A 115,343-nucleotide genomic window follows, 5' to 3' on the forward strand; every position below is an offset into this window, starting at 1 on the left:
ACCGCGCACCAATCGCAAAAGACCCCCGTCACCGTCCTGACCGGCTATCTGGGCGCCGGCAAGACGACCCTGCTCAACCGTATCCTCTCTGAAAACCACGGCCAGAAATATGCCGTAATCGTCAATGAGTTCGGCGAAATCGGCATCGACAACGACCTGATCGTGGGCGCCGATGAAGAAGTGTTCGAGATGAACAATGGCTGCGTCTGCTGCACGGTGCGCGGCGATCTGATCCGCATCCTGTCGCAACTGATGAAGCGCAAAGGCCGTTTCGACGCTATTATTGTCGAGACCACGGGCCTGGCCGATCCCGGCCCGGTGGCGCAGACCTTCTTTGTCGACGAAGACATCAAGGCGAAGACCTATCTCGACTCGGTGACGGCCCTGGTCGATGCCCTGCATTTCGACGAGGCGCTGAAAACCGACCGCGTGGTCAAGGAACAGATCGCTTTCGCCGATCAGATCATTCTCAACAAGACCGACCTGGTCGATGACGCCAAGCTGGATGAAATCGAAGGCCGCCTGAAGGGGCTGAACCCGCTGGCCAGCATCACCCGCGCCCAGCGCTCGTTTGTCGATATCGCCAGCCTGCTGAACCAGCACCGGTTTGATCTGACCAAGCTGGAAGAGATTGGCCACGACGAGCATCACCATCATCATGACCATAATCCGGCGCATGGGGAACCCGGCCATGTTCATGATGAACACTGCGGCCATGACCATCATCATGATCACGGGCATCACCACCACAACCCGGCGCATGGTGAGGCGGGGCATGTCCATGACGAGCATTGCAGCCACACCATCAATCCGATCCACGATGAAGAGATCAAGAGTCTGTCGCTCAGCACCGACAAGCCGATCGACGGCATCCGTTTTACCCAGTGGCTGGATAAGTTGCTGGCGGAAAAGGGCCAGGATATCCTGCGCGCCAAGGGCATTCTGAACGTCAAGGGTGAGAACAAGCGCCTGGTCTTCCAGGCGGTTCATATGATCCTGGAAGGCGACCTGCAACGCGAATGGCAGGCGGACGAGCCGCGTATCTCGCGGGCGGTGTTTATCGGCCGTCATCTTGATACCGCAGCGCTTAAGGCCGGCTTTGAAGCGACGATCGCGGCGTAATTTCTCCTCCCCTGATTTATCGGGGGAGGTGGCAGCGCGAAGCCCGAAGGGCTGGTGTCGCTGACGGAGGGGGCTATTCCACCGTCAGTAATGCCGCCTCCGTCTCGACGCGCTGCGCTTGCTCGACACCTCCCCCGCTTCGCCAAGCGGCTCGCAAGGGAGGAGAAGATTTCTTTCCAAATCCTATCTCCCTGCTTATAAGCGCCATCATGACCTTTGCTTACCAAAAACCCTTCGACTCCTACGTGGTCGCCGCCCTGTTCGATGCGCTTGACGAGCCTGTGGTGGCGCTCGGCGATGGCCGCATTGTCTTTCCTGATTCAGAAAAAGAATTCGACGCCCACCCCGATGCCGGAATCTTAAGCGCCGTAATCCACCCGACCGGGCTGGGCGTTATCACTGGCGGTGACGATGGTCGCGTGGTCTGGACCTCCAAGGATGCCGGCCCGATCGAACTGGCGGTGCATAAGGGCGCCTGGATCGATATGATTGCCGCAGCGCCCGAAGGCCAGGTGATCGCCTATGCCACCGCCAAGAAGGTCCATGTGCTCGACCTGCTCAAGAAAGAGACCAAGACCTTCATACACGAGCATTCGGTCTCCGATCTGGTTTTCGATCCCAAGGCGCGTAAGCTTTATTGTGCCACCTATAATGGTGTGGTCGTGTGGTTTGCCCGTATCGACGAAAAGCAGAAGCCGTCAAAGCTGTTCTGGGCCGGTTCACACACCAAGATCGCTATGGCGCCATCGGGTGAGTTCGTCATCACCGCCATGCAGGAAAACGCCCTGCACGGCTGGCGCCTGAAGGATTCAAAAGACATGCGCATGGGCGGCTATCCCGCCAAGATCAAGTCGCTCGACTTCTTCGCCAAAGGCAAGCTGTTGGCCACCTCCGGCGCCAATGGCGCAGTGGTATGGCCGTTCCTGCGCTCCAATGGTCCGATGGGCGAGGAAGCTTCCGAGATCAATCCGCTGGAAGGCAGCACGGTCTCCGTGGTGGCCGGCGCGGCCGAGGAAACCATCCTCAGCGCCGGCACTGAAGATGGCCGCGTCTGGCTGGCAGAGCTGCAATCGACCCATGTGGAGTGGATCAAGGGCGAAAAAGGTTCGCCAATCACAGCACTGGCTATCTCCGGTGAAGCCAATCGTATTCTGTTTGGCGATGAAGAGGGCGTGGTCTATATCTTTGAAGCGTGATATCACGTTCTGAGAGGCTGCAAAGCATCATCTATCTGCGATACGTTGCTCACGTACCTGAGTACGCTCCGCTACGTTTCTCGATAGCTAATCCTTTTCGCCGTCTCATAACGCGATATCGGTTCGGAGTACGTGGCTGTGGGGGCTGCCTAAATGAGTGAGCGTGATGATGAGCCGGAAGATACGGTTCCGGGCCTGAGCGAAGAAACCATCTATGACGCCCCGCCGGAGTCGACACCCCATCCCATGCCTGAAAAAGTAAAGCGTAAATTCCGCCCTCTGCGTTTTGTGGGCGCCTGTATTGTCGGCTTTTTCACCTTCTCCATTCTCTCGGTCGCTATTCATCGTTTCGTGCCGGTGCCGGTGACCTTCCTGATGATCGAGAAGCTGACCCAGGGCAATGGCCTCGATCACCGCTGGGTGCCCGGCTATCAGATCAGCGATAACCTGAAGCGCGCCGTCATTGCCTCGGAAGACGCCAAGTTCTGTACCCACGATGGTTTTGACATGCAGGCCATCGAGAAGGCCGAGCGCTACAACGCCACACATAAAAAGAAGCGCGGCGCCTCGACCATTTCGCAGCAGACGGCCAAGAATGTCTTCCTGTGGCCGGATCGTTCCTGGGTCCGCAAGGGCTTCGAGGTCTATTACACCTTCCTGATCGAGCATATGTGGTCGAAGGACCGGATCATGGAGGTCTATCTCAATTCGATCGAAATGGGGCCGGGCATCTATGGCGCCGAAGCGGCTTCGCAATACTGGTTCGGCCATAGCGCGAAAACGTTGTCACGCGCGGAAGCGGCGCAACTGGCGGCCATTCTGCCCAATCCGATCAAGCGCAAGGCCAAGGGCAGCAAGCGCTCCGGCCGTATCGCCGCCAATGCGCGGATGGTGGTCAATCAGGGGCTGGATGCCTGCGCGGCGGAATAACAAGAGCGGCAGAATAACAAGAAAAGAAAACGCGTCATGATCACCGTCTGCTTTGTTCTGGGATTCATTCTCTTTTTCTGCGGCCTGTTCTCTCCTCTGGTGCGCGCGTGGAAGATTCTGCTGGTTTCAATACCGCAGTGGTGCCAGCCGCGAAACGGTTGAGGGCTGGTTCCGCCCTGGTCATGATGTTCTGAGCGATCTTCTGCGACAGGGCTTAAGCTTGACGGCGGGGTGGGCGATTATGGGATACGGTATAACGCGTTTGCAGTTCCCCGACGAACGTGGCTCATGGTCGGCATACGATGTTCATCCTGGCATTCTCGGGTATTCGATAGTGATGGCGATAGTGTTGGCCGTACTCTTTACCGCTGCCTTTTGCCTGTTTCGTCCCGGCCGTATGGGGGCTCTCAATGTACTCTGGTTCCTGCGGAGCGCTGGGTATAAATACGCAGCGGCGAAGGAGGATTGCCGCCGTTTGTTTCTCTGTGGTTCCATCTGGGAAATGAACAAGCGCATTCTGTCTTTACCGCTGTTCGTCGTGGGATTGACCGGCGCTTGGGGCCTCGTTGAAAATATATTAGGGCATCCGTTTCCTTGACATGCCCTTGACGACTGCAACCAAATAGCCTTCCCTGCGATTGTTAACCACTGGGAGGACTGGTCATGAAGTATCTGCTGACGTCTGCGGCCTGTGTGGCCTTGCTTACCGGCTGCGCCACCACGACAACGCCTTCCGCGCCCTCGGTGGTACTGGGTTCCGGCAGCGGGCCGGGGCCTATACCGTGCCGGTCGAGCCCGCGCCGCTGACCCCGGCGATGCCGGCCAAGCCGACGCCGGAAGAGGCCACGGCCTTTATCACCGATGCCGAAGCGAAGCTGGCCGATCTCAACGAATATGATCAGCACGCCCAATGGATGGGCGCCACCTTTATTAATTTCGACAGCGAGTGGCTCCAGACCAAGGCCGATGCCGCCCTGAACGAGGCCACGGTCAAATATGCCATGGAATCGGCGCAGTATAATGATGTCGATGCCGATCCGGTGACGCGCCGCAAGCTCGACCTGCTGCGTATTTCCCAAACCCTGCCGGCGGCGGCCGAGCCTGGCGCCGCAGAGGAATTGTCGGCCGTGGCCGCCAAGCTGGGCGCCACCTATTCGACCGGCAAGTTCACCTGGAAGGGCAAGACCTATAATCTCGATGATGCGTCTGATGTGATGGCCAAGACGCGCGATCCGCTGACCACCCGCGCCATGTGGGAAGGCTGGATGAGCATAGCCGCGCCGATGAAGGACGATTATGCCAAGCTGACGGAACTTTCCAATAAGGGCGCGCAAGGTTTGGGCTTCAAGGATACCGGCGCCCTGTGGCGCTCCGGCTATGACATGGACCCGGACGCTTTCGCCGCCGAGACCGACAAGCTGTGGACCCAGGTCGCGCCCTTCTACAAGAATCTGCACTGCTATACGCGCCGCAAGCTGAATGAGAAGTATGGCGATGCCGTCCAGCCGAAGACCGGCCCGATCCGCGCTGACCTGCTCGGTAATATGTGGGCGCAGGACTGGTCGAACATCTATGACGTGGTGGCGCCGAAAGGGATAAAATCCAGCTACAGTCTCGACAAGCTGTTGGTGAAGAAGAAGTACGACCCGCTGAAAATGGTCCATACCGGTGAGAACTTCTACACCTCGCTCGGTTTCAAATCCCTGCCGTCCACCTTCTGGGAACGCTCGCAGTTCACCCGGCCGCGTGACCGCGAAGTGGTCTGCCACGCTTCGGCCTGGGATGTCGATAATAACGAAGACCTGCGCATCAAGATGTGTACCCAGGTCAATGGCGAGGACTTCTACACGGTCCACCACGAGCTGGGGCATAATTTCTACCAGCGCGCCTATATGGATCAGCCCTTCCTGTTCAAGAACGGCGCCAATGACGGCTTCCATGAAGCGATCGGTGATTTTATCGGCCTCAGTTCGGTGACGCCGACCTATCTCAAGCAGATCGGTTTGCTGGACAAGGTGCCGGGCGAATCGGAGGATATTCCCTACCTGCTCAAGATGGCGCTGCAAAAGGTGGCCTTCCTGCCGTTTGGTCTGGAAATCGATCGCTGGCGCTGGGAGGTCTTTTCCGGCCAGATCACCGAAGCGCAGTATAATCAGCGCTGGTGGGAACTGGTGCGCAAGTATCAGGGCATCCAGGCACCGGGGCCGCGTCCGGAATCGGCCTTCGATCCGGGCGGCAAGTATCATGTGGCGGCCAGCGTGCCCTATACGCGCTATTTCCTGGCCGATATTTTGCAATTCCAGTTCCAGCGCGCGGCGTGCGAACAGGCTGGCTGGAAGGGGCCGTTGCACCGCTGCTCGATCTATGGCGAACGCGCGGTGGGTGAGAAGCTGAACGCCATGCTGGAAATGGGGCAATCGAAGCCCTGGCCGGACGCGCTGGAAACCTTTACCGGCCAGCGCGAGATGGATGCCACGGCGATCATGGATTACTTCGCGCCGCTCAATGCCTGGCTGGAAGAGCAGAACAAGGACCAGCAGTGCGGCTGGGATGGCGAGATATAATCTACGGGCAACTGTGTTTGAGTGTGGCGCGGATCAGGTGATCTGCGCCATTTCTTTTGTGTGCCAGTTTGAGTTTTTAGCGATCATAGCGTTGAGTGCTGTGATCATCCACCTCGCAATGGCAATGAGGGGGCACTTCTTTTGTTTTCCTCTGCTTGTGAGGGCCTGATAGCGGTCTTTTACGTCGGCTTTTGATCGGCTTGCGGTTACGGCAGCGGCGAAGAGGAGGTGGCGGATGTGGCGCCTTCCGCCCCAGATGGTTCTTTTTCCCCTGAATGTTCCGCTATCCCTTGGATGAGGGGCCAGTCCGGTCAGGCTTGCGATCTGTTTTCGGTTTCTGTGTCCGAGCTCAGGCAAATCCGCGATCAGGGTTGCTGCGGTAACCGGTCCGATGCCTGGCGCACTTTGCAGGCAGACAGAGGCTTTGCGGAAGTCAGAGTTGGCCTCGATCAGTTCGCGGATTACGGCTTCAATGCTGCGGATTTGCTGATCAAGGATGCTGAGCATGTGGTCGAGGCTTTGGCATATCCAGGGATCATTGCAGAACTGATGTCTACGGGTACGTTCCTGCTTGCGCATTTCGACCATCTGCCGGCGCCTGCTGAGATACAGGCTGAGCCTAACCCGTTCGGTCGAGCGAGGTTGTGACGGTGCCGGCTTTAGGGCCTGCGCCATATGGGCCAGCATGGCTGCATCAACGCGGTCTGTCTTGGCGCGTCGGCCTGAGGCTTTAGCAAAGTCTCTGGCGTCTCTGGGGTTTACGCGGACAAAGGCACCCTGACGCCGCTCCAGTTCTGTGTGCAGGGTCTGGTCAACACGGCTTGTAGCTTCGAACACGACAAGACGTTGGGTGTCGAGGCCATCCAGCCAGGCTGTGATGGCATCAGTGTGGTTATCGATCTGAAAGTAACGCGAAGTTTGACTGTCGAAGATGTCGAGTGTCGCTTTGGAAACATCGACGCCAATGGGAAATTGGTGCAAGGTCATGGGGCCTGTCCTTGTCAATACGGGGTCGGTGGCGACCGCCCCCGGCAACTGTTCAGGTTTGGTGTGAAGCTGCCGGGGACTGAGCCCAGAAACGATCTCTAAGGGATCGGGGTTTGGACAGTCTCCCGGCGGCGATCTTCACAATAGCATACCCACAACAGACAGGGTTTGGGGCCTGTGGGTCCGGACTCATATTATTTTGCCCACCAGTTGACGATGGCTGCGATGGTTATGGTTGCGATGAAGGTTTCAATCTTTCGGTCGTACCGCATGGCCACTCGCCTCCAATCTTTGAAGCGGCAGAACATGCGCTCGATTACGTTACGTTGCTTGTAGACACGTTTGTCATAGGCGAACTGGATGCGGCGATGACGCATAGGCGGGATGACCGCCTTTGTCCCACGCTCCGCCAGCCATTCACGCAGGGCGTTGGCGTCATATCCCTTGTCCGCCACCAACTCACCTGTCGGTGCCAGAGAACCTATGCACTGCTGAGCGACGGCGACATCGGGAATATTCCCAGGCGTTACGACGAGCGTCCAGGGTCTGCCATATGCGTCGCATAGAGCGTGGATCTTGCTCTGGCGTCCGATCTGGGTACGGCCGATACCATTGGCCAAAGCCCCCTTTTGCACCGCCGGCTGAGCGGTGGGCTCGCACCAGAGTCGCGTCGAGGAACAATCGGTCAGGCAAGGCTTCCTGACCGGCCAGGGCATGGAAAATTGCCTCCCACACGCCCTGATCGGCCCAGCGCACGAAGCGATTGTAAAGCGTCTTCTTCGGGCCATAGGCTGGCGGACAATCACTCCAGCGGCCACCCGATTTCAAAGCATGAACAATCCCGGATAAAACCCGCCGGTCGTCCACACGCGGCTTTCCAGGACGTCCTTTGGGTAGCAAAGGCTCGATCCGCGCCCACTGCTCATCAGAAAACCAAAACAAATCAGACATGATCCACCTCCTGGCAAAGAAAGTGAATCACATCCGCAGGCTCAAAGGAATCCCAAATATGGGTCCGGACCCGTGACCCCAAGTCTTCCCTTATTCTAATAAAAAACCCCGCCCCAAAGGGGCGAGGATTTTATTAGAATAGAAAGGCTTTGTGGGATCGCAGACCCCACGCCCCATTACTTGCCGCGCTGATCGCGCTTCGCCGCCACACGCAGGCGCAGGGCGTTGAGCTTGATGAAGCCGGCCGCATCGCGGTGATCGTAAGCGACCTTCCCCTCTTCGAACGTGACCAAATCCTGGTCGTACAGCGAATAGGGGCTTTCGCGGCCGGTGATGGTCACATTGCCCTTGTAGAGCTTGATCGTAACACGACCGGTGACCTTCGATTGCGAGTAGTCGATCGCGGCTTGCAGCATTTCGCGCTCCGGCGAGAACCAGAAGCCGTTATAGACCAGAGAGGCATATTTCGGCATCAGCTCGTCCTTCAGGTGCATGGCGCCGCGATCGAGCGTGATCGACTCGATGCCGCGGTGCGCTGCCAAAAGGATGGTGCCGCCGGGGGTTTCGTATACACCGCGCGACTTCATGCCGACGAAGCGGTTTTCGACGAGATCGAGACGGCCAACGCCATTGTCGTGGCCCAACTCGTTCAGCTTGGTCAGCAGGGCGGCCGGCGACAGGGCCACGCCATTGATGGCAACCGGATCACCGCGCTCGAAATCCATGGTGAAGACGGTCGGGGTGTCGGGCGCGGCTTCCGGCGAAATGGTGCGCTGATATACGAATTCCGGTGCTTCGACGGCCGGATCTTCCAGCACCTTGCCTTCGGAGGACGAGTGCAGCAGGTTGGCGTCGACCGAGAAAGGCGCATCACCGCGCTTGTCCTTGGCGATCTGGATCTGATGCTTTTCAGCGAAGTCGAGCAGAGCTTCGCGGCTCTTGAAATCCCATTCGCGCCACGGGGCGATGACGCGAATATCGGGCTCCAGGCCATAATAGCCCAGCTCGAAACGGACCTGATCATTACCCTTGCCGGTGGCGCCATGGGAAACGGCATCCGCGCCGGTCTTGCGGGCGATCTCGATCTGCTTCTTGGCGATCAGCGGACGGGCGATGGAGGTGCCGAGCAGGTACTGGCCTTCATAGACCGTGTTGGCGCGGAACATCGGGAAGACATAATCCTTCACGAACTCTTCGCGCACGTCCTCGATGAAGATGTTTTCCGGCTTCACGCCGGCGGCGAGCGCCTTGGCGCGGGCGGGTTCGATCTCGCCGCCCTGCCCCAGATCGGCGGTGAAGGTAACCACTTCGGCGCCATATTCGGTTTGCAGCCACTTCAGGATAATCGAGGTATCCAGGCCGCCGGAATAGGCGAGGACGACTTTCTTGACGGGCTTTTCAGCGGATGCGGACATGGGAGCGGGCTTTCTAAGTCAGAAGGCAGTGAGGAGGTTAAAAACAGTCCCGCGCGCTTTAAGGTTTAACCCCCCGGATGCAAGACCGAATATGTGAAACTTACGGGTCAAGGGCCTGAGGCCGTCGCCAAAACGCAGGCCTTTTGGCGTTAGACGGTCACCTGCGTGCCCAGTTCGACCACACGTCCTGGCGGGATATGAAAAAAGCTGGTCGGGTTGGCCGCGTTTTTCATCAGGAAGATGAACAGCTTGTCCTGCCAGACCGGCATGTCAGAATTGGCCGAGGGCACGACCGAGCGCTTGCCGATAAAGAAGCTGGTGGCCATGATATCGAACTTGACCCCATGCTTACGGCAAAGGCCAAGTGCCTGCGGAATATTGGGCGTTTCCATGAAACCAAAGCTTAGGGTCACGGTGGTGAAATCCGCATTGAGCTGTACAACGTCGACGCGCTGATCGGACGCGACGCGCGGGATATTGGCGGTATTGACCGTCAGGATGATGTTTTTCTCATGCAGCATCTTGTTGTGCTTGAGATTGTGCATCAAGGCGACCGGCGCCAGTGAGGCATCCGAGGTCAGGAAGATGGCCGTACCGGCAACCCTGTGAGGCGGCCGCTTTTCCAGTATTTCCACCAGGTCGGCCATGGGCAGGCTGTCGCGTTTTGCCTTGGCGGCCAGGATGTGCGCCCCCTGATCCAGGTGGTCATGACCAGGATCAGCAGACCGCCGAAGGCCAGTGGCATCCAGGCGCCGGAAAACAGCTTGGTCAGGTTGGAAGCCATGAAGATGGCTTCGATCAGGCCGAGCGGCACGAGCAGCATCAGGGTGCGTGGCCGCGACCACTGCCAGATGCGGCGGATAACAATATAGGCCATGATGGTGCTGATGTACATGGTGCCGGTCACGGCAATGCCATAGGCGGAAGTCAAAGCATCCGAACTGCGGAACATGACGACCAGGAAGATGACGCCCACCATCAGCAGGCTGTTGATCTGCGGCACATAGATCTGCCCGGCCTGGGTTTCGGACGTGCGCTGGATATCCATGCGCGGCAGAAGCCCGAGTTGCACCGCCTGCTGGGTCATGGAAAAGGCGCCGGTGATGACCGCCTGCGACGCGATGATGGTGGCAAGGCCCGCCAACAGAAGCACCGGCCAGTAAAAGGCATCCGGCACCATGCGCCAGAAGGGATTGGCCTGAGCGGTCGGGTCGATCAGGGTCAGGGCACCCTGGCCAAGATAGTTGAGGATCAGGGCCGGGAAGACGATCCACAACCAGGCTGTGCTGATGGGCCGGCGGCCGAAATGGCCCATATCGGCATAAAGCGCCTCGGCCCCGGTCACCACCAGGAAGACGGACCCCAGTATAATGAAGCCGGTGATACCATTGGCCAGCAGGAACGACACCCCGTAGTGCGGGCTGAGCGCGGCCAGTATGGCGGGCTTCTGCGCGATGTAATAGACGCCCATGCCGGCGATGACGACGAACCACAACAGCATGACCGGGCCGAACAGGCGCGCCACTTTCTCGGTGCCACGCGACTGAACAAGGAACAGGCTGAGTAAAATTACCAGGGCAATCGGCAGGATGTACTGGTCGAGCGTGTGACCAATGCCCGGCGCATCCTTCACCCCCTCGACGGCGCTCAGGACTGACAGGGCCGGCGTGATGATGCTGTCACCGTAAAAAAGGGCCGCGCCGCACACGCCCAAAAAGAAAACCGTCGCCGAGTATCGGCCCAGTGCCTTTTGCGCCAGGGCCATAAGGGCCAGTGTGCCGCCCTCGCCGGCATTATCGGCACGCATCAGGAAGATGACGTATTTGATCGTCACCAGCAGGACGAGTGCCCAGAAGACAAGCGAAATGACGCCGAAGGTGGCCAGGTGCGGATCGGTGCCGGCGCGGGCGTGATGCAGGGCCTCGCGCATGGCGTAAAGCGGACTGGTGCCGATATCGCCGAAGACAACCCCGATGGCGCCAACGGTGAGGCCCCACAGCCGCCTGTGACCATGACCGGTTTCGGCCTGGTCGTGAGTATCGCTCGTCATTTGCCTGTCGGCCTCTGCACGCGGAAACAAGCGAGGGCAGATAGCCTATTTGCGACACCTGATGGTGTATAGATTTTGTATATATTTGCGGATCAAGGGGCGCAACACCCCCTGCTACACCGTCACCTGGGTGCCCAGTTCAACCACGCGGCCCGGCGGGATATGGAAGAATTCGGTCGGATTGGTGGCGTTTTTCATCAGGAAGATGAACAGCTTGTCCTGCCACAGCGGCATTCCGGAATTGGCCGAGGGCACCACCGAGCGCTTGCCGACAAAGAAGCTGGTGGCCATGATATCGAACTTCAGGCCCAGCTTGCGGCAAAGGCCAAGCGCCCGCGGCAGGTTTGGGCTTTCCATGAAACCGTAGTTCAGCGTCACCTTCTTGAAATCGTCATTGATGATCTCGATGGTGACGCGCTTGTCTTCCGGCACGCGCGGCACGCCGATCGTCTTGACGGTCAGGATGATATTCTTCTCATGCAAAATCTTGTTGTGCTTGAGATTGTGCATCAGCGCCACAGGCGCCAGGTCAGAATCGGAGGTCAGGAAGATGGCCGTGCCGGCCACCCGGTGCGGCGGACGCTTCTTCAGCATATCGACGAGATCGAGCAGGGCCACGCTGTCGCGGCGCGATTTCTCGGTCAGGGTACGGGTGCCGGTGGCCCAGGTCAGCATGATCAGGACCAGCAGGCTGGCCAGCAGCAGGGGCAACCAGGCGCCCTGCGGGATTTTCAGCAGGTTGGAGCCGAAGAAGACAATATCGAGCAGGCCAACCGGGGCGATCAGCGCCCAGGCCTGCCAGCGCTTCCATTTCCAGACATGGCGCAGGAAGACATAGGCCAGCAGGGTATCGACCATCATGGCGCCGGTGACGGCGATGCCGTACATCGAGGTCAGACGGTCGGTGGAGCGGAAGGCGAACAGCAGCACCAGAACGCCGACCATCAGCATGGTATTGATCTGCGGCACGAAGATCTGGCCGGCCTGGGTTTCGCTGGTGCGCTTGATATCGATGCGTGGCAAAAGGCCGAGCTGGACGCCCTGTTGGGTGATCGAGAAGGCACCGGTAATGACGGCCTGCGAGGCGATGACCGTGGCCATGGTAGCGAGAATGAAAACCGGCCAGTAGGCGACTTCCGGCACCATGCGCCAGAACGGATTTTCCCGCGCCGAGGGGTCGGCGAGGGTCAGCGCCCCCTGGCCTAGATAGTTCAAAGTCAGGCAGGGCAGAACGAAGAACAGCCAGGAACTCTGGATCGGTTTTTTGCCGAAATGGCCCATGTCAGCATAAAGCGCTTCGGCGCCGGTGACGGCCAGGAAGACCGAGCCCAGGATCACGAAGCCGACAAAGCCGTTGGCGAACAGGAACTCAATGCCGTACTGCGGCATGAGCGCCACCAGTATGCCCGGCTGGTCGAAGATATGGTAAAGGCCGAGGCCGCCGAGACACAGGAACCACACGACAGTTATGGGGCCGAACAGGCCAGCCACCTTGGCCGTACCCTTGGATTGGACCATGAACAGGGCAATGAGAATAACCGCCGATATCGGCACGATCAGGTGATGCACCTGCCCACCGAGCCCCGGCGCGTCCTTCAGGCCTTCGACGGCGCCCAGCACCGAAACGGCCGGGGTGATAATGCCGTCGCCATAGAAAAGCGCTGCACCGCAGATGCCGAGGAAGAATACGGTCGGCGAATACTTGCCAAGCGCCTTTTGCGTCAGCGCCATCAGGGCCAGGGTGCCGCCTTCGCCCTTGTTGTCGGCCTTCATCAGGAACAGGACGTACTTGACCGTCACCACCATGACCAGGGCCCAGAAGACGAGCGAGATCACGCCTTTCACCGCCAGTTCGGCATTGGTGCCTTCGCGGGTATGGAACAGGGCTTCGCGCATGGCATAGAGCGGGCTGGTGCCGATATCGCCGAAGACGACGCCGATTGAACCGACCGCCAGCGCCCAGAAGCCTTCGCTGCCATGCCCATGGCTCGACACGGCTTCGGCTTCGCCGCTGGGATCCGAAGCGGATTGTGTGCTGGTTTTGGCGGTATCGGCGGCCGCGGCCGCACCTGTTTCCGGTCCCGTGGCTGATGCCTGGGGTTCAGGAGGGGTATCCCCGATCATGCATACGCTCCTGAGGGCGCCGGTATGGCAAGCTGACACAAGGTCACTTTGGGAGGCCCTCGCTTGAACTGCGCGCTCTTACGCCTATTTATTACCACATTCAATCTCGATTCTCGCATCTATCGGGGGCGCGGGCGTTAATCCCCCTATCAAGACGGCGGAAATCAGCGTATAAAAGCTAGGCAAATGTCTGATAGTCAAAGATTTCCCGTGGCCGCCCACACGCTGGCCTATCTGGCCCACCGTAACGCCTATTCCCGTGAACAGGCGGTGTCTTCGTCTGTGCTCGCCGCTTCCATCCCCACCAATCCGGTCGTTATCCGCCGCATGACCACACAACTGGCGAAGGCCGGCCTGCTGGCCACCTGTTCCGGCGTCTCCGGCGGGGCCTGGCTGTTGAAGAAGCCGGAACAGATCAGGCTCGATGAGGTGCTGAAAGCGGTTAATGGCTGCGCGCACCTGGGTTCCGCGCCGCTGGGCGCCGAAGGCTGCCCGGTCAGCCAGGCCATCCCCAAGGCCGTCAACGAAGCCATGACCGCCGCCAATATCGCCGCCGCGCAAAGCCTTTCCACCTTTACCGTGGCCGACTTGCTGAAACACACGGCCGAACTGCCGGTCGAAGTGCCGGCATAAACGCCTGCTCAAGCGCTAGCTACGGCTCGCGCCAACGGGCGCGGCGCGCAGTCGCGCTTGCCAAGTCTCGGCGACTTGGAATTTATGGAATTTACTTGCAATCATGTTGGTTGTCGTATTCGCTTCCGGGTATTTTTTAACTGAGAGACTGATTTGTCACGCCGTCTTGTCCTGATTACGGGCGCCTCCTCCGGTATCGGCCTGGCTTTTGCCCGCACCTATGCGGCGCACGGCTGGGATGTAGCGGTCACGGCGCGGCGAGCCGACCGCCTGGAAAAGCTGGTCGAAGAAATTCGCCTGCGCTTCGGCGTCGAGGCCCACGCCCTGCCGGCCGATCTCGCTGATCCCGCCACACCGGAAGCCTTGCAAAAGAGCCTGCTGGCGCTTGGCCGCACGGTCGATGGCCTGGTCAATAATGCCGGGTACGGCCAGTCGGGCGGCTTTATCGCCACCTCCCTGGAACAGCACCAGGCTTTTCTGCGTGTGATGATGCTGGCGCCGATGGAACTGACCCATCGCGTCCTGCCGGGCATGGTCGAACAAAAATTCGGCCGTATCATCAATGTCGCCTCGCTCGCTGGATTCCTGCCAGCCTCGCCCGGTGATCCGCTCTATGGCCCGGTCAAGACCTTCCTGACGCGTTTCTCGCAGAGCCTGCATCTGGAGATGCGCGATCACGGCGTCCATGTCAGCGCGCTTTGCCCCGGCTTCACCTATACTGAATTCCATGACGCCGTGGGCGCATCCAAACTGAGCAAGGCGATTCCGGAATGGGCTTGGATGGGCGCCGACGAAGTGGCGCGCGAGGGCTATGTCGCCGCCGAGGCCAATCGCGCTGCCTGCGTGCCCGGCGCGCCCAACAAGGCCGCGGCCGCCCTGCTCAAGGTGTTGCCTGACGACTGGACAATGGAGTTCACCTCCGGGCAGTTGCGCAAATTGCAGCGCTGATAGTTATTCGTCGGCGATAATAATGGCCGGATTTTCCGGCAGCGGAAAATCGAACAGGCCGAAATCGAGTGCCTTTTGTGGCCGCGCCGCCGTCAGCGGCCCCTGCGACAAGGCGGCGATCTCTTCCGGCGTCAGGTCACGGCCGGTCGCCTTCTTGCGCAGGTGACGCGCCTGGCCGATCGGCGGAATACCAGCGGCTTTCGCCTGCGCCACCGTCATGATCTTCCAGTAACTTAAGGATAACTGCCAAACCGATGCTGCGGGCTCGCGCTTTGCCGGCCAGCGCTGGCCCTCGGCGAAGACCGGCTGCATGGGTTGAGGCCTGGACTGGGGCTTGCCGCGCTTCTGATCGCTGATACGACAGGTCAGACGGCAGAAGCGGTCCGTATCCGCCGGCGTGAATATCCGCCCCTTGCGGTCATCTTCGACCAGGCCGGCATAGGCATCCAGCGCCTCGTCGCGGTTCTCGTAAACCGGCCCCATGGTCTCCGTCACGAAAGCGACCCGCGCCCTGGCCGCCATCTCCGCTTCCTTTTCACGCACGGCGCGCAAGCCCTCCCCCGCCCGGATGCGGTTGAGTGCCTCGTGGGCATCGGCGGCGATGGGATAGGCGATAAGCGACATTATATGTTCACGATTTGATCCGAAGGCACGATAGACCCTAATACGACTTTGTGGCAAATTTTTCGTGTACGCATTGACGGATTTTATTTATTTCGTTATTTCACAAAATAACAAAACTGGAGAGCGCATGTCCGAAGTCTATAAGGCCCTGGCCGATCCGACCCGCCGCCATATCCTCGAAATGCTGCGGAAGTCCGAAATGTCTGCCGGACAGATCGCCGAGCAGGTCCATGTCTCCAAGCCAACCCTCTCCGGCCATCTCAATGTGCTCAAGGCGGCGGAACTGGTCGATGTGACGCGCCACGGCACCACCCTGATCTACCGGCTGAATACCTCAGTGCTCGAAGAGGCGATCTTTGCCCTGATGAGCGCTTTCAAAATCGGCGCGCCGGCAGATCAGGCTGATATAAAGGGAGCGGCACATGCGGCTAAGAAGTGAACAGATTTTGAGCCTGAGCCTGTGGCTGGGTGTGGTAGCCTTCTGTCTGTGGGCGCGATACCAGTTGCCAGATGCGCCCATCGCCACCCACTTCGGCGTGGACGGTCAGCCGAACGGTTACATGCCGCGTGATGTGGCCCTGGCGTTCGGCCCGGCCTTGATGCTGGGTTTCGGCCTGCTTCTTTGGCTATTGCCTGCGCTCTCGCCAAAAGGGGCGTCGCTGAAACGGTCCCAATCCGCTTTTGACGCCGCACAACTTACCATCATCGCCTTCCTGGCCGTCGTCCATATCGTCGTGGTCCTGAAAGCCATGGGTGTTCAGATGGATATCATTTCAATCCTGTCGCTCGGTACCGGTTTTCTGTTCCTGATTATCGGCAATCTGCTGCCCAAGACGCGTTTCAACTATTTCATGGGCGTACGCACACCCTGGACGCTTTCGGACGAGCGGGTCTGGGACAGGACGCATCGCCTGGCAGGGCCGCTGTTCATGCTGGCCGGCCTGGCGATTATACTGGCGGCGTGCCTGCTGCCGCAATCCTGGCAGATAAATGTCCTGCTGACCAGCACGCTCGGCGCGGCCTTCATCGCCTGCACCTATTCTTATCTTGTTGCAAAAACCCTGCGCTAAAAACCCCGTCCAGCCCTGCTTTTTACAGGCAGATCATCTTGCTCTATAGTGCGGGTAACAGTGATTCGTATGGATGCCCTGATGGCTATTGCCTCTATCGCCTATACCGCCGCCGCGGGCGGATTGGCTCTGGCCCTGTCCACGACGTGGCTGGCCCTGCGCAACCGTACCCTGTTCACCAAAACCCGTGACCTGCTCGCCGCCGACCTGACCGCCAGGGACACCATGCTCCGTGAGCTGGACTCGGCGACCTCGGCCTTTGATGAAGCCTTTCTGGCCGTAGAAGGCGATGTGGTGCGGCTGGTCTGGGGCGAAGATACCCTGCGCCATTGTGGCGAAGCTCTGGGTCTGAAAAACCTTGAGGGCGCCATCGCCCCGCAGGTTCTGCAGGCCCTGGGCGACACCTCGCCCGAAGCCGCTGAAAGCCTGAAGCAACTGATCAATGAAGGCACGGCCTGCCGTTTCGAGGTTTTCGCCGAAACCCCGCCCAACAAGCTCAGCAACACTACGCCCGGCCTGACCCTGATCGTCGAGGGCCGCGCATCGGGCGCCACCGCCCTGGCTGCGCCGGCCATCGCCGGCGCCCGCGCCTCGCTGGCCTCCGGACCGTTCGCCCAGATGGCCGAACGCGTGCCGGCGCCCTGCTGGATCTGTGCCCGTGACGGCCGCATCGTCTGGGCCAATGCTGCCTGGCTGCGCGCCGCCGAGGCCACCAGCCTGGAAGACGCCGTGCAGAAGGGCCTGTCGTTTGATCGCAATGCCGACGCCCTCGTCATGGAGGCGCTGGAGCAGCATATCCGCCGCGAAGGTTTCCGCTGGCTGACGGTCGGCGGCCAGAGGCGCGCCTTCGAGGTCATCGCCGAGCCGCTCAACGAAGCCTATGTCTGCGCCTACGCCATCGACGTCACCGAGGCCGAGGAAAGCCGCGAAGCCCTGAAACGTCACGCCAAGGCGCATGACGAAACGCTCGACGCCCTGGAAGACGCGGTCGCCATTTTCGGCCCGGAAAAGCAACTGACCTTTCACAATCGCGCCTTCGAGAAGCTATGGGATCTGGAGCCTGCCTGGCTGGCCGAACGCCCGACGCACGGCGAATGGCTCGACCGCCTGCGTCAGAAGCGCCGTCTGCCGGAAACCGGCGATTACAGCGGCTTCAAAACCCGCGAACTGGAATTTTACGGCCTGACCCATACGGCCGACGACGAGATGTGGAGCCTGCCCGATGGTCGCTCCCTGCGCGTCGTGCGCCAGCCGCATCCCCTCGGCGGCCTGCTGATCCTGTTTTCCGACAAAACCGGCGAACTGAAGCTGACCGCCCGGTTCAACAGCCTGATCCAGGTGCAGAAATCGACGCTCGACCAGCTCAACGACGCCGTGTCGGTCTATGGCAGCGACGGCCGCCTGCGCCTGCGCAACCAGGCGTTCGACAAGTTCTGGAATATCCAATCCGACGATATGACGGCAGTGATGGATTTCAGCCAGGTGGCCGAACTGTGCCTGCCTCTGGTGCATGATCGCAGCTTCTGGAGCGAACTCAAGGCCCGCGTCACCGATACCGATCCGTTGGCCCGCGCCCCGCAACTGGGCGAGGTCAAGGTCTCCGACGGCCGTCTGGCGCAGTGGCGCACCCAGCCCCTGCCCGATGGCGCCACCCTGGTCGCCTTTTCCGACATCACCGCCACGCGGCAACTGGAAACCGCCATCGAGGCGCGGGACGAGGCGCTGAATGAATCAGTACGGCTGAAACGCGATTTCGTCGCCAATGTATCGTACGAACTGCGCACGCCGCTGACCACCATCGTGGGTTATGCCGACCTGCTGCAGGCACAAACCAACGAAAATCCCAAGCAGAAAGCCTATCTCGACTCCATCCAGTCGGCGGCGCAGGAACTGGCGCGCTCGATCGACGATGTGCTCGACATGGCCCAGATCGACGCCGGCGAAATGTCGATCCACCGCGAGGATGTCCGCCTGCTCGATATTGTAGCCGAGGTGGGCCTGCGCCTCTCCGATGCCTTCAAGGCGCGTGGGGTGGGCTTCGACTACAGCGGCGTGATCGAATCCGGCCTGATCCGCGTCGATGCCAAAAGGCTGGCGCAGTGCCTGGAGCATCTGCTCGGCAATGCCATCCGCAATGCCAGCAGCGGCGGCGCGGTCACGCTGAACGCGCAGAAAGACGGCGATAATCTGGTGCTGGAAGTGGCCTATAGCGGCCGCGGCATCCCCTATCATGTTCAGGCCCATATCTTCGATCGCTATATCGGCCGCGAACGCGGCGGCCCCGGACTCGGACTCGCCCTCGTCAAGGCACTGGTTGAACTGCACGACGGCTGGATCACGCTGGAATCCGAGCCTAATGAAGGCGCCAGTTTCAAGATTCACCTGCCGGGACAGAATGAGGCTGGCCGTTCGGAAACGGGGCCGAAACTGGAACTGGTTGAAGCCGTCAAAACCGAGGCGGCCAGCCATGACGATGACGCCGGCGGCAATTCGGTGGTCGACGTCGCCTGATATCCTGGCCTAACACTCTGCAACGCGAAGTGAGGCACTTTGGGGTTGATCCCGCCTTGCAAAAGGGGCGATAGGATCATCACACCTCCGTTCAGTCCAATCGAAAGCCCCAAATGGCCAAGGATCTGCGCCGCCTGCGCCCCATACTGTCCCGATGGATGAGCCTGCGTCACTGGCGCTCGCAGCTCGTTTTCTGGAGCGGTGGCCTGCTGGTCGGCGTCGTGGCGGTGTTTCTGGCGGTGATCTGCGACCGGGCACAGGATATCTTCCGGATGGCGCGCGGCCTCCAGTGGTGGCTGCCCCTGATCCTGACGCCGCTGGGCTTCGCCGCCTCGGCCTGGGCCACCCGGCGCTGGTTTACGGGCACACAAGGCTCCGGCATCCCGCAGGTGATCGCCGCCACCGAGATTGTCCGCCATCACCCCGACGCCCTCGATCGTCTGGTATCGATTCGGATCATTATCGGCAAGACACTTCTCCTCTTTTTCGGCCTGTTGTGCGGCGCCTCGATCGGCCGCGAAGGCCCGACCGTGCAGATCGGCGCCTCGGTCATGCGATTAGCCGGCAAGGTCGGGCGCATTGGCAATGAATCCGCCCTGCTGCTGGCCGGCGGCGCGGCGGGCGTGGCCGCAGCCTTCAACACCCCCTGGCCGGTATCGTCTTCGCCATCGAGGAACTCGGCAAGAGCTTCGAGCAACGCACGTCCGGCACGGTGATCTTCACCGTCATGCTGGCCGGCATCGCATCGCTGGGCCTTTTGGGCGACTATACCTATTTCGGCCGCAACACCACGCACATCATGGGCTGGCAGGATGCTGTCGCGGTTGCGGTCTGCGGAATCGGCGGCGGCCTTGTCGGCGGTGGCTTCAGCCGGGCGCTGGTATTCGGCACCAAACGTCTCGGCAGTGTATTCAACGGCGCGCTGGCGAAGCGGCCGGTGATGTTCGCTGCCCTGTGCGGCCTGCTGGTGGCGATTATCGGCGTCTCGACCGGCGGCACGATTTTCGGCACCGGCTATACAGAGGCCAAGGCCCTTCTGACTGGTAGCGGCCATATCGCCCATGGTTACGGCCCGCTCAAGGTGCTGGGCACGCTTTTATCGTGCGTCAGCGGCATTCCCGGCGGCATTTTCGCCCCGTCACTGGCGGCAGGGGCCGGCTTGGGCGCCGACATGCAGATGCTGGTGCCGATGGTGCCGGTAGCCACCATGGCCCTGCTTGGCATGGTCGGCTATTTTTCCGGTGTCGTTCAGTCGCCGCTGACCTCGTTTGTCATCGTGCTGGAAATGACCAATGACCACGATATGGTCATCCCGCTGATGGCGACCAGCCTGCTGGCCTATGGCGTCTCCAAACTGGTCTGCCCGCGCCCGCTCTATCACAGCCTGTCGCAGGGCTTCGTCAAACAGGAGCGCGAATTGCGGGGAGAAACACCTAAAAAGGGCTAGTTCTCTGCGTGGAACAGGGCGCGCATCATGTCTGAACTGCTGATGATCCCCGCCAGCCGGCGCTCTTCATCAATCACCAGCACATGGCGTTTGTCGCCCTGGCGGAACAGCGGCATCATCTTATCGAGCAGGGTATCCGTGCCGGTGCTGACATAGTCCTCTCGCATGAGTTGCCCGGCGACCTCCGGAATTTCCGAATGCAATTGGCCAGAGCGCGTGATCAGGCGCTGCAGGCCGTTTTCCGGATTTTCCGCGTCGAGAAGCGCCGCCTGATGCAGGACATCGTCACGCGTCAGCAGGCCGTGAATGCGGCGCCGGCGATCAACCACCGGCAGGGCCTTAATGTCGTGGCTTTCCATCAGCCGCCACGCGTCCTTCAAATGCGTGCCGAAGTGGACGCTGATGACCGGCGCGGTCATGATATCGGCGCAGGTCTGCCGGCCGGCCATGCGGCGCCAGGCGCGCAATTCGCTGATTTCGAGCAGGCGCGCCAGATCGTCCGGCGCGATGTCGAGGACTTCGTTATGCTCCGCCAGCGCCGCCGCCAGGTCTTCCTCGCGGATGCGCAGCAGGCCGGACCGCGGCGAGGTGGCGGGAATGGCGACATGCGGATAGCTCTTGCCGGTCAGAAAGTTGTAGATCAGGCCCATGACGACCAGCAGAACCGAATTGGTAAAGGCGGGAAACAGGGCGAATAGCGGCGCCTGGGTATGGGTCAGCACCACCAGCAAGGCCATGGCCCCGCCGGGCGGATGGATGCAGCGCAGGGTGAACATGGCGCCGATGGCCAGGCCAACGGCCACGCTGGCGGCGATGACCGGATCGGGGATCAGGTTGCAGGCCAGAAGGCCCGCTATGGCAGAAACCGTATTGCCGCCCACCACCGACCACGGCTGGGCCAGCGGGCTGGACGGCACGGCAAAGACCAGCACCGCGCTGGCACCAAGCGGCGCCACCAGCCAGGGCGTCAGGTGCAGGTATCGGGCGATCAGCAGGCTGATCATCGCCGTGAAGGCAATACCGATGCCGCCGCCAATGGCGCTGCGCAGACGCTCGGTATGCTTTACCGGCATCGAGCGGGGATAAAAAGCCTTCAGCCCTTCGGAAAGAGTCATGAACCACCAACGCGAACAAAAGAGGCGCGGGTTCTAGCCGCTCGCGCCTCTTCGTCAAAGCCATTTTTTCTGAGGTCGCGCGTTAGGTGGCCTCAGGTTCACGGCCATACCAGTTGATGTTCCGCGTCAGCACCATAACGGTGGCGATGACCACGAAGGCGGCCACGGCGCCGATCAGCAGCGCATAGTCTTCCATGCGCATGAGCGTATAGATCATGCCGTACAGCAGGGAAAAGACGACCAGCGCCGCAATGCCACGCAGTCGGCTTTTGAACACCATGCCAGCATAGACGGAGATCAGCCCGACCGTGGCCCCGGCCGCAGCGAGAAAGGCCAGGTCGAAGCCGATCCGCTCAGCCAATGACAGCAGCAGCAGATAAAAGGTGATCTGCGCCAGACCGATCAGGATATATTGCGCCGGGTGCAGTTCGCGCTTCGAGGTGCTTTCAAAGACGAAATAGGTCAGGAAGACCAGCCCCACGAAGAGCAAAGCATATTTCAGCGACCGGCCGACATTCTTGTAAGGGTTGGTCTGCTCGACAAAGGAGACTGACAGTTCCGATTTACCCAGCGAGGACAGGCTGTCGAGATTGATCACCGCCGGCAGGCCGCGGGCAATGAAGGGCACGGACCAGGTGGCCTTGAAGCCCGCTTTCAGATCCTCCTCGCCTTTCATCAACGGGGTTTGCTGATCGTGATGGAAGGCGCGCGTGGCCGGCAGAAACCCGCCGCCAAAGGAGGGCGAATTCCAGTCACCGGACAGCGTCACCTCGGACGACTTGGCATAGGCCAGAACGCCGAGTTTCTGCGCGCCGGTAAAGCTCATATCGAGGGTCACATCATGCGGTTTCATCATATCAAGCAAAGCCAGCGGACTGGAAAACAGGTCGAGCTGGCCGTTGCCGCCATCGGTATTGATATTCTGCGCCCCTTCCGGGGCCGGGGCGAGCGTCACCGGCTGGCCGTCGATCAACGCCACGATATCCTTGCGGGCGCCGCGCGAATCCGAGGCGCCGGCAATCAGTTGCGCCCGGCTCCAGTCAAGCGTGGCATTGGCCGGCGCCGTCACCTGGGACAGGTCGAAGTGCGCGGTGAAATGCAGGTCGGTGGCATAGACCGGCACGCGGAACAGTGACCGCGACCGCACCTCGCTCTTGCTGGTGGCCACCGCATTGCCCGTCACCGGAAAGACGATCAACTGACCGGTCTGGGAAGGCGTTGTCGTCTTATTGCCCTGGCTGTCGATCTCGGTTTTTGGCGGGGTGGTGTAGGGCACGGCGATGACAGGGCCCAGAAAGGTCTGCGGCCCGCCCATCAGGCCGCCGATTTCGCGCGTCACTTCTTCGGCGCGGTGGGTACGGTCAAGCAGCAGCAGGAAGACGCAGCCGGCCGGCACCGACATCAGGACGGCGAGGATACAGACGATCAGAAGCTTGGTGCCCTTGCTGCGGCTGATGATCTGACGCGGCGGCGTGGCGTATTGTGGAGTGGATGGCGTGGACATTGAGGGTTTCCTTGGGATGTGTCCATTACGGCAGGTGAAAAGCTCTGCCGATGCCACCCTATCACAATTTGAACAATGTTCAATATAATATTTGAACAGCGTTCACGACCGTGCGCAATGCCACAGCGCGCAATATTTCCGCAAAGACATTGCCTCAGCAAAAGCCTTGCGTTATCGAGGGGGCAAAGCGGGTGCCACAGACGAGTCTCCCGCCGGCTGATCAGTATTTTGAGGATAAGATCATGACGAATATGGTCACGGTTTTCGGTGGTTCGGGCTTTCTCGGCAAGCAGGTGGTGCGCGCCCTGGCGAAACAGGGCTGGCGCGTGCGCGTGGCCGTGCGCAAGCCGACCTTCGCCTATGACCTGAAGCCGCTCGGCGATGTCGGCCAGATCCAGGTGGTGCGCTGCGATGTGCGCCGCGAAAAGGATATCGAAAACGCCCTCGAAAACGCCTCGGCCTGCGTCAATCTTGTCGGCATCCTGTACCAGACCGCCGGTATCAACTTCGATGCTGTCCATCGACAGGCTTCGACCTGGATGGCCGATATCTGCAAATCCAAAGGCATCCAGAATTTCGTCCAGGTCTCGGCCATCGGCGCCAATCCGGACGCCGCCTCGAAATATGCCTCGACCAAAGGCAAGGCCGAACTGGCCGTGAAGAAGGCCCTCCCCTCGGCCGTTATCCTGCGCCCCTCGATCATGTTCGGCCCGCAGGATGGTTTCTTCACCTCGCTGGCCGGCCAGATCAAGATGTTCCCGGTCATGCCGGCCATCGGCGGCGCCAATAACAAGTTCCAGCCGGTCTATGTCGGCGATGTCGCCGAGGCCGTGGCCCGCACGCTCGGCAACAGCAATGCCTATGGCAGGACCTATGAGCTGGGCGGCCCCGAAATCTTCGCCTTCAAGGATCTGATCAAGTATACCGCCGCCGAGGTGCAGAGCCCGCGTCCGCTGGTATGGATGCCGGTGGCCGTCGCGCGCCTGATCGGCCTTGTGGGCGATGTCCAGGCAGGGCTCAAGGGCCTGGTGCCTGTGCTCCCCGCCCCGATCCTGACCACTGACCAGGTGCTGCTGGTGGCCAATGACAATGTCGTCGCCAAGAACGCCAAGGGCCTGAAAGACCTGGGCATTGCCGCCACGGCGGTCGAATCCATCGTGCCGACCTATCTGTGGCGCTTCCGCAAGAACGGCCAGTTTGCCGTTACCGCGTAAGTTGACGCTCAACCCGCCCGACGCTACAGCTTAGCCAAACGGGAGGGACTTCATGAAATATCTGCGGCTTGCCGGCGCGCTGATCGCCGCCATTTTTGCTACGCCTGTGCTCGCGCAGGCCAGATCGCCACAAGACTGGCCGATGTTCATGGGCGACGCCCGTCATTCCGGCCTGGCATCGACCGCCCCGCCGGATATTGCCCGTCTGAAACCGGTCTGGCGCCACCGCGTCCCCGCCGAGGTCAGCGCCTCACCGGTCGTTGTTGGCAATCTCCTCTATATCGCCGCCGAAAACGGCAATCTCTACGCCTTCGACCTGACGACACATAAACAGGTCTGGCTCTATCACGCCGAAGGCGGGATCGGCGCGACGCCCGCCGCCTCTGATGGCCGGCTTTATATCTTGAGCCGCGACGGCTGCCTGACGGCGCTTGATGCGGCCTCCGGCAAGGCTCTGTGGCGCTTCAAGACCAGCGGCGAAGCGCGCTTCGGCGTGCCCGGCGGCTATGGAATGCCGAAAGCCGAAGGCATTACGCCCGATCCGTGGGATTTCTGGCTTTCCTCGCCGCTGGTGGAAAACGGCCGGGTCTATTTCGGCAGCAGCGATCATCATGTCTATGCGCTCGATGCCGCAACCGGCACGAAAATCTGGGCCTTCGAGGCCGATGACAGTCTCCATGCCGCGCCGGCCCTGAGCCAGGGCCGCCTGTTCATCGGCACCTGGGGCACGAAATTTTATGCACTCGACGCCCAAACCGGGGCGAAGCTGTGGGATTTCCAGGGCGGCAAGGACGCAGAGACCGGCATTTTACAAGGCTTCAGCGCGGCGGCGACGATTGACGGCGACACCGTTTATATCGGCTCACGCGATGGCTATATGCGCGCCTTCGACGTGCTCACCGGCAAGCTGCGCTGGACATGGGATGCCGGAAAAAGCTGGGTGCTGGCCACCGCCGCGGTCGATGCCGACACGCTCTATTTCCCGACCTCCGACACCACCGTTTTCGTGGCGCTCGATAAAAAGACCGGCAAGGAAAAGTATCGCACGGATACGAAGGTCTGGACCTATACCTCGCCGGTGATCGCGGGCGACTATGCCTTCGCCGGCACCATGACCGGCGATATGTACGCTTTCGATAAACATACCGGCAAAATCCTCTGGCATTACCAGACCGAAGACGCGAAAGCGGATACACTTGGGCTGATCGATACCGCAGGCAAGCTGCGTTCGGAAATATTATTCCCGCAAGGCTTTCCGCCGGCGCCGGGCGTCGAAAACGTGAAAACCCTCGGCGCCTTCGAGGCATCGCCGGTCTGGTCCGGTAACCGGTTAATCACGGTCACGGCCGCGGGGGAAATAATCATTTTCAGCGCGGAAAACGGCTAGCAATTCCTTAACCATAACCACGTTACCCCTGAATCAAATCGCGTTATTGATTCAGGTGCCTCATGAAGCTGTCCATCGGCCACAAGCTGTTCGCCGCGTCTCTCGTTTTCGTTGTCGCCATGGGAGCGTTCGTTATCGGCGCCTGGGGCACCCTCGAACACCTGCGCAAGCTCCAGGATAACGGCATGGGGCTGGTGCGCATTGCCTCGGCCTCTGAAACCCTGGCCAGTCAGGGCGCGGCGCTTTACCAGATCATCGCCGATGGCGAAATCAATCACGAACTCGACCAGACGCGCACCGACTGGCAGCCCGCCAAGGCTAAGACCGAACGCCTGTTTACCGACCTGCGCGGCCAGTTGACCGATCCGGCCGATATTGCCCTTCTGGATGACGCAAAAACCAAATATCTGGCCTATGTCGGCGTGTTTGAACATAAGATGCTGCCGGCGCTGGACGCCAATACCGAAATGACCCCCGAAATCCGCGCCCTGGACGGTGAAGTGGACGACTCCTGCACTGAAATGGTGGCGCCCCTGTCCAAACTGGCCTCCCAGGCGCGCAAGGAAGCCGTGGCGGCCGATGCCGAATTCGACAAACTGTCCGGCCAGGTGCTGGCGATTGGCACGATCATCGGCCTGCTGGCCTTGCTGGTCGGCAGCACGATCAACTTCCTCGTCGTCCGCCATATCTCTTCACCGCTGAAAACCCTGGCCAGCCTGCTGCATAAGCTGGTCAGCGGCCAGGAAGTGAGCAGTGTGCCCTACGAACAGCGCCGCGATGAGGTGGGCGAGATTGCCCACGCCGTTTCCGCCTTCAAGGACAATATCGCGGCGGTCAAACGCCTCGAAATCGAGCAGGAAGCGGCGCGCGCCAAGCTGGAACGCGACAATGAAAACGCCCTGCAGGTGCTGAAAAGCGCCGAAGCCTTCGAGCGTCAGATCAAGGCCGTGGCGGCGCGTGTCGGCCAGACCTCGACTGATTTGAACATGGCCGCCAACAGCCTGGACCAGGCGGCACGGGACGCCGACCAGCGCTCCGCCTCCATGGCCAGCGCCACCTCGCAGTCCTCCAGCAACATGCAGACGGTCGCCTCGGCCACCGAGGAGCTGTCGGCCTCGATCAGTGAAATCAGCCGCCGGGTCGAGGAAACGACCCTGATGACCCAGGCCGCCACCGAACAGGCGCATAAGACGAGCCAGACGGTCGATAACCTTTCCCGGGCCGCGGCCAAGATCGGCGAGGTCGTGGCCCTGATCCAGGATATCGCCGCCCAGACCAACCTGCTGGCGCTCAATGCCACCATCGAAGCGGCGCGCGCCGGTGCGGCCGGTGCCGGCTTTGCCGTGGTCGCGGGCGAGGTGAAAAACCTGTCGGCCCAGACCTCGCGCGCCACCAACGAAATCCGCGAACACATTTCGTCCATGCAGGTGGTCACCGAAGAAACGGTTGAGGCCATCCGCTCGATCAGCCATACGATCGAGCGCATCAATGGCGTGACGACCTCTATCGCCGCCGGCGTGACCCAGCAGACGGCGGCCACGGCAGACATCGCCAATAACGTGGCACAGGTGGCCAGCGGCGCGGATACGATCAATGCCGACCTGCTCCAGGTGTCGCGCGCTTCGCAGATCACCACGGAAAACTCGGCGATGGTGTTGCAGGGCGCGGATAGCCTGGGCGAACAGGTCAAGGCCATGTCCGAGGAGGTGGATGCCTTCCTGGGCATGATCCGGGTGAAGGACGCCGCTTAAACTTACGGGGTGTGGGGCCTGCGGCCCCAAGTCTTCCCTTAGTTCAATAAAAACCCTCGCCCAAGGGCGGGAGTTTTCATTGAATTGAAGAAAGGTTTGTGGGGTTTAGCGATGCAAGAGTATAGCTCTTGCGAGCTATGGGACCCCACGCCCCATATGATTAGTTCAGTTGCTCCGCTACGAAACTCAGCAGCCCCTCCAGCGAGGTCTGCATGACCGCCGGATCGTACTGCATGATCAGGCCCCTGTTATCTTCTTCATCGAAGGCATGACTGGCATCAAGTTCCAGCGTGGTGACATCCACACCCTGGGCTTTCAGCCTGCCGAAAACCTTCTGCGAATGCCTGATTGGCGTCAGGTGATCCTTACTGGCCAGAACGACAAAGGTCTTCGGTGTGTGTCGCCATTTCGCCGTGTTCGAACGTGCCGGGAAATTGATATAGGGATAGACGAGATAGAGCCCCTTCAAGCAATCGACCAGCGCCGGATCAGGATCGGCGATCTTCACATTGCCCGGCGTGTCGAGTGGCGAGGTCATCAGGTCCATGATCGACCAGCCACCATGACTGAACCCGCTTAAGATCACCCTGTCCATATCGACCCGACCGCTCTGTTGCAGGCCATGAAGCACAGACAGCACATCCCCGGCGCGTTCATACCCCTGTAATACCGCCCCGGTGCAGATCAGCGAAACGGCAAAATTGCGGTCCCAGCCCCGCGGTTTGAAACTATCGACGACATACGCGCGAACGCCCGTCAGGGCGACGGCCTGAGCATAGAGATGCACATGCGGCCGCATACCGCCGCAGCCATGAAACAGCACTACTGCCGGCCGTACGCTGTCATCCTGCGGCCCGTAGACGGTAATGTCCGGTTCCAGTAACGCATAGCGTTGCGCCATAGTATCCATCTATTCCCCCGTTTCCAGATCAAGCCCCCTGGAAGATATCCCTCACGAAACCCTCGAACGCCGCCATGGTTTTTTCATGGCTCTTGCGGTCATAGGCCATCAATGGGCCGAAATGAAGGGCGCTGTCCTCGTCGAAGCAGTGTGTACAGTCTAGATCAAGACGCTCGACCGGCAGGCCCTCGGCCTTCAGGTGATTGAAGATATGATCGCCGTGGCTGTGACTGGTCAGGAAGTCCTGCCGCGCCAGTACGGCCAGGGTTTTCGGCGCATACTGCCAGCTATGCATATTGGAGCGCGCCGGGAAATTGACGTACGGATAAACAAGGAACACGCCCTTGACGCCGCTCATCGGCTCCGGCGTCGGGTCCATCAGGCGCGCCTCGCCGCTGCGCGTGAGCTTTTCCGTCATCAGATCCATGATGGACCAGCCGCCGTGGCTCCAGCCGGCCAGGATGATATTGCCGGCATCGACTTCCGGCCGCTGCCCCAGCCCCCAGACTGCCGCCAGCACGTCGCCGGAACGCTCATAGCCATGCAGGGCCAGGCCAGTGCAGACCAGGCTCATGGCCGCGTTTTCATCCCAGCCGCGCGGCATGAAGGAATCGACGACATAGGCGCGGAAACCGAGATCGGCCACCTGCTGCGCATAGGCATGGATATGACTGCGAACCCCGTTACAGGCATGGAACAGCAGGACAGCCGGCCGTTTGGTCTTATCCTGCGGCCCGTAGGCGGTGATAAAGGGGTCGAGAAGCGAAAATCTGTGCTGAAGCGTATCGAGCAATCAAATACCCCTTGAAATACTGTAACTGCAACTCATATAGTTACTGATGGCTAATCTGCCGCCTGATGAGGTGAATCAGAAATCGCCAGCAAAAGCCAGTTATTTTCATAGAGTGAGAGCTATCATGACCGCCCCGCGCACCTCCGAATACCCGATCGACACACAATTCCTTGAACGCTGGTCGCCGCGCGCCTTCACGCAGCAGCCCCTGACCGAAGAACAGGTTCTGACCGTTCTGGAAGCCGCGCGCTGGGCGCCGTCGGCTTCGAACCTCCAGCCGTGGCGGTTCTTCTACGGCCTGCGCGGCACGCCGGAATTCGACACCCTGCTTTCTCTCCTGGTGCCGTTCAATGAAGGCTGGGCCAAGGGCGCCGGTGCCCTGATCTTCATCGCCTCAGTCACTTCGTTCGACGGCCAGCGCCAGAACATCACCAACAGCTTTGACGCCGGTTCGGCCTTTATGTCTCTGTCCTTACAGGCGCACAGCCTGGGTCTGGTCGCCCATGGCATGGCCGGGATCGAATATGACAAGGTGCCGGTGGTGCTCCAGTTCCCGGAAAATCTCAAGCTGGAGGCCGCCGTCGCCATTGGGTATCAGGGCGATGCGTCGAGCCTGCCCGATTTCCTGCAGGCCCGTGAAGCACCTTCAACACGCCAGCCGCTGTCGGATATCGTCTTCAACGGCCACTTCACGGGCGAAATCAAGGTTCCGGCTTAAGGTAAGTAAGAATCTCCACCACCGCAGAGCTTCGCTTGCGGTCCCCCTCCCCAATAAATTGGGGAGGTATAAGATTGAAAAGCCCCGGATGTCGACATCCGGGGCTTCCTTTGGCTCAGTCGTTTAATCGGAGAGATTTTTGTCGTCCGAGCAGGCGGCTAGCGACGGCTGTATGTTTATACAGCCTAGCGACGCCAACGCACTCGGCGGCGAAAAGATCCCGATTAATGTCTGAAGACGCGAACGCCGGTGAACACCATCGCCAATCCCGCCGCATCGGCAGCGTCGATCACCGCCTGATCGCCAATAGAGCCGCCCGGCTGGATGATCGCCGTGGCGCCGGCCGCGGCCGCTTCCAGCAGACCATCCGGGAACGGGAAGAAGGCTTCCGAGGCGCAGGCCGAACCGGTGGCCAGTGCTGTCCGTCAGACCCAGGCCTTCAGCAGCTTCCTGGGCGCGCAGGCGGGCGATGCGGGCGGAATCGCGACGGTTCATCTGGCCGGCGCCAATGCCAGCCGTGCGGCCATCCTTGGCGTAGACGATGGCATTGGACTTGACGTGCTTGGCCACGGTGAAGGCGAACAGCATGTCTTCGATCTCGGCAGCGGTCGGCTGGCGCTTGGTGACAACCTTCAGGTCGGCCGCCGTGATGCGGGCCGTATCGCGGCTCTGGACCAGCATACCGCCGGCCACCGAACGGAACACCTGACCGCCAGCCAGCGGGTCCGGCAGGGTGCCGGTGACGAGCAGGCGCAGGTTCTTCTTGGCGGCGAAGACGGCAACCGCGTCATCATCGACTTCCGGTGCGACAACAACCTCGGTGAAGATCTCGACGATCTTTTCGGCGGTCGCCTTGTCCAGCTTGCGGTTCAGCGCCACGATACCGCCAAAGGCCGACACCGGATCACATTCCAGGGCGCGCCTGTAGGCGGATATCAGATCGTCGCCGGTGGCCACGCCGCACGGGTTGGCGTGCTTGACGATGACGCAGGCCGGTGTGTCGAACTCGGCCACCAGCTCGATGGCGGCATCGGTATCGGCAACGTTGTTGTAGCTCAGTTCCTTGCCTTGCAACTGCCTGGCGGTAGCAACGCCGGGGCGGTCCTCGCCAGTCTTGTAGAAGGCAGCGGACTGGTGCGGGTTTTCGCCGTAGCGCATGGTTTGCAGGCGTTCCCCGGCAATGGTCTTGCGTACCGGATAATCATCACCCAGTTGACCCGCGAACCAGGTAGACACGGCGGAATCATAGGCCGCGGTGCGGGCGAAGGCACGGGCGGCCAGCGACTTGCGCAGGGCCGGGGAGGTGGTGCCGGTCCCGGCGATGGCGGCCAGGACTTCATCCATGCCGGCCTTGTCGACGCAGACGCTGACATAGGGGTGGTTCTTGGCCGAGGAACGGATCATGGCCGGGCCGCCGATATCGACATTCTCGATAGCGGCTTCAAAGGTGCCGCCGGCGGCGACGGTCTTCTCGAACGGATAGAGGTCGATCCAGACAATATCGATCGGCTGGATGTCGTGCTCCTTCAGCGCCTGGGCGTGTTCGGGGGCATCACGATAGGCCAGCAGAGCGCCGTGGACTTTCGGATGCAGGGTCTTGACGCGGCCATCCATCATTTCGGGGAAGCCGGTGATATCCGCCACGTCCCTGACGGCGATATTGGCCTTTTGCAGGGCGGCCTTGGTGCCGCCAGTCGAGAGCAGTTCGACGCCGGCAGCGACCAGTGCCTGGGCGGCTTCGATCAGGCCGGTCTTGTCGGACAGCGAGATCAAAGCGCGTTTCGGGGTCACCAGATCGGCGGCGGGCGGGAAATCAGGAGCGGCGGGCATGGGAATATCCGGATATGGGGAGGGAAAGATGCGCGCCGTTTACACGAACCTGTCACATTTGACTAGGTCAGGCGGATAACAAGCCGTAACGGGATACGACCGGATATAACAAAACCTCCGCCATGGGTGAGCATGGCGGAGGCTTCGCTGATGATCGCAAGTCTCAAAGCTACTTATGGGAGCGTTTAGTAGCGAGACCCGTAGCGGCCATCATTGCGGTAATGCTTGTAGCTGTTGTAGCGGACCGGTTCGCTGCGGTAGCCGTAGTGACGGTCTTCCCAGCGCTGGCGCTCCATGGCGGCTTCAGCCTTGTTGCAGGTGTCCTTGCCCTGGTCGCGGCCCAGCTTATTGCCCAACAGACCGCCGACAACAGCGCCACCAACCGCACCCAGGCCCTTTTCATTCTTGGCGACCTGGCTGCCCAGCAAACCACCGGCGATAACGCCCAGGATGGCACCGGTCTTGGCGCTGTTCGACTTGGTGACCTCGCACTGATAGGTGGTGCGGGCCGAAGCCGTGGCCGGGGCCATGACGGCGGCGGTGGAACCGATGATCAGGCCGGTCGAAACGATGGCGGCCCCAAAAGTTTTCATAGTATTCTTGATGATCTTGCTCATAACTTTAGTCCTTCGTGTCTTTGGCTTCCGTTGATCGGATGTGCCGTTCATGAGGACAGTTATAAGCCCCCGAACCTGAACGGGATTTGATCCGCTCGTTCATTTTCATTCAGGAAAGCATTTATTTTTGAAGGGCTTGGACAGCCCTGTCAGCCTTACAGAAAAAGGCCCCGCCGCATCCGGCAGGGCCCTTTCAAAGATCAGCCGTAAAAAAATTATTCACGGACATAGCGGTAAACCACCTTGTGGCGATGACCGTACTTATCGGTTTCATAGACCGTGCGCGTACGGTAGGCCACCTGATCGATGCACTTCCGCTTGGCATTGTTCTTGGCGATCTTGCTGCCGGTGTATCCGCCAACCACCGCGCCACCCACGGCGCCGAGGCCGCGTTCGTTCTTGGAAATCTGACTGCCCAGCAAACCACCGGCGATGGCACCGATCACGGCCCCCTTGTTGCCGGCGCGCTTTTGCTCATACTTACAGCGATAGGTCGGATAGGCATCGGCGACATTGGGGATGGCGGCCGAACCGACGATCAGGCCCAGGCTCACGACAGCGGCGGCAGCGGTTTTCAGGATACAGGTCATGTGCATACTCCTTTGATTATGCGCCCCAAAAGCGCAGATTTGCGCAGGAGTATCCGAATTTCGATATAAGGATGCAGTCAGGAGAACCTGGCCATCCGGTAAAGACCTGACCAGTATCAGGATTCCGCCGGTGACAACTTCCAGCGCAGGCGCGTCGGCGTATCGAGTCGCGCCGTGCCATTCAGCACGATCAGAGTCGTCTTGCGCGGCGCGCCCTTTTCAAACACCGTGCCCTCACCAAGCGCCACCTCGGCTGCATCATGACGCAGCCACCAGCCGCGTCCGCCGGGCCCGCGCAGCAGGATGCTCTTGCGGTCGCGCGCCAGCGAGGCCTGGACCTCCGGGTGAAGCAGGAAGCGCACCGCATAGGGCACAGAGGCCGGCATGTTCTGCAACTTCTTGCCGGTCGCCATCGGCGTCAGGCGTTCTTCGCCGCGCAGTTCATCGCGCTGGGCATCGACATAGAGCCGGCGCTCATGCTTGAGGCCAAAACGCGGCCGCCAGCCTTCATGCTCCAGTTCCAGAAGCGTGCCGGAGTCCTCAGCCTCCACGCGCCGACTGCGTACCTTGTAACGCAGGCCCTGGAGCGTGAAATGCAGCAGTTCGCCGAACCGGTCGGCCGCCGGCTTGAGGATCAGTTCATCCCCCAGGGTCAGGGTATTGGCCGCACCGACCACACGAAACGCCTGGCTGTCCGATTGCGCCGGCGACCAGCCGGGCGAAACGATCAGCTTGTCGCGTCCGCCCGAAACCTCGAAGGCCATCGGGTAATCGCAGGCGGCAAAACCGAAATCCCCGGCCTTCGCCTCGCCGGCATCGACATAGACGCTTAAAGATCGGCCGAGCAGACAGTGATACCGCGCCTGCTCCAGCACATTCGGCAGAGTGCCCGCTTTCGAATCCGTATGCAGCAGTGCCGGCAGGATCTGGTCTTCGAGCAGCGATTCCGCCCCTGGAAGGAGACAAGGCTGCCATCGGGATGGCTGAGCGTGCGCACGAAACGCGACAGGCGCTCGATATGCTCTTCCACATAGTCCGGCACGGCCTGGCTGCGCTGGCTCAAGGCATCGACCAGCAGCAGCAGGTCATAAAGCAGTTCCAGCCCCTGTTCCGGGCTGCGTGACATGTGCGATCCGTCGCTCTGCGTGCAGCGGCGCAGCGCCTTAGGCAGGCGCTTCAGACCCTTGCGCCGGAAGCTGTCGCCCACATTCCCCGAAAGCACGCAGCCGATCGCCACCAGCGCCACGGCGCGGCTGGCCTGATACGCCGCATTATTATGCAAACGCAGCAGGTGCCGCCCCTGTTCGGCGATGGATTCCGCCAGGGCGTGCGCTTCCCACGGCTGGGCCACGGCGGAGAGGCGGCGGGCAAAGATCGACAGGTTGATCAGCCGGCGCGCCAACACCTCCTCGCCCCAGGTAAAGGGCGTCCAGTTGCGGAAGGTCTTCTGCCAAAGCAAAAACAGCCGCACGGCCTCCCCTGGCGCCGTCGTCACCCTGGGTCATCAGGTGCGGCAGCCACGAAAAGCGATGCAGCTCGATGGCAAAGGCGCGGGTCGGCGAAGCCCGGTTCCACGGATCGCCTGACCCCTGCACGCTCATGCGCGCATTGGCAAGCGTGAAGCGGCCGGAAAGGATCGCCTTGCCCAGCAGGGCATTGGCGGGCCGGCCATCGTGCGGCGTCGCCGGGAAGCCATCCGGCACCCGGCCTTTCAGCGTCAGGCGATAGCCCGGCATCCCGAAGAGTTCGGCCCCCGCTTGCTTGCGCAGCCACGCGCCGACCACCTTTTGCCACGGCGTGGCGGCGGTCAGCACATCGGCCAGGGGCGTCGACTCATACGCCTTCATACTAGATCCTATAGTCCCTTGAGCTGCTTGATATTGGCGGCATAGGCCGAAGGCCCACCCTTGAAGACAGCGGTGCCGGCCACCATCGCGGTCGCACCGGCTTCCACGCACTTGTGGGCGTTCTGGGCATTCACGCCGCCATCGACCTGCAGGATGGCGGGGTGGCCGACGGCATCCAGCTTCTTGCGGATGACCTCGATCTTCTTCAACTGGCTGTCGATAAAGCTCTGGCCGCCGAAGCCCGGATTGACGCTCATCACCAGCACCAGGTCGATATCGTCCATCACCCAGTCGAGGATTTCGACCGGCGTCGCCGGATTGAGCACCACGCCCGACTTGGCGCCAAGCTGGCGGATATATTTCAGCGAGCGGTGCAGATGCGGACCGGCTTCCGGATGCAGGCTGATATAGTCGGCGCCGGCATTCCGGAAAGCTTCAAGGAAGCTATCAACCGGCGAGATCATCAGGTGGCAATCGAACGGCAGGTTCGAATGCGGCCGAAGCGCCTTCACCACGTCCGGGCCGATGGTGATGTTCGGCACGAAATGGCCGTCCATGACATCGATATGCACCCAGTCGGCGCCGGCCTCGGTGATGGCGCGAACCTCTTCGCCCAGCTTGGAAAAATCGGAGGCCAGGATGGAGGGGCAAATGAGCGGGGTCGTCATGATCGGGTACTCGCGGATTTGATGGTCTTGCTTAAGGGGATTGCCTATAGCAGGTCAACCGGCCTTACGGGTTAACTTTGCTATGAAAAAGCCATCCTGACCGCCGGGGCGCTGATGCGGCAGCAGGCGCACCCAGCCTTCGGGGCGGACCGATTCGGCCGGTATGCCCATATCAGCAGCGCTTTCGGGCGAAAGCTTGACCAGGCTGAAATCGGTGTGGCGGCGCAGGAAGGCCAGAACTTGGGTTTCGCCCTCTTCACGTTCTAGTGAGCAGGTCGAATAGACGAGATCACCACCGGCTTTCACGCGCTTTGCGGCGGAATCGAGCAGGCGGTGCTGGACATCGGCCAGCTTGGCGATATCGGCCGGGCGTGTGGCCCACAGCACATCGGGCTGGCGACGGAAGGTGCCGGTGGCCGAACAGGGCGCATCGAGCAGGACCACATCGAATTCGCGGTCGTCTTCATAGCTTTCCGCATCGGCCATCTGAATATCGGCGGAAAGCTTCGTGCGTTCGAGATTTTCCTCGACGCGCTTGAGGCGGTTCTTCGAGCGGTCGAGCGCGGTGACGGTCGCGCCCTTGGCGGCCAGTTGCATGGTCTTGCCGCCGGGCGCGGCACAGAGATCGATGGCCGTCTTGCCGGTGATATCGCCCAACACATTGACCACGACGGCGGCGGCAGCATCCTGCACCCACCAGACGCCATCCGCATAGCCTGACCATTCACGCACATCGCCACGTAGGGCGGAACGCAGGGTCAGGCCGCCGAGATCCGTGCCTTCCAGCGCCTCTTTGTGCGCGTCGAGATCGGCTTGTGACTTGAAGCTGAGATCGGTCGCCGGCTCTTCGGTCAGCATATAGGCGGTGCCATTGGCGTTATCCTCGCCATAGGCGCCCTTCCAGCGGGCATAGAGCCAATCGGGGGCCAATCTTGAAGCAATGGGCGCGGGCAGGCCGCCCTCACGGATGACCCCGCGCAGGATGGCATTGATCAGGCCCTTGAACGGCCGGGTGTTGGAGGCGCGCTCAGCCAGTTTGACAGTGGTGGAAACGGCGGCGAAATCGGGCACGTTCATAAAGCCGATCTGCACCAGGCCGATGCGCAGCAGGTCGCAGACGGCAGCCGAAGGCGTCTTCTGGGTGCGCTTTTCGATAATGTGATCGAGTTGGCCCAGACGGCGCAGCACCAGCAGGGCCATGGCGCGGGCAAAGGCGCGTTCGCCTTCACTTAAGGCCAGGAATTCGCTGCGGGTCACGGCCTCATCGAAGCCGGAACGCTTGGTAAGCGCCGCATCGATCAGGCCCATGGCGGCGATGCGCGCATTCATGCCGATATCGCCATCGTCAGAGGTGTTGATGACCGGTTCCAGATGCTTGATAGGCGCCTGTTTGGCGGCGATCTTGGCGGCCATGCCCTTGGAGGGCGGGCGCTTGACAAGCTTGCGCTGAAACGAGGGCTTGCCGCCCGTGGACTTGGACGGCGGCTTATTCGGGGCCATAAGGGGCGCTTTCTTTAAGATGCTGGGAGACGGCGCGTCTATAGGCCCCACTGACGGATGGGTCAACCTTGGAAGATTATGGATTGCTCACAGATGACGTCAGTTGTCATACACAAATATTTGCATAACATCCGTCAAAAATAAATCTCACAGAAGTAACGCTCGATTTGTCGAGCAACTCCGAATAGCTATGTTATTACGCCAAAATGTAGCATCAAGTATTTTTTCAAAAGGGATTGAATTTGCTCAGTGCCAACCGGGATCGTTTTCGGATCGGGCTTGTGAACAAAATGGTCTCTTACATCCTTCAATTTGGAAAATAATTCTGTGTCCGCTTGTGCTTCGTTTGGTGCCAAAATTGAAGCGATAACAGCAAATTTGTCATTCAGTCGAAGCTTATCCGACATGACTTTTTCGAACCGCTTAATGACTACTTTGGCTGACTGAGGGAGGCCATTTTCCAATAACTCATACCATTGCTTTTGATAAATTTCTTTGAAACTCGCCGTGACAAATATCTCCAAAGCTGTCCAGGCAGCGATATATGCAAACAGTGGACTGGTCTCTTTTTCGTGCGACCCGGCAAATAAATCGACTGATCTCTGTAAATAATTACATTTCGAAAGATTTTTCGCGATTGCCGATGCCATTGCCAGAGAAGGTGCTGAAAAGCTGCTTGCGATAGTCAATTTTGCTGTGGCATTAATTGCAATAGGGTGGATTTCCCTATCGGCATCTAAAATATACAACGTTTCTCCAATAAGAACGGTCTCGCCATCACCGTTATTTTGGGCCAACTTAAGCGCTGTGAGAACATTGCGAACTAAGGGATCAAAAATTTGCTTAAAAGGCGTTCTATCGAAATCATCTAGCGTGAGATCAACCGGTCCAGTTCCACTTCGCGTCTGAAAGACAAGCTCAGGCATCTCAAATTCACCTTCGCAGATGACAAATGCCCCAGATAATTGACGCTTTGCTTTAAGCTGCGAAATCTCATGGTGAAATGCTTCTTCCGCACTTTTGTTGTCGTTCCGCCCCGTAAACACTGACAAGACAAGACTGCCTAACGCAGTCCGACGATCAAAGATGTCAAATGCTTCAACACATGATTCTGTAATAGTGGCTTGAAAAATAGGGTTTTTAGAAACAAAAATTTTAGAACCATTAACGTTATTATCGAGCTGGCTTATTCCAGAGAGCTTATAAGCTGAGAGCAATTTTACTTTCACGGATGGTCCTTAAGGCATTACCAAATTGCATAAATGCTGTTTGATCCTCGTGCCTAAACTAATGCGTTTCATACACCTCAAGCAATACCTCTCACTCCGCCGCTTGCGCTTGCCGATGGCCGCTGATCTCCGCACCGGCGGTGCGGGAAACGACATATTCCGGCATGTGGCCGTCAACGACCTTACCTTATAAAAAAGGCGGCCCTTGCTGACCGCCTCTTCCCATCAAAACGCGCCTCAATCCCGGAACAGCAGCGGCGCCAGTTCATGCAGGCTGCGCCGCCAGGACAGGAACTCGTGCGCCGTATTCGGCGACACATAGAAGACGCTGTTGACGCCTGAGGCTTTCAACTCTTCGGCGTTTTTGCGCGGGTCCTGCGGCGGGGCGCCCGGCGGCCCCATGCGCGGCCCTTCCAGTTCGCGGCTGCCGAAGCTGACAAAGGCCAGCTTGACCTTGTCCTTGAAGCCCGGCGTCTTGTTGACGTCATCGACCGAGATGGTGCCGCCGCTCAACAGGCCGATATAGGCAAACTTATCAATATTGGCGAAGGTGATCAGCTTTGTCTCGAAACCGCCCATCGAAAGCCCGGCCATGGCGCGGTGCGGCTGATCGGACAGGGTGCGGAAATGGCTGTCGACATAGGGGATCAGCTCATTGACCAGCACCGTCTGGAACGGTTTGATATCGAAGCTGAACAGGCCGCCGGGCTTGACCTCATTGGTCATGCCGTAGGTCATGACGATGATGAAGGGCTTGGCCTTCCCCTCGGCGATCAGATTATCCATGATCAGGTTGGCGTGGCCCTGATTGGCCCAGGCGGTTTCATCCTCGCCCCAGCCATGCTGGAGATAAAGCACGGGATAGCGCTCGGCCTTGCTGGCGTCATAGCCGGGCGGCGTATAGACGAAGGCGCGCCGCTGCGTGCCCGTGCTGGGCGAGGGGAACAGAATCTGCTGCACATTGCCGTGCGGCACATCTTTCAGCGCATAGAAATCGGCGTCATGCGCCGGCACCTCGATGCCGCTTTCCCAGCGGGTCGAACCGTAGAAGTTGAGCGTGCCCGGATCATTGAACGTGCCGCCATCGACGGTCAGGTGATAATAGTGGAAGCCCTCATCCATCGGGCCTTCCGTGGTGCCGGTCCAGGCGCCATCCGCCCCCTTGGTCAGGGTGGTCCCGCCGCGGCCACCGAGACCCAGGCTGACCTTGACGGCCTGCGCATCGGGTGCGGTAACGCGAAAACGGACATAGCCCTGCGAATTGACCTGCGGGTAGTCCTGGCCCGGCTGATTGACGGATGACGGCTTGAAATCTTCCGTAATGGCCGGCGCGGCGGTTTGCGCCATGACCGGACCGGCGAAAAGCACAGCGGCCAGCGCCGTGGTTAAAACACGCTTCATTGATACCTCCCTGAGTTTGCCATGTGTCTCATGGCGTTTGTTATTACTCAGACTATTGCAGCAATCCCTCATTACCGCAATACCACTTTTGGAGGTATTTTCTACTTTCGCTGTCCCCTACTGCACGGTCGGCACGCTTGTCTGACCATAGGCGGCCCCGCCACGTTTCATGTCCATGCCAAGTTTGATCAGGGCATTGACGCGGTTTTCCGTTGCCGGGTGAGTCGAGAACAGATTATCCATGCCGCGACCGCTTAAAGGGTTGATGATAAATAGATGCGCCGAGGCCGGGTGGCGTTCGGCCTCATGATTGACCACGCCGCCTTTCGCGTAGGCTTCGATCTTTTTCAGCGCACGGGCCAGGCTTTCCGGATCGCCGGAGATTTCGCTGCCCATGCGATCGGCGGCATATTCACGGGTACGCGAAATCGCCATCTGGACCAGCATGGCGGCGATCGGTGCCAGGATCGCCATCAGGATCACAACGACAATATTGCTGCCGCCCTCTTCATCGTCGCGCGAACCACCGAAGAACATGGCGAAATTGGCCAGTGACGAGATGGCGCCGGCCAGCGTGGCCGTAATCGTCATGGTCAGGGTGTCGCGGTTTTTCACATGCGCCAGTTCGTGGGCCATGACGCCGCGGATTTCCTCACGCTCCAGCATCCTGAGCAGGCCAGTCGTGGCGGCCACCGCCGCGTGCTGCGGATCGCGGCCGGTGGCGAAGGCGTTCGGCTGGTCGCTATCCATGATATAGACCGCCGGCATCGGCAGGCCGGCACGGCGGCTCAATTGCTCAATATCGGCATAGTAGTCGCGCAGCAGGGCATTGGGCGCATTGGCGTCGATCCGTTGCGCGCCATACATGCGCAGCACCATCTTGTCGGAATTATAATAGCTGAAGACGTTCATCGCCACGGCCAGGCCAAGCGCGATCAACATGCCCGTCGGCCCCGCCAGTGCAAAACCGATCACGCCGAACAGCGCGGTCAGGCCAGCCAGAAGCAGCCAGGTCTTTAACGGGTTCATTTGAATAAGGCTCCTTGAGAAACAACGATTTAGAGCTTAAATATGGAAATCCGCGCCATTTCCCGCAAGACGGTTACGAAAATGTCATCTGAAGTTGAAAAGCCTGCAGATCTGAGCGCCCTTGACGTGCGCAAGATCCTGTCGCCCGCCGCCAAGCGCGCCCTGGCCGAAGCCGCCGAGCGCCGCGCGAAGGAAGAAGCCGAGATTGCCAAGGCCATTGAAGAAGGCGGCCCGACCGGCCCCGAACCCACGCGCTATGGCGACTGGGAGCGTAAAGGGATTGCGGTGGACTTTTAAGACAAGGGGTCACAGACCCCTTGACCCCATTACACGTTTTGAATGGCTGCTAATATGGCCTGTGTGGCCGCCACCGGATCAGCAGCGCGCGTAATCGGACGGCCGACCACCACATGCGAGGCGCCATTGCGGAAGGCGTCCTCCGGCGTGGCGATTCGCTGCTGGTCATCGACCGAAGCCCCCACAGGCCGCACACCCGGCGTCACGATCAGGAAATCGGCCGGCACACGCGCACGGATCAGCGCGGCCTCATGCGGCGAGGCCACCACGCCATCCATGCCGCAGTCTACTGCCTGATCAACGCGACGCAACACCAGATCGGCCAGCGCCACGCCATAGCCCATCTCGTCGAGATCGGCCTGCGTCAACGAAGTCATCACCGTCACGCCGATCACCTTTGTTTTCGGATGGCGGCCCTTGATCGCTGCCCTCATCACCTGCGGTTCGGCATGGACCGTCAGCAGGTCACAGGCTCCGGATGAGGCAGCTTTCGCCGCGCCTTCGACCTGCGCGCCGATATCATGCAGCTTCCAGTCCTGGAAAACCGACTTGCCCTCCGCGGCCAGTTCCTCGCAAAGCGCCAGACCACCCTGCGCCAGAAGCGTCAGGCCGATCTTGTAATAACTGACGTTATCACCAAGCGTAGCCACCAAAGCGCGGGCCGAGGCCAGATCGGGTTCATCGAGGGCAACGATCAGGCGGGGATCAGCTTTCAGCATGGTTACAATCTCAACAGGCTTGCGGGAAAGGGCGAATTGCTGTGTGGTAAGCAAATTCATCGGTGGGCAGCCAAATGACTCTTATCGAGTTCTACGTCAACTTCTTCATCACGCTTTTCGCCCTGATCGACCCGATCGGCAATGTGCCCATCTATGCGGCGGCTACCCAGAGCCAGAGCCCGGCGTCGCGCCGGCTGATCAGTATCTATATCTCGATCTTCACCGCCCTGATCCTGACCCTGTTCTTCTTCGCCGGCCTGAGCATATTGAAATTCTTTGGTATTTCTATGGATGCTTTCCGCATCGCCGGCGGGCTGCTGCTCTTCCTGATGGGCCTGGAAATGGCGCGCGGCGACTTTATCGAGACCTTCACCCGCGCCGATGAGGTGGCGCATGGCGGCGATCCGGCCACCGGCGTCCAGCCGCTCGGTTACCGCGAAAAGGCAAAGAATGCCTTTGAAAAACTGGTCGTGCCCTTCGCCTTCCCGCTGATGGTGGGGCCGGGCACAATCTCCACGGCCATCATCCAGGCCGATGTGGCGCAGAAAATGGGTCCGCTGGGCCTCGTGGCCGGCGTGGCGGCCATCTTCACCACCGGCGTGGCGGTCCTGATTACTCTGCTGTTTTCAAACACGATTTCGCGTGTTTTTGGCCGGGTCGGCATGGTGGTCGTCGTGCGCGTGCTGGGCCTGATCCTGTGCGCCCTGTCGGTGCAGATCATCATTTCCTCGGTCAGCGAGATCACGCATAACCTGATCCTGCCCTCCGCCGCCCATCCATATGAGAACGGCACTCACCACAGGTAAGCTAACGCTTTTGTAAATTCTTCCCCCTCGCCCCTTTCAAGGGGAGAGGGGAAGAGAACCAGCGAAGTCATCTCTGTTATTTCGGTGCCCGCTTGGCGAGAATCCGTTGCAGGGTCCGGCGATGCATGTTCAGCCGGCGCGCGGTTTCGGACACATTCTGCCCGCACAGGGCATAGACGCGCTGGATATGTTCCCAGCGCACGCGATCGGCCGACATCGGGTTTTCCGGCGGCGGCGGGGCATGATCCTCCACCGCCAGCAGGGCCTTGACCACATCATCGGCATCGGCGGGTTTCGACAGGTAATCGATGGCGCCTGATTTTACCGCCGCCACCGCCGTGGCGATATTGCCGTAGCCGGTCAGCATGATGGCCCGCGCTTCCGGCCGCTTGCGATGCAGGGCCTCGACCGCCTGAAGACCGTTGCCGTCTTCCAGCCGCATATCCATCACCGCGAAGGCCGGCGGATTGGCCTCGATCATCTCCATGGCCTGATGCACGCCCTCGGCCACCGCCACAGTGAAGCCGCGCATCTCCAGCGCCCGCGCCAGACGATTGCGGAACGGCGCATCGTCATCCATCAGCAGCAAGGTCTTGTCGGCCAGGCCGGCAATCGCGGTTTTCAGAACTTCGTGCGGATCGGCGTCCATGAGCATAACCCTTTAAATATCCGGCGACAGGATATCGATTTGATCCCGCTGCCACAAGGCCCGCACATAGGCGCCACCGATCTCGCGGTTACCAAAGGTCACATTGGCGCCGGTGTGTTCCAGCAGGGTCTTGGCGATGAAAAAGCCCAGCCCCATGCCGGAATGGCTTTGCGCGCCAAGCCTTTTACCGGCTTTTACACCTTCATCGGCGTCATAACGCGAGGAAATATAAGGCTCACCCAGCCGCGACAATATGTCCGGCGCGAAACCCGGCCCGTCATCTGAAATGGTCAGCGCCACATAGCCGCGCGTCACCTCGGCACTGATCCGCACCTCGGAACGGGCGAAATCGACGGCGTTTTCGATAAAGGCGGAAAAAGCGTGCAACCATTCCGGCCTGCGCAGGATCAGAATGCCGCCATCAGCATCGCCGATGCCGCGCGCCTCGATATCGATATGGATAACCACCCGCGCGCTCTGATAGGGTTCGGCCGCCGTACTCAGGAAGGTTTTCAGCGGCACCTGGTCATAGACCGCGTCACGCGTTTCCGGCCGGGCCGAAAGCGCCTTCAGGATATCGCGGCAGCGCTGGCTCTGCGAAACCAGAAGTTCGGCATCCTCATAAAGCGGGTTTTCCGGCTTGAGACCATGCAGCATTTCGCGCGCCACCACCTGGATGGTGCCCAGCGGCGTACCCAGTTCGTGCGCCGCCGCGGCCGCCAGACCACCGAGCGCCGACAGCCGCGTTTCCTTTTCCAGCACGGCCTGTGTGGCGGCTAAAGCCTGCGCCATGCGGGTTGCTTCCAGCGCCGCTTGCCGGGCATAGCCGGCGGTGAAGGCGATCCCGACCAGTATGGCCGCCAGGAAGCCCAGCCGGTACATTTGCGGCAATACGAACGCCTCCCCGGCTTTCCACGGCAGGTCCAGCGACCAGAAAGCCAGGGCAATGGCCGCGGCCATCGACACCGCCACAACCACCAGCCCATGCCGGGTCGGCAGGTTGGCGGCGGCCACGGTCGGCGGAGCGATCAGCAGCAGGCAGAAGGGGTTGTTCAGCCCGCCGGTGACGCCCAGCAGCAGGCCAAGCTGGACAGCATCGAAGCTCAGTTGCAGGGTCGCTTCCCAACCCGCCACGCGCGAATTGCGGCGGCCGAGACTGAGGATGACATTCAGCCAGGCGCTGCCCATGATGATACTGAGGCACGACCACAGGCGAAGCTGATAATTGAAACCATAGGCGATCAGCAGGATCATGGCGCTCTGGCCCAGAATGGCCAGCCAGCGCAGCATGATCAGAGTACGCAGGCGCAGGTGATCCTTTTCCCCGCCGCCGCCGATCGGGGCTGCGACATCGGGGCCGTTTAAAAAGGCCGAGATATGGTTTAGGGTCTTGCTGACAAACATAAAATTTCTGTTTTAAAGTTTTTGGCCCGAAAGTTCCCGATGACTAAATTCCGCCTGGCGATCATCGCCGCCGCCTTCGCCCTGCTGATCGGCCTGGCCGGTTATAACTGGTACAACAGCCTGAAGGGCGGCGCAAATGGCGCAAGGTCGCAGTATGCGTCGCAGGTCGATCCGTCGGTGACGATCGGCGGCCCCTTCACCCTCACCAACCAGGATGGCCAGCGCGTCGACCAGTCGATCCTCACCGGCAAGTGGACGGCGGTCTTCTTCGGCTATACCTATTGCCCGGATGTCTGCCCCCTGACCCTGCAATCCCTGGCGCGGACCAAAACCGCCTTGGGCAAGGACGCCGACAAGCTCCAGATCGTCTTCATCACCGTCGATCCGGAACGTGATTCGCCGGCCAATATGAAAGCCTACCTCGCCAGTGGCGGCTTTCCGAAGGGCGTGATCGGCCTGACCGGCAGCTCAGAAGAGATCAAATCGGTCGAAAAAGCCTATCGCGTGACGGCCAGCAAGAGCGGCGACGGCGATAATTACACCTATAATCACACAGCCGTGATTTTTTTGATGAACCCGAAGGGCCAGTTCGATTCGCCGCTGATGAGCGATATTACCCCACAGCAGAGCGCCGAGCAGATCAAAGACTCAATGAAGGCAAACAGTTAACGGACATGGCCGGGAAAGCGCTGTCAGACCTGCGGGTCCAGGGTGCTCGCACCTTGGTAAACTTATGTTTTCAGGCGTCGTAATGAATTGGCAGGACATGTTTGCTAATGTAGGTTACCGCTAACGGTAACCAGAGTACACATGACCTCCATGCTCTATTCGCTCCACGAATACGCCTACTATTCCGCCGCCCCGCTGCGGGCCATGGCGCAGATGACGCGCGATTTCTGGGGGTCGAAACTCAATCCGGCCTCGGATACCGCCATCGGCCGCACGCTCTACGCTTCGGCGGAACTGTTTTCCAACGTCACCAAGCGCTACGGCAAGCCGGAATGGGGCATCAACAGCGTCAAGATCAACGACATCGATGTCCGCGTCCAGATCATCGAGGACTGGTCAAGCCCGTGGTGCCGGCTACTGCGTTTCCAGCGTGATCCGTCCGATCTGCGCCGCGCCAAGCGCAAGACCTCGGCGCCGGCCGTCCTTATCGTGGCGCCGCTGTCCGGTCACTACGCCACGCTTCTGCGCGGCACGGTGCAGGAATTCCTGCTCGATCACGATGTCTATATCACCGATTGGGTCAATGCCCGCCAGGTGCCGATCCTCGAAGGTCGCTTCGACTTCTATTCCTTCATGGATCATATCCGCGACATGCTGACCGTCATCGGCAGCCGCGCCCATGTGGTGGCCGTCTGCCAGCCGGGGCCACCGGTGCTGGCCGCCGCCTGCCTGATGTCGGAAGACAGGGATGCCTGCCGTCCGGCCTCGATGACCTTCATGGGCTCGCCGATCGACGCCCGCTTCAACCCGACCGTCACCAACGACCTGGCGCAGGAAAAGCCCTTCACCTGGTTCAAGTCGAACATGATCCATACCGTGCCGCCGCCCTATCCGGGCCTCGGCCGCCGTGTTTATCCGGGCTTTGTCCAGCTCTACAGCTTCATGAGCATGAACGAGGCTCGCCATGCCGATGCGCACTGGGACTATTTCCATTCGCTGGTCGATAATGACGGTGACGCCGAAACCAAGCACCTGGAATTTTACGATGAGTATCTGTCGGTGCTCGACCTGACCGAGGAATTCTACCTCCAGACCATCGACCTGGTGTTCCAGAAGTTCGCCCTGCCCAAGGGGGACCTGGTCCATAAGGGCCGCACTGTCGATACGAAAGCCATTACCGATATCGCCCTGATGACCGTGGAAGGTGAGAAGGACGATATTTCCGGCGTCGGCCAGACCCAGGCGGCGCACGCCATGTGCCCCAATATTCCGGACGACAAGAAGCTCCTGTACGTCCAGAAGGGTGCCGGTCACTACGGCGTCTTCAATGGCCGCCGCTTCCGCGAAGACATCTATCCGCGCATCCGCGATTTCATCGCCCAAAATGATAAGCTCGCTTAAGGCGCTGATCCGCCCGACAGCCACCTATGCTGCCGGCGACCTGCTCGATTGCGGCGAATATAAACTGCGCCTGAAGGTCAATGCCCGCGCCCGGCGGATTTCCCTGCGCATTGATGCCCGGAGCGGCGAAGCCGTGGTCACCGCGCCGCGTCCGAAACATTTGGCCGACGCCGTCGATTTCGCCCGCAGCCGCCACGACTGGATATTGCAGCACCGCCGCAATCAAGACGCGCCTCAAGCCTTCGCGCCCGGAATGACGCTTGCCATACGCGGCCATGCCGTCACCCTGGCGGAAAAGGCCGGCGTCATCACGGCCCGTCCCGTTCAGGTCGAGGACGGTTCATGGCGGCTTGTCACCAGCGGCGATGAAAAACTGTTCGCCCGCCGCGTCGAGCGCTATCTGCGTCAACAGGCTTTAAAAGCCCTCCAGACCGAAACCGAGCGCTATGCGGCCATGCTGGGCGTTTCCGGCGTCAAGGTGTCTCTGTTCGATGCCCGCGGTCGCTGGGGCTCCTGCACGCCGACGCGCAAGGCCATTCGCTATAGCTGGCGGGTGATCCTGGCGCCGCCGAAGGTACTGGAATATCTCGTCGCCCATGAATGCGCCCACCTGCGCCACCCCGACCATTCAGACCGTTTCTGGAACGAGGTAACGGCTATGTTCGGCGACTACAAGCTGGCACGCAAATGGCTCAAAACCGAAGGCCACACGCTGTTTAAGTACAGCAGTTAAACAAGCAAGAACCCCCACCACCACGCCTTTCAAGCGTGGTTCCCCTCCCCACCGGAGGTGGGGAGGTATATTAAGGCCGTTCTTCTTGTACCTCCCCGACTTGTCGGGGTCTGGCGCCAGCGAGAGTATAGCTTTCGCAAGCCATGGGACCGCACGAACCGCGAAAGCGGTGAGATGTGGTGGTGGGGGGTCTTTCCATTGCGCAAAAAACCCCGGCGGGTGACCGGGGCTCTATAGCGATTCAGGGTCCAGGGCTCGGCGCCCCCGGTGCCTCGCACCCTGGCCTCACTGGTTCTTTTTCTGGGCTTCCGAGAAGAGATCGTCCAGCGAACTGTCCTTTTTCTTCTCCTCCGGGTTGGGGATCGGCTTCATGGTGACGATCGGCGGCAATTCGCCGTTCTGCCCCCGGCCATTGTCATTGGCCGCCTGCGAGGCCGCCACGGCATCCGCCTGTGTGCCCAGCAGGTCGCGCAGGGCGTCCTCGGCCACCGGCGTCAGTTCACTGGGCGGTGGGCCTTCCGGAATGGCACTGACCTGGATGCGCTTGAGTGCCGATGCCATATAGGTTTTCCAGATCGCGGCGGGTGTACCGGCACCGGTGACCTTACCCTTCATCGGCGTGTTATCGTCGCGGCCCACCCAGACTACGGTGACGAAGCCGCCGGTGAAGCCATCGAACCAGGCATCGCGGTAATCGCTGGTGGTTCCGGTCTTGCCGGCGAGGTCGTAACCGGGGATATTGGCGCCGGTGCCGGAACCGCGCGCCATGACGCCGCGCATCATCAGGGTCATGTTGGACAGGGCCGGATTATTGACCACGCGCACGCGGCCACCGTCCTCGCCCGGATCGCGGTACTGGTACATCACCTTGCCGGTGGCGGTGCGGATGCGGATCACGCCGTGCACCGTGGCGCGGATGCCGCCGTTTGAGAAGGGAATATAGGCTTGCGCCATTTCCAGCGGTGTGGCTTCGGAGGTGCCGAGCGCCATGGCCGGATCGGTATTGATCTTGGCCGTCAATCCCATGCGGTGCGCCGTGGCGGCGACATTGTCGCGGCCGATATCATTGGCCAGGCGCACGGCCACCGTATTGATCGAATGGGCCAGGGCGGTTTGCAGGTCGATCAGGCCCATATAGCTCCGGGTGTAGTTTTCCGGAGAATAATCACCAATGCTGTAGGGCTCATCCACCACCGGCGTGGTCGGCTGGTAACCCTTTTCCATCGCCGTCAGGTAGACGAACGGCTTGAATGATGAGCCAGTCTGGCGGTGGGCGTCGGTGGCGCGGTTGAACTGCGAGTCGGCATAGGACACCCCGCCGATCATGGCGCGGATGCGGCCTTCGCCATCAACCGATACGACCGCCGCCTGCTGCGGGCCCTTCTTGGCGTCACGCGCCATGATGGTCTGGACGGCGCGTTCGGCGTCAGTCTGGATCGGCAGGTCGAGCGTGGTTTCGACGATCAGATCCTCAGTATTTTTCGGATCGATCAGCGAGCGGATATCCTTGTCCAGCCAATCGACGAAGTACTGGGCATGTGCCGAGGCCAGCGTCTTGGACACGCTGATCGGCTTGGCGATGGCTTCGTCGCGCTGCTCAGGCGTAATGACCTTCGACTGCACCATCTCATTGAGCACGATCATGGCGCGACGGCCGGCGCGTTCCTGGTCGGAAAGCGGCGAATAGGAATTGGGCGCCTTCATGAGCCCGGCCAGCATGGCGGCCTCGCCGACGCTTAAGTCCTTGGCGTCCTTGTTGAAATAACGTTGCGATGCCGCCTCGATGCCATAGGCCCCCGCGCCGAAATAGACGCGGTTGAGGTACATCTCCAGGATTTCCTTCTTGGTGTACTTGTGCTCAAGCCATACCGCGATCATCAGTTCCTGCACCTTGCGCTTCATGTTCTGGTTGGCGCTGAGGAAAAGATTCCGCGCCAGTTGCTGGGTGATGGTCGAACCACCGGCCAGATTTGAGCCTTTTTTCTTGCTGAGATTACGCAAAAGCGCGCGGCTGATACCGACCGGATCGAAGCCCGGATGCGTAAAGAAGCGACGGTCCTCGATGGCCACGAAGGCCAGCGGTACGTAATCGGGCAGTTCCTCGATCTTGACCGGCGCCGAGGCTTGCGATCCGCCGCGCACGGCGATCAGGGCGCCTGAGCGATCGAGATAGGTGATGGAAGGCTGCCTGTCCGGATTATCGAGCTTCGATATATCCGGCAGGTCGATAGCCATGACGCCGATAAACGCCACGCCAAAGATGGCGATCCAGATGACCGCTATGGTCAGCCAGTAAAAGACAGCCTGTACAGGCGAGCGACGCCCTGTTCTTTTCCCCGTCCCCATACCGTCATCGGGGCCCCGTCCGTTAGACATTCAATCCTCACTCATGAACATGGTTCCGCATCGCCCGCTGCGGTCTTAGGTGTCTTATAGCAAATCTAGGGAAGCTGTCGCGTGAAGATTGGTTAACCCGCGCGTGCCCCCCGACACCGGCCATAGCATAGCACGTCTATTCGGGCAAAAATACGGTCACCGGGCCGGGCGTCGTTCCGCCGCCCTCTGCCGCGCCTCGCGCAGGCTCGCCTCCTGAAGCGCGGCCAGGCCGGCCATCTTGGGCTGGCCGATACGCTGGGAAAGATAGATGCCGGAATGGCCGCTGCACAAATAGGCGACAAAACATCCGGCGGCGATATAGACACCGTGACTGGTGCCGAAAAGCTCCATCCCCATCAGGGTGCAGGCCAGCGGCGTATTGGCGGCGCCGGCGAACACGGCGACGAAACCGACCGCCGCCAGCAGATCGACCGGTACGCCCAGAACGGCACTCAGTGCATTGCCCAGCGCCGCACCGATAAAGAAGAGCGGCGTCACCTCGCCGCCCTTGAAGCCGCAGCTCAAGGTCACGACCGTGAACAACAGTTTCAGCGCCCAGCTCCAGGCATGGATATCGGGCCCGAACAGGCCCGGCAGGGTGATATCGCCAGGATTGGGCGACCAGACACCCAGGCCAAGATAGTCGCGCGTGCCGCAAAGATAGACCAGGGCGATCACCGCCAGGCCGCCGATGAGAGGCCGCAGCGGCGCATAGGGCACCCGCGCCTTGACCCAGGCACCGAGACGATGATTGGCCTCTGAAAAGAACAACGCGATCAGACCGAAGGCGACGCCCGCAACGATTACCTTGCCCAGCAGCAGCGGATCAACCAGTTGGGCGATGGCGGCAACAGGGTAGACCGTATGATGAATGCCCCAGGCCTGGCAGACCCAGTCGGCCAGCACCGCCGCCCCCAAGCAGGGCACGAGGGCCAGGTACTGCATCCGCCCGATCGCCAGCACCTCCATGGCGAAGACCGCACCGGCGATCGGCGTGCCGAAGACCGCGCCAAAACCGGCGGCGATACCCGCCATCAGCACCACCCGCACCTCGTCATCGGTCAGCTTCCAGATACGGCCAAATGCACTGGCCAGGCTGCCGCCCATCTGCACAGCCGTGCCTTCGCGCCCGGCCGATCCGCCGAACAGGTGGGTCAGGACAGTCGAGGCCAGGATCAGCGGTGCCATGCGTAAGGGCACCCCGCCGCCGGGCTGGTGGATCTGATCGACGATGAGGTTATTGCCGCCTTCCGTCGCCCCGCCCTTCCAAAGATAGACGAGCCCAATGCCGAAACCAGCCACAGGCAGCAGATACAGCAGCCATGGATACTGGAAACGCAGGGCAGTAGCTGCGTCGAGCGCCCACAGGAACAGGGCGCAGGCTGATCCGACCACAGCCGCCACCGGCGCCAGTATGGCCAGCCAGCGCAGCACGATCAGGCCATGCTTCAGGCGTTCGGTAAGAAAATCGGAGAAAACACGCATGACTCTACTCCTTGCAAAGTGGCAACCGAGTAGGAATCATCAGCTCATCGCGGAGCGGTTCGGCTCAACAGGCCAGGCAGAAATCCATTACCTTGAAATCCTCTTAGCCAAGCCAAGCGCCAGCGGTCAAGACGAAAACTTTTATCCTTATACCTCCCCGGCTATGCCGGGGAGGGGAACCGCGCCCAAAGGGCGTGGTGGTGGGGCTTCTGACTTTCTTTCCTTGTCTTTCCTCTTGGCCTCAAAACCAAAACACCCTATCGCTAAACCATGCCCACCCCTGCCGAGACCCTAGACCGACCCGCCAGCAACATGGCCCGCGCCGAGGATATCCTGCGCAACACCTTTGGCTACGAGGCTTTTCGCGGCAAGCAAGCCGAAGTCATCGCCTCCATTATCGAAGGCAAGGACACCCTGGCCGTGCTGCCGACCGGCGGCGGCAAGAGCCTGTGTTACCAGATTCCGGCGCTGCTCAGCGGCCGTATCGGCATCGTTATCTCCCCCCTGATCGCCCTGATGAGCGACCAGGTCATGGCGCTCAAGGCCCGCGGCGTCCGCGCCGAGCGGCTCGATTCCTCGCAATCGCTCGATGCCCGCACCCAGCTTTGGGACGACGCCCATGATGGTCATCTCGACCTGCTTTACCTGTCTCCGGAAGCGCTGTCGCCCTTCGTGCTCGACAAGCTCGTAAGGCTGAAACCGTCGATCATGGCCATCGACGAAGCCCACTGCATCAGTCAGTGGGGCCATGATTTCCGCCCGGAATATCGCGCCCTCGGCCAGCTTAAATCCCTGTTGCCCGATGTGCCGACCCTGGCCCTGACCGCCACGGCCGACGCTCATACCCGCACCGATATCAAGGCCGCCCTGCATATCGATGACGCCATCGAGGTCGTCGCCGGTTTCGATCGCCCCAACCTCTCCCTGCGCTTTGTCCGCCGCAAGGGCGCCGTGCTGAAATCGATCGTCGATATTCTGCGCCGGCAAAAAGGGGCCGCTGGCATCATCTATTGCGGTTCGCGTGACGGCACCGAAAAACTGGCGCAAAACCTCAACAAGGAAGGCTTTTCCGCCACCGCCTATCATGCCGGCCTGCCGTCCCAGGTACGCGAGGACCGGCTGAAGGCTTTCATGGCTGGCAAATCGATGATCATGGTCGCCACCATCGCCTTCGGCATGGGCATCAACAAGACCGATGTCCGCTTCGTCATCCACGCCGATCCGCCCTCTTCCACCGAAGCTTACTGGCAGGAGGTCGGCCGCGCCGGACGCGACGGCTTGCCCGCTGCCGGTATCTGCTTCCATAATCCCGGCGATCTCGGCTGGGCCATCCGCCGCCTCGGCCTGCGGGAAAACGAGGGCGCGGCGGATCAATCGGTGCAAAAGGAAAAGGCGCGGGATTTCTTCCAGATGGTGCTCGGCCACGATTGCCGCAAACAGGCCATCCGGCAGTATTTCGGCGACGAGGCGGGTGAACCCTGCCGATCATGCGACAACTGTCTGAACCGCAACCGCGTGACCGATGTCACCGAACCGGCCCAGATGCTGATGTCGGCCCTCTATCGCCTGAACGGGCCGCGCGGTCGCAAGAAGCTGATCGACCATGTGCTGGGCAAGTCCGACAAGCCCGACTACACCACACGGCTTCAGACCTTCGGCATCGCCCGCGATTATGACGCCGGCCTGCTGACCCATGTGCTTGACCAATGCGAGGCCCTGGGCATCGTCGAGGAAGAACTCTACGACAACAAGATGCCGATCGTCGGTCTGAAGGACGCAGGCAAGCTCAAGCAGCTTTTCAAGGGCGAAATCCGGATCGAAGCGAAGTTATAGGATGCGGGGTCACGAACCCCGCACCCCAAATGATTTTCAGCGCGATTTTCGGCCACTCAGCAGAATCAACGCCGCCAAGATCCCGAACAGGAAATTCGACACCGAAATCTCGACCAGATGAACATGCCGGACCGACCACGGCATCAGCGGATTGGGATAGAGCAGCGTGGCCGCCATGAAGACCGAAAAGGCCAGACCCGTCAGCACCGCACGTTTCCAGGTGGCGCCGGTCAGGCTGGCCACGCTGAGCAATGCCAGCAAGGCCCAGATCAGGCCACGCCCCACCTGCAACAGCGCCAGTTGCCCCTGGTCGATATGAAACCCCTGCGCATAATAGGTTCGCACATCGGCGCTCTGCCAGGCGATCAGCGCGCCGGCGCCAAAGTAGAAGACGATATAGAGCGGAATGATCACCGGTATGCGCCAGTAAAGCCCGCCGAAGCGCTCGGCCGGAGCCGCCTCGCCGCGCCACAGAAGCGCACAGACGATCGCGGCAATCGCCGCCTTAATGGCGTTGCTGAGCGCCATCAGGATCAGCAGGTTGTTCGACATATGCAGATAGGCGTTGAAATAGATCGCCTCAATCAGTGACAACAGGGCCTCCAGACCATAAAGCAGGCCGAACAGGGCGGCGAAACGCCCCCAGAACGACCAGCGCATCGCTGGCGCCATGGCCGAAAGCACAACCGCAAAAAGCCCCGCCGCCGTCGCAATGGCCGCCGTGAGGCTCAAGGGTCCGTCGGGTTTCATTGCCGGCGCCGCGGCGTGAGTCAGCATCTGTCCGATCATGCCGCCCGCCATCTGACCGATAATCAGGGCCAGCCATACGCCCGCGAATTTCAAAGCGAAAATTACATACCTGTTCATCTTGCCTCCCCTTTCAACGCCTCATATGCCTCCGACGCCCATTGCGCCGAAGCCTCCAGTGATCGCAAACCATGCACGACCGCCAGCCGCGCCTGCAACGGCATGGCCTGCGCGTCCTCTTTAGCCAGCCAGTTTCGCAAACCCGAAGCGCGCCCGGCCATGACCGTGTGAAAGCCGGTCAGAAATTCGAGCGTCACCTGCCGGTCCGGATAATCGTTCAGGAAGGCAAAACGCAGCAGCGCCGTATCGATACCTTCCGTCGCGCCCATCGGCGCGGTCAGCCAGGCTTCAAACTGCCCCCGGCCCTCCGGCGTGATGTGCAAAACGCTCTTGCGCTTGCCGGCGGCCTCGGCCGTGATCAGACCCTGCTTTTCCAGTCTTTTGAGCGCCGGATAAATGCTGCCCGGACTGCTCGAATAACTGCCCATCGGCGTCGTCTCGAATACCATGCGCAGGGCATAGCCCGTGCGCGGTTCGGCACGGATCAGGCCCAGAAGGGCATAACCGAGAGTCGTGAGGGCAGGCAACTAATACGCTCCGTACTATTTGAAGGCAAATTAATACGAAACGTACTAAGCTACAAGCTTTACAGGGATACCGGTCCGTGGAAGCGGTCGAGCATTAGTTCGACATAGGGCCAGAGGGTCAGGAAACCGATCACTGCCGCGCCGAAAGCGCAAACCAGGACGGCGCCGGCGGCGATATCCTTGGCGTGTTTCACCAGTTCGGAATAGCCGGGCGAGACGATATTGCAGACATATTCGACCGCCGTATTGAAGGCTTCGGCCACCCAGACCATGACCATGGCGACGATCAGCCAGCGCCAGTCATCCAGCCGGACCTGAAGAAAAGACGCCGCCAGTATAACCAGCACGGTCGCCGCCAGATGCAGCCAGGCATTATGCTGGGTCTTCAGCATGAAACCGAGTCCTCGCAAGGCATAGCCGACGCTTTTCAGACGGGAGGATATCTTGAAGGACTGCTGCGCTTCGTCTGTCATGCTCATGACTCCTCTTCGCCAAACACAGCTTTCAGATTTCGGGCGCCGTGAAGCACGCGGACGATACGCACACGATCCGAATATATAATATAGAAAATGACGTAACGGCCAAAAGGAACCGAGCGCATGTTCGGACCAAATTCCGATCTGACGGCGCCACTTTCAGGCATATCACCAAGTGCCAGGCAGCGTTGGCGGATCTCACTTGTGAAACTGAGTGCCCGCCTCGGGTTGTCCAGCGATATAAAATCAGAAATTTCGTTGAGGTCGTTGCTGAATGCCGGAGAGAAAACGACTCTCACCGCGCATTTTCCTTGTCGATCATATCCTGATATTTTTGCCGCAAAGGCTCAAACACCTCATCCGCGGTCAAATCCGGCCCTTCAAGACCTTCGTTAAGTGCCGCGCGCAGGCTGTCCAGGTCCGCCTTGAGCCGCGATTCCCGCTCCTCGATCACGCGCAGGCCATCGCGCAGGATTTCACTCTTGGAATTGTAACGGCCCGAACGGATCAGGTCATCCATCAGGTTTTCGAAATGCGCGCCCAGGGCATAGCTACTCGGCATAGGATCGCTCCACAAAACAACGGCCTATGATAATAATTATCATAGGCCGTTGTTCACTTCAATCATAAGGGTTCTAGGGTCCGTGACCCTAGGCGTCCACTTCCGCGTTCAGGGCGTTTTCCTGAATAAATTCGCGGCGTGGCTCGACCAGATCGCCCATCAGCTTCGAGAACATCTCATCGGCCTCGTCGGCATGGTTGACCTTGACCTGCAACAGGGTCCGGACGTCCTTGTCGAGCGTCGTTTCCCACAATTGCTCGGCATTCATCTCGCCCAGACCCTTGTAGCGCTGGATGGTCATGCCCTTGCGGCCGGCATCCAGCACCGCTGACACCAGATCGAGCGGGCCGCGAATATCGATCGACTTGTCCTTGCGGGTATAGATGGAGACGGCGTTATAGATATCGCCCAGACCATCGGCGCGCTCACCGAGACGGCGAGCATCCTGGCTGTGCATCAGGGTCTCGTCGAGCACGATTTTTTCGGTGACGCCCCGGCGGACGCGCTCGAAGACAAAACCGCCGAGTTCGCCGGGCTCGACCTTCCACGGGCCATCGCCATCCTGATTGAGGCGGGTCAGCGATTTGGCGACGCGGTCAAGGTCGGGGTGGCCGCTGAACAGGCCGCCCAGCGCCGCCTGCTCCAACGCAAACGCCGGGGCGCGCGAGGACAGGCGGTCGACCGAGCCCTTGAAGGTCTTGGCGGCGCGAATCTGCGCTTCCAGGTCGTTGCCGACGATGCGCTCGCCGGTTGGCAGGGCCAGCACGGCATCGCTGACACCTTCCTCGATCAGGAAGGTGTCCAGTTCGTTGTCATCCTTGACGTAGCGCGAGGACTTGCCCTTGGCCACCTTGTAGAGCGGCGGCTGGGCGATATAGAGATAACCGCGTTCGATAATTTCCGGCATCTGGCGGTAGAAGAAGGTCAGCAGCAGGGTGCGGATGTGGGCGCCGTCGACGTCCGCATCGGTCATGATGATGATCTTGTGGTAGCGCAGCTTCTCGATATTGAAATCGTCCCGGCCAATCCCGGCGCCCAGCGCCACGATCAGAGTGCCGATCTGCTCGGAAGAGAGCATCTTGTCGAAACGCGCGCGCTCGACGTTCAGCACCTTGCCGCGCAGGGGCAGGATGGCCTGGTTTTCGCGGTTGCGCGCCTGCTTGGCGGAGCCACCGGCGGAATCGCCTTCGACGATGAAGATTTCGGACTTGGCCGGATCGCGTTCCTGACAGTCGGCCAGCTTGCCCGGCAGCGACGAAATATCGAGCGCCGACTTGCGGCGGGTCAGGTCGCGCGCCTTGCGGGCGGCTTCACGGGCCGAGGCGGCTTCGACGATCTTGGAGACAATCGCCTTGGCTTCATTTGGGTTCTCTTCGAACCACTGCGACAGCTTGTCATAGACCAGACCTTCGACCGCCGGACGCACCTCGGACGAGACCAGCTTGTCCTTGGTCTGCGACGAGAACTTGGGGTCGGGCACCTTGACCGACAGCACGCAGGTCAGGCCCTCGCGGGCATCTTCGCCGGTGACCGAGACCTTTTCCTTCTTGGCCGCGCCGGAGGATTCCATGTACTGCGTCATGACGCGGGTCAGCGCGCCACGGAAAGCCGCCAGGTGGGTGCCGCCGTCACGCTGCGGGATGTTGTTAGTGAAGCACAGCATCGTCTCGTGATAGCTGTCATTCCATTGCAGGGCGAGGTCCACCTCGACCTTTTTCGCGCACGCCGCGCACATCGACCGGCGCCTTGATGATCGGCGTCTTGGCCTTGTCGAGGTGCTTGACGAATTCGACGATGCCGCCGTCGAAATGCAGGTTGACCTCATAGGGCTCAGCCTCGCGCATGTCGGCGAAACGGATCGAAACGCCCGAATTGAGGAAGGCCAGTTCGCGCAGGCGGTGTTCCAGCGTCTTGCGGTCGAAATCGATGAAAGCAAAGGTGGTGATGGAGGGGAAGAAGGTGACTTCCGAACCGGTATAGTCGCTGCCATCTTCGCGCTTGGGCGCATCGCCGATCACTTCCAGCGACTTGACGGTGACGCCGCGCTCGAAGCGCACCGAATGCTTCTTCCCCTGGCGGTAGATAACCAGGTCGAGCCAGTCGCTGAGGGCGTTGACCACCGAGACGCCGACGCCGTGCAGCCCGCCCGAAACCTTGTAGGAATTCTGGTCGAACTTGCCGCCGGCGTGCAGTTCGGTCATGATCACTTCGGCGGCGGAAACACCTTCGCCTTCGTGGATATCGACCGGGATGCCGCGGCCGTCATCGGTCACCGTACAGGAGCCATCCGGATTGAGGATGACCTGGACCTTGGTGGCATGGCCCGCCAGCACTTCGTCGATGGCGTTATCGACCACTTCGTAGACCATGTGGTGCAGGCCGGAGCCGTCATCGGTGTCGCCGATATACATGCCGGGACGTTTGCGGACAGCGTCGAGACCTTTCAGAACCTTGATCGAATCAGCGCCGTATTCAGACTGTCCGTTGGCATCCTTGCCGCTGTTCAGTTCTTCTGGCACGTCTTCGGGTTGGTCGGTCATGGAAAGCCTTCTATTTACTCAATAAATTCAATGAATTGACCGCCTTCTATACGCACACCAAGCGCGCGGTTTTTCAGGCCGTCGAACAGGCCCAAATCAGTGCCTGTAAAGACCGTTTGTAGCCCCAAAGCATGGGTCTCGTCAAACAATGCGTGGCGCCGCAGGGGGTCGAGATGGGCGGCGACTTCATCGAGTAAAAGGATGGGTTTGGACTGACCTTGAGCGGATGCCAGACGCGCCCCCTGCCCCAGGATGATGTTGAGCAAAAGCGCCTTTTGCTCGCCGGTCGAGCAGGCGGCGGCGGGACGGTTTTTCTCGCGGTGAAGGACAGTCAAATCCATGCGATGCGGCCCGAAAAGCGAGCGCCCGGCGGCGCCATCACGGCTGCGGGCGCGGCGATAGCCTTCCAGCAGGTCACCTTCCGCAATGAGGCCGGTCAGGCTGAGATCGGCCTTCGGAAAGGCGCCCTGGTGGCCTTCGATTTCGGCCTGCAGCGCCTCCAGGGCGGCGGTGCGCGCCGCCATCATCTGCGCCCCGGTTTCGGTCAGTTTCTGTTCCAGGAGGGTGAGCCAGGCATCATCCGCCGGCCGGCCGCCGGAAAACGTTTCCGTCAGCAGCTTCAGGCGCTCACGCAGGGCCTTTTCATAGGCGCTGACCGTGGCGGCATGGGCATGATCGGCGGCATAAACCAGACGGTCGAAAAAACGCAGGCGCTCGGAACGGGCTTCCAGAAACAGACGATCCTGCAACGGCGTCAGCCAGATCTGGCGCACATGCTCAAGCAGGCGCGAGGCGGTGACCGTCTCGCCATCTATGCGGACAATGCGCTTGTTGGGATCACGCGGATCGGAACCGGTGCCGAGATGGACCTCATCCTCGCCTTCATGAAAGCGCGCCGCCACGCCCCGTGCGCGGCCCCCGGCTTCATCGGGCAGGCGGCGGCCGAGATCGGCAAAGGCAGCGCCCCGCAGGCCCCGGCCGGGATTGAGGACACTGATCGCTTCCAGCAGGTTGGTCTTGCCGGCGCCATTGGGACCGTAGAGATAGACGCTGCGGCCGGCTATGGCGAAATCCAGCCGTTCATAGGAGCGGAAATCGGTCAGAGAGAGGTGCTGGAGGGAATGATTAGACATAAATATCCTCCCCTGCAAAGCGGGGGAGGTGGCGCGGCGAAGTCCGCGACGGAGGGGGCAAAATCCACGTCAAAAAGCCCCCTCCACCACTTCGTGGTCCCCCTCCCCGCTTCGCAGGGGGGGATAAATGTTCATGATTACACCCGCAGCGGCATCAGCACGTATTGCACGCCGTTATCGACCGGATCGAGCACCAGGGTCGGCGAAGACGCATCCGAGAAGCGCAATTCGACCGTATCGCCGCCGATCTGGCCCATGACGTCCATGATATAACGGGCGTTAAAACCGATATCGAGGGTCTCGTTATCGTAATCGATCTCGGCCTCTTCAACGGCCTGGCCGGCTTCGATATTGCGCACCGAAAGGGTCAGGCGACCGGGCTCTATCGTCATCTTGACCGAGCGCGACTTTTCCGCCGAAATGGTGGAGACGCGGTCAACGGCTTTCGACAGGATGCCGGCATCCACGGTCATGACCTTGTCATTGCCCTTGGGGATGGACGCGGCCGTAGTCAGGGAAGGAGCCGTCGATGATTTTCGAGGTCAGGGAGGCATTGCCAAACTGGAAGCGGATCTTGGCCGGCGAAACGGTCATATCGACATAGCCGGCGCCGTCATCGAGCAGGCGGCGGGCCTGGTCGATCGTCTTGCGCGGGATGATGACACCGGCGCCGCCCATGGCGCCTTCGGGCGCGGGCATTTCGGCCAGGGCCAGGCGGTGACCATCGGTCGCCACGGCGCGCAGATAGTTGGAACCGTCTTCGGCCGGGCAGTGCAGGAACAGGCCATTCAGGTAATAGCGAGTTTCTTCGGTCGAGACAGCGAAGCGCGTCTTGTCGATCAGGCGCTTCAGGTCATCGCGCAGGATCTGGTAGGAGACGCCTTCGTGATCGCTCGACATGATCGGGAAGTCGCCGGCCGGCAGGACCGGCAGGGCGAAACGCGAACGACCGGCGGAGACCGACAGGCGGGGATCGTCACCGGCGGCGAATTTCAATTCGACATCGGCGCCGTCGGGCAGCTTGCGGACGATTTCATAAAGGGTGTGGGCCGGCGCGGTGATCTGGCCGGGCACGGAGACAATGGCTTCGGCGGTATCGACGATTTCCATGTCGAGGTCGGTGGCCGAGAAGGACACCGCCACGCTCGGCGGACAGCAGGACATTGGACAGGATGGGGATGGTGTTGCGGCGTTCGACAACGTTCTGGACGTGGCCCAGGGCTTTCAGGAGCGCGCCACGTTCGATGGTGAATTGCATCTTGTTATCCTACCAGATTCTGCGATTCCGGCTCACAGGAACATAGGGCCGGGAGGCGGACATTAGAGCAAAATTTACGAAATTCAAACGGTTTGTCCGTGGAAACACCGAACAAACTTAAGGGGTGTGGGGTCCGAGACCCCACATCTTGTTCTTCTTTTTACCCGTCTTCAAAAAGACGGGTAAAAAGAAGAATAGAAAGCTTGGGGCCACAGGCCCCAAACCCCTTAAACGTTGCGAAGTTTGCGCGTCAGCGCTTCCACATCACGCGCAATCTGGTCATCCGCCTGCAACAGTTCCTCGACCTTCTTCACGGCGTGCAGAACGGTAGTATGATCCCGTCCGCCGAAGCGGCGGCCGATATCCGGATAGGAGCGCGTGGTGTGTTGCTTGCACAGCCACATGGCCACCTGGCGCGGACGCGCCACGGAACGCGTGCGGCGCTCGGACAGAAGATCCGCCTGCTTCAGGCCGAAATGATCGGAAACCAGCTTCTGGATTTCATCCACGGTGACGCGGCGCTCGACGGCCACCTTCAAATTCGGCTGCAACAGCGCCATAGCTTCTTCCAAGGTCAAACTCCCAAGACGCGGCCCAGCGGACGCCACCAGGGTATTGACCGCGCCTTCAAGCTCGCGGATCGACCCCGGCACACGCTCGGCCAGAAAATGTAAAACATCGGAACGCGGGTTCTGGGCAGCGCCCAGGCGTTGCGACAACTGTTCGAGCTTGCGCTCGATAATGCCCATGCGCAAAGACTGATCAGCCACATCCAGCGCGCACACCAGCCCGGAGGACAGGTGCGAACGCAGGCGCGCTTCGATCTCGGTCAGTTGCGAAGGCGGACGATCGGCCGTGAAAACGACACGGCGATTGTTTTCGATCAGCGAGGTCAGCGTATGGAACAGCTCTTCCTGGCTGGAGGTCTTGCCGCCGATGAAATGCACGTCATCGATCAGCAGCAGGTCGGCGCCGCGCACCTCGTCCTTGAAGGCGGCCGTGGACTTGTCCAGCAGCGCCTTGACGAAGGTGGAGGTGAATTTTTCGGCGGTCAGATAGACGATCTTGGCATCCGGACGGCGGCTCTGCGCCTCCCAGCCGATGGCGTTCAAAAGGTGCGTCTTGCCGTAGCCGTAAGGGCCATGGAAAAACACCGGATTGAAATGGCCGTCCGCCCAGCTCGCCACCTGGCGCGACATCTGGAAAGCGAATTCATTGCCTCGGCCAGCCACGAAACTGTCGAAGGTCAGACGCTCCTGTAAACCGCCGATGCGATTGGGCGCCACGGCCTCTACCACCACGGGCACAGCCCCCGGTGTCACGTCTTTTACCGGAACCGCGTCCACGGCGGGCGTCTCGCTGTTCCGCGTCGCGTCCTCATATTCGACACGCGACTTGATCTCCAGCACCCGCGAATCCGGATCGTGCTGCGTCCACAGCTCCTGCGCCCGACGGGCCGCATTGCGCGAAATCCAGTCCCGCGCATAGGCCGTCGGCGTCACGAGTACCGGATCGCCATAAGGTCCGGTGCGCACGCTGGACGGCGCCACATAGGAATTGAAAGGCCCTTCTCCCAGTTCCTTGCGAAGAACCATCGCCACTTTGGACCATACCGTTTCAGGTAAAATCGGTGACCAGCTTGTCATGCTTGGCATTCTTTTATCGCCCCGATCATCTGCCTTAACCCACACCACTTTACGCGTTTACTAAAAGAACGACCGAAAACCGCCTGGATCATCATCCCGAAACAGCGCCCGATCCTCCGCCCTGTGTCCGGCCCGCGACCTTTCCGTCACCAGACCGCCCTGAAACCGAACCACATGCCTTCACCACAAGACACGCCGCCCTTAAGCACGAACCACCCTTAACCGCGGGTTGAAAACCCAGGCCGCGAAGCCGGGTATAAACACCTTGGTTTTTCGCCTTTCACGGGAATAACAAGCCCCGTTTCAGGCCATACTCGTCCTTAAGCCGGAACCGCGAAAAGCGACGCCGGCAGAAAAAGTCAAATCCCGGAAGGCGAGAGTAAGGAATACTCTGGCCTTCCCGAAAAGGTTAGCTAATCCGTTTGCAAGGCTGCCGGAAATATTGGCCCGAAAAGGCCGCCACTCCCGATTTTATAAGCCTTTGAGCAACACACACACGTAACCGTCAGGCGGATGCGCGTCTGTTTTACCCAGGTGTCCGGCACCGGGCCGGTAACCGCCTAATTCCTCCGTATCAGGAGGAGTTCAGCGGTGAAGGGACAAATTAACGTCCTGCGCCGCCGGGTCAATGACCTAATTTATCAACAGCAGCGGATATTTTTATTGACTCCGCTAACCTGTTCGCCCGTAACGAGAAATTAAACATATAATTGCCAATTATTTTTCCACCCCTAACCGTCCTCAATAAGGACGCGCCTTGACGGTAAAATCGGCAACAAAAAATCCCTCGCCCGCCGCAGCGGCCGTGAGATAATACCTTGTGTTTTCAGGAATTAAGGAAGGATCGGGAAGATTTCATCCCCACGATCCCGCACAGGCGCAAAAAAAGCGACGAAGCCTGAAAAGCCCGTCGCTTCTTCCGGTATAATTAGGCGGTAGCCAGCTTCTTGAGCTGGGCGGCCAGACGCGACACCTTGCGCGAACCGGTGTTCTTGTGAACCACGCCCTTGGACACGGCGCGCATCAGTTCGGACTGCGCCTCGACAAAGGCGGCCTTGGCAGCGTCAGCGTTACCGCCGGTCAGGGCTTCTTCAAACTTGCGCACGAACGTACGAACGCGCGAACGGCGCGCCTTGTTGACTTCGGTACGGGCAGCGATCTTGCGGATCGCCTTGCGGGCGCCAGGATTATTGGCCATTCATCACCTTACAGGACGAGATTACAGTCAAAAGCCTCCGCCCGGACGGCGAAGACATGAATTTCAAGGGGGCGGGATATAACTGAAGACGCCCCCCCGGTCAATGCACGCAGACGCGCTTTTATCGTTCGGAACGTAAAAATTATTCACACCCGTGATTAAGCGTTGTTCCGGGCGTCATTTCTGGCAGACCGGGCAGTAAAAACTCGACCGTCCCTGATGCACCTTGCGCTCAATCAGGCCACCATCCTGGCGCGGACACGGCTGGCCCTTGCGGTCATAAACGCAGAAGCGGTGCTGGAAATAGCCCAGTTCACCCGAAGCGGCCGCAAAATCGCTGATCGACGAACCGCCGGAAGCCACCGCCTCTTCCAATATCGTCTTGATGGCCTCTACCAGCGCCCCGGCTTCCTTCCGCGTGAGAACAGACGCCTTGTGATCGGGGCTTAACCGCGCCCGCCACAGGGCCTCGCAGACATAGATATTGCCGAGCCCGGCAATGCCACCCCGCTTTTCATGTCCCTGCGCCATCAAAAGCGCCTTGAGGTTGATGTTGCGCCCTTTGGCCATGGTGAGCAGCACATCCGCGTTCAGTTTATCAGACAGCGGTTCGACGCCCAGCCCCCTGAACCACTTGCTCTGATAAAGCTCGTCCGGCTTGAGCAGCAGCATGAAGCCGAACCGGCGTGGATCGTAATAATCGATGCGGCTGACCTCGCCGTTCGGAAGCGTCGCCAGGCACTGGAAGTGTAGATGTTTCTCGTCAGGCGCCACAGAGTGGTAATAGCGCGCCAGGTCTTCGGGATTGTCATTAATTTGAAAGCGCCCGGTCATACCGAGGTGCGTCACCCAGATATCCTGCGTATCGAGATAGAAGAGCAGATATTTCGCCCGTCGCTCCAGCCGCAAGACCTCAGCGCCCTCCAGTCGTTCGGCAAAGCGGTCCGGAAACGGATAGCGCAGGTTCGGCCGGTGCAGGCGTACATTACTTAGTTTCGCGCCGGCCAGATGCGGCGCCAGCCCGCGCCGGACGGTTTCGACTTCGGGCAATTCGGGCATTGGCGCAGGCTCCTGAAGGAAGACGCGGGGTCGCGGACCCCACACCCCATAACACAGGGCTTACTGGGCTGAACATAAAAACCGGGCCACTTCGGACCCGGTTTTTATGTTCAATCAATAACTCTTATGTTTCGGGGTGTGGGGCCTGCGGCCCCACGACTTACCTTAGGCGACTCGCACCAGCCGCCGGGTCGCCTGTTCTCCGAGGTCGGCGAACCATTGCGACGGGTCGAGCGCCACTTCGTCGGTGAGCGCCATGGCGTCCCAGTTGAGTTTCGGCGCCTTGCGTTCGGATGCGGCCACGATGGCGCGCAGTTCCGCCGCCGAGGTAACGCCGACCATCACGGTAGTGACCCCTTCGAGGTTGAGCGCGAAGCTCAAGGCCGCGTGCAGCGGATCGGCGCCGCATTCGGCCATCATCCGGCGCACACGCGACAGATGCGGACCGATCGGCGTCAGATTGCCGGGCAGGCTTTCGCGCGGCAGGAACAGCAGCCCTTGCAGGAAGACCGAACGGATCTGCACCTCTACGCCCAGATCGGCCAGGTTCTTGATCGTGCCGTTCTTCACCAGGCGCTGATCGAGGATCGAGGCCGGCACCTGCATGAGATCGGGCTTGAAGCGTTTGGCCAGCAACAGCGGCTGATCGGCGGCGGTGGCGCTGATGCCGATTTTGCTGATCAGGCCCTCGCTTTTCAATTTTTCCAGGCGCGCCCACAGGGCATCGCCCTCCGGACCCATCAGGTCTTCGGCGCGATCGACCAGGGCGGCATGGGCACGCACCAGTCCCATGTGGTCCACTGAACGGCGCAGGCGCGATTCCAGCCATTCGAGGCCATTTTCAAGCCGCAGCGTGCGCACCTGCGGTTTGAAAGGCGATGGAAACGGCCAGTTGCGGCCCAGCACGCGCTCGACATCGCCATCATGATGCGAGGCGTCGATATTGAGAATTTTGCAATCGGCGGCCAGTTCGAGGATCTGGCGCACCTCGTCCTCGCCCACGCGGCCCCGCGTGTTCGAAATACCGTAGTCACCGCCAAACTGCGCTGAACCGAGACCGAGGCTTGCCGCCATAGGTGCGTCTTTTCCAAAAACTTAACCAGATTCCTTAACCACGTAAGGACAGGCATGAATTTGGACGGGAAATGTTAAAGAAGGTCTTTACGGGAAATAAGAAACCCATGCGACTTACCCGTTTTTTTGATAAAAAACATGGTTAATGCGCCGTTAACTTTCGCATTTCGGTCAGAAAATCAGACTTTTATTGCCGCGGCACGAAAACGGTGGGTTAAATTTTTCATCCCCTAGATGTTGAAGATGCGCTGCCGGTCTTCGAGGTTTGCCATGCTGACCCCCTGGTCGGTGACCAGCCCGTTGGCGATGGAATAGACCCAGCCGTGGATAGTCAGGGGCTGGCCGGCGCGCCAGGCGTTCTGCACGATCGGCGTCAGGGCCACATTGCGGGCCTGGGATATGACGTTCAGTTCGCACAGGCGGTCGAACTTCTGCACATCGTTGCCGATTTCCGCCAGTTCGTGCTGATGGGTGTGCGCCACCTCACGGATCGGCGACAGCCAGTGATCGATCAGGGCGTCGCCTGAGGATTCGATGGCCGCCCGCACCCCGCCGCAGCCATAATGGCCAACCACGAGGATATGCTTCACCTTCAGCACCTGCACCGCATATTGCAACACGCTCAGATAGTTGGCGTCCTGCGGCGGGGTCAGGTTGGCGATATTACGATGGACGAACATTTCGCCCGGATCGAGATTGACGATTTCATTGGCGGGCACGCGCGAGTCGGCGCAGCCGATCCAGAAATATTCCGGTGACTGCTGGGCCACGAGGCGTTTGAAAAATTGCGGATCGATTTCGGTCTTCTGATGTGCCCAGCGGCGATTGTTTTCGATCAGTTGATCCAGCATGACCCGTATCCCTCACAAAAGACTTGCGGCCTTATAAGGCCGTGAGCGATCAGATCAAGCGCTTTTGTCGCCGGGGCCCCGCAATACAACCTGGCTGTGCGGAATATGCGCGCTCGCCTGTTCTTTAAGCCAGTCTATCCCCTGGTCGATGGCCAGGCCGGCCTTTTCAAACGATCCGTAACGGAAGAACAGGATCAGCAGCACCACGCCAATCAGGCCCAGCAAGCCTTCGATGATGCTGAGCACAAGCGGCCCCCACTGCACCCGTTTGACCCTGGCATAGGAGGTCAGCCCTTCGGCGGCGCGGACAGGTTCGGAAAACTTCATCTTGGACCCCCTCGGAAACATTCCTTAACACCACCTTAACCTTAAATTTCGCTTGGCGCCAGAGGCCGCGGCCGGTCTCACGAATAGCCTTGTTTTCTGTGATTTTTTCCGTCAAACCTTGGTCATAAGCCCGAACATACGGGCCATACAGGGGCCCTGAATGACAACCGAAGACACATCGCAAAAGAAGAACCTGCGCACGATCGTTATCGCCTCGGCGGCAGGCACAACCTTCGAGTGGTACGACTTCTTCATTTTCGGCTCGCTGACCACCATCATCGCCCAAAATTTTTACGCCGGCCTGAACGAAACCCTGGCCACCATAGCGGCCCTGGCCACCTTCGCGGTGGGCTTTATCGCCCGGCCGCTGGGCGCGCTTGTCTTCGGTCATATCGGCGACAAAAAGGGCCGCAAGGGCACCTTCCTCTACACCATCCTCGTCATGGGCCTGGCCACCATCGCCATCGGCCTGCTGCCGACCTATAAACAGGTCGGCATTCTGGCCCCCGTACTGCTGATCATCTTACGCATCGTTCAGGGTTTTGCGCTCGGCGGTGAATACGGCGGTGCGGCGATCTATGTGGCCGAACACGCGCCCGCCAACAAGCGCGGCGCCTATACCGGCTGGATCCAGACCTCGGCGGGCTTTGGCCTGATTGCCGCCTTGCTGGTCATTCTTGTCACCCGCAAGACCATTTCCGAGCCGGTCTTTGCCGACTGGGGCTGGCGTATTCCCTTTATCGTCTCGGCCGGCCTGCTGGCGGTATCGGTCTATATCCGCGCCAAAACGGCCGAAAGCCCGGCCTTCAAGGCGCTGCACGAACAGGGGCAACTGGCCAAGTCGCCTTTATCGGAAATCTTCACGCGCTGGCCGAACTTCAAGGGTATGCTGATCGCGCTCTTCGGCTTCATGACGGCCCAGGGCGTGGTCTGGTACACCACTTTCTTCTACACTCAGGTGTTCCTCACCTCGATCGTCAAGCTCGATCCGGCCGATATGAACACCCTGGTCATGGGCATGACGCTTGTTTCCGCCTGCCTCTATGCCGTTTTCGCCGCGCTTTCCGACAAGATCGGCCGCAAGCCAGTGATGGTCTTCGGCATCCTGCTGGCCTGTATCGCCTTCTTTCCCGGTTACCAGGCGTTGATGAAACTGGGCAATCCCGATCTTGAAGCGGCGCAGCGGACCAACCCGGTCTATGTGGTGGCCGATCCGGCGCAATGCAGCTTTCAGTTCGACCTCTTCAACACCGCGCAGTTCACTACGCCGTGCGATCTCGCCAAGAGTGTCGTGACCGGTATCGGCACCCCCTATGTCAGCCGCGCCGACGCGAGCGCCGGTCAAAGCGCCACCATCCATATCGGCGCGCAGGTCATTACTGTGCCGTCCGGCAAGGGGCTGGACAAGGCCGGCCTCAAGGCTTTGAAAGCCAAGGCAGCGGGCGAAGTCAAGGCCGCGCTGAAAGCCGCCGGCTATCCCGAAAAAGCCGATCCGAAGAAAGCCAATCTGTGGGCGATGCTCGGCATATTGTGCGTCTTCGCCGTGGCCTGCACGGCGCTTTACGGCCCGATGGCCTCGGCGCTTGTGGAAATGTTCCCGACCCGCGTGCGCTATACCGCCATGAGCCTGCCCTACAATATCGGCACGGGCTGGTTCGGCGGCTTGCAACCGGTCCTCAGCTTCGCCATGGTGGCGGCCTCAGGCAATATCTATTTCGGCCTGTGGTATCCGGTCGCCACCGGCCTGCTGGCGGTACTGGTGTCGCTGTTGTTCCTCAAGGAAACCAAGGGCCGCGACCTGCATACGATTGAGTAGGGTTTCTTACTTGCCTTCATCCCCTCGGATAGCCTTCACACGCACATGACTCTTATCCTCATGCCCCTCGGCATCGATAACTGACAGCTCAAAGAAGCCTTCTGTCGGCGGCGACCAGCTCCATTCGCCGTTTTCGTCCAGCTTCAGTGGCTGGCCATCGACATACCACTGCACCGGCCGGATACCGCGCGCCGATAGTTTCAATGGTCGCACGACATTCAGCTTCATCGCGTCGGTCTTCACCTCAACATAGACCGTGGCGTTATTCGGCGGGAACAGGATCGACGCCTTTCCCGTATCGCCGCTCATCATCTTGAGGCCCTTCGGCGCATTACCCGGCGCGATCGATTGCGGCACCTGGCTGGGCGCCTGCAACTGATCAAACACATCGAACAACAAGGGTGCCGACGCCTCACGGCCCGTCTGATCCGCTCGTGCCCCGCCATCCGGACGGCCGGTCCACACCAGCACGGCATAACCGCCAGCCACACCCACCGCCAACGCATCCCGATAGCCGTATGAGGTGCCCGTCTTGAAGGCCGGGCGGTTGGCGTTCTTCATGAGCGGCCCTGGCAGGCGACCTTCCGGCGGCGGGGTTTCGCGCAAAATGCTGATCACCCGATCCGCCGCTTCCGGCCGCATCAACCGCTGGCCACCAGACGTCTTTTCATCGGCGACCGTATAGGCCAGGGGCCGCGCCAGACCATGATCACCGAGCGCCGCATAGAGCAGGGCGACATCGCTGAGGCGTATCCCCTCCCCGCCGAGCGCCAGGGCCGGGCCGGATTCTTTCAGACCCGATTTCGGCACGATCAGCGGCACACCCACCGCCTCCAGTCGCCCCTGGAAGGCTTCTGGCCCGATGCGATTGAGCACCGCCACCGCCGGCACGTTCAGCGAATTGATCAAGGCTTCCTTGGCCGACACCTCACCATGGAAGACCCGGTCGAAATCCTCCGGCTGGTAATCGCCAAAGCGCGTCGGGGCGTCCATCAGACGGGTATCCGGCGCCACCACCCCATCCTCGAAGGCAAAACCGTAGATAAAAGGCTTCAAGGCCGAACCGGGCGAGCGGACGGCGCGGGTCATGTCCATCCAGCCGCCGGGACGCTCCAGCCCGCCGCCGCCGACACTGGCCCGCACGCCGCGCGTCTTGATATCGACCACGATAATGGCGACCGAGGAATTCGGCCCCTGATCCTTGGCGGTGGCCGCTGCCATGGCTTCCAGGCGCGTTTGGAGGACGGCGTCTATGCTCGTCACCACCGTCGCCTGCAAGCCCTTGACACCGCGCGCCAGCCGCCCGGCCGTATGCCAGGCGAGTGTGGGGAAGGCGAATCTTGATGTAACCATCGGCTCGTTCATCGCCTCGCTGGCCTGCGATGCCCCAATGATATTGGCATCGGCCATGCGCTTCAGAATCAGGTTGCGTGCCTTGAGCGCATTGGCCGGTTTGCGGTCGGGCCGGCGCGCTTCCGGCGCCTGCGGCAGGGAGATCAGCAGGGCCTGTTCACTTAAGGTCAGGCTTTCCGGTTCATGGCCGAAATAGGACAGCGAGGCCGCGCGCACGCCTTCGAGATTGCCGCCATAGGGGGCGAGCGTCAGATAGAGCGCCAGAATCTCGCGCTTAGAATAACGGATTTCGAGCTGCACGGCGCGCAGGGCCTCGATCAGCTTGTTGCCATAATCGCGTGGGTGCGGACTGAGCAGCCGCGCCGTCTGCATGGTGATGGTCGAACCGCCGGAAACGATATTGCCGGCGTGGATATTGGAGAGCAAAGCCCGCACGATCGCGGTCGCATCGACGCCCGGATGGAAATAGAAGCGCTCGTCTTCGACACGCAACAGGCGGCGGATAAAGGACGGATCGGTGCGGTCGAGATCGGCACGTATCCGCCAGCGGCCATTATCGACGGGCAGGGCGCGCAGCCAGGCGCCGTTACGGTCGAGCGCCACGGCCGAGGCGGTCTGCGCCCGCGACATATCCGGCGGGAAGATCAGGTTCGCCGCGGCGATGACGACCTGAAACCCCATCACGCCGATCAGGGTCTTGACCAGCGGCCGGATCAGGGAGTCGGGATTGAGTTTGGGGCGCCTCACGTTCTCCTCCCCTGTAGCGTAGCGTACGGGGGAGGTGGCACGGCTTGTCCGTGACGGAGGGGGCATACGTCGGCTGTGTTGCCCCCTCCGTCACGACGCGCTTCGCTTGCTCGACACCTCCCCCGCTTCGCAGGGGAGGAGAAAGATAATATACGCCTACTTCTTTGCATCACCGCGGACTGATAACCGTGCGGCTGCCCTGCGTGCGGGCGAAAGTATCCGGACGGTAGAAGTCCTTGGCCTCGGCTCCGGGTAAGTAGAAGTCGCCCTGCGTCACCGCTCGCGCGATATAGGCCATGCTGAAGCTGTCGGACGACGAGACATCGAGCGCCGCGATAAAGCGGTCATCACGCGCCTCCGCAACCTTCAGGTCGGTCAGCTTGCCGATAAAGCGGAACGGTCCGTTCTCAGCATCCTCATTGGTGAGGGTGGACTCGATCTCGAAGCCCGCCGACAGCGGATCATCAACCACGATCGGCCGCAGTTCGGTGCGATCGGAACGGCCGGAGATCACCACCAGTACCTTTTGCCCTTGCGTGATATGTGACGGATCAAGGCGCGAACCATCGAGATTGTAGTAGGTCTTGACCAGGTTCAGGCCATGGCTTTCCGCGCCCGGCGCCGAGACCGGCGTACCGATCACCGTCACCGTCCGCCATACCGGCCCCGCACCGCCGTTCTTCACGCTGGCGCCGGCGATCTGGCCGACACCGAAGCGCTGGACATTCATACCCGCCGGCAAGGTATTGACCCCCTGCGTCTGTATCTTCAGCGGACCGGAGGCTTTCAGCATGTAGGAGGCAGCCTTGAGCACATAGGCGCTTTCGATGGTGTTCATCTGTGCCGGTGACTTCATGGCGTTTTCCAGACGCCCGGTCAGCGAACGGGCAATATCATCCTCGCCCGACTCATAGGCGAGCGCAATGACCCCCGCCAGATCGCGCAGCGGCGTCTGATACCAGTCGTTCGGATCGGAATAACCCAGCGACTGGATCGCCTCGTTAAAGGCCAGACGGCCACGCGACCGGTCACCCATAATCACCAGACCGGCGGCGATCTGCGCGCGGGAAAGCGGTGACTTCTCTGCCTTGAACTGGACATCGTGATACCAGCGCAGGCGCGCCAGATCACCGGACTTGCCCTTGGCCAGCACATAGAGCGCATAGGCCGAGGCGCGGGAGCGCAACTGCTTGGTCTGCTGTTCGCCAGAGACGCCGAACCAGTTCCAGTAGGAGGGCACGCTCAGGCGGTAATTGACATTGGCATAGCCATCCGGCCGCGACATGGCACGCATGGCGTTCAGCGACTTGTCGATGGCCTCCTGTGGCACATAGGCACCGCGGGCCCGCGCTTCCAGCAGGAAGTCGGTGGCATAGGCGCCGATGAAGCCATCCGCCTGCCCATCGCCCGGCCGCCACAGGCCGAAGGCGCCGTCTTCCGACTGGCGGTCGAGGATCTTGTCGACGGCAATTTTCAGCGCATTGACGCCGGGTTTCGCCGCCTGCTTGCCGACGAGCGATTCCGAGACGAACAGCCAGGGCGTGGCGGCCGATGTCACCTGTTCGGTGCAGCCATAGGGATATTTGGCGAGATTAGCCGCCAGTGGCGCCGGATCGATATTGCGGAAGGGCGAGTAGGACACTTCCACCGTCGCCGAACCGGGTTGCAGGCCGGCCAGTAATGAAGCATCCGGCGTCCAGGTTTCATTGACCTTCTGCGACACGGTGGCGACACGGGTCTGCGGGCCCCAGCCATTGCGCGTTTGCAGGTTGAAGCTGTCATTGAAGCTGTAGCCCTGGCCATTCAGCCCGATCTGCACGGTGGAGATGCCGGTGGTATTCGGCGCCTTCATCTGGATCGTTTCGATCGCCTGCTGGCCATGATTGAGGTTGAATACCTTCTGGAAGGCCAGGACCAGCCCCTTGATACCCTTGACGATGGCCGTATAGAGGCCCGGCTTGCCGTCGGTATTATCGAGTTGCAGGGTGGCGTAAGCGGTATCGCCCGGCGCCAGGAAACGCGGCAGGGCCAGATCGGCCACCACCGGCTCACGGATGATCATGCGGCCATCCACCGAGCCGACGGCATCGTCGGTCCAGGCCACGGCCATGACGCGCAGCTCGCCGTTGAACTTCTCAATCGGCAGGCGCACGTAAGCCTTGCCGTCAAGCGTGGTCTGCACCACGCCAGACCACAGCGCGATGGTGCGGATCGGCGTCGTGGTCAGGCCCTCACCGCCCAACTGGTCGCCGCCGAAGGTCGGCGCGGCGGCGGCCAGGTTCGGATCAAGCAGGCGGCCATAGTCGTCATTATAATCGACGCCGAGGGCACGCTTGCCGAAATACCAGCCGGCCGGATCGGGCGACTTGAACTTGGTCAGGTTGAGGATGCCCTGATCAACCACGGCCACGCTCACCTTGGCGCGATCGCCGAGTTTCACGCCGGACACCTGGATCGGCACGTCGATGAAATTATGGCCGTTCACGTCGGTCTGCGGGCGCTGCGGCTGGTCGCTGGCCAGGATTTTGACGCCGAGCTTGCGTGATTTCGGATCGAGCGGCACATAGATCAGGCCGATGGCGCGGCGCGGCTTGGAGGCATTGACCGGATCGCGCGGCTGCATGACGCTGGCCATGATATAGGCCCCGCCGCCCCATTCCGCCGTCGATTTCAGGCGCACCGTGGTGCCGTTTTCACCGATGGAGACCGTCTTCATCTCAATGACATGATCGGTGGCGACGGCGATCTGCGCCTCGCCCTTGTACGGGCCTTTCAAGGTCACCTCGACCGTATCGCCCTGGTTATAGCTCTTGCTGCCGGCGGTGATGCGCACGAAATCCGGCGCATCGGTGCCCTTTTGCGTCGAGCCCCAGCCGGAGGAGAAGCGCGTGACGGTCCTGGCTTGTCCGGGGACTTCGACTTCCAGGCGGTAGTCACCCCAGTCGAGATTGCGCTCGAAGGTGGCGCCGGTATTGGCGTTCAGATCATAGGCTTTCGACGACACCAGCACATCGCGGTGGGTCGAGCGCCAGTTCCATTTGCCGTCGGAAATATACCAGTCGTAATCCCAGATTTCCGAGATCAGCCTGACGGTCACACCCTTGACGGCGCGCCTGTCACCCTGCGGGGTCAGGCCGACGATATTGAAGGCCATGCGCGGCGCGTCCCGCCAGCTACCATCTTTCTGGTCGACCTTGACGCCGAGATAGAGCGGCGCGGTCTTGATCTTCAGGGTCTGGCTTTCGCGTACCGGACGGCCGCCCGGCTCGAAGACCGAAGCGGTCAGAAGCACGGTCAGCGGCTCGGTGGTGTCACCAGCCAGCGCCGCGTCGAACGGGAAAAGCGCATTGCCCTGGCCGTCCGTCGTGGTGGCCGGCAGATCGACATACTTCTCTTCATAAGGCTTGCTCTCGTCGCCGAAACGATAGTCGGCGAATTTCGGGAAAGGGTTGCCGTCGGCGCGGATGCGCGCCTCGCCGGTCACCTGAAGCCCGGAAGCGATGGCGCCGTAGAGATAGCGCGCCGCCACCGTCACCGGACGGCTTTCCGTGGCGCTCATCAGCGGCCGGGTGGCATCAGCCTTGATATCGACGGCCAGGCGCTGCGGCGCGAAATCCTCGACCGCAAAAGTAGTCGTGCCCGCCGGCCCGTCCATGCCTTCCAGCTCGACCCTGGCCGACCATTGACCGCGCGGCGCCGTCTTCGGGAGGGTGACATTGGCGCCGGCATAGCCCATCGGCGTCTTGTCGAAGACCAGGCGATAGGCTTCCACGCCGCTCGGGCGCGTGATGATGATCGCGCCCTTGCGATCCTTGATTACCCGGCCTTGCGGATCGCGGATCATGGCGACGATATGCACGGCTTCACCGGGCCGATAAATGCCGCGATCCGGATACATATAGGAATCCACACCCATGGTCGCCGTGCGGCCGTCACCGGCCTCGCCATCTTCCGAGCGGCCGCCCACGCCATGCGCGGTCAGGTCCATCGGCGAACGGTCCAGATCGGACGCGGTAAAATCGTCACCCGCGCCATAGGCCATGATCATCTTGGGCGTCAGGGCATCCTTGCCCTTGAGCAGCGCGCCGGCAAACGAGGCGCGGCCATCGACGCCGGACTTCACCTCACCGAGCGTATCGCCATTAGTGGCGACCAGATCAACCCTGACCCCGGCCAGCGGCTTGGCGGTTTTCAGCGACCGAACCACAACATCAAGACCGTTCTGACCCTTATAGGTGGTCAGGGCCATGTCGGTATAGAGGATCCAGCGACGCGCCTGGGCCGGCTCGTCATTGTCGTTCTTGTCGCGCCCGCCGGAAGCATCGCGCACCTTGACGACATAGGCCCCGGCCTTCAGCGTTTTCAGCACAGCCCCCAGCGGGAAGACGGTCGTTACCCGCTCGCCATTGCCGGGCTTCACGGCCACCTTGCCGGTCCAGATCTTGACGCCGATATCATCGGCGGAATCGTCCCCGTAAGAATAATCATATTCGCCCTCGGCCACCGGATCGGGCGCCGAAACCGACTTGCGCACCAGGTTCCGGTCAGACACATGCCAGACCTCGAAGGCCAGGGTCGAGACATTGACCGTCTCCACCGCCACGCCATCGGCTTCCTCACGCGGCAGGATGACGCCATTGCCGGCGAAACCGACGTAGGGCGGTTTTTCGCCAAAGGTGAAATCGAGATCGGCATTGGCCTTGAGCTGGTCATTGCCCTTGGCAGGCAGGCCCTTCAGCAGGGTGACGCGGCGATCGGTAAAACCGAAACCGGACACGCACAGGGTGTCGTCCTTGACCGAAATCGCCGGCGCCGACGGCAGGGCGGGCGAGACGACGACATAGTCGCCATAGGGCTTGGCCGCATCGAGCGGTTTGGAAAACTGCACGCAGGCTTTCGGCGAATTGCCGGAAGTGTCGAGGTTCTGCTTCCAGACAGCGAAGCCATCGGGCTTGCGGTCACCGGCGCGCGGCGCGTTTTTATCACGCACCTTGCCGAACAGGCCCGTCGCCGGCTGGCCCACCTCAGCCGTGGCGCTGGCCGCCTTTTGCCGGGCACTGCTGCTGATCGCGTGATCGGTGAGGAAACCGATGCCGAAGCCGGCAATCAATACCGCGGCGGCGCCTGCGATGAGGGTCCGGTTATGCCAGTCGATCATGGTGATTTCCCCGCCTCGGAAGCGCTGACGCGCGCGATTTATCCGTAAACGCGAATCAAGATCAGATTCCGGCAAAGATCAATCTTTAGTTTGTGAATTTCGCAAATAAGGCTAGTGATTCCCGCCAAGGGTCTGCCGGACGACACACGGGCTATGTGTTAGCACCGCTGACGGCAGGCCGGAGCCCTGGAGAATCGCGCCTTGAGTCAGTTTGCACGCGTTATGGTGCTGGTGGTCGATGATAACCACTATATGCGGGTGATCGTCAGCACCATGCTGCGCTCCATGGGCATCACCCTGATCCGCGAAGCCTCCGATGGCGCCGAAGCGCTGGAAATCGTGCGTGACTGGCGGCCGGATGTCATCATCCTCGACCTGATGATGGAAACCATCGACGGCATCGAATTCACCAAGCTGATCCGCCGCGGCGTCGACAGCCCGCATCCTTATGTGCCGATCATCATGATGACCGGCCATACCGACCGCCGCCGCGTCATCGAGGCGCGCGATGCCGGCGTCAACGAATTCGTCGCCAAGCCCCTGACCGCCCGCGCCCTGATCGACCGCCTGAAAAGCGTCATCAATAACGAACGCGGCTGGGTGAAGTCGGCCAACTATGTCGGCCCCGACCGCCGCCGTAAGGTCCAGCCCGATTTCAAGGGCCCCTTCCGCCGCATCGCCGACAAGGCAGACGGCAAGATGTAAGCGCGTATCGATGCCTGGTTTTGCTCAGGTTTTTGTCCACGAACCACACGAACAGACACGAACTCTTTATTGCGGTAGGTAAGGCTAGCTTCGATAAGAGGATCACGGACAGGCACGGAAAAAGACGGAATCACACGGACGGTTCGATGATCCCTTCACGCGAAGCGCCTCTGCCCTCCAGATTGGTTTCACAGAGGCTATTGCGCTGCGGGCGCAGGAATATCCGCCTGCATATATTTCCGTGTATTTCCGTCTTCTTCCGTGCTTGTCCGTGATCTTCTAAACACGAAAGATAGATAATCGACCGGCCTGGATATTTAAGCTCAGAGTTCGCGTCTGTCTGTGTGGTTCGTGGGCAAAAAACGGACTTATTATAAAAGCGGCGATTTGTCGCTTACATCCCACACACTTAACCACTTTTCCCCTTCGCAAATTTACCGGTTTCGGGCTACAAGGCCCGTCATGACCCAGTCTGCCAGCACCTCCCCCTTTGGTTTCAAGGATGTCGACGCCCGCGAAAAGGTGGCGATGGTCCATGATGTTTTCAAAAACGTCGCCTCGAAATACGACCTGATGAATGATGTCATGTCGGTCGGGGTCCATCACCTGTGGAAGGACGCGGCCTGCGCCCGCCTCAATCCGCAACCGGGCGAGGTGATCATCGATTGCGCCGGCGGCACCGGCGATATCGCCCGCCGCCTGGCCAAGCTCGCCCGTGCCGCCAAGGCCCGCCGCGAATCTCGCGGCTATGCGGCGAAGGACGCCGAGATCCGCATCATCGATTATAACGAAGCCATGATCATGGCCGGCCGCGAAAAGTCGCAGCGCCTGCATCTCGATGAACCGGAAATTTCCTGGTCGGTGGGCGACGCCATGAACCTGGCCATCGCGGACAACAGCATCGACGCGTACATCATCTCCTTCGGCATCCGTAATGTCGCCGACGTGCAGGTGGCGCTGAATGAAGCCAGGCGCGTGCTAAAACCCGGCGGCCGTTTCTTCTGCCTCGAATTCTCGCACCCGACCTCTTCGGTCATCTCGAAAATCTACGATACCTATGCCTTCAAGGTCATCCCCTTCATGGGCGAACTGGTGGCGAAGGATCGTGACAGCTATCAGTATCTGGTCGAAAGTATCCAGCGCTTCCCGGATCAGGAAACTTTCAAGGGCATGATGGAAAAGGCCGGCTTCCGCAACGCCCGCTATACCAACTATTCCGGCGGGGTCTGCGCCCTGCACGAGGGCTGGGCGTAGCCTTGGCATCCCTGAACACATGGACGCGCATGTTCCGCACCGGGTTTATCCTGCTGCGTTATGATGCCCTGCTGCCTAAGGAAACGGCGCACCTGCTGCCGCCGCTGCCGCGCCTGGGCATAGGTTTGCTGCGCAGCATATTTGCGAAGAAAAGCACCCTGCGTCCCGGCGAACGCTATGCCATAGCCTTCCAGCAACTGGGACCGGCCTTCATCAAGCTCGGCCAGGTGCTGTCCACGCGCGGCGATATCTTCGGCAAGGCGTTCATCAATGACCTGTCGCATCTGAAGGATAACCTGCCCCCCTTCCCGCGCGAGGTCGCCCTGGCCAGTGTCGAAGAATCGCTCGGCAAGCCGGTCGACGCTATCTTCTCCGAATTCGGCGCGGTGCTGGGCTCGGCCTCCATCGCCCAGGCGCATGAAGCGGTCCTGCTCGATGGCCGCAAGGTCGCCGTCAAGATCCTGCGCCCGGATATCGAAGCCGTGGTGGCCGCCGATATCGCCATGATGACCCTGTCAGCGAAGATCATCGCCTTTTTCTTCCCCTCCGCCCGCCGCCTGGAGCCGGTCGCCTTTGTCGGCACGGTGGCGCAGTCTCTGCTGCTCGAACTCGATCTGCGACTGGAAGCCTCGGCCTGCGACGAGATCGGCAAGACGATCAATGAAGAGCCGTGGATGAAGGCCCCCAAGGTCGTCTGGCACCAGGTGTCGCGCCGCGTGCTGGTCACCGAATGGGCGCCAGGCACGCCGCTCAGCCGCCCCGAAGCCCTGAGCCTGCCGGGTTTGCAGCATAAAGAACTGGCCGATAACCTGATCCGCGCTTTCCTGAGCCAGGCCCTAGATCACGGCGCTTTCCATGCCGACCTGCACGAGGGCAATCTGTTCGTGGCGGCGCCGGCGCAACTGACCGCCATCGATTTCGGCATTATCGGCCGCCTGCGCCCCAAGGAGCGCCGCTATCTGGCGGAAATGCTGTGGGGCTTCCTGCGCCGCGATTACAAGCGCGTGGCCGAGGTTCATTTCGAGGCCGGTTACGTACCGCGTCATCATAATGTCGATTCATTTGCGCAAGCGCTGCGCGCCGTCGGCGAACCGGTTCTGGGCCAGAAGGCCACCGAAGTCTCTATGGGCCGCCTGCTGACGCAACTGTTCGACATCACCGCCCAGTTCGACATGCACCTGCGCCCCGAACTGGTGCTGCTGCAAAAAACCATGGTGTCGGTCGAAGGCGTGGCCCGCCGCATCTACCCCGAACACAACCTGTGGGAAGCCGCCCGCCCGGTGGTCCAGTCGTGGATTTCGCGCGAACTGTCCCCCATCGCCCAGGCGCGCCAGATTGCCGAACGCCTGATCAGCCGCCTGCGCACCGATGATGAGGAAGAGGTCAGCACGCGGCAAACCGTCGAACTAGCCACGCTTCAGCTTGTGGCGCAGCAGGGCCGTACCTTCGGCCTGATCGCCCTGGTGGTGTCGGTTATCTCCCTCGGCGTACTGATCTGGATGGCGGTGCGCTGATCAGCCGCCGTCATAACCGTCCCGTCTTGGCGTGCGGCGCTGGCTTTCAATGATCTTCTGCTGACGCCAGTAGGCCGCGCCATTATCCGGCCGGAACATGGTGCGCGGTGCGCCGGCCCTGGTCATCACCGCAAAGACATTGCCCTTCGGATCGTAAAACAGCGTGTCGCCATTCGTCCGCTTCAATGTCTCGGTGCCGGCCGGCGGATTATGGATGAAGCCATGAACCATGGCCATATAGTCCGGATAGGATTTGGCCGAAAACTCCGGGCCATGCTTCTGGAAATGATAGTGTGCGTTCTCGTCGGCCGAATATTTGCGGTTTTTCGACCACAAGGGCCAGTCGCCATAGCGGGTATCGGTGATGGTCGCGCGGTGGGCGGCAATCGGCAAAGATGCACCGGCAACCGGCGCCGCGTCGATGACCGGCATCGAGGCTTCCTCGACCGGCTTCTCGTCATCCCTCTGCGCCCAGGTCGGCGCTTTCGCGGGCTGAACCTGTTCCGCCGGCGCCTTGCCAGCGCCATCCGGCAGGACGGCGGACGGTCCGGCATCGCAGGCCACAACGCCCAGCAAAAGCAGAGCCGATAACCAGATTCCGCGCATAGCCTTGCCCCCTTGCACCTTCAACCCCACCTATGGCACAACCCGCCGGCAAGTTAAAGGATACCTCGTCATGACGGATCAGCCTGTTTCAAAGCGCATTTTGCTGATCATCGGCGGCGGAATCGCGGCCTACAAGTCACTCGAACTGATCCGCCTGATCAAAAAGGCCGGGCTCGATGTCCGCGTGGTGCTGACCAAGGCCGCGCACCAATTCATCACCCCGCTGACCGCCGCGGCGCTTTCCGGGGACAAGGTCTATACCGACCTGTTCGACCTCACCGACGAGACCGAGATGGGCCATATCATGCTGTCGCGTCAGGCCGATCTCGTCGTGGTGGCGCCCGCCACCGCCGATATGATGGCCAAACAGGCGCAGGGCCCGGCCAATGACCTGGCCTCGACCCTCCTGCTCGCCACCGACAAGCGCGTCCTGCTGGCCCCGGCGATGAATGTCCGCATGTGGCACCATCCGGCCACCCAGCGTAATCTCGATACCCTGAAGGCCGATGGCGTGCTGTTCACCGGCCCCGATGAAGGCGACATGGCCTGCGGCGAATATGGCCTCGGCCGCATGAGCGAGCCGGAAGCGATCCTCGCCGCCATCCAGTTTCACCTGACCGACGGGGTCGATGGGCCCCTCGCCAGCAAGAAGGTGGTCATCACAGCCGGCCCGACCTTTGAGCCTTTGGACCCGGTGCGCGGCCTGACCAATCGCTCCTCCGGCAAGCAAGGCTATGCCATCGCCCAAAAACTGGCGCGTGAAGGCGCCGATGTCACCCTGATTTCCGGGCCAGTCGCCTTGCCAACGCCGGTCGGTGTTACCCGTATCGACGTCGAGACAGCGCAGCAGATGTTCGATGCCGTCCATGCCCAACTGCCCTGCGACGTGTTCGTGGGCGTCGCCGCCGTCGCCGACTGGCGGGCCAAGGATATCGCCGCTGAAAAGCAGAAGAAGACCACGGATAACGAACTGTCCGTCACCTTCGTCAAGAACCCGGACATTCTCGAATCCGTCTCCAAGCATCTTGAGATGCGCCCGCGTCTGGTCATCGGCTTCGCTGCCGAAACCCAGAAGCTGGAAGACTATGCCCACGCCAAACTGGCTTCAAAGGGCTGCGATGCCATCGTCGCCAACAATGTCTCCGAAGGCGTTTTCGGTTCGACGCACAATCAGGCGACCCTCGTCGATCTCGATGGTTTCACCTCCATCGCCGGCACGACCAAGGCCGATATCGCCGATTTCCTCAGCGCCTATATCCAGAAACGCATCGCCTGATCGGTAGTTCGCAGTTTCGTAATCGCGCTTTATCGGGTATCGATTGCGGCGAAGCAGTGACCGCATCTTTTCAAGTTGGACGTATGACTCTTGCAGATACCCCATCGACGCTCGGCAAACGCGCCGATATCCAGGGTATGCGCGCCATCGCCGTTCTGGGCGTCATCGCTTTCCATGCCAGTCACGCCCTTCTGCCGGGCGGCTTTATCGGCGTCGATGTCTTCTTCGTTCTCTCTGGCTACCTGATCACCCAGGTTCTGCTCAAGCCAATGGAGGAAAAGCGCTTTTCCATCCGCGACTTCTACCGCCGCCGTATTCGCCGGCTCTATCCGGCCCTGTTCACGGTTCTGGCCTTTACCCTGATCATGGGACTGGCCTTTTTCCCGCCGACCCTGCTGAAGGAACTGGTCAAGTCGCAGTTCTTCACCACCCTGTTCCTCTCCAATCTCGCCTTCGCCCGCGAGACCGGCTATTTCGACCTTCAGGCCGAGCTGAAGCCCCTGCTGCACACCTGGTCGCTCGGCGTCGAGGAACAGTTCTACGTGCTGTTTCCACCGATCCTTTATGTGCTGCATCGCTGGGGGAAGCGCTTTATGTGGCCTGCGCTCGGTTTGCTGGCGCTTTGGTCGCTGTGGTTCTCTCAAACCCGGCTGGCCGCCCACGCCGAAGTCTCTTTCTATTTCCCGACCTCGCGGGCGTTTGAGCTGCTGATCGGCGCCCTGTGCGTCGGCATCGACCGCCATGTGTCGCTGCTGGTTCTGGCCCAGCGGATTTTAAGCGTTCTCGGCTTGGCCGCGATTGCTATCGGCTTTATCGTCATCAATGCGGACGCCCCTTTCCCCGGCCTGTTGGCCCTGCTGCCCTGCCTGGGCACGGCGGCGCTGCTGGTTTCGCCGCAGGGCTGGGCCAATCGCTGGCTAGCCATCGCGCCTCTGGTGCGCGTCGGCGACATCTCCTATTCGCTCTATCTCTGGCACTGGCCGCTGCTGGTCTTCAGCCGGTTCGTCTTTCCGGATGCGCCCTTCGCCATCATCATCGCGCTGGTCTTGGCATTTGCCATGGCCTGGCTGTCGTGGCGCTATATCGAAACGCCTTTCCTGAAAGACCGTCCGCAAAAACGCCCTATCCCCGTCTGGACCTTCGGCGGGACTGTCATGGCGGCCTCCATTGCCGTCTGCCTGACCGTCTATTATGCCGGCGGCCTGCCGCAGCGCTTTTCGCCGCAGGAACGCGTCTATCTGGCCGCGACCGAAGACTACAATCACGACCGCAAGAACTGCCACATGCGCTCCGACCGGCCGATCGACTATGACCAGCTCTGCACCTACGGCGCGGCCAATGTGCCCGCCAGCTATGCCGTCTGGGGCGACAGTCATGGCGCCGAACTGGCCAGGGCCCTGGGCGAACGCCTGACCGCCAAAGGCCAAAGCCTGAAGTCGATCACCATGTCCGGCTGCCCGGCCACCCTCAGCCGCAGGGCCGTCTGCCGCCAGCACAATATCGATACCCTGGCCGCCATGAAGGCCGATCCGCACATGCAGGTGGTCATTCTGGTCGGCAATCTGCACGATGACGACGCCTCGTCGCGCGATGCTATTAAAGGCATGGAGCACACCGCGCTCGAACTGAAAAAGGCCGGCAAGCAGGTGATCATCGTCTCACCGATCCCGACCTTCGATTATGATCCGCCCTCCAAGCTGGCTCTGGAATCCCGCGCCGGACATGCCCCGGAAACCATCGGCACGCCGCACGCTGTTTATGAGCAGCGCCGCGGCCATATCCGTGATGAATTCATCCGCTTCACCGCCGCCAATGACATGACGGCCATTCGCCCCGACGCCATTTTCTGCGACACCATCTGCCATGTCTATCGCCCCGGCGCCGGTGTGCTCTATTTCAATGCCGGACACCTCAGCCTGACCGGCGCCGGCCTGCTGGCCGACGAAATCGAGCGGACGCTGGAACTGCAATCGACGGATTGATCCACAGGCGCACGAATCCTGTGCATGGTTTTGTTAACCTTTCTAGCCGGCATTTACCCCGCGATACGCACTCTCTAGGATGACATGATCCAGAGAGAACCCGTCATGAACGCCCATACCAAGCCGGAAGCCTCCCCTGAAGTCACCGCTCATGTCGTGCAATTGCCGCACGCGGTCGGCCTGGCCCTGCCGGCCTATGAGACCGAAGGCTCAGCGGGCCTGGATCTGCGCGCCGCCATTACCGAAGGCGAAGAACTGACGCTGAAGCCGATGGCGCGGGCCCTGGTCCCCACCGGCCTGAAAATGTCGGTGCCTCTGGGCTATGAGGTACAGGTGCGCCCGCGCTCCGGCCTGGCCCTGAAATTCGGCATCACCTGCCTGAACACCCCCGGCACGATCGACAGCGATTATCGCGGCGAGGTTGGCGTCATCCTGATCAACCTCGGCTCGGAAGACTTCGTGATCCGCCGCGGCGACCGCATCGCCCAGATGATCGTGGCGCAGCACGCCCGCATCGTCTGGGAAACGCCGGAAAGCCTGGAGGCCACCCAGCGCGGCGAAGGCGGTTTCGGCTCTACCGGGCGCTGATCCCGTCAAGAAATGTCTGGACGAACGCCGTCCTCTGCGGGACAATGCGCCCACCCATATAAAGGCCCCGGTCATGACCTACCACTTCACCAAAGTCCTCGATTGTGCGTTTGACGATGCCGTGGCGCGCACCACGAAGGCCCTGGCCGACCAGGGGTTTGGCGTCCTGACCACCATCGATGTCGCCGCCACCATGAAGGCCAAGCTCGGCGCCGAAATGAAGCCCTATGTCATTCTGGGCGCCTGCAATCCGCAATTCGCCTATCGCGCCCTCCAGGCCGAAAACAAGATCGGCACCATGCTGCCCTGCAATGTCGTGGTTCAGGATATGGGCGGCGGAAAAAGCGAGGTCTCGGCCGTCAATCCGCTGGAATCGATGTCGGCCATAAAGAATGCCACACTGGAACCGATTGCCGGCGAAGTGACCTCGCGCCTGCAAACCATGATTGACAGCCTGTAGGCACTTTCTCGTGGCAAGCGAGTAACACTCGCCAAAATACATATGCTTGTGGCCCCGTCATCACACATTTCCATTTTGCGTGAAACGCGAAACGGATCAGTGTGTCATCATACGTATACGAACTGACGTCTCATGAACGGGACGTGAACCGCAGCCTCAAAAGAGGTTCAGACTTAACGCCTTAATCGCTCTCTGAACATCTGCTTTTGAAAGGGTCATCGTATGAGTGACTTCACGCAATTCCTCCTGACCATGGGGGATTCGATCCAGGCGGCACTGGTGGGACTGAACCCGGTGCCTGTGCTGATCTTCGGCCTGTTCCTCGGCATGATCCAGCCAAGGCGCAGCCCGGCCTGGTTGCTGGCGCCGCTGGCAGTCATCCCGGCCGTGATCGTCACCGCCCTCTTGCCGACGGCCATGGGCTACCAGGCGATCTGGCCGGACCTCACCCAGTTGGAGGTCGAATTCCAGATGATCATGCTTCTGGTCATGAGCTATGTCGTCATCCGGGTTACGGGCCTGATCAAGAGCACATTGCTGCTGATGGCCCCGAAACCGAATGGCCATAAACCGGTCTGACCAGCCAGTTCACGCATCACGAAACACATCGTTTTTTGATTTTTCGTTAACCATGGTAGTGTCCAGTATCGCCTCATACCCGGCGGATCGTAGCCTTATTCATAAAAAGGATACCCTATGAACGATATCTGGACCTTCTTCGTGGCCTTGAGCGATGGTTTCCGCAGTGCGCTCGGTGACATCAATCCCCTGCCCATCCTGGTGGTGGCCATGGTAATCGGCCTGTTGCAGCCCAAATCAGACAGATATGCGCTGAAGGCCGGATTGGCCCTGCTGATCGTTATGGCCTTCAATATCTTCTTGCCGCTGATCAATGGCGGCCGGCCTAATTATCCCGATTTCCGCCACATCGGTGCCATCGTGCAGCTTTTCCTGCTGTTCGTCTTCGCCTACGGCATGATCGGCGTGCTGGGCAGCCTGAAAGCGGCCATGAAACTTGGGGCCGCCAAAAGCGCGCACTGATTTAGGTAGCTCAAGCGCCGGACTAGGCGTCCCCCATGACTTACGCGCAAACGTGCGCGGTGGCCCCACTTTGAGTAATTTGGCGCCCTTGCCGAAACTGCGTTTCGGAATTTAAAAGCCTAAAACGTCCTGCATATCGTACAGGCCGGGCGTTTGGTTGCGGCCCCATAGCCCGGCCTGGATGGCGCCGCGCGCGAACAGGGTACGGTCGCGGGCCGAGTGCGAAAAAGGTGATCAGTTCGTCTTCCGAGGCGAAGAGCACGCTGTGCTCACCGACAATGCCGCCACCACGAATGACCGAAAAGCCGATATCACCGGCACGACGAGCCCCGGTGATGCCATCACGGGCCGCCACCTTCACATCGGCCAAATCGACGCCGCGCCCTTCAGCGGCGGCGGCGGCGAGCATCAGGGCCGTGCCGGAAGGCGCATCGACCTTGCGCCTGTGGTGGGCTTCGGTGACCTCGATATCCCAGTCTTCGGCGCCCAGGCGCGCACTGGCCTGCTTGAGGAGGCCGATCATCATATTGACGCCCAGTGAATAGTTGCCGGATTTGAGCAGAACGACTGTTTCGGCAAAGGGCTTGAGCGCCCCATCCTGTTCGGGCGTAAAGCCAGTGGCGCCGATGACCTGAACGATCGGCGCGCCCCGGCGCTCGCCTTCCGCCGCACAGGCTTCGGCCAGGTGCAGGGTGGCTTCCGGCGTGGAGAAGTCGATAACGATATCCGAGCCGCTCAGATCGAAGGCGTCGCCCTTGTCGAAGCGGGCGGAGAGGGTGTGTCCGGCGTCTTCCAGTACGCGGGCGATGGCCTGGCCCATGCGGCCTTTGGCGCCATTGATGGCGAAACGAGGAGCGGACATGATAAACCCTTGTGCCTTTTCGGAAGTCTGCCTTCGGAATAGGCACAAGGGCTTATGGGGTCAAGGGGCCTATGGCCCCTTGAACTTATAGACCCTGGCTTTCAGCATATGCGCCTGCCCGAAATCCGGCACCTCATATTCCGCCAGAGGCTCCAGCAAATCGACCGGCAAGGGTTTGCGGCCCATATCGCCGACCAGAACCGCAATGCTCTGCGCGACGCATTCGCCGAGAAGCACTGACATCTTTTCAGCCAATGCCGGGTCATAAAAAATATCGCCAGCCAGGATCAGATCGGCCTCCGGCGGTGATGTCAGCTCGCCGGTCATCGCGGCAATCTCCACGTCATTGGCTTGGGCATTCAAAAGCGTGGCGGCGGTTGCGTAAGGATCGATATCGATGGCCGTCACCGCCTGCGCGCCGGCCATCATGGCGGCGATCCCGACCACGCCGGAACCGGAACCCAGATCAATCAAGGACTTACCGCGCACAATTTCCGGATGATCGAGGATATGCCGCGCCAGAACCGTGCCTCCCGCCCAGTGATAAGCCCAATAGGGCGGTGTGCCCCCCAGCCGCGACAGACGGCTGCCGGCATGAGCGCGATAGAGGACGATTTCAGGCAGGCCCGGCGCGGGTTCGAGACGGAGGTTTTGCAGAATGAATTCGCGGGCGTCGGGCATCGGGGTTTGTGGCTTAGGCGCAGGCGGAAAGCAAGACACCCCACCACCCCGCCCTTCGGGCGCGGTCCCCCTCCCCAACAAGTTGGGGAGGTATAAAAGGAAATCCCGCCGGAGAGGCTCCGACGGGATTTCCAAACTCTGTCGCGATTCCGGGTGCAGGGTCCGCGAGCCTGCCGCACTCTTATTGCGCCGCAGCCCCAGTGATGTCTTCCCAGAAGCGCTTCGCCTTGTGCATGAAGCCCTGGCTCTGCGCATAGGACTGCTCCTCGGCCAGGGCCGCGAATTCCTTCATCAGTTCCTTCTGGCGGGCGGTCAGGTGCTTCGGTGTCTCGATGAAGAGCTCGACGATCAGGTCGCCCTTCTTCTTCGAATTGAGCACCGGCATCCCGCGCTCCCTGAGCTTGACCTTGTGGCCGGTCTGGGCGCCTTCGGGAATATCGATCGACAGCTTGCACTGGCCATCGCAGCCTTCGCCACCCATCAGGCAGGGCACGTCCAGTTCGCCGCCGAGAATGGCGGTCGTCATCGGCACGGGGATCGAACAATGCAGGTCGGCGCCATCGCGCTCGAAGATGTCGTGCTCGGCCACGGTCAGGAAGATATAGAGGTCGCCCTTCGGCCCTCCGCGCGTGCCCGCCTGGCCTTCGCCCTTCAGCAGGATGCGCGCGCCATCATCGACGCCGGCCGGAATGCGGACCTTGATATCCTTGTTCTGGCGCACCGGCCATGACCCCGGCAGTTGTCGCAGGGGTCCTTGATCGTCTGGCCCTGGCCGTTACAGGTCGGGCAGGTGCGCTCCACGGCGAAGAAGCCGTTGGAGGCCCTGACACGGCCCTGGCCGCCGCAGGTCGAACAGGTGACCGGCTTGGTGCCGGCCTTGGCGCCGGAGCCATGACAGACCTCGCAGGTCATGGTCGTCGGGATGGTGATCTCGACGTCGGCGCCCTTATAGGCTTGCTCCAGGGTGATTTCGTAATCGGCTCGCACATCCGGCCCGCGCTGCGCGCCCTGCGGACCGCGGCGCTGCTGCTGACCGAAGATATCCCCGAACATTTCCGAGAAGATGTCCTCGACATTCGAGAACCCTTGAGCCCCACCGAAGCCGCCGCCGCCAAACCCACCACCGGCGCTCTGGCCATTCACGCCATCATGACCGTAACGATCATAGGCCGCGCGCTTCTGGGCATCCGACAATACCGAATAGGCTTCGTTGACTTCCTTGAAGCGCGCCTCGGCTCCATCGTCACCGTGATTGCGGTCCGGATGGTGCTCCATGGCCTTTTTGCGGAAAGCCGATTTGAGGACCACCTCATCGACCGTGCGCTCAACGCCCAGCACTTCGTAATAACAACGCTTGCTCATACTGCTTGCCCCGATATCAGCCATGCCGCCGGCGCAACGCGCGGGTAGACGGCCTCATCTGTCCATTTTGTTAGGGAAACCTGAAGGAAAGGCGGCAAGGAGTCAAACCTTGCCGCCCCGTCCGTGCGGGATGCGGCCGCGATACCCGTATCAAGGTCAGCCGTCGCATCCATGTGAGGTCTTAGCCTCGCTTTTGGTCGTCGCCGTCGACTTCCTCGAAATCGGCATCGACCACATTGTCATCGGCGGCCGCCGAAGGCTCTTCGCCACCTTCACCGGCCTGTTGCGCGGCGTACATGGCTTCACCGAGCTTCATCGAGGCGGTCATCAGGGCCTGGTGCTTGGCCTTGATGTCTTCCACGTCTTCGCCGTCCTTGGCCGTCTTGAGGTCGGCAATGGCGGTTTCCACGGCGGTCTTGTCTTCCGCCGAGACCTTGTCGCCAAAGTCCTTCACGGCCTTTTCGGTGGAGTGGATCAGGGCGTCGGCCTGGTTGCGGGCTTCGATGAGGGCCTTGCGCTTCTCATCCTCGGCCTTGTTGGCTTCGGCGTTCTTGATCATTTCCTCGATATCGGCATCCGAGAGGCCGCCATTGGCCTGAATGCGGATCGAGTGCTCCTTGTTGGTCGCCTTGTCCTTGGCGTGGACATTGACGATGCCGTTGGCGTCGATATCGAAGGTGACCTCGATCTGCGGCACGCCGCGCGGCGCCGGCGGGATACCGACCAGGTCGAACTGGCCCAGCAGCTTGTTATCGGCCGCCATCGGGCGCTCGCCCCGGAAGCAGCGGATCGTCACGGCCGACTGGTTGTCGTCGGCAGTCGAGAAGGTCTGCGACTTCTTGGTCGGGATCGTGGTGTTGCGTTCGATCAGCGGGGTGAACACGCCGCCCAGGGTTTCGATGCCCAGGGTCAGCGGGGTCACGTCGAGCAGCAGCACGTCCTTGACATCGCCTTGCAGAACGCCGGCCTGGATGGCGGCGCCGAGTGCCACGACTTCATCCGGGTTCACACCCTTGTGCGGTTCGCGGCCGAAGATGTTCTTCACCGCTTCGACGACCTTCGGCATACGGGTCATGCCGCCGACGAGAACGACTTCATCGATGTCCGAAGCCTTCAGGCCGGCATCCTTCAGCGCCTGCTGGCAGGGGCCAACGGTCTTCTGGATCAGGTCTTCAACCAGGCTTTCCAGCTTGGCGCGGGTCAGCTTCAGGTTCAGGTGCAGCGGGCCCGAAGCGTTCATCGAGATAAACGGCAGGTTCAGGTCGTATTGCGCAACCGTCGACAGTTCCTTCTTGGCCTTTTCCGCTTCTTCCTTGAGGCGTTGCAGGGCCAGCTTGTCGGAACGCAGGTCGACGCCGTTTTCCTTCTTGAACTCGTCGGCCAGGTAGTCAACGACGCGCATGTCGAAGTCTTCACCGCCGAGGAAGGTGTCGCCGTTGGTCGACTTCACTTCAAACACGCCGTCACCGATTTCGAGCACCGACACGTCGAACGTGCCGCCGCCGAGATCATAGACGGCGATCTTCTTGCCGTCGTTCTTGTCGAGGCCATAGGCCGAGGGCGGCGGCGGTCGGCTCGTTGATGATGCGCAGCACTTCCAGACCGGCGATCTTGCCGGCGTCCTTCGTGGCCTGACGCTGGGCGTCGTTGAAATAGGCCGGGACGGTAATGACAGCTTGGGTGACGGTTTCGCCGAGATAGGCTTCGGCGTCTTCCTTCAGCTTCATCAGGATGAAGGCCGAAACCTGCTGCGGCGAATAGTCCTTGCCGTGGGCCTTGACCCAGGCGTCGCCATTGGGGCCCTTGGAGATTTCGTAGGGCACCATGCCCTTGTCCTTCTGGACCATCGGGTCGGAATAGTTGCGGCCGATCAGGCGCTTGATGGCAAAGAAGGTGTTGGACGGGTTGGTGACGGCCTGGCGCTTGGCGGGCTGGCCAACCAGGCGCTCCGAGTCGTCGACAATGGCGACGACGGACGGCGTGGTGCGCACGCCTTCGGCGTTTTCGATCACCTTGGGGTTCTTGCCGTCCATGACGGCGACGCAGGAATTGGTCGTGCCGAGGTCGATACCGATAATTTTAGCCATGGATTTCAATCTGCTCCGTTGAGGCGAATGGGTTTTGGCGGCCTTATGAAAGAGAAGCGCCGCACATGTCCATCCCCGTTAAGATGAATTAAGGGATTTTTTCAAGCCCCCTCCCAAAGAAGGACACCTGAAAGCTGTAGCCGATATGGGAGATTGAAACGCCCCTGCAAGGGTATGGGGCCAAATGCCCCTAAAAATTTTACGGGCAGGGTCGCGGACCCTGCACCCGGAAATACTACAGCGCGTGTGGCAGCTTTCAATGATATTGCGGATATTTGGTGCAATTTTTACCGCAAGCCGTTTATGTTCGATTTTTGACGGGCTCTTCAGAATTAAGGAGGGAAAATGCCAATTCCCGATTATCAAGCACTTATGTTACCAGTCTTGCAGCTTGCGGCAGCAAGTGAAACCCGTGTGCCAGAGGTCGCAAATAAGATTGCAAATCAATTGGGGCTTTCTGAGGCAGAGTGTGAAGAAATGCTTCCCAGCGGTCGGCAACGGCTTTTGCATAACAGAGTGCATTGGGCCAAATTTTACATGTCTAAAGCGGGTTTGATTGATAGCCCGGTTCGTGGACGTTTCACAATAAGCGAAGCGGGTCGCAAACTACTGGCCAGCAAACCAAAGTCTCTGAATGTAGAGACGTTGAAAACATATCCCGCTTTCGCAAGCTTCTATTCTTCCAGCAACTCAAGTGCCATCAAATCCGAAGCACTATCCGAAAGTACAAATCAGATAATTGATCTGACAGCTTCCACAACTCCCGAAGAACAAATCGATGCGGCTCAGGCGGTTCTGCATCAAGCTTTGAAATCGGACCTATTGCAACGCATACTTACGCAAAGTCCGGCTTTCTTTGAACGTGCTATCGTAGATCTCCTCGTTGCCATGGGTTATGGCGGAAGTCATGACGATGCGGCGCGTCGTTTAGGCAAGACCGGCGATGGCGGAATCGATGGTGTAATCGATGAGGATCGGCTGGGTTTGGATCGTATATATGTACAGGCCAAACGGTATGCGCCACATGTTGGTGTTGGACGGCCAGAAGTACAGGCTTTTGTCGGCAGTCTCGTTGGATTCGGGGCATCGAAGGGCGTATTTGTTACGACTTCAAGTTTTAGTGCGCCAGCTATGGATTTTGTTCGCCATCTTCCTCAGCGGATCGTCCTCATTGACGGCGATCGTTTGGCTGACCTTATGATTGAACATGGGGTAGGTGTGCGCGTGGCGCGTAGTTTAAACGTGAAACGACTCGATGAAGATTTCTTTTTGGAAGAGTAAAGAGCATTGCGAAATTTGGATAAATCCCGATTTAGGCAAGGTCTTCATAATTTCTCCTCCCCTGCGATAGCGGGGGAGGTGGCAGCGCCCAGTCCTTGCGGGCAAAGCCCGCAGGGCTGGTGTCGCTGACGGAGGGGGCTACTCCACTGTCAGTAATGCCCCCTTCGTCTCGATGCGCTTCGCTTGCTCGCCACCTCCCCCGCTTCGCCAAGAGGCTTGCAAGGGAGGAGAACATGATTTTATCCCCGCTCCCCAAAACCGCGCCATCATTCCCTGATGGAGACCTCTGACGACATCGCCGCCCCCCTCTCGCCGCTCGAACAGCGGCGGGCGGCGTTGCGCGCCTTATCCGACGAGATCATGGAGACCATCAAGACTCTGCCCAAACCGCAATCCTGGCTGGAAGGCGACCGCGCCATGCGCTGCCTCGGCACCGCTGATCGCGTCACGATCCAGTTGTTCAGCAAGGTCAAGGCGCCCAAGTCAGCACCTCGACCGGTCGCGCCGGTTCGCATACCGGAACCGGAAGCGCCTTTCGTCTATGTCTATGACGATGACGGCGTGGACGATGCCGAAGATACTGATGGCGGCGCGGCGCTCGATGCCGCCCTGGACGATATGGAAACCCTGCTCGACGCCATCGATCGCGGCGAGACGCCGCCCCCGGTCAAACAGCCCGCAACGCCCACGGCCACCAGCCCCAATACGCCTTACCACAATCTGGCGCAGACCTTCGCCCGTGGCCGCGACCTGCTCACACAACTGGCCACACCCACCCTAAACACAGCCTCTGCCTCCCCATGACCTTGGCGAGCCGGGCCTATCGCGCTCAGCCAAGTTCCTGCGCGAGGCCGATCAGAAGCCCTTCGGGCCCGCGGATATAGCAGAGCAGATAAACGTTCTGATAATTGACGACCTCGCCCACAAGCTGCGCGCCGTGATTACCGAGTCGCGCCAGCGTCCCGTCAAGATCGTCAACGGCAAACATGACGCGGAGATAACCCAGGGCATTGACCGGGGCCTTGCGGTGATCCGCCACGACCGCCGGCCGAAGAAAGCGGGAAAGCTCAAGCCGGCTGTGCCCGTCCGGCGTACGCATCATGGCGATCTCGACGTGCTGATCACCCAGGCCGGTGACACGCCCGGCCCATTCGCCTTCGATCGCGGCACGGCCTTCCAGTTCAAGGCCGAGATCGAGAAAGAAATCAATCGTCGCATCAAGATTTTCGACGACGATTCCCATATTATCCAGTCGTTTGACGGCCATGCGATTACAATTCCTTTGAACGCACGCTCAGATGTTCAACATTCAGCGTCCCCACCGACAGTTTCTCGATGCGTGCTTCCAGAATGCGCAGCCGCCCGATCACCACCGCTCCCACGGCAATGGCGCCGATGGCGAACGCCCCAAGCGCAACCGCACCAACCGCCAACGCACCCATTGTCACATTGCCGCGCCGTGTCAGATGCGTCACGGACGCGAGCCCAGCATACCGAACATGGCGCCTTGCGGATCACTGGCCGTCACCGCCCACATGCCGCCGGGCACCTCCATCGGCGGCACCAGAATCGCACCGCCGCCGGAGGTCACGCGCCCCACCGCGGCGTCGATATCGCCGACATTGAAATAGAACAGCCACGCCTGCTGCGGCAGCGGATTGTTCATCATGCCGCCGGTCTGGACACCGCCCGACGTGAACACCTGATAGGTGCCCATCGGTCCCATATCCATGGCCACGTCCTTCACCCAGCCGAAACGGCCGGCGTAGAAATCGAACGCCTTTTCCCAGTCCTTGCCGTGATATTCGTTCCAGCCGCAATGGCCCTTTTGCGAACTGAAAGCCTGGCTCTCGCCTTCGCCGGTCGGGGCCATGACATAGATCGCCGCGCCCTGCGGATCAGCCACCATGGCCATGCGGCCGACTTCGGGCAGATCATTAGCGGGCCACAGAACCTTGCCGCCGGCCGCCTCGAAGGCGGTAAGCTGGGCATCGACATCGGCCACATTGATATAGCCGAACCAGGCGGACGGCATTCCCGCATCCGGCGCTGTCATCATGCCGCCCACGCCTTCGCCGGCGGCTGTTATGCGGCGGTAATCCATGCCGGGCGTCTCGCTGGCCAGCACCTTCCAGCCGACGACATCGCTGTAGAAACCGATCGCGGCGTCGAGATCCTGGGTAATCAGTTCGTACCAGATAAAACGGCTGTCCATTGCATCCTCCACGTCTTGACCGCCGCATCATGAACCCGCGCCGGCCAGAAAGAGTCAGCAGAACCTAAAGCCGCGTCCAGACCTGAGTTTCACAAAAAATCTTCAGAGCACAGCCCTGCAATTTGAGCTGATTGCCAGTCACCGCCGCCGACCCCTCATAAGTCTTATTGTTCTGCGGCTTGGTTACCTGACCCTTATAAAGCCCGCCATTGCCTTTCAGGTGACCGATTTCCTTACCTGCATAGGGGCCGTTGATGAGCTTGATGCAGAACCCTTCGGCGCAGGGCGCGATACGGGCGGTATCGCCCTTCATCGTCTTCCAGTCGCCCTCGATCGGCTCCGCGGCGATGGCCGAACCGGTCCACATCGCCAGAACGCCCACCAGTAAAATTTTACGAATCACGGCTGTTCTCCACTTTGTTTCCTGTTGCCGCCTGACGCTAAGTCAACAGTGACAGGGCATAATGCCTGTCCGCTTGACGTAAACGTAACCCCCTCCTGACGGGAATGTCAAATTTATTACACTCCCGAAAAAGTTGACACGAACGTCAACAATTCTCTTGACGTGAACGTAAGCGTAATGTGTAGCTAAGGGTAACGGCGTCTGAGAAGCGCCAGCCGAGTACAGTTTTACAGGAGCAAACGCACGTGACTGCTTTTCCGATCAAGGCCCTTATCGCCGCCTCCACGCTCGCCCTGATGGCGGGCGCCACCACCGCCGCCCACGCCGGCGGTTTCTATCTGCAAGACCTTTCGGCCAAACAGGCCGGCAATGCCTATTCCGGCGCCGTCAGCGCCCAGGGCGCCGACGCCCTGTGGTGGAACCCGGCCGCCATCGCCGGTTCGACCACGAAGGAACTGTCCTTCGGCGCCGCCTATATCGCCCCCAAGGGCAATGTCGACGACACCGGTTCGATCATTGTCCGTCCGGGCCGTGCCCCGGCCTCGGTCGGTGGCAACCCCTCCGCCAAGAACCCGATCTCGAACGGCGTCCTGCCCAATGGCTCCTTCTCCATGCCGCTCAATGACCGCGTGGCCATCGGGGTTACCGTCACCGCGCCTTTCTCGTTTGAAACCAATTACGATGCCGATAGCTGGGCCCGCTATGATGCCGACAAGACCCGCCTGACCACCATCGATATCCAGCCGGTTGTCGCTTTCAAGGTCAATGACTGGCTGAGCCTCGGTGTCGGCCTCAATGCCGAATACACCAAGGCCACGCTCAACAACGCCCTGCCAAACCTCTCGCCCCTGCTGCCCGATGGCGCCCAGACGCTGGAAGGGGATGGCTGGAATTACGGCTATACGATCGGCGCCCAGGCGCACCATGACAAGATCACGGTCGGCCTGAGCTACAAATCGGCCATCAAGCACGAACTGAGTGGCGACCTGACGATTTCCGGCCTGCTTGGCCCGATTGCCGGTTCCAACGGCACGGTCAGCAATCTCAAGGCCGGTTTCAGCACGCCGTCGCAGACCATGCTGGGCGTGACCCTGCAGGCCACCGACAAGCTGGCCCTGCACGCCCAGGCGATCAGCTTCGGCTGGAGCGAGTTCGATTACATCACCATCACCGGCTCGGTGAACCAGGCCATCCCGGAAGACTACCGCAATACGGTCAGCCTGGCGATCGGCGGTGATTACGTCCTCAATGACAAGTGGACGGTCCGCGCCGGCATCCAGTCCGACCAGACCCCGACCCGTGACGGCCACCGCGACGCCCGCGTGCCGGATGCCGACCGCATCGATTACGCCGTGGGCACCAGCTATCAGGTGACGCCGAGCTTCGCCATCGATGCCGCGTTCACCTATGTCGCCTTCGATAAGAGCGTGCTCAGCACCACCACCGCGGCCTATGCCGGCACCGCCGTCCAGACGCCTATCATCGTCAAGGGCGCCCTGAACGACGCCAGCGCCAGCGTCTTCTCGATCGGTGGCCACTTCACCTTCTAAGCCAGATACCGGCTGGATGGTTTAAGGGGGCGCCTGGCGGCGCTCCCTTTTCTATTCCCCGCAGCCGTTATAGATACTGGCGCTCAGTGCGCCGATAGCGGTTTGGGCGTCCGCCGCCGCCACATCCGGCGCCAGCCTGTAGGCACGGATGTAATAACCGGTCAGCGCCTTTACGGCCACACCCCCTGCCGCCGCGCGGCCGGGCGGCAGGTCTTCGCTGAGGCTGTCCTTCCAGATATCGTCCCGATGCAGCCGCACAACGGTCAGCATCTTCTGGGAGTCGCGGAAAACCGAAAAACGGATCGTGCCGTCGCAGTCACCGACATCCTGCCAGGCGTGGTCGGCGAAGGTTTCCAGTTCCGGCACCGGCGGCAGCATGGCGTCGCAATCGGAATCCGGCACCATGCTGTCCAGCATCCCGCCATAATAGGCACCGAGCGCCTCAATCAAACCGGGCCGTCGTAGCAAGGCATCGCACGGCATGGACATGATATCCCCCGCCGCCATGTCGGCGACCACGAAATAGGCGCTGAAACCCTTGTCAGAGGCCACGACCTCGTCCGGCGTCAGGGATTTGACGTTTTCGTCATCAGACTGGCCCTGAGCGTCTTCCACCAACGCCCCCACCACCTGCCGGCGTCTGGCGTCATCACGGATCGTGACATAGTGATAGAGCGCGCCATAGAGCGGCGCGAGCTTCGGATATTCGCGTTTCAGGATCGCCAGGGCATCGTCCGGGTCACGGAAAAGCGTCGCCACGGCCAGTTCGCCCAGACGCGTCCGGTAGGCGTTGCTCAGGCATGTGTCGGCAGGGCCATAACGCGTATCGGTGCAGTCACGGTTGCGGTTCGCCAGCCAGGTTTTCTGTAGTGCACCCTGTCCAGAAGGGCCGGTATTGAACAGGTCGATTTTCGACCGCGCATAAAGCCTGGCCAGGTCACGATCCTGCTGCGACAGCCCCTTATCCTTGCAGATAATCGCTTCCAGTGCGGAAGGATGCGCACAACTGAAACTCGGTCCCGTCTCGGCGGCTTTCGCCTGTCCGAAACCGGCAGCCAGAAACAAAATAAAAGAGAAAAATACCCCTGATGCCCAGACCCGCATATTATCCCCCTTCTGCTGCCTCACAGGGAAACGCGAAATGGGATCGCGGTCAAGATGGGCCCCAATTCTTCATTTGGCCTTCATCCGGCCCCAGGCTTCGTCATAATCGGCCTTTTCGCCGATATCCTCGGCCTTCGCATTGATGAGGCGCGCCGTTTTGCGGAAATCGGTCTCCGCCTCCTTGCGCAAGCCCGCCGCCTTGTCGCCGAAGCGCTTTTCCCAGGTCGGTGCATAGGTCAGGGTAATGAGATAGCCGGCACGGCGATAAAGCTCGGTGAGACGTTCGCGGTCGTGCGCGTGCTTGATGTCGTCACGGATTTCACCGAATATGCGGTCGATATCGGCCTTGTTCTCGACATGGCCGTATTTCACATCGTCTTTTTCAACGGTCTTGACCATGATCTGGCCTCCTGCTCGTCTCCCCTCCCGGCGGAGTCTCCACGCCGGAAGGTAAGAAAGCAATCAGGAACCTGTGCCTATTCCGGTTTTCCCCCGGCTTCCATTCCGGCCTGAAGTCACTGTTCACCAGGTACTCGACCGGCACGATCAGCGACTGGATCGCCTGAGTCATGAAGGGCAGGTCGAGGTGAGCGATATCGTCGGTCTTGTCGTGATAGGTGGGCGTGACCGCCCAGCCGGAAATGGTGTGGGCGACAATGCCTTTCAGGGCCAGCGAATAGTTATCTGAGCGCTCGAAGAAATGCTGGTCGGGATAAGGATCGGAGGTCACTTTTGCCCCCTTTGACTTCAGGGTCTCGCCGAGATTGGAACGCTCGAACCCGGTCATCATCAGTTCGCCCTTCGTCATCTTCGGGTCTTGCGCCCCTATCATTTCGAATTCGAGATTGGCGACGATCCGGTCGAGCGGCACCGGTGGATGTTCGCCAAAGTATGTCGAGCCCAGTCCGCCGATTTCTTCCGCGCCATAAGCGACGAACAGGATGCCGCGTTTGGGCTGTTTCCCTGCGGCCAGCGCACGGGCCACTTCCAGCACCGCCACCGTGCCCGAGGCATCGTCATTGGCCCCGTGCATGATCGTTCCGTCGGGCTGCACGCCCAGGTGATCGAGGTGCGCCGTCACCAGAATAACGCCGGCAGACGGATCGCTGCCTTCGATATAGCCGATGGCATTGGTGGTGAGGCTGCGTTCCAGGGTGGCGCCACCGAGGTCGAGCGTAACCGCCTGACTATTGGCGGCGGCCACCTGACCGAAAGCCGCATCGGACAGGGCGACGAGGTCCGGCCGCGCGCCGCCCATGCCGTTCTGACCGCTGTCCAGTTGCGGCGCGGTGCCGGTCTGGCCGCCGAAGCGCTTCAGCAGGGCATGGCTGTCATCACCGTCTCGCACGATCAACAGCTTCACACCCTTGCCTCGGGCGGCGCGCCACCAGTCCGAAAGCGGCGTTTTACCCGGATTGCTGATCAGCAGGATATCACCCGCCGGCAGATTGGCAATATCATCGGAAGCCACCACAGCCAGGCTCCCGGATACCGGCTTGCCATTGGAATAGAGCAGGGTCAGGCCGTCACCCTCAGTCACCTTCGCTGTGCCAGCACTCAGTACCGCATGGCCCGTCAGCTTCGGCGTCACCACACCGGCGGTTTGCAGATAGCCGTCCATACCCGGCGCGGGCTTCAGACCATAGCTCTGGAACTGCGCCGCCACATAGGCCGCCGCTATGGCTTCGTCCGGCGAGGCGCTCTTGCGGCCGCGCAGGGCATCCGAGGCCAGAAAGGCTTCATGCGCCGCTACCCATTCCGGCTTTACCGTCCAGGGCCGGGCCACCGCCGCGGAAGAGACAAAGACCAGCAGGCTGGCGGCGACGGCAAGACGGTGTTTCAGCATGGACGACCCTTCTATGGAAGCCATCAGTGTTAGTTACAGGCGCAAACATCGTCAAGCCGCGCCAAACTTGACTTTCCGGTCAGCAGACCTACCTTAAGTGTATGATTATCCGCGTCCGGCTCACGCTTGTTCGTTCACTCAAAGGGAATCCTGTCACAGGATCCTAGCCCGAAGCTCGGCCCTGCGCCTTCCGAGCTTCGGGGGCGCCCTTTTATGCAGATGACCGGAGCTTAATCCCGCCCGGCCATCTTCACCGGCACACACATCCTGAATGTTCCTTTCGCCCGTGGTGAATTCGGCCTCCGGGCGCTCTCCTGTATGAAATCATGTCCCAGACCCATATCCAATCACCCAGGCTTATCCGCCTGCCCGCTATCCTGATCGGCGAAGACGATCTCGACGCCCTGCACCGGCTGGCCGATCAGGCGCGCGGCCACCTGGCCGCCGCTGCCGAACAATTGCTGACCGAGCTGGAGCGCGCCCGTATCGTGGCCCAGGACATATTGCCGCCGGAAACGGTGCGGATGGGCTCCCATGTCACCTTCATCACGGAAGACGGCCTGAGCCGCACGGTGGAACTGGTCTTCCCGGACCGGGCCGATATCGCCTCCAACCGTATCTCGATCCTGACACCCGTCGGCGCCGCCCTGATCGGTGTTTCCATCGGCCAGACCATCGACTGGCAATCTCCCGATGGCCGCCGCCGCAGCTTGACCGTAACCGCTGTCAGCGGCTGAAAGTCTATGGTTAAGGCGGTTTTAAGCTACCAGATATAGCGGTGAACAAACAGGTAACCTGGCGATGTCAGTGATTCGTCGCTGATTCGTTTCCGTGCCGTTCGACATTCGACCTGAAACCCGTTTACCTTTGACATAACACACAAAAAAACCCCACCGGTTTCCGATGGGGGTTTAATTGCCATGCGGGCTGTAACTTACTCAGCCTGGGTGTCGACCTTGTGTTCGCCTTCCGCGGAGCCGTTGTCATAGCCATTCTTCACCGGCGCAGCGGCAGCCGACTTGGCGGCCACGGCCACCATGGCCGGACGGATGACGCGGCCAAACAGTTCGTAACCGGCCTGCATGACCATAATGACGCCACCACCTTCGACGTCCGTCGAGGGTTGTTCCATCACCGCCTGGTGCAGGTTGGGATCGAACTTCTCGCCCTTCAGAGGGTTGATCTTCTTGACGCCGTTCTTTTCAAAAGCGCCGGCCAGTTCCTTTTCGGTCATGTCGATACCGGCCACGAAGTTCTTGAAGGCCGGATCGGCGATATCGGCCGGCACGGAGCCCAGGGCGCGTTGCAGCACATCGGCCACGTTCAGCAGGCTGGTGGCAAATTTCTGGATACCGTAGGCGCGGGCGTCATTGCCCTCGCGCTCAGCGCGGCGCTTGATGTTTTCCACCTCGGCGGCGTAACGCAGGGCCTGTTCCTTCAGGGCGGCGTTCTCGGCGGTCAGCTTTTCCAGCTCGGCATTGAGCAGTTCAGTCGCGTCCTGCTCCAGTTCAATACCGTCTTCGTTCTCGATTTCGTCACTCATCTCGTAGTCCTTTTAAACTTTCAGGCCGTCCCTTACTCAAGCAGGCGGCCCAGAATCCGGGCGGTGTAGTCCACAAGTGGGATGATGCGCGCATAATTCAACCGGGCGGGCCCGATCACGCCGATCGCGCCCATCACCTTCGCCGCGCCCTTTTGCGGGGACACCATGTAAGGCGCTGCAATAACAGCCGAGCCCGACAAAGAAAACAGTTTCGACTCCGATCCGATGAAAATTCGCACCCCTTGTGCGTCTTTCACGTCATCCAACAGGTCGATCAGCTCTTCCTTCTGCTCCAGATCCTCGAACAGGGAGCGCACCCGCTCCAGGTCTTCCAGGCTTTGCGTCGCCTCCAGCAGATTGGCGCGGCCGCGCACGATCAGGGCGCGCTTTTCCTTATCGCCGCCCGACCAGACCGCCAGACCCTCTTCGATCAGCCGGGCGGCGGCCTCATCCAGCCTCTGGCGCTCGGTGTCGAGCTCGGCCTTGAGCTCGACGCGTGCTTCGGAAAGGGTGCGACCCTTCAGGTGGCTGTTGAGATAGTTTGATGCCTCGGCCAGCACGGAAGGCGTCATGCCCGGCGCCAGCGGCATGAGGCGGTTTTCCACCCGGCCGTCATCAAACACCAGCACGGTCAGGGCCTGTTCGGCGGAAAGGGCGATGAATTCGACGTGCTTGACCCCGGCCTCGAAGGAGGGCGTCATCACCACGCCGGCACCGCCGGCCAATCCCGAAAGCATCTGGCTGGCTTCGCGCAGCGCCTGGTCAAAGGTCTGGCCGCGGCCGGTCAGGCGGGCCTCGATATCACGTTTGGCCGCCTCGCCAATATCGCCGATCTCCAGCAGGCCATCGACGAACAGGCGCAGGCCCTGATGGGTCGGCATCCGGCCGGAGGAGGTATGCGGCGCAGAGAGCAGGCCCAGATGCGCCAGGTCCTGCATGGTGTTGCGGATCGAGGCCGGCGACAGGTGGACGCCGCCCCCTGGAGACGGTGCGCGATCCCACCGGCTCGCCGGTTTCCAGATAGGTCTCGACCACATGGCGGAAGATATCGCGGGCGCGCTGATCCAGCTCGCTTAAGGACGCGCTGGAATTCATCAGGCCGGTCATGTGCGGGGAGTGTTTCACCCCCTCAGTTTAGCAAAGCCTGCGCCCCTGCGCCAAGCCTTATTAACCGCCACAATTGCGCCACAAATGAAGCCAAATCTGACGAATGCAAGAAGGAGTCTGTCATGCGTCCGGTTCAGTTCACCTGCATCATGATACTCGGTCTGTCCGCGACCACGGCGGCGTTGACCGAGGACTACACCTATGCCCCGCCGGCATCGCCCGCCGCCACCGAAGCCCTGCAAACCCCAACGAAGGCGCCCGCCGCCTATGCCGATCTCAAAAAGCAAAGCAGCCTCGCGGCCATCGATACCACGCCCGGTCTGATCCGACCGGCCACGCGCATCGCCGAATGGACCTCGCACGATGACAACCATCGGGGCTTCGCCTGCGCCGACAAAAAGTGCAAGACGGTCACGCCGGTCTATAATACCCGCACGCCTTTGGAGCAGGAGCAGAACCGCTACGGTTCGGAATGATGAAACCCATCCTTGTTATCTGCGGGCTTGTGGTCGCAGCGGGTCTTGCCGCCTGCGTCGATATAAATGCGCTGCCTTCGCCATCGCCTCACGGAGACATCGGCAGGACCGATGCGCCGCAGAATGGTCGCGGCAACGATCCAATGGCGCAAACCATGCCCGCCAAAAAGGTGATACCGCCTGGCCAGACATCCGGCGTCTATAAGGGACAGCCCTATGTTTGCGCCACCTCGTCATGCAAAGTGGCCATACCCGTTCCTTATCCGCCACCGCCCAGCGAAAAGAAAAAATAGAGTCTCGCTACTTTTATTACGGTATCGGCGTTCCCATAGCGGCCGCTTTACTGTACGGGCAGGGCATTATTCCCATGAGGCCCTCGCATGTCGCACTTTGACGCCCTTTCCGCGCTGAAAACCATCCGCCCATCCAACCGCAAGCCCGACCAGATGCGTGCCGTGACGCTGGAAACCGGCGTGACGCGCTATGCCGAAGGCTCGTGTCTCGTCACTTTCGGCCATACCAAGGTATTGGTCACGGCCTCGCTGGAACAGGGGGTTCCGGGCTTCCTCAAGGGTAAGGGCCAGGGCTGGGTGACGGCCGAATACGGTATGTTGCCGCGCTCGACCCACACCCGTTCGCGCCGCGAAGCCGCTGCCGGCAAGCAATCGGGCCGCACCCAGGAAATCCAGCGCCTGATCGGCCGCTCGATGCGCGCCATTATCGACCTGAAGGCCCTGGGCGAGCGCCAGATCACGCTGGATTGCGACGTGCTGCAAGCCGATGGCGGCACGCGCACCGCCTCGATCACCGGCGCCTGGGTGGCGCTTTCCATGGCCTGCAACAAACTGGTGGTCGACAAGATACTGGAAAAGTCGCCGATCCTCGATCAGGTCGCCGCCATATCCTGCGGCATCTTTGAAAATACCCCGGTGCTCGATCTCGATTACGACGAGGATTCCAACGCCGAGACCGACGCCAATTTCGTTATCACCGGCAATCTGGAAGCCGTCGAAATCCAGGCCACCGGTGAAAAGCGCGGCTTCTCGCGTGATGAATTCAATGCGCTCTACGACCTGGGCATCAAGGGCGCAAAGGAACTGTTCGACTTGCAGAACGCGGCCCTAGGAAACTAAGGCCCTAAACTGTTCCAAAAGGTTTTGAATATATTCTTTTGAGCATCCCAGTCTGGTTTCGAATGCTCGAATGTCTATGCCATTGCATACCTCGTTAAGAGAGTTTGTAATGGCAAGAAGGTCTTGAGAGCTGAGTTCTGCGGTAACCAGATTATCCGCTTTGGATAGAATTTTCATTCAGCTTCATCCTCCGCATATTCGATCAGGTCACCGGGCTGGCAGCTCAGTGCCCGGCACAGGCAATCCAGTGTCCGCAAACGCAGCGCCAATGCCTGTTGGTCGCGCAGGATTTCGAGATCACGCACACTAAGGCCGGTGCGATCAGACAGTTCGACGACTGACAGCCGTTTGCGGGCCAGAACCTCTGCCAGCTTTAACTTGATCATATAGTGCGATCCACTTCCTGGCGCAGGCGGGCGCCTTCCTTGAAAACCTCCGCCAGTACGAAAACCACCAGAACGGCAAACCAGGTCGTCACCGCCCGCAGGCCGTAGATCGGCTCGAAATGCAGGTGAAATACGCCCGAGGCCACACCGCGCGCCAGGTAGCCGAAGACCTCCAGCGCGCCGAGACCAAAGCCGATCCAGCGCAGACGGATGGTGTTGTCCGGGTGGAAGACGTCTCCTTCCGATAAGGTACGGAATATCTGCCGCGTCCAGTGGGTGATCAGCAGGTAACCGGCCAGCGAGGCGCCGAACGCCATCAGCATGAAGGCCATCGACCCCGCCGAAAGACTGGCATCGACATTGAAGCGCCGCACCGCTTCCGCGGCCAGATTGGGTACGCTGAGCAGGCAGACCGACAGCGCTACCACCACGGCGATCAGGCTGTAGAGGCCGTAATAGACGACATCGAGCGCCGTCTTCAGCAGGCTGGAAATGGAGCGCGGCCCCAGAAAACGCATGGTTTAGTCCTCAAAATTTCCTTTAGTGTTCCATAAGTTCCACTTAAAACACAAGTGACCTATTTGTAAGGATAGGTTAGAAGGCGGCGAAACGAGAGAACCGACATGCCCCTGCACCTGATCCCCGGCCAGAAGCTGATCGCCGCCACGCATAATCCCGGCAAGGCGGTCGAGATTTCCGCCATGCTGGAAGGGCGCTACGAGGTGATCACCGCTGGTTCGCTGAACCTGCCTGAACCGCCCGAAACCGAGGTCAGCTTTATCGGCAATGCCATCCTGAAGGCCCGCCATGCGGCCATGAGCGCCGGCATGGTGGCCCCGGCCGACGATTCCGGCCTGAGCATTGAAGCCCTGGACGGCGATCCCGGCATCTACAGCGCGCGCTGGGCCGGGCCCTACAAGGATTTCGATCGCGCCATGGAGGTGATCGAGCACAAGATGCGCATCGCCCGCGAAACGGAGGGGAAAGATAGCCTGAGCGCCTGGTTCACCTGCGCCCTGGCCGTGGCACTGGCCGGAGGGTCATGCGGCGGTTTTCGAGGGCCGCGTCGATGGCGAGATCGTCTTTCCAAAACGCGGTGACAAGGGCTTCGGCTATGATCCGATCTTCCGGCCGAACGGTTATGACGTGACCTTCGCCGAGATGGACCCCGAGGCGAAGGATAAGATCAGTCATCGCCATCTCGCCTTTGAGCAATTGCGGGCGGCCCTGTTTTGATGAGCGGAAAGCCTTTCCCCTCGCCCCGTTTACGGGGAGAGGGGTGCCGCGAAGCGGCGGGTGAGGGGCCATCTGTCCGCCCCCCAGGACGCCCCTCATCCGGCCCTGCGGGCCACCTTCTCCCCGCAAGCAGGGAGAAGGGTATGACCGCCCTCTCCCTCTATATCCACTGGCCCTACTGTTCGCGCATCTGCCCCTATTGCGATTTCAACGTCACGCGGGATCGGGGACAGTCATCTCAGCGTGCGCTGTTCGACGCCATTCTGGCCAATATGCGCCGCCAGGCCGAAGGGCTTGGCAATCGTCGACTGGCCAGTGTCTTCTTCGGTGGTGGCACGCCTTCGCTTCTGCCGCCGGACTGGGTGGCCGAACTGATCGCGCAGGCGGCGCAATTTTTTCCGTACACCAACGATATCGAAATCACGCTCGAAGCCAACCCGACTGACGCCGAGATTTCACGCTACGAAGGCTTCCGCGACGCCGGCATCAATCGCCTGTCGCTGGGCGTGCAATCGCTGGATGACGGGGCCTTGAAGTTCCTCGGCCGCAACCACTCCGCCGCCGAGGCCATACGCGGCATCGAGACGGCGCAAACCGTCTTTGGCCGCGTGTCGCTCGACCTGATCTATGCCCTGCCCGGCCAAACGCTCGATGACTGGGAAGCCGAACTGCGTGCTGCAGCGGCACTGGGTGTAGAACACATCTCGCCCTACCAGTTGACCATCGAACAGGCGACAGCCTTCGGCCGGGCCGTCCGGCGCGGGCAATGGTCGCCACCAAAAGAGGAACTGGCCGAAGGCTTTTACTTTCGGACACAAGACGTCCTCGAATCCCTCGGTTTTGAAGCCTATGAGGTCTCTAATCATGCGCGCGGCAAGGCGGCCCGCTCAGCGCATAATGTGCTGATCTGGGAGGGCGTGGATTATATGGGCATCGGCCCCGGCGCGCATGGACGGCTGACCCGCGAAGGCATCCGCACCGCCACCATCGCCAACCGCGATCTGAAAACCTATACCGCCTCCGAAAATCCCATCGAATCCGAAGTCCTGAGCCCGCTTGAAGCCGAGGAAGAAGCCCTGATGCTGGGCCTGCGCCTGGTCGAGGGCGTGGCCCTGAATCGCCTGCCTAATCTGCCGATCCGCGAAAAAGCTGCGCCCCTGATCGAGCAGGGCTTTTTGGAACTCACGCCGGATCGCCTGCGCGCCACGCCGAAAGGCCGGGTTGTGCTGGACAGATTGCTGTTCGAGCTTCTATCCTAAGTCATGGAATCTTTCTTCGCTCCGCCACCGCGCGCCGTGTCTCCCGGCCTCTATATTGTCGCCACGCCGATCGGCAATCTGCGCGATATCACCCTGCGCGCGCTCGATATCCTGCGTGCCGCCGATGTGGTGCTGGCCGAAGATACCCGCGTCGCCGGCAAGCTGCTGGCCGCCTACAATCTCAAGAAAAAGCTGCTGCGCTACGACGATCATGCCGGCGACAGGATCCTGCCGGAAATCCTGCAACGCCTTGCCGATGGACAGATCATCGCCCAGATTTCCGACGCCGGCACACCCCTGATCAACGATCCCGGTTTCCGCCTGGTCAGCGAAGCCCAGAAAGCCGGCGCCAAGGTTCATCCCATTCCCGGCGCCTCAGCCGTGCTGGCGGCGCTGTGCCTGTCCGGCCTGCCGACCGACCGCTTCCTGTTCGCCGGTTTCCTGCCTAATAAATCGGCCGCCCGGAAAACCTTTCTCAGCGAATTTACCGCCCAGCCGGCCACCCTCGTTATGTTCGAGACCGGTCCGCGCCTGCATGACTCCCTGACCGACATACTCGCCACACTCGGTGACCGCGAGGCCTGCGTCTGCCGCGAACTGACCAAGCTTTATGAGACCGCCCATCGCGGCCGACTTTCCGAACTGGTCGCCGATCCGGCCCTGCAGGAACCCAAGGGCGAGATCGTGCTGGTCATTGCGCCACCGGTCGAAGCCGCGCCCTCCACTGAAAATCTGGAAGAGGCCCTGAAGCTGGCACTGGAAACCTATGCCCCCGCCGATGCTGCCCGGCAGCTTTCCGCCATGTTCGGCCTGCCGCGGAAGATGATCTATCAAAAAGCGTTGGAAATGCAGGGAAAAGGGCGTGGCTGATCGTGCCTCGCGGGGGGCAAGGGCGCATAAACGCGGTCATCTGGCCGAATATATCGCGCTCGTCCACCTGATGCTGAAGGGCTATCGCATCCTTGGTTTCCGTCTGAAACTGCCTCAGGGCGAAATCGATATCCTGGCCCAGAAGGGCACACGCCTGCATCTGGTCGAGGTCAAGCAGCGCCGCAGCCACGAAGAGGCGCTGCAAACGGTTTCCGCCATCCAGCAGGAACGCCTGTGGCAGGCCGGTCTGGCGCTCCAGGAAAAGAAACCGCGCCTGCGCAGGCTCGATCTGGTGATTGATCTCTACACGATCGCACCGGGTCAATGGCCGCGCCACCAGATCAACGCTTTTGAGAAAATCGAGCGCTTTTAGCTTGTCATCGCAAGGGCGGTCTCTCATATGGGAATGAACTAAGGAGCCTTCCATGAGCCTGCGCGTCGCCGTCCAGATGGACCCCATCGAGAACATCAATATCGGTGGCGACACCACCTTCCTGCTCATGATGGCGGCCCAAAGGCGCGGCCACACCCTCTGGGTCTATCAACCCGAGCACTTAAGCTACGAAGACGGCAAGCCCTTTGCCCGCGCCCGGAAGGTAAGCTTACGCGACGTGAAAGGCGATCACGTCACCATTGGCGAATTTGAAAAGCTCGATCTGGCCGATGATCTCGATGTCATCCTGATGCGCCAGGATCCGCCGTTTGATATCGCCTACATCACCGCCACCTATTTCCTCGAAACCGTTCATCCGAAGACCCTGGTGGTCAATAACCCGACCAGCGTGCGCGATGCGCCGGAAAAGCTGCTGGCAACGCGCTTCCCCGGCCTGCAGCCGCCGACCCTGATTTCTTCCGATCCGGTGGCCCTGCATGATTTCTTCGAGCGCCACGGCGATTGTATCCTCAAACCCCTGCATGGCGCGGCGGGCAACGGCATCATCAAGCTCAAGGCCGGCGACCGCAATCTCGACGCCCTGATCGAGCTGTTCGGCAGTATGAGCCGGGAACCGGTTATCCTGCAAAAATTCATCCCGGCGGTCAGCGCGGGCGACAAGCGCATCATCCTGATTGACGGCGAGATCGCCGGGGGCATCAACCGGGTGCCGGAAAAAGGCGCCGTGCGTTCCAACCTGCGCGTCGGCGGCACGGCCGTACCGCTGGTGCTCACAAATCGTGATCGGGAAATCTGCGAGATCCTCAAGCCGGTACTCAGGGAAAAAGGTCTTATGTTTGTGGGCATTGATGTGATCGGCGATTACCTGACCGAGATCAACGTCACCTCTCCCACCGGCGCTGTGCAGTTAAAAGCCTTTGAGGGGATTGATGCCGGCGAGATTTTGTGGGATCGCATAGCCGAGACGCTCCAGAACCGGACCTGATGACGAGGGCGGTTTCCCGTCGGATAACAACACAATACGCCTGACAATTCTCCCTCCGCAAGGCAGGGTTGAGGAAATGCGCGTTTGTTCCATTTTTGTTCTTGCTTTGTATTTCTTGTCGCGCTAGTCTGTGGATAATTCCAGTATAGGCGTACCTGCAAAGCGGCAAGATATTAAACGGGGGCAAGACATGCCGGCGCGGATCACCACCATTGCGTTTGAAGGCGCCGAGGCGCGCCGGGTCGAGGCCGAGGTTGTCCTGACCAATGGCCACATCTCCTTTCATGTGGTCGGACTGGGCGACAAGGCTGTGGCCGAAAGCCGTGAACGGGTGCGCGGGGCCTTTGCCGGCATGGGTTTGAGCCTGCCCGGCAAGCGTATTGTCGCCGCGCTCTCACCCGCCGATCTGCCCAAGGAAGGCTCGCATTTCGATCTGCCGATCGCGCTGGCCCTCATGACGGTCATGGGCATTATTCCCGAAGATGCTCTGACCAACTATGTCTGCGTCGGGGAACTGATGCTCGATGGGCGCATTGCCGCCATCAGCGGGGCCCTGCCCGCCGCCATCGCCGCGTCTGAGTTTGGCATGGGGCTGATCTGCCCGGCGGATAATGGCGCCGAAGCCGCCTGGGCGGGCGATGTCAATATTCTGGCACCAGCGTCGCTGATCGCGCTGATCAATCATTTCAAGGGCCATGCCGTGCTCAGTCCACCGGTGGCCGGCGAGGTGAAGGCGTCGGCCAAACCGCTCGATCTCAATGAGGTTAAGGGCCAGGAAGTGCCGAAACGCGCTTTGGAAATCGCCGCGGCGGGCGGGCATAACCTGCTGTTCGTCGGGCCGCCGGGATCGGGCAAGTCGATGCTGGCCCAGAGGCTGCCGGGCATATTGCCGCCGCTGACCTCACGCGAACTGCTGGAAACCTCTCAGGTCTGGTCAATGGCCGGGCTGATCGCCAAGGGTGAACTCACCCGTGAACGGCCTTTTCGCGCGCCGCACCACTCGGCCTCCATGGCGGCCCTGACCGGCGGCGGGACGCGCGCCAAGCCGGGCGAGGTCTCCCTGGCGCATAATGGCGTGCTGTTCCTCGATGAACTGCCGGAGTTTTCGCCGCAGGCGCTGGATTCGCTGCGCCAGCCGCTGGAAACCAATGAAATCATCGTGGCGCGCGCCAATCACCACGTCAAATACCCGGCGCGGGTGCAATTGGTGGCGGCCATGAATCCCTGCCGCTGCGGTTATGGTGGTGTCGGCAAGGGCGCCTGCGGCAAGGCCCCTCGCTGCATCAGGGATTATCAGGGACGGGTATCCGGCCCGCTGATGGATCGCATCGACCTGCAAATTGATGTCCCGCCCGTCACCGCCATGGATATGGCCCTGCCGGCGCCGGCTGAAGGCTCGAAGGAGGTCGCCGCCCGCGTATCAGTGGCGCGCGACATCCAGCTTGATCGCGCCCGGCGGCTTGATCTGGCCACGGATAATGGCCTGAACGCCACCGCCTACGGTGCCGGGCTGGAGCAGATTTGCGCCCTTGATGACAGCGCCAGGGCCCTGCTGACCCAGGCCGCGCAACAAACAGGGCTCAGTGCGCGCGGCTGGACGCGCACCCTGCGGCTGGCGCGCACCATTGCCGATCTGGAACAGTCCGGGCCTGTTCTGCGCCGCCACGTCGCCGAAGCCCTGGTCTATCGCCGCACGGCCACCGCCGATGATCAGGTTGAGGCGCGAATGCAGGGCCGCGTGGTATCTTAATACTATATGAATCCCGCATTGGAGCTAACTTAACCTTTTTGATCTAGACTGGTCGTCTCAGTAGAGACAGGCGGAAGAATCCCCATGCAGATTTCAGTTACAGGCCATGATCAGGAAGAGCGGCTGTCGCCTGAGGAGCGCCTGAAAGCGCGCGAAGATTTTTTCCGCCTGATGAGCCATGAAATCCGCACCCCGCTCAATGGAGTCATGGGCATGTTGTCGCTCCTGACGCGCACGCCCCTTTCCCCCGACCAGGCATCCTACGTACAGACCGCGCGCGAATCCGGTGATCACCTGCTGACCCTGGTTAACGATCTGCTCGACTATGCCCGTATCGATGCCGGGCGCATTGAACTGGAAACGACCGAGGTGCAACTGGAGCCGTTGTTGCAAAGCGTGGCAGAACTTCTGTCACCGCGCGCCCATGCCAATCATATAGAGGTGGCGTGGTCGCTCGATCCGCGCCTCGATTATATCCATGCCGATGAAGGCCGCCTGCGCCAGATCCTGTTTAATCTCGCCGGCAATGCCATCAAGTTTACCACAAAGGGCGGCGTGCTGATCGATGTGGGCCTGAGCGATGCTGGTCTTATCCGATTTAGTGTCCGCGATACCGGTGCCGGTATTCCGGAAGAGGCCCGCGTGCGTATTTTCGAGGAATATGGCCAGGTGGAAGCCAGCCACGCCACGCGTTATGGCGGCGCCGGACTGGGACTCGTGGTTGTCAAGAAGCTGGTCGATGTCATGCAGGGCACACTCACGCTAGAAAGCGAGGTGGGCAACGGCTCGCTGTTCACAGTGGAATTCCGCGCACCCTACGGCCTGCGCAACCGGCCATCACAAAACCGCTATCCCCATGCTATCGCCTTTATCGGTGATAACGAGATCCTGGCCGAAGGCGCCGAATCGCATCTGGCGGCGGGCGATTGCCGTCTGCGCATGGTGCCGCGCGCCGAAGACATTTTCGATCCGCAGGCCATTATCCTGGCCGATCGCGCCGCTTTTTCCGCGCCCGCGGCCGCGCCTTCCCCGCGCAGCCTGATCCTGCTGGCGCCGGAGCAACGCGACGAAATCGATGCCTGGCGAGAAAAAGGCTGGTCCGGCTATCTGATCAAGCCCCTGCGCCGCAGCTCCCTGCTGGAACGCCTGGAGACGCTGCACGATCAGGAACAGAAGGTCGAACCGAAGCCGCAGAATGACGACGAGCGCATAGTCAGCGAATCCGCTCCGGACAAGTCGGTATTGCTGGTCGAGGATAATCCGGTCAATGCCCTGCTGGCGCAGATCCTGCTCCAGCGCGAAGGCTGCCGTGTCGAACGTGCCTCGTCCGGTGAGGAAGCCATCGATATTGTTAAGTCCCGCCAGTTCGATATCATCTTCATGGATCTCGGCCTGCCGGGCATTGATGGCCTCGGCGCGGTGCGTGAAATCCGCGCCATGGGTATCCGCACCCCGGTTATCGCCCTGACGGCCAATGCCTATGAGGAAGACCGCCGCGCCAGCATCCATGCCGGCATGAACGACTTCCTGACCAAGCCGATCGAGCTGGTGGCGCTCAAACATCGCCTCCAGACCTGGACCGGAGAGCACCCGACCGCCAAAAGCGCCTAGACTTACATCCCAAAGCCTCATACCGTTCCTCTGAAATGACAGAGGACAGCGAATGACGGTCACGGCAGACGACGCAAAAAAGCCCAAACTCTCGGCACTTTCCGCCCTGCTGGCCTTTTTCAAACCCAAGCCCCTGCTGATGCTGGCGCTGGGCTATGCCTCCGGAATGCCCTTCCTGCTGGTCAACGATACCCTCAGCGCCTGGCTGCGCGTCGAGGGGCTGTCACTGCAGGTGATCGGTTTCTTCGTGCTGGTCACCTTTTCCTACACATTGAAATTCATGTGGGCGCCGCTGCTCGACCGGCTGAATGTGCCGTGGCTGAATGGCAAGCTTGGTCACCGCCGCGCCTGGATGCTGGTTTTACAGGCCGCAGTGGCCTTGGGTCTGCTCGGCATCGCCGTCTGTGATCCGAAGGTCAGCCTTGGCCAGATGGCGGCTTTCGCGGCGCTGACCGCCTTCTTTGGTGCCAGTCAGGATATCGTCATGGATGCCTGGCGGATTGAATCGGTCGAGCCCGAAATGCAGGGCATCATGACCGCCGCCTATCAGTGGGGCTATCGGATCGCCATGATGGTGGCGGGCGCCGTACCGCTGATCCTGTCCTCACGCATCGGCTGGCCGCTGGCCTATGCCACCATGGCCCTGATGATGGCCATCGGCTGGATCGCCGTGCTTCTGGCGCCGCGCGGACCCGCACATAATCCGCGGCCGATCCATTATGAGGGCCTGCCGGTACGGCCGGTTCTGGAGTGGATGGAATGGATCATTCGCGGCCTGGTTATCCTGTTTGCCGCCCTGATGATGGGTTCCGGCCTCACCGCCAATGCCGATCTGATGAATGGCCTGCTCAGTCATCTGGGCCTGAGCCCCGAGGCGCAGGCCGCGTTCAAAACCGCCTTTACCGCCAAGGCCACCGGGCCTTTCCTGCAAATTCCGTTTACCCTGGCGGGCCTGGGCCTGATGCTCGGCGCGTGTCTGCCCCTGCCTTGGCCGACCCGTCCCGGCGCCTATTTCAAAGGCGCCTTTATCGAGCCGCTGGCCGATTTCTTCCGGCGCTACAAGGACTGGGCCGGCTTTATCTTCGCCCTGATCTGCCTTTATCGCATCAGTGAATTTACCCTCAGCATCATGAATCCCTTCTATGTCGATCTCGGCTTCTCGCTCGATGCCGTGGGGGAAATGCGTAAGGGCTTTGGCGTGCTGATGCTGGTGGTCGGTGTCGGGATTGCCGGCTGGCTGATCGCGCGTTTTGGCGTTCGCAATTCGTTGGTGATTGGCGCCATTGCCGGACCCTTCAGTCACGTCGGTTTCATGTGGCTTGCGGCGGCCGGCCATTCCCTGCCGATCTTCGCGGCTGCGCTTGCCATGGACAATATCGCCGCCTCTATCGCCGGCACATCGCTGATCGCCTATATGTCCACCCTGGTGAGTCCGCAATATACGGCACCGCAATACGCCATCTTCTCCAGTTTCTATGCCATTCTAGGCAAGCTGGTGGCCTCGCAGTCGGGTCGGATTGTCGAAGGCGCGGCCAAATCCGCGGATGCCGGTGGTATCAGCAGTATCTTCAAGGGCCTGATGAGCCATCTGCACGCGGATTCCTATGTCACCGCCTCGGCCAAGCTTGGGGTAACACCGGCAGCCATGGGCGCGGGTTACTTCGCCTTTTTCGCCTATACGATCGGCATTGGCTTCATCGCCATCGCCATGTCGTTCTGGCTGTATTTCCGGCGTGAGGAGGGCAGTGAGGAGAAGGTGTGACATATTTCGGAGTGAAGGAGCCTGAGGCCCCCTCGCCCCCATAATCAAAGCGTCACCCCTTCGCTGACGCCCGGATATCGTAAGCTGCGAAGGTCGCCATGGTCAGGATTTTTGACACCGAATCCGACAACTGGCAGATCTGCACCGGCTTGGACAGGCCCAGCAGCAGCGGACCCACCACCGTAGCGCCGCCCAGGGCTTCGATCATCTTGGTCGAGATCGAGGCCGACTGGATGGCCGGCATGATCAGCACATTGGCCGGCGCCGTCAGGCGCTGGAAGGGATAGTTGGCCCAGGTGGCCGGTTCCAGCGCAACATCGGGCGACATTTCGCCTTCAAATTCAAAGTCAACGCCCCGTTCTTCAAGCAAACGCACCGCTTCCTTGACACGATCCGAACGCTCGCCCGACGGATTGCCGAAGGTCGAATAGCTCATGAAGGCCACCCTTGGGGTGTGCCCCATGCTGCGCACTGCCATGGCCGCTTCAATGGCGATATCGCCGAGTTCTTCCGGGGTCGGCATTTCAGCGACTGTGGTATCCGCCACAAAGATCGTCCGTCCCTTGGCCAGCACGATCGAAAGCCCCATAATGCGGCCACCCGGCGCTGGATCGACCACGCGCAGCACATCATCCAGCGACTTGTCGAACGAACGCGTAACGCCGGTGACCATACCGTCGGCGTGGCCGGAAATGACCATGGCGGCGGCAAAGGAATTACGGTCCAGGTTGATCAGGCGATCGACATCTCGCTTCAGGTAGCCCTCGCGCTGGAGCCGCGAATAGAGCAACTGCGAATAAGCGGCATTGCGGTGGCTGAGCCGGGCATTGACGATTTCGATGCCCTCCTCTTTCGGATCGATGCCGGCGGCACGCATATTGGCTTCGACCAGGTTTTCACGGCCGCAGAGGATCGGCGTGCCAAGTCCTTGCAGCTTGAAGGCATGCGCGGCGCGGATGACCGAAATATCCTCACCCTCGGCGAAAACGATGCGTTTCGACGGCCGCGAACGGACCGCCGAGGTGATGGATTGCAGGAAGCCGGCCGATGGATCGAGACGCTGTTCCAGCGACTTTCGGTAAGCGTCCATATCGGTGATCGGCTTGCGGGCTACGCCGGTATCCATTGCGGCCTGGGCCACAAAGGGCGGGATGTACCAGATCAGGCGCGGATCGAAGGGCGACGGAATGATATAGTCTTTGCCAAATTTCAGATGGCGGCCCTGATAGGCGGCGGCCACTTCATCAGGCACATCTTCGCGGGCGAGCTGCGCCAGGGCGTGGGCGGCGGCCAGCTTCATCTCGTGATTGACCCGGCGGGCACGGACATCGAGCGCGCCGCGGAAGATATAGGGGAAGCCCAGGACGTTATTGACCTGATTGGGGTAATCCGAACGGCCCGTGGCGACGATGGCGTCGGAACGCACGCTCGCCACCTCTTCCGGTGTGATTTCCGGATCGGGATTGGCCATGGCGAAGATGATAGGCTTGTCGGCCATGGTGGCGACCATGTCCGGCGTCAGCACGCCCTTGGCGGACAGGCCCAGGAAAATATCGGCGCCGACCATGGCCTCGGCCAGGGTGCGTTTGGAGGTTTTCGTAGCGTGCGGCGCCTTCCACTGGTCCATGTCGATCGTGCGGCCTTCATAGACGACGCCGTGAATATCGACCACCGTAGTGTTCTCGTGCTTTACGCCCAGCGATTTGATCAGTGAGAGCGACGACAGGCCAGCAGCGCCGGCGCCGCAGAGCACGACCTTGACGTCTTCAATTTTCTTACCGGTGATTTCCAGCGCATTGATCAGGCCGGCGGAGGCGATAATCGCCGTGCCGTGCTGGTCATCGTGGAACACAGGAATATCCGCCAGGTCCTGCAAGGCGGCTTCGATGATGAAGCACTCCGGCGACTTGATATCTTCCAGATTGACGCCGCCGAAGGCGCCAGTGATGTTCTTCACCACCGTGATGAATTCGTCCGGGTCTTGAGTCGCCACCTCGATATCGAACGAGTCGATATCCGCAAAACGCTTGAAGAGGACCGACTTGCCTTCCATGACCGGCTTGGAGGCCAGGGCGCCGAGATTGCCGAGGCCAAGGATCGCCGTGCCATTCGAAATGACCGCCACCATATTGCCCTTGGACGTGTAGTCATAGGCCGCTTCCGGGTTTTCAGCGATGCGCAGCACCGGCACCGCCACGCCCGGCGAATAGGCCAGAGCCAGGTCACGCTGGGTCGCCATCGGCTTGGTCGCCATCAGCGCGATCTTGCCGGGCTGGGGGTACTGGTGAAGGTGCAACGCTTCGTCGTCGCTGAAGGTCTGTTTTTCGGTGGTCATGACTTTAGGGAAACTCTGACAGGGTGTGGCGATTTATATTATAAACTAA

Annotated in this window: 97 protein-coding genes, 9 pseudogenes and 1 riboswitch (1 of these 107 cut by a window edge); of the genes and pseudogenes, 45 read left to right on the top strand and 61 right to left on the bottom strand. The window is 60.7% G+C overall.

What is annotated here, in order from left to right; genetic code table 11:
* The 5 genes from NVV72_06120 to NVV72_06140 all read left to right on the top strand — a co-directional run.
* Positions 1–1,122, top strand: partial view of a GTP-binding protein gene (locus NVV72_06120; GenBank protein ID MCR6658926.1) — the 3' portion only. The gene continues 9 nt to the left of window position 1, outside the view; only the last 1,122 of its 1,131 coding nucleotides appear in the window; the start codon falls outside the window, past its left edge; it ends in the stop codon at positions 1,120–1,122.
* Between the two features lie 209 nt (positions 1,123–1,331).
* Positions 1,332–2,318 (top strand): WD40 repeat domain-containing protein, encoded by a 987-nt coding sequence (locus tag NVV72_06125; protein MCR6658927.1) that lies wholly within the window; start codon positions 1,332–1,334, stop codon positions 2,316–2,318.
* 153 nt (positions 2,319–2,471) lie between these two features.
* A complete protein-coding gene (gene mtgA / locus NVV72_06130) occupies positions 2,472–3,248 on the top strand; it encodes a monofunctional biosynthetic peptidoglycan transglycosylase (protein ID MCR6658928.1) in 777 nt (258 codons plus the stop codon).
* Positions 3,249–3,911: 663 nt separating this feature from the next.
* The gene (locus NVV72_06135; protein MCR6658929.1) at positions 3,912–4,055 is read left to right on the top strand and encodes a hypothetical protein; all 144 of its coding nucleotides are present in this window, start codon (positions 3,912–3,914) and stop codon (positions 4,053–4,055) included.
* Positions 4,031–5,812 (top strand): M2 family metallopeptidase, encoded by a 1,782-nt coding sequence (locus NVV72_06140; protein MCR6658930.1) that lies wholly within the window; start codon positions 4,031–4,033, stop codon positions 5,810–5,812. Before NVV72_06135 ends, NVV72_06140 begins: the two co-directional genes overlap by 25 nt.
* Positions 5,813–5,845: 33 nt before the next feature.
* On the opposite strand, the gene NVV72_06145 is transcribed toward NVV72_06140, so the two are convergent.
* From NVV72_06145 to NVV72_06165, 5 genes and pseudogenes are all read right to left on the bottom strand, one after another.
* Entirely contained in the window at positions 5,846–6,799 is a 954-nt protein-coding gene (locus NVV72_06145; protein MCR6658931.1) for a transposase, read from the bottom strand.
* Between the two features lie 194 nt (positions 6,800–6,993).
* A protein-coding gene (locus tag NVV72_06150; protein ID MCR6658932.1) for an IS5 family transposase occupies positions 6,994–7,750 on the bottom strand; the annotation gives its coding sequence in 2 pieces (ribosomal slippage) (positions 6,994–7,420 and positions 7,419–7,750; 759 coding nt in all).
* 176 nt (positions 7,751–7,926) lie between these two features.
* Positions 7,927–9,165: an argininosuccinate synthase gene (locus NVV72_06155; GenBank protein ID MCR6658933.1), complete on the bottom strand. Its 1,239-nt coding sequence runs from the start codon at positions 9,163–9,165 to the stop codon at positions 7,927–7,929.
* Positions 9,166–9,314: 149 nt separating this feature from the next.
* Positions 9,315–11,215, bottom strand: a pseudogene (locus NVV72_06160) (potassium transporter Kup).
* Between the two features lie 114 nt (positions 11,216–11,329).
* Positions 11,330–13,339: a potassium transporter Kup gene (locus tag NVV72_06165; protein ID MCR6658934.1), complete on the bottom strand. Its 2,010-nt coding sequence runs from the start codon at positions 13,337–13,339 to the stop codon at positions 11,330–11,332.
* Between the two features lie 186 nt (positions 13,340–13,525).
* Here NVV72_06165 and NVV72_06170 point away from each other — a divergent pair, with 186 nt between their 5' ends.
* On the top strand, positions 13,526–13,972 hold the full coding sequence (locus tag NVV72_06170; protein ID MCR6658935.1) for an Rrf2 family transcriptional regulator: 447 nt from the start codon (positions 13,526–13,528) through the stop codon (positions 13,970–13,972).
* Positions 13,973–14,125: 153 nt separating this feature from the next.
* Positions 14,126–14,920: an SDR family oxidoreductase gene (locus NVV72_06175; GenBank protein ID MCR6658936.1), complete on the top strand. Its 795-nt coding sequence runs from the start codon at positions 14,126–14,128 to the stop codon at positions 14,918–14,920.
* 3 nt (positions 14,921–14,923) lie between these two features.
* Here the strand turns inward: NVV72_06175 and NVV72_06180 are convergent, their stop codons facing one another.
* Positions 14,924–15,544: a hypothetical protein gene (locus tag NVV72_06180; GenBank protein ID MCR6658937.1), complete on the bottom strand. Its 621-nt coding sequence runs from the start codon at positions 15,542–15,544 to the stop codon at positions 14,924–14,926.
* Between the two features lie 127 nt (positions 15,545–15,671).
* Here NVV72_06180 and NVV72_06185 point away from each other — a divergent pair, with 127 nt between their 5' ends.
* The 4 genes and pseudogenes from NVV72_06185 (at position 15,672) to NVV72_06200 (ending at position 20,572) form a co-directional block, all read left to right on the top strand.
* Positions 15,672–15,983 (top strand): autorepressor SdpR family transcription factor, encoded by a 312-nt coding sequence (locus NVV72_06185; GenBank protein ID MCR6658938.1) that lies wholly within the window; start codon positions 15,672–15,674, stop codon positions 15,981–15,983.
* Positions 15,967–16,614 carry an SdpI family protein gene (locus tag NVV72_06190; GenBank protein ID MCR6658939.1) on the top strand — a complete coding sequence of 216 codons (648 nt, stop codon included), beginning with the start codon at positions 15,967–15,969 and terminating at the stop codon, positions 16,612–16,614. Before NVV72_06185 ends, NVV72_06190 begins: the two co-directional genes overlap by 17 nt.
* An 81-nt stretch (positions 16,615–16,695) precedes the next feature.
* Positions 16,696–19,125, top strand: coding sequence for an ATP-binding protein (locus tag NVV72_06195; protein MCR6658940.1), 2,430 nt, complete (start codon positions 16,696–16,698; stop codon positions 19,123–19,125).
* A 272-nt stretch (positions 19,126–19,397) separates the two neighbouring features.
* Positions 19,398–20,572, top strand: a pseudogene (locus NVV72_06200) (chloride channel protein).
* Here the strand turns inward: NVV72_06200 and NVV72_06205 are convergent.
* Entirely contained in the window at positions 20,569–21,687 is a 1,119-nt protein-coding gene (locus NVV72_06205) for an HPP family protein (protein MCR6658941.1), read from the bottom strand. The pseudogene NVV72_06200 and the gene NVV72_06205 overlap by 4 nt on opposite strands.
* An 82-nt stretch (positions 21,688–21,769) precedes the next feature.
* Positions 21,770–23,191 (bottom strand): cell envelope integrity protein CreD, encoded by a 1,422-nt coding sequence (gene creD, locus NVV72_06210; protein MCR6658942.1) that lies wholly within the window; start codon positions 23,189–23,191, stop codon positions 21,770–21,772.
* 242 nt (positions 23,192–23,433) lie between these two features.
* Between creD and NVV72_06215 the strand changes: the two genes are divergently transcribed.
* From NVV72_06215 to NVV72_06225, 3 genes are all read left to right on the top strand, one after another.
* Positions 23,434–24,405, top strand: coding sequence for a complex I NDUFA9 subunit family protein (locus tag NVV72_06215; GenBank protein MCR6658943.1), 972 nt, complete (start codon positions 23,434–23,436; stop codon positions 24,403–24,405).
* 52 nt (positions 24,406–24,457) lie between these two features.
* On the top strand, positions 24,458–25,792 hold the full coding sequence (locus NVV72_06220) for a PQQ-binding-like beta-propeller repeat protein (protein ID MCR6658944.1): 1,335 nt from the start codon (positions 24,458–24,460) through the stop codon (positions 25,790–25,792).
* Positions 25,793–25,854: 62 nt separating this feature from the next.
* Entirely contained in the window at positions 25,855–27,543 is a 1,689-nt protein-coding gene (locus tag NVV72_06225) for a methyl-accepting chemotaxis protein (GenBank protein MCR6658945.1), read from the top strand.
* Between the two features lie 160 nt (positions 27,544–27,703).
* Here NVV72_06225 and NVV72_06230 read toward each other — a convergent pair whose 3' ends face one another.
* Together NVV72_06230 and NVV72_06235 are read right to left on the bottom strand one after the other, a co-directional pair.
* On the bottom strand, positions 27,704–28,453 hold the full coding sequence (locus NVV72_06230) for a dienelactone hydrolase family protein (GenBank protein ID MCR6658946.1): 750 nt from the start codon (positions 28,451–28,453) through the stop codon (positions 27,704–27,706).
* A gap of 19 nt (positions 28,454–28,472) precedes the next feature.
* On the bottom strand, positions 28,473–29,237 hold the full coding sequence (locus NVV72_06235) for a dienelactone hydrolase family protein (GenBank protein ID MCR6658947.1): 765 nt from the start codon (positions 29,235–29,237) through the stop codon (positions 28,473–28,475).
* A gap of 124 nt (positions 29,238–29,361) precedes the next feature.
* Here NVV72_06235 and NVV72_06240 point away from each other — a divergent pair, with 124 nt between their 5' ends.
* Positions 29,362–29,955 carry a nitroreductase family protein gene (locus NVV72_06240; GenBank protein MCR6658948.1) on the top strand — a complete coding sequence of 198 codons (594 nt, stop codon included), beginning with the start codon at positions 29,362–29,364 and terminating at the stop codon, positions 29,953–29,955.
* Positions 29,956–30,179: 224 nt separating this feature from the next.
* Here NVV72_06240 and purH read toward each other — a convergent pair.
* The 11 genes and pseudogenes from purH to htpX all read right to left on the bottom strand — a co-directional run bounded on the left by purH (position 30,180) and on the right by htpX (position 40,666).
* Positions 30,180–31,785 (bottom strand): annotated as a pseudogene (purH, locus tag NVV72_06245) (bifunctional phosphoribosylaminoimidazolecarboxamide formyltransferase/IMP cyclohydrolase).
* A 185-nt stretch (positions 31,786–31,970) separates the two neighbouring features.
* Positions 31,971–32,402 (bottom strand): glycine zipper 2TM domain-containing protein, encoded by a 432-nt coding sequence (locus NVV72_06250; GenBank protein MCR6658949.1) that lies wholly within the window; start codon positions 32,400–32,402, stop codon positions 31,971–31,973.
* Between the two features lie 215 nt (positions 32,403–32,617).
* Positions 32,618–32,992: a glycine zipper 2TM domain-containing protein gene (locus tag NVV72_06255; GenBank protein ID MCR6658950.1), complete on the bottom strand. Its 375-nt coding sequence runs from the start codon at positions 32,990–32,992 to the stop codon at positions 32,618–32,620.
* A gap of 116 nt (positions 32,993–33,108) precedes the next feature.
* Positions 33,109–33,867, bottom strand: a complete 759-nt coding sequence (locus tag NVV72_06260; protein ID MCR6658951.1) for a heparinase II/III family protein — start codon at positions 33,865–33,867, stop codon at positions 33,109–33,111.
* Positions 33,822–34,343 (bottom strand): hypothetical protein, encoded by a 522-nt coding sequence (locus NVV72_06265; protein MCR6658952.1) that lies wholly within the window; start codon positions 34,341–34,343, stop codon positions 33,822–33,824. Before NVV72_06265 ends, NVV72_06260 begins: the two co-directional genes overlap by 46 nt.
* Positions 34,267–34,839, bottom strand: a complete 573-nt coding sequence (locus tag NVV72_06270; protein MCR6658953.1) for a hypothetical protein — start codon at positions 34,837–34,839, stop codon at positions 34,267–34,269. Before NVV72_06270 ends, NVV72_06265 begins: the two co-directional genes overlap by 77 nt.
* A gap of 8 nt (positions 34,840–34,847) precedes the next feature.
* Positions 34,848–35,507 (bottom strand): ribulose-phosphate 3-epimerase, encoded by a 660-nt coding sequence (gene rpe / locus NVV72_06275; GenBank protein MCR6658954.1) that lies wholly within the window; start codon positions 35,505–35,507, stop codon positions 34,848–34,850.
* A gap of 54 nt (positions 35,508–35,561) precedes the next feature.
* A complete protein-coding gene (locus NVV72_06280) occupies positions 35,562–37,007 on the bottom strand; it encodes a methyltransferase domain-containing protein (protein ID MCR6658955.1) in 1,446 nt (481 codons plus the stop codon).
* Positions 37,008–37,195: 188 nt separating this feature from the next.
* Positions 37,196–38,236, bottom strand: coding sequence for a hypothetical protein (locus NVV72_06285; GenBank protein MCR6658956.1), 1,041 nt, complete (start codon positions 38,234–38,236; stop codon positions 37,196–37,198).
* Positions 38,237–38,473: 237 nt separating this feature from the next.
* Positions 38,474–39,637, bottom strand: a complete 1,164-nt coding sequence (locus NVV72_06290; protein ID MCR6658957.1) for an alpha/beta hydrolase-fold protein — start codon at positions 39,635–39,637, stop codon at positions 38,474–38,476.
* 117 nt (positions 39,638–39,754) lie between these two features.
* Positions 39,755–40,666, bottom strand: coding sequence for a zinc metalloprotease HtpX (gene htpX / locus NVV72_06295; GenBank protein MCR6658958.1), 912 nt, complete (start codon positions 40,664–40,666; stop codon positions 39,755–39,757).
* An 81-nt stretch (positions 40,667–40,747) separates the two neighbouring features.
* Here htpX and NVV72_06300 point away from each other — a divergent pair, with 81 nt between their 5' ends.
* Positions 40,748–40,963, top strand: a complete 216-nt coding sequence (locus NVV72_06300) for a DUF1674 domain-containing protein (GenBank protein ID MCR6658959.1) — start codon at positions 40,748–40,750, stop codon at positions 40,961–40,963.
* A gap of 29 nt (positions 40,964–40,992) precedes the next feature.
* On the opposite strand, the gene pyrF is transcribed toward NVV72_06300, so the two are convergent.
* Entirely contained in the window at positions 40,993–41,679 is a 687-nt protein-coding gene (pyrF, locus tag NVV72_06305; protein ID MCR6658960.1) for an orotidine-5'-phosphate decarboxylase, read from the bottom strand.
* A 77-nt stretch (positions 41,680–41,756) separates the two neighbouring features.
* Between pyrF and NVV72_06310 the strand changes: the two genes are divergently transcribed.
* Positions 41,757–42,488: a MarC family protein gene (locus NVV72_06310; GenBank protein MCR6658961.1), complete on the top strand. Its 732-nt coding sequence runs from the start codon at positions 41,757–41,759 to the stop codon at positions 42,486–42,488.
* Positions 42,489–42,564: 76 nt separating this feature from the next.
* Here the strand turns inward: NVV72_06310 and NVV72_06315 are convergent, their stop codons facing one another.
* Both NVV72_06315 and NVV72_06320 read right to left on the bottom strand, forming a co-directional pair.
* The gene (locus tag NVV72_06315; protein MCR6658962.1) at positions 42,565–43,143 is read right to left on the bottom strand and encodes an ActR/PrrA/RegA family redox response regulator transcription factor; all 579 of its coding nucleotides are present in this window, start codon (positions 43,141–43,143) and stop codon (positions 42,565–42,567) included.
* Positions 43,144–43,149: 6 nt separating this feature from the next.
* Complete coding sequence (locus NVV72_06320) at positions 43,150–44,541, bottom strand: ActS/PrrB/RegB family redox-sensitive histidine kinase (GenBank protein ID MCR6658963.1); 1,392 nt, start codon at positions 44,539–44,541, stop codon at positions 43,150–43,152.
* A 39-nt stretch (positions 44,542–44,580) separates the two neighbouring features.
* On the opposite strand from NVV72_06320, the gene NVV72_06325 reads away from it, so the two are divergent.
* From NVV72_06325 to NVV72_06335, 3 genes are all read left to right on the top strand, one after another.
* The gene (locus tag NVV72_06325) at positions 44,581–45,210 is read left to right on the top strand and encodes an SCO family protein (GenBank protein ID MCR6658964.1); all 630 of its coding nucleotides are present in this window, start codon (positions 44,581–44,583) and stop codon (positions 45,208–45,210) included.
* Between the two features lie 150 nt (positions 45,211–45,360).
* Positions 45,361–46,611, top strand: a complete 1,251-nt coding sequence (gene phaZ / locus NVV72_06330) for a polyhydroxyalkanoate depolymerase (GenBank protein ID MCR6658965.1) — start codon at positions 45,361–45,363, stop codon at positions 46,609–46,611.
* Positions 46,595–47,344, top strand: coding sequence for a M48 family metallopeptidase (locus tag NVV72_06335; protein ID MCR6658966.1), 750 nt, complete (start codon positions 46,595–46,597; stop codon positions 47,342–47,344). The genes phaZ and NVV72_06335 overlap by 17 nt, the downstream gene beginning before the upstream one ends.
* Before the next feature lie 285 nt (positions 47,345–47,629).
* Here NVV72_06335 and NVV72_06340 read toward each other — a convergent pair whose 3' ends face one another.
* Both NVV72_06340 and NVV72_06345 read right to left on the bottom strand, forming a co-directional pair.
* Complete coding sequence (locus NVV72_06340; protein MCR6658967.1) at positions 47,630–49,720, bottom strand: PBP1A family penicillin-binding protein; 2,091 nt, start codon at positions 49,718–49,720, stop codon at positions 47,630–47,632.
* A gap of 156 nt (positions 49,721–49,876) precedes the next feature.
* Entirely contained in the window at positions 49,877–51,205 is a 1,329-nt protein-coding gene (locus NVV72_06345) for a voltage-gated chloride channel family protein (protein MCR6658968.1), read from the bottom strand.
* A 23-nt stretch (positions 51,206–51,228) separates the two neighbouring features.
* Positions 51,229–51,306: riboswitch (Fluoride riboswitch) on the bottom strand.
* A 169-nt stretch (positions 51,307–51,475) separates the two neighbouring features.
* Here NVV72_06345 and NVV72_06350 point away from each other — a divergent pair.
* Positions 51,476–53,038 carry a RecQ family ATP-dependent DNA helicase gene (locus NVV72_06350; GenBank protein MCR6658969.1) on the top strand — a complete coding sequence of 521 codons (1,563 nt, stop codon included), beginning with the start codon at positions 51,476–51,478 and terminating at the stop codon, positions 53,036–53,038.
* 36 nt (positions 53,039–53,074) lie between these two features.
* Here the strand turns inward: NVV72_06350 and NVV72_06355 are convergent, their stop codons facing one another.
* The 16 genes and pseudogenes from NVV72_06355 to NVV72_06430 form a co-directional block, all read right to left on the bottom strand.
* On the bottom strand, positions 53,075–53,905 hold the full coding sequence (locus tag NVV72_06355) for a hypothetical protein (protein ID MCR6658970.1): 831 nt from the start codon (positions 53,903–53,905) through the stop codon (positions 53,075–53,077).
* Complete coding sequence (locus NVV72_06360; protein ID MCR6658971.1) at positions 53,902–54,432, bottom strand: PadR family transcriptional regulator; 531 nt, start codon at positions 54,430–54,432, stop codon at positions 53,902–53,904. The genes NVV72_06355 and NVV72_06360 overlap by 4 nt, the downstream gene beginning before the upstream one ends.
* Positions 54,433–54,491: 59 nt before the next feature.
* Positions 54,492–54,905: a diacylglycerol kinase family protein gene (locus tag NVV72_06365; protein ID MCR6658972.1), complete on the bottom strand. Its 414-nt coding sequence runs from the start codon at positions 54,903–54,905 to the stop codon at positions 54,492–54,494.
* A 2-nt stretch (positions 54,906–54,907) separates the two neighbouring features.
* Positions 54,908–55,207, bottom strand: a complete 300-nt coding sequence (locus NVV72_06370) for a type II toxin-antitoxin system RelE/ParE family toxin (protein ID MCR6658973.1) — start codon at positions 55,205–55,207, stop codon at positions 54,908–54,910.
* Positions 55,204–55,470 carry a type II toxin-antitoxin system ParD family antitoxin gene (locus NVV72_06375; GenBank protein MCR6658974.1) on the bottom strand — a complete coding sequence of 89 codons (267 nt, stop codon included), beginning with the start codon at positions 55,468–55,470 and terminating at the stop codon, positions 55,204–55,206. The genes NVV72_06370 and NVV72_06375 overlap by 4 nt, the downstream gene beginning before the upstream one ends.
* An 88-nt stretch (positions 55,471–55,558) precedes the next feature.
* Positions 55,559–58,010: pseudogene (gene gyrB, locus NVV72_06380) on the bottom strand (DNA topoisomerase (ATP-hydrolyzing) subunit B).
* 14 nt (positions 58,011–58,024) lie between these two features.
* Positions 58,025–59,143: a DNA replication/repair protein RecF gene (gene recF / locus NVV72_06385; protein ID MCR6658975.1), complete on the bottom strand. Its 1,119-nt coding sequence runs from the start codon at positions 59,141–59,143 to the stop codon at positions 58,025–58,027.
* Between the two features lie 137 nt (positions 59,144–59,280).
* The gene (locus NVV72_06390; GenBank protein MCR6658976.1) at positions 59,281–59,616 is read right to left on the bottom strand and encodes a hypothetical protein; all 336 of its coding nucleotides are present in this window, start codon (positions 59,614–59,616) and stop codon (positions 59,281–59,283) included.
* A gap of 7 nt (positions 59,617–59,623) precedes the next feature.
* Positions 59,624–60,280 (bottom strand): DNA polymerase III subunit beta, encoded by a 657-nt coding sequence (gene dnaN, locus NVV72_06395; protein ID MCR6658977.1) that lies wholly within the window; start codon positions 60,278–60,280, stop codon positions 59,624–59,626.
* The gene (locus tag NVV72_06400; GenBank protein MCR6658978.1) at positions 60,177–60,401 is read right to left on the bottom strand and encodes a hypothetical protein; all 225 of its coding nucleotides are present in this window, start codon (positions 60,399–60,401) and stop codon (positions 60,177–60,179) included. Before NVV72_06400 ends, dnaN begins: the two co-directional genes overlap by 104 nt.
* 227 nt (positions 60,402–60,628) lie before the next feature.
* On the bottom strand, positions 60,629–62,047 hold the full coding sequence (dnaA, locus tag NVV72_06405; GenBank protein MCR6658979.1) for a chromosomal replication initiator protein DnaA: 1,419 nt from the start codon (positions 62,045–62,047) through the stop codon (positions 60,629–60,631).
* A gap of 928 nt (positions 62,048–62,975) precedes the next feature.
* Entirely contained in the window at positions 62,976–63,245 is a 270-nt protein-coding gene (gene rpsT / locus NVV72_06410) for a 30S ribosomal protein S20 (GenBank protein MCR6658980.1), read from the bottom strand.
* 177 nt (positions 63,246–63,422) lie between these two features.
* Complete coding sequence (gene mutM, locus NVV72_06415; GenBank protein ID MCR6658981.1) at positions 63,423–64,304, bottom strand: bifunctional DNA-formamidopyrimidine glycosylase/DNA-(apurinic or apyrimidinic site) lyase; 882 nt, start codon at positions 64,302–64,304, stop codon at positions 63,423–63,425.
* 165 nt (positions 64,305–64,469) lie between these two features.
* The gene (locus tag NVV72_06420; protein MCR6658982.1) at positions 64,470–65,378 is read right to left on the bottom strand and encodes an aldo/keto reductase; all 909 of its coding nucleotides are present in this window, start codon (positions 65,376–65,378) and stop codon (positions 64,470–64,472) included.
* A 230-nt stretch (positions 65,379–65,608) separates the two neighbouring features.
* Positions 65,609–66,229, bottom strand: a complete 621-nt coding sequence (locus tag NVV72_06425; protein ID MCR6658983.1) for a carbonic anhydrase — start codon at positions 66,227–66,229, stop codon at positions 65,609–65,611.
* A 54-nt stretch (positions 66,230–66,283) separates the two neighbouring features.
* Complete coding sequence (locus NVV72_06430; protein ID MCR6658984.1) at positions 66,284–66,556, bottom strand: hypothetical protein; 273 nt, start codon at positions 66,554–66,556, stop codon at positions 66,284–66,286.
* Between the two features lie 160 nt (positions 66,557–66,716).
* Between NVV72_06430 and NVV72_06435 the strand changes: the two genes are divergently transcribed.
* Positions 66,717–68,372, top strand: coding sequence for an MFS transporter (locus tag NVV72_06435; GenBank protein MCR6658985.1), 1,656 nt, complete (start codon positions 66,717–66,719; stop codon positions 68,370–68,372).
* A 6-nt stretch (positions 68,373–68,378) separates the two neighbouring features.
* On the opposite strand, the gene pbpC is transcribed toward NVV72_06435, so the two are convergent.
* Positions 68,379–70,406: a penicillin-binding protein 1C gene (pbpC, locus tag NVV72_06440; GenBank protein ID MCR6658986.1), complete on the bottom strand. Its 2,028-nt coding sequence runs from the start codon at positions 70,404–70,406 to the stop codon at positions 68,379–68,381.
* A 235-nt stretch (positions 70,407–70,641) separates the two neighbouring features.
* On the bottom strand, positions 70,642–75,630 hold the full coding sequence (locus tag NVV72_06445; GenBank protein MCR6658987.1) for an alpha-2-macroglobulin family protein: 4,989 nt from the start codon (positions 75,628–75,630) through the stop codon (positions 70,642–70,644).
* A gap of 201 nt (positions 75,631–75,831) precedes the next feature.
* Here NVV72_06445 and NVV72_06450 point away from each other — a divergent pair, with 201 nt between their 5' ends.
* The 3 genes from NVV72_06450 to ubiB all read left to right on the top strand — a co-directional run bounded on the left by NVV72_06450 (position 75,832) and on the right by ubiB (position 79,103).
* Positions 75,832–76,335, top strand: coding sequence for a response regulator (locus NVV72_06450; GenBank protein ID MCR6658988.1), 504 nt, complete (start codon positions 75,832–75,834; stop codon positions 76,333–76,335).
* Positions 76,336–76,797: 462 nt separating this feature from the next.
* The gene (locus tag NVV72_06455; protein ID MCR6658989.1) at positions 76,798–77,589 is read left to right on the top strand and encodes a class I SAM-dependent methyltransferase; all 792 of its coding nucleotides are present in this window, start codon (positions 76,798–76,800) and stop codon (positions 77,587–77,589) included.
* A gap of 29 nt (positions 77,590–77,618) precedes the next feature.
* On the top strand, positions 77,619–79,103 hold the full coding sequence (gene ubiB / locus NVV72_06460) for a 2-polyprenylphenol 6-hydroxylase (protein ID MCR6658990.1): 1,485 nt from the start codon (positions 77,619–77,621) through the stop codon (positions 79,101–79,103).
* Here ubiB and NVV72_06465 read toward each other — a convergent pair whose 3' ends face one another.
* Positions 79,104–79,709, bottom strand: coding sequence for a hypothetical protein (locus tag NVV72_06465; protein ID MCR6658991.1), 606 nt, complete (start codon positions 79,707–79,709; stop codon positions 79,104–79,106).
* 70 nt (positions 79,710–79,779) lie between these two features.
* Here NVV72_06465 and coaBC point away from each other — a divergent pair, with 70 nt between their 5' ends.
* The 6 genes from coaBC (at position 79,780) to NVV72_06495 (ending at position 85,056) form a co-directional block, all read left to right on the top strand.
* Complete coding sequence (gene coaBC / locus NVV72_06470; protein ID MCR6658992.1) at positions 79,780–80,985, top strand: bifunctional phosphopantothenoylcysteine decarboxylase/phosphopantothenate--cysteine ligase CoaBC; 1,206 nt, start codon at positions 79,780–79,782, stop codon at positions 80,983–80,985.
* An 83-nt stretch (positions 80,986–81,068) separates the two neighbouring features.
* Positions 81,069–82,967, top strand: coding sequence for an acyltransferase (locus NVV72_06475; GenBank protein MCR6658993.1), 1,899 nt, complete (start codon positions 81,069–81,071; stop codon positions 82,965–82,967).
* A gap of 105 nt (positions 82,968–83,072) precedes the next feature.
* Positions 83,073–83,555 carry a dUTP diphosphatase gene (gene dut, locus NVV72_06480; GenBank protein ID MCR6658994.1) on the top strand — a complete coding sequence of 161 codons (483 nt, stop codon included), beginning with the start codon at positions 83,073–83,075 and terminating at the stop codon, positions 83,553–83,555.
* 73 nt (positions 83,556–83,628) lie between these two features.
* Entirely contained in the window at positions 83,629–84,015 is a 387-nt protein-coding gene (locus NVV72_06485; GenBank protein ID MCR6658995.1) for a DUF302 domain-containing protein, read from the top strand.
* A 222-nt stretch (positions 84,016–84,237) separates the two neighbouring features.
* Entirely contained in the window at positions 84,238–84,594 is a 357-nt protein-coding gene (locus NVV72_06490; protein MCR6658996.1) for a hypothetical protein, read from the top strand.
* A 117-nt stretch (positions 84,595–84,711) separates the two neighbouring features.
* Positions 84,712–85,056, top strand: coding sequence for a hypothetical protein (locus NVV72_06495; protein ID MCR6658997.1), 345 nt, complete (start codon positions 84,712–84,714; stop codon positions 85,054–85,056).
* Between the two features lie 111 nt (positions 85,057–85,167).
* Here the strand turns inward: NVV72_06495 and dapB are convergent.
* The 4 genes and pseudogenes from dapB to dnaK form a co-directional block, all read right to left on the bottom strand.
* Positions 85,168–85,918: pseudogene (gene dapB, locus NVV72_06500) on the bottom strand (4-hydroxy-tetrahydrodipicolinate reductase).
* Positions 85,919–85,987: 69 nt separating this feature from the next.
* Entirely contained in the window at positions 85,988–86,599 is a 612-nt protein-coding gene (locus tag NVV72_06505; GenBank protein ID MCR6658998.1) for a 50S ribosomal protein L11 methyltransferase, read from the bottom strand.
* Positions 86,600–86,780: 181 nt separating this feature from the next.
* Positions 86,781–87,961: pseudogene (gene dnaJ / locus NVV72_06510) on the bottom strand (molecular chaperone DnaJ).
* A gap of 181 nt (positions 87,962–88,142) precedes the next feature.
* Positions 88,143–90,048: pseudogene (gene dnaK / locus NVV72_06515) on the bottom strand (molecular chaperone DnaK).
* A 345-nt stretch (positions 90,049–90,393) separates the two neighbouring features.
* Here dnaK and NVV72_06520 point away from each other — a divergent pair.
* The gene (locus tag NVV72_06520; GenBank protein ID MCR6658999.1) at positions 90,394–91,329 is read left to right on the top strand and encodes a restriction endonuclease; all 936 of its coding nucleotides are present in this window, start codon (positions 90,394–90,396) and stop codon (positions 91,327–91,329) included.
* Positions 91,330–91,605: 276 nt separating this feature from the next.
* A complete protein-coding gene (locus tag NVV72_06525; protein MCR6659000.1) occupies positions 91,606–92,133 on the top strand; it encodes a hypothetical protein in 528 nt (175 codons plus the stop codon).
* Positions 92,134–92,158: 25 nt separating this feature from the next.
* On the opposite strand, the gene NVV72_06530 is transcribed toward NVV72_06525, so the two are convergent.
* The 4 genes from NVV72_06530 to NVV72_06545 all read right to left on the bottom strand — a co-directional run bounded on the left by NVV72_06530 (position 92,159) and on the right by NVV72_06545 (position 93,947).
* A complete protein-coding gene (locus tag NVV72_06530; GenBank protein MCR6659001.1) occupies positions 92,159–92,596 on the bottom strand; it encodes a VOC family protein in 438 nt (145 codons plus the stop codon).
* 4 nt (positions 92,597–92,600) lie between these two features.
* Positions 92,601–92,804 carry a hypothetical protein gene (locus tag NVV72_06535; GenBank protein MCR6659002.1) on the bottom strand — a complete coding sequence of 68 codons (204 nt, stop codon included), beginning with the start codon at positions 92,802–92,804 and terminating at the stop codon, positions 92,601–92,603.
* Entirely contained in the window at positions 92,801–93,544 is a 744-nt protein-coding gene (locus NVV72_06540; GenBank protein ID MCR6659003.1) for a VOC family protein, read from the bottom strand. The genes NVV72_06535 and NVV72_06540 overlap by 4 nt, the downstream gene beginning before the upstream one ends.
* Positions 93,545–93,608: 64 nt before the next feature.
* Positions 93,609–93,947, bottom strand: coding sequence for a DUF2147 domain-containing protein (locus NVV72_06545; protein MCR6659004.1), 339 nt, complete (start codon positions 93,945–93,947; stop codon positions 93,609–93,611).
* Between the two features lie 245 nt (positions 93,948–94,192).
* Here NVV72_06545 and NVV72_06550 point away from each other — a divergent pair, with 245 nt between their 5' ends.
* Entirely contained in the window at positions 94,193–95,497 is a 1,305-nt protein-coding gene (locus NVV72_06550) for an outer membrane protein transport protein (protein ID MCR6659005.1), read from the top strand.
* Positions 95,498–95,548: 51 nt separating this feature from the next.
* Here the strand turns inward: NVV72_06550 and NVV72_06555 are convergent, their stop codons facing one another.
* The 3 genes from NVV72_06555 to NVV72_06565 form a co-directional block, all read right to left on the bottom strand.
* The gene (locus NVV72_06555; protein ID MCR6659006.1) at positions 95,549–96,601 is read right to left on the bottom strand and encodes a hypothetical protein; all 1,053 of its coding nucleotides are present in this window, start codon (positions 96,599–96,601) and stop codon (positions 95,549–95,551) included.
* A gap of 69 nt (positions 96,602–96,670) precedes the next feature.
* Positions 96,671–97,000, bottom strand: a complete 330-nt coding sequence (locus NVV72_06560; GenBank protein MCR6659007.1) for a hypothetical protein — start codon at positions 96,998–97,000, stop codon at positions 96,671–96,673.
* A complete protein-coding gene (locus tag NVV72_06565) occupies positions 96,984–98,447 on the bottom strand; it encodes a M20/M25/M40 family metallo-hydrolase (GenBank protein ID MCR6659008.1) in 1,464 nt (487 codons plus the stop codon). Before NVV72_06565 ends, NVV72_06560 begins: the two co-directional genes overlap by 17 nt.
* Before the next feature lie 326 nt (positions 98,448–98,773).
* On the opposite strand from NVV72_06565, the gene rnk reads away from it, so the two are divergent.
* Entirely contained in the window at positions 98,774–99,184 is a 411-nt protein-coding gene (gene rnk / locus NVV72_06570; GenBank protein ID MCR6659009.1) for a nucleoside diphosphate kinase regulator, read from the top strand.
* Between the two features lie 197 nt (positions 99,185–99,381).
* Here the strand turns inward: rnk and grpE are convergent, their stop codons facing one another.
* A complete protein-coding gene (gene grpE, locus NVV72_06575; GenBank protein ID MCR6659010.1) occupies positions 99,382–99,990 on the bottom strand; it encodes a nucleotide exchange factor GrpE in 609 nt (202 codons plus the stop codon).
* Positions 99,991–100,022: 32 nt separating this feature from the next.
* A pseudogene (hrcA, locus tag NVV72_06580) lies at positions 100,023–101,097 on the bottom strand (heat-inducible transcriptional repressor HrcA).
* Between the two features lie 122 nt (positions 101,098–101,219).
* On the opposite strand from hrcA, the gene NVV72_06585 reads away from it, so the two are divergent.
* On the top strand, positions 101,220–101,573 hold the full coding sequence (locus NVV72_06585) for a hypothetical protein (protein ID MCR6659011.1): 354 nt from the start codon (positions 101,220–101,222) through the stop codon (positions 101,571–101,573).
* A gap of 416 nt (positions 101,574–101,989) precedes the next feature.
* On the top strand, positions 101,990–102,706 hold the full coding sequence (rph, locus tag NVV72_06590) for a ribonuclease PH (GenBank protein MCR6659012.1): 717 nt from the start codon (positions 101,990–101,992) through the stop codon (positions 102,704–102,706).
* Positions 102,707–102,879: 173 nt separating this feature from the next.
* On the opposite strand, the gene NVV72_06595 is transcribed toward rph, so the two are convergent.
* Positions 102,880–103,092 (bottom strand): helix-turn-helix domain-containing protein, encoded by a 213-nt coding sequence (locus NVV72_06595; protein MCR6659013.1) that lies wholly within the window; start codon positions 103,090–103,092, stop codon positions 102,880–102,882.
* A complete protein-coding gene (locus NVV72_06600) occupies positions 103,089–103,610 on the bottom strand; it encodes a DUF2975 domain-containing protein (GenBank protein MCR6659014.1) in 522 nt (173 codons plus the stop codon). Before NVV72_06600 ends, NVV72_06595 begins: the two co-directional genes overlap by 4 nt.
* Before the next feature lie 105 nt (positions 103,611–103,715).
* Between NVV72_06600 and rdgB the strand changes: the two are divergent.
* The 8 genes and pseudogenes from rdgB (at position 103,716) to NVV72_06640 (ending at position 112,959) form a co-directional block, all read left to right on the top strand.
* Positions 103,716–104,328 (top strand): annotated as a pseudogene (gene rdgB / locus NVV72_06605) (RdgB/HAM1 family non-canonical purine NTP pyrophosphatase).
* 143 nt (positions 104,329–104,471) lie between these two features.
* Complete coding sequence (hemW, locus tag NVV72_06610) at positions 104,472–105,587, top strand: radical SAM family heme chaperone HemW (protein MCR6659015.1); 1,116 nt, start codon at positions 104,472–104,474, stop codon at positions 105,585–105,587.
* Positions 105,588–105,590: 3 nt separating this feature from the next.
* Entirely contained in the window at positions 105,591–106,457 is an 867-nt protein-coding gene (gene rsmI / locus NVV72_06615; protein ID MCR6659016.1) for a 16S rRNA (cytidine(1402)-2'-O)-methyltransferase, read from the top strand.
* Positions 106,450–106,830 carry a YraN family protein gene (locus NVV72_06620; GenBank protein ID MCR6659017.1) on the top strand — a complete coding sequence of 127 codons (381 nt, stop codon included), beginning with the start codon at positions 106,450–106,452 and terminating at the stop codon, positions 106,828–106,830. Before rsmI ends, NVV72_06620 begins: the two co-directional genes overlap by 8 nt.
* A 52-nt stretch (positions 106,831–106,882) precedes the next feature.
* On the top strand, positions 106,883–107,836 hold the full coding sequence (gshB, locus tag NVV72_06625) for a glutathione synthase (GenBank protein ID MCR6659018.1): 954 nt from the start codon (positions 106,883–106,885) through the stop codon (positions 107,834–107,836).
* A 190-nt stretch (positions 107,837–108,026) separates the two neighbouring features.
* Positions 108,027–109,586 carry a YifB family Mg chelatase-like AAA ATPase gene (locus tag NVV72_06630; protein ID MCR6659019.1) on the top strand — a complete coding sequence of 520 codons (1,560 nt, stop codon included), beginning with the start codon at positions 108,027–108,029 and terminating at the stop codon, positions 109,584–109,586.
* 84 nt (positions 109,587–109,670) lie between these two features.
* Positions 109,671–111,197: a response regulator gene (locus tag NVV72_06635; protein ID MCR6659020.1), complete on the top strand. Its 1,527-nt coding sequence runs from the start codon at positions 109,671–109,673 to the stop codon at positions 111,195–111,197.
* A gap of 52 nt (positions 111,198–111,249) precedes the next feature.
* A complete protein-coding gene (locus NVV72_06640) occupies positions 111,250–112,959 on the top strand; it encodes an MFS transporter (protein ID MCR6659021.1) in 1,710 nt (569 codons plus the stop codon).
* A 52-nt stretch (positions 112,960–113,011) separates the two neighbouring features.
* Here NVV72_06640 and NVV72_06645 read toward each other — a convergent pair whose 3' ends face one another.
* Positions 113,012–115,294 (bottom strand): NADP-dependent malic enzyme, encoded by a 2,283-nt coding sequence (locus NVV72_06645; protein MCR6659022.1) that lies wholly within the window; start codon positions 115,292–115,294, stop codon positions 113,012–113,014.
* Positions 115,295–115,343: the final 49 nt, after the last annotated feature.

It is taken from the genome of Asticcacaulis sp., assembly GCA_024707255.1.
Taxonomy (GTDB): Bacteria; Pseudomonadota; Alphaproteobacteria; order Caulobacterales; family Caulobacteraceae; genus Asticcacaulis.

Coding starts and splice junctions, on each gene's coding strand:
- NVV72_06280 (MCR6658955.1), bottom strand. CDS start 37,007: ATGGCCCCGAATAAGCCGCCGTCCAAGTCCACGGGCGGCAAGCCCTCG.
- NVV72_06325 (MCR6658964.1), top strand. CDS start 44,581: ATGACTAAATTCCGCCTGGCGATCATCGCCGCCGCCTTCGCCCTGCTG.
- NVV72_06465 (MCR6658991.1), bottom strand. CDS start 79,709: ATGCGCGGAATCTGGTTATCGGCTCTGCTTTTGCTGGGCGTTGTGGCC.
- NVV72_06145 (MCR6658931.1), bottom strand. CDS start 6,799: ATGACCTTGCACCAATTTCCCATTGGCGTCGATGTTTCCAAAGCGACA.
- NVV72_06365 (MCR6658972.1), bottom strand. CDS start 54,905: ATGACAGACGAAGCGCAGCAGTCCTTCAAGATATCCTCCCGTCTGAAA.
- NVV72_06125 (MCR6658927.1), top strand. CDS start 1,332: ATGACCTTTGCTTACCAAAAACCCTTCGACTCCTACGTGGTCGCCGCC.
- NVV72_06190 (MCR6658939.1), top strand. CDS start 15,967: ATGCGGCTAAGAAGTGAACAGATTTTGAGCCTGAGCCTGTGGCTGGGT.
- NVV72_06185 (MCR6658938.1), top strand. CDS start 15,672: ATGTCCGAAGTCTATAAGGCCCTGGCCGATCCGACCCGCCGCCATATC.
- NVV72_06180 (MCR6658937.1), bottom strand. CDS start 15,544: ATGTCGCTTATCGCCTATCCCATCGCCGCCGATGCCCACGAGGCACTC.
- dut (MCR6658994.1), top strand. CDS start 83,073: ATGAACGCCCATACCAAGCCGGAAGCCTCCCCTGAAGTCACCGCTCAT.
- NVV72_06240 (MCR6658948.1), top strand. CDS start 29,362: ATGACCGCCCCGCGCACCTCCGAATACCCGATCGACACACAATTCCTT.
- NVV72_06270 (MCR6658953.1), bottom strand. CDS start 34,839: ATGAAGGCGTATGAGTCGACGCCCCTGGCCGATGTGCTGACCGCCGCC.
- NVV72_06135 (MCR6658929.1), top strand. CDS start 3,912: ATGAAGTATCTGCTGACGTCTGCGGCCTGTGTGGCCTTGCTTACCGGC.
- NVV72_06565 (MCR6659008.1), bottom strand. CDS start 98,447: ATGCTGAAACACCGTCTTGCCGTCGCCGCCAGCCTGCTGGTCTTTGTC.
- NVV72_06505 (MCR6658998.1), bottom strand. CDS start 86,599: ATGCCCGACGCCCGCGAATTCATTCTGCAAAACCTCCGTCTCGAACCC.
- NVV72_06215 (MCR6658943.1), top strand. CDS start 23,434: ATGACGAATATGGTCACGGTTTTCGGTGGTTCGGGCTTTCTCGGCAAG.
- NVV72_06555 (MCR6659006.1), bottom strand. CDS start 96,601: ATGCGGGTCTGGGCATCAGGGGTATTTTTCTCTTTTATTTTGTTTCTG.
- mutM (MCR6658981.1), bottom strand. CDS start 64,304: ATGCCCGAATTGCCCGAAGTCGAAACCGTCCGGCGCGGGCTGGCGCCG.
- dnaA (MCR6658979.1), bottom strand. CDS start 62,047: ATGACAAGCTGGTCACCGATTTTACCTGAAACGGTATGGTCCAAAGTG.
- coaBC (MCR6658992.1), top strand. CDS start 79,780: ATGACGGATCAGCCTGTTTCAAAGCGCATTTTGCTGATCATCGGCGGC.
- NVV72_06195 (MCR6658940.1), top strand. CDS start 16,696: ATGGCTATTGCCTCTATCGCCTATACCGCCGCCGCGGGCGGATTGGCT.
- htpX (MCR6658958.1), bottom strand. CDS start 40,666: ATGAACCCGTTAAAGACCTGGCTGCTTCTGGCTGGCCTGACCGCGCTG.
- NVV72_06350 (MCR6658969.1), top strand. CDS start 51,476: ATGCCCACCCCTGCCGAGACCCTAGACCGACCCGCCAGCAACATGGCC.
- NVV72_06495 (MCR6658997.1), top strand. CDS start 84,712: ATGAACGATATCTGGACCTTCTTCGTGGCCTTGAGCGATGGTTTCCGC.
- NVV72_06250 (MCR6658949.1), bottom strand. CDS start 32,402: ATGAGCAAGATCATCAAGAATACTATGAAAACTTTTGGGGCCGCCATC.
- gshB (MCR6659018.1), top strand. CDS start 106,883: ATGAGCCTGCGCGTCGCCGTCCAGATGGACCCCATCGAGAACATCAAT.
- NVV72_06475 (MCR6658993.1), top strand. CDS start 81,069: ATGACTCTTGCAGATACCCCATCGACGCTCGGCAAACGCGCCGATATC.
- NVV72_06255 (MCR6658950.1), bottom strand. CDS start 32,992: ATGACCTGTATCCTGAAAACCGCTGCCGCCGCTGTCGTGAGCCTGGGC.
- NVV72_06635 (MCR6659020.1), top strand. CDS start 109,671: ATGCAGATTTCAGTTACAGGCCATGATCAGGAAGAGCGGCTGTCGCCT.
- NVV72_06455 (MCR6658989.1), top strand. CDS start 76,798: ATGACCCAGTCTGCCAGCACCTCCCCCTTTGGTTTCAAGGATGTCGAC.
- NVV72_06630 (MCR6659019.1), top strand. CDS start 108,027: ATGCCGGCGCGGATCACCACCATTGCGTTTGAAGGCGCCGAGGCGCGC.
- rpe (MCR6658954.1), bottom strand. CDS start 35,507: ATGACGACCCCGCTCATTTGCCCCTCCATCCTGGCCTCCGATTTTTCC.
- rsmI (MCR6659016.1), top strand. CDS start 105,591: ATGGAATCTTTCTTCGCTCCGCCACCGCGCGCCGTGTCTCCCGGCCTC.
- NVV72_06520 (MCR6658999.1), top strand. CDS start 90,394: ATGCCAATTCCCGATTATCAAGCACTTATGTTACCAGTCTTGCAGCTT.
- NVV72_06225 (MCR6658945.1), top strand. CDS start 25,855: ATGAAGCTGTCCATCGGCCACAAGCTGTTCGCCGCGTCTCTCGTTTTC.
- NVV72_06345 (MCR6658968.1), bottom strand. CDS start 51,205: ATGCGTGTTTTCTCCGATTTTCTTACCGAACGCCTGAAGCATGGCCTG.
- NVV72_06585 (MCR6659011.1), top strand. CDS start 101,220: ATGCGTCCGGTTCAGTTCACCTGCATCATGATACTCGGTCTGTCCGCG.
- NVV72_06335 (MCR6658966.1), top strand. CDS start 46,595: ATGATAAGCTCGCTTAAGGCGCTGATCCGCCCGACAGCCACCTATGCT.
- NVV72_06420 (MCR6658982.1), bottom strand. CDS start 65,378: ATGGCGGCAAGCCTCGGTCTCGGTTCAGCGCAGTTTGGCGGTGACTAC.
- NVV72_06310 (MCR6658961.1), top strand. CDS start 41,757: ATGACTCTTATCGAGTTCTACGTCAACTTCTTCATCACGCTTTTCGCC.
- NVV72_06645 (MCR6659022.1), bottom strand. CDS start 115,294: ATGACCACCGAAAAACAGACCTTCAGCGACGACGAAGCGTTGCACCTT.
- NVV72_06490 (MCR6658996.1), top strand. CDS start 84,238: ATGAGTGACTTCACGCAATTCCTCCTGACCATGGGGGATTCGATCCAG.
- NVV72_06485 (MCR6658995.1), top strand. CDS start 83,629: ATGACCTACCACTTCACCAAAGTCCTCGATTGTGCGTTTGACGATGCC.
- phaZ (MCR6658965.1), top strand. CDS start 45,361: ATGCTCTATTCGCTCCACGAATACGCCTACTATTCCGCCGCCCCGCTG.
- NVV72_06220 (MCR6658944.1), top strand. CDS start 24,458: ATGAAATATCTGCGGCTTGCCGGCGCGCTGATCGCCGCCATTTTTGCT.
- NVV72_06600 (MCR6659014.1), bottom strand. CDS start 103,610: ATGCGTTTTCTGGGGCCGCGCTCCATTTCCAGCCTGCTGAAGACGGCG.
- NVV72_06430 (MCR6658984.1), bottom strand. CDS start 66,556: ATGAAGTTTTCCGAACCTGTCCGCGCCGCCGAAGGGCTGACCTCCTAT.
- NVV72_06165 (MCR6658934.1), bottom strand. CDS start 13,339: ATGATCGGGGATACCCCTCCTGAACCCCAGGCATCAGCCACGGGACCG.
- pbpC (MCR6658986.1), bottom strand. CDS start 70,406: ATGGGGTTTCAGGTCGTCATCGCCGCGGCGAACCTGATCTTCCCGCCG.
- NVV72_06155 (MCR6658933.1), bottom strand. CDS start 9,165: ATGTCCGCATCCGCTGAAAAGCCCGTCAAGAAAGTCGTCCTCGCCTAT.
- recF (MCR6658975.1), bottom strand. CDS start 59,143: ATGTCTAATCATTCCCTCCAGCACCTCTCTCTGACCGATTTCCGCTCC.
- NVV72_06425 (MCR6658983.1), bottom strand. CDS start 66,229: ATGCTGGATCAACTGATCGAAAACAATCGCCGCTGGGCACATCAGAAG.
- NVV72_06355 (MCR6658970.1), bottom strand. CDS start 53,905: ATGAACAGGTATGTAATTTTCGCTTTGAAATTCGCGGGCGTATGGCTG.
- NVV72_06400 (MCR6658978.1), bottom strand. CDS start 60,401: ATGCAATTCACCATCGAACGTGGCGCGCTCCTGAAAGCCCTGGGCCAC.
- hemW (MCR6659015.1), top strand. CDS start 104,472: ATGACCGCCCTCTCCCTCTATATCCACTGGCCCTACTGTTCGCGCATC.
- ubiB (MCR6658990.1), top strand. CDS start 77,619: ATGTTCCGCACCGGGTTTATCCTGCTGCGTTATGATGCCCTGCTGCCT.
- NVV72_06300 (MCR6658959.1), top strand. CDS start 40,748: ATGTCATCTGAAGTTGAAAAGCCTGCAGATCTGAGCGCCCTTGACGTG.
- NVV72_06375 (MCR6658974.1), bottom strand. CDS start 55,470: ATGCCGAGTAGCTATGCCCTGGGCGCGCATTTCGAAAACCTGATGGAT.
- NVV72_06170 (MCR6658935.1), top strand. CDS start 13,526: ATGTCTGATAGTCAAAGATTTCCCGTGGCCGCCCACACGCTGGCCTAT.
- NVV72_06540 (MCR6659003.1), bottom strand. CDS start 93,544: ATGGACAGCCGTTTTATCTGGTACGAACTGATTACCCAGGATCTCGAC.
- NVV72_06290 (MCR6658957.1), bottom strand. CDS start 39,637: ATGAAGCGTGTTTTAACCACGGCGCTGGCCGCTGTGCTTTTCGCCGGT.
- NVV72_06315 (MCR6658962.1), bottom strand. CDS start 43,143: ATGCTCATGGACGCCGATCCGCACGAAGTTCTGAAAACCGCGATTGCC.
- rnk (MCR6659009.1), top strand. CDS start 98,774: ATGTCCCAGACCCATATCCAATCACCCAGGCTTATCCGCCTGCCCGCT.
- mtgA (MCR6658928.1), top strand. CDS start 2,472: ATGAGTGAGCGTGATGATGAGCCGGAAGATACGGTTCCGGGCCTGAGC.
- NVV72_06205 (MCR6658941.1), bottom strand. CDS start 21,687: ATGACTCTTTCCGAAGGGCTGAAGGCTTTTTATCCCCGCTCGATGCCG.
- NVV72_06530 (MCR6659001.1), bottom strand. CDS start 92,596: ATGGCCGTCAAACGACTGGATAATATGGGAATCGTCGTCGAAAATCTT.
- NVV72_06525 (MCR6659000.1), top strand. CDS start 91,606: ATGGAGACCTCTGACGACATCGCCGCCCCCCTCTCGCCGCTCGAACAG.
- rpsT (MCR6658980.1), bottom strand. CDS start 63,245: ATGGCCAATAATCCTGGCGCCCGCAAGGCGATCCGCAAGATCGCTGCC.
- creD (MCR6658942.1), bottom strand. CDS start 23,191: ATGTCCACGCCATCCACTCCACAATACGCCACGCCGCCGCGTCAGATC.
- NVV72_06340 (MCR6658967.1), bottom strand. CDS start 49,720: ATGTCTAACGGACGGGGCCCCGATGACGGTATGGGGACGGGGAAAAGA.
- NVV72_06560 (MCR6659007.1), bottom strand. CDS start 97,000: ATGGTCAAGACCGTTGAAAAAGACGATGTGAAATACGGCCATGTCGAG.
- NVV72_06640 (MCR6659021.1), top strand. CDS start 111,250: ATGACGGTCACGGCAGACGACGCAAAAAAGCCCAAACTCTCGGCACTT.
- NVV72_06320 (MCR6658963.1), bottom strand. CDS start 44,541: ATGTTTGTCAGCAAGACCCTAAACCATATCTCGGCCTTTTTAAACGGC.
- NVV72_06445 (MCR6658987.1), bottom strand. CDS start 75,630: ATGATCGACTGGCATAACCGGACCCTCATCGCAGGCGCCGCCGCGGTA.
- NVV72_06595 (MCR6659013.1), bottom strand. CDS start 103,092: ATGATCAAGTTAAAGCTGGCAGAGGTTCTGGCCCGCAAACGGCTGTCA.
- grpE (MCR6659010.1), bottom strand. CDS start 99,990: ATGAGTGACGAAATCGAGAACGAAGACGGTATTGAACTGGAGCAGGAC.
- NVV72_06390 (MCR6658976.1), bottom strand. CDS start 59,616: ATGACCGTGGATGCCGGCATCCTGTCGAAAGCCGTTGACCGCGTCTCC.
- NVV72_06230 (MCR6658946.1), bottom strand. CDS start 28,453: ATGGATACTATGGCGCAACGCTATGCGTTACTGGAACCGGACATTACC.
- NVV72_06435 (MCR6658985.1), top strand. CDS start 66,717: ATGACAACCGAAGACACATCGCAAAAGAAGAACCTGCGCACGATCGTT.